The organism is Arsenicicoccus dermatophilus, from assembly GCF_046267915.1.
Classification (GTDB): Bacteria; Actinomycetota; Actinomycetes; order Actinomycetales; family Dermatophilaceae; genus Arsenicicoccus; species Arsenicicoccus dermatophilus_A.
The window spans coordinates 56,970-169,735 of the sequence record NZ_CP176520.1 but is presented as its reverse complement, the minus strand read 5'-3'; the positions used below and the strand labels follow the sequence as shown (position 1 = coordinate 169,735).

Annotated in this window: 103 protein-coding genes and 2 pseudogenes (1 of these 105 only partly in view); 54 read left to right on the top strand and 51 right to left on the bottom strand. The window is 72.0% G+C overall.

What is annotated here, in order from left to right; all coding sequences use genetic code 11:
• On the top strand, positions 1 to 20 hold the end of the coding sequence (locus ACK2IS_RS01140) for an MFS transporter (protein ID WP_409484335.1). It extends 1,414 nt beyond the left edge of the window; 20 of the gene's 1,434 nt are visible here — the last part of the coding sequence; the start codon falls outside the window, past its left edge; its stop codon occupies positions 18 to 20.
• 95 nt (positions 21 to 115) lie between these two features.
• On the opposite strand, the gene ACK2IS_RS01135 is transcribed toward ACK2IS_RS01140, so the two are convergent.
• From ACK2IS_RS01135 to ACK2IS_RS01125, 3 genes are all read right to left on the bottom strand, one after another.
• Entirely contained in the window at positions 116 to 688 is a 573-nt protein-coding gene (locus ACK2IS_RS01135; protein ID WP_409484334.1) for a CHAP domain-containing protein, read from the bottom strand.
• Between the two features lie 247 nt (positions 689 to 935).
• Positions 936 to 1,442: a GNAT family N-acetyltransferase gene (locus ACK2IS_RS01130; protein ID WP_409484333.1), complete on the bottom strand. Its 507-nt coding sequence runs from the start codon at positions 1,440 to 1,442 to the stop codon at positions 936 to 938.
• A 324-nt stretch (positions 1,443 to 1,766) separates the two neighbouring features.
• Positions 1,767 to 2,210, bottom strand: coding sequence for a hypothetical protein (locus ACK2IS_RS01125; RefSeq protein WP_409484332.1), 444 nt, complete (start codon positions 2,208 to 2,210; stop codon positions 1,767 to 1,769).
• A 227-nt stretch (positions 2,211 to 2,437) separates the two neighbouring features.
• Here ACK2IS_RS01125 and ACK2IS_RS01120 point away from each other — a divergent pair, with 227 nt between their 5' ends.
• From ACK2IS_RS01120 to ACK2IS_RS01095, 6 genes are all read left to right on the top strand, one after another.
• Complete coding sequence (locus ACK2IS_RS01120) at positions 2,438 to 3,406, top strand: DUF2332 family protein (protein WP_409484331.1); 969 nt, start codon at positions 2,438 to 2,440, stop codon at positions 3,404 to 3,406.
• 438 nt (positions 3,407 to 3,844) lie between these two features.
• On the top strand, positions 3,845 to 4,411 hold the full coding sequence (locus tag ACK2IS_RS01115) for a DinB family protein (RefSeq protein WP_409484330.1): 567 nt from the start codon (positions 3,845 to 3,847) through the stop codon (positions 4,409 to 4,411).
• A 63-nt stretch (positions 4,412 to 4,474) separates the two neighbouring features.
• Positions 4,475 to 4,960 (top strand): GNAT family N-acetyltransferase, encoded by a 486-nt coding sequence (locus ACK2IS_RS01110; protein ID WP_409484329.1) that lies wholly within the window; start codon positions 4,475 to 4,477, stop codon positions 4,958 to 4,960.
• 204 nt (positions 4,961 to 5,164) lie between these two features.
• Entirely contained in the window at positions 5,165 to 5,539 is a 375-nt protein-coding gene (locus ACK2IS_RS01105; RefSeq protein ID WP_409484328.1) for a nuclear transport factor 2 family protein, read from the top strand.
• Between the two features lie 52 nt (positions 5,540 to 5,591).
• On the top strand, positions 5,592 to 5,813 hold the full coding sequence (locus tag ACK2IS_RS01100) for a hypothetical protein (protein WP_409484327.1): 222 nt from the start codon (positions 5,592 to 5,594) through the stop codon (positions 5,811 to 5,813).
• A 154-nt stretch (positions 5,814 to 5,967) separates the two neighbouring features.
• Positions 5,968 to 6,318 carry a VOC family protein gene (locus tag ACK2IS_RS01095; RefSeq protein ID WP_409484326.1) on the top strand — a complete coding sequence of 117 codons (351 nt, stop codon included), beginning with the start codon at positions 5,968 to 5,970 and terminating at the stop codon, positions 6,316 to 6,318.
• Between the two features lie 115 nt (positions 6,319 to 6,433).
• Here the strand turns inward: ACK2IS_RS01095 and ACK2IS_RS01090 are convergent, their stop codons facing one another.
• Both ACK2IS_RS01090 and ACK2IS_RS01085 read right to left on the bottom strand, forming a co-directional pair.
• Positions 6,434 to 7,021, bottom strand: a complete 588-nt coding sequence (locus ACK2IS_RS01090; protein ID WP_409484325.1) for a HutD family protein — start codon at positions 7,019 to 7,021, stop codon at positions 6,434 to 6,436.
• Positions 7,022 to 7,111: 90 nt separating this feature from the next.
• Positions 7,112 to 7,450: a nucleotide pyrophosphohydrolase gene (locus ACK2IS_RS01085; RefSeq protein ID WP_409484324.1), complete on the bottom strand. Its 339-nt coding sequence runs from the start codon at positions 7,448 to 7,450 to the stop codon at positions 7,112 to 7,114.
• Positions 7,451 to 7,541: 91 nt separating this feature from the next.
• Here ACK2IS_RS01085 and ACK2IS_RS01080 point away from each other — a divergent pair, with 91 nt between their 5' ends.
• Positions 7,542 to 9,296, top strand: coding sequence for a DUF2075 domain-containing protein (locus ACK2IS_RS01080; RefSeq protein ID WP_409484323.1), 1,755 nt, complete (start codon positions 7,542 to 7,544; stop codon positions 9,294 to 9,296).
• A 91-nt stretch (positions 9,297 to 9,387) separates the two neighbouring features.
• On the opposite strand, the gene ACK2IS_RS01075 is transcribed toward ACK2IS_RS01080, so the two are convergent.
• A complete protein-coding gene (locus ACK2IS_RS01075; RefSeq protein WP_409484322.1) occupies positions 9,388 to 11,322 on the bottom strand; it encodes a DUF262 domain-containing protein in 1,935 nt (644 codons plus the stop codon).
• Between the two features lie 141 nt (positions 11,323 to 11,463).
• Between ACK2IS_RS01075 and ACK2IS_RS01070 the strand changes: the two genes are divergently transcribed.
• Positions 11,464 to 12,333: a PhzF family phenazine biosynthesis protein gene (locus ACK2IS_RS01070; protein WP_409484321.1), complete on the top strand. Its 870-nt coding sequence runs from the start codon at positions 11,464 to 11,466 to the stop codon at positions 12,331 to 12,333.
• 115 nt (positions 12,334 to 12,448) lie between these two features.
• Positions 12,449 to 13,018, top strand: a complete 570-nt coding sequence (locus ACK2IS_RS01065; RefSeq protein ID WP_409484320.1) for a GNAT family N-acetyltransferase — start codon at positions 12,449 to 12,451, stop codon at positions 13,016 to 13,018.
• Here the strand turns inward: ACK2IS_RS01065 and ACK2IS_RS01060 are convergent.
• Entirely contained in the window at positions 13,015 to 13,191 is a 177-nt protein-coding gene (locus tag ACK2IS_RS01060; RefSeq protein ID WP_409484319.1) for a DUF6157 family protein, read from the bottom strand. The genes ACK2IS_RS01065 and ACK2IS_RS01060 overlap by 4 nt on opposite strands.
• 59 nt (positions 13,192 to 13,250) lie before the next feature.
• Between ACK2IS_RS01060 and ACK2IS_RS01055 the strand changes: the two genes are divergently transcribed.
• Entirely contained in the window at positions 13,251 to 13,805 is a 555-nt protein-coding gene (locus ACK2IS_RS01055) for a GNAT family N-acetyltransferase (RefSeq protein WP_409484318.1), read from the top strand.
• 101 nt (positions 13,806 to 13,906) lie between these two features.
• Here the strand turns inward: ACK2IS_RS01055 and ACK2IS_RS01050 are convergent, their stop codons facing one another.
• The gene (locus ACK2IS_RS01050) at positions 13,907 to 14,257 is read right to left on the bottom strand and encodes a type II toxin-antitoxin system HicB family antitoxin (protein WP_409484317.1); all 351 of its coding nucleotides are present in this window, start codon (positions 14,255 to 14,257) and stop codon (positions 13,907 to 13,909) included.
• Positions 14,254 to 14,451 carry a toxin HicA gene (locus tag ACK2IS_RS01045; protein WP_409484316.1) on the bottom strand — a complete coding sequence of 66 codons (198 nt, stop codon included), beginning with the start codon at positions 14,449 to 14,451 and terminating at the stop codon, positions 14,254 to 14,256. Before ACK2IS_RS01045 ends, ACK2IS_RS01050 begins: the two co-directional genes overlap by 4 nt.
• Before the next feature lie 529 nt (positions 14,452 to 14,980).
• On the opposite strand from ACK2IS_RS01045, the gene ACK2IS_RS01040 reads away from it, so the two are divergent.
• Together ACK2IS_RS01040 and ACK2IS_RS01035 are read left to right on the top strand one after the other, a co-directional pair.
• Positions 14,981 to 15,226 (top strand): transcriptional regulator, encoded by a 246-nt coding sequence (locus ACK2IS_RS01040; protein WP_409484315.1) that lies wholly within the window; start codon positions 14,981 to 14,983, stop codon positions 15,224 to 15,226.
• A 178-nt stretch (positions 15,227 to 15,404) separates the two neighbouring features.
• Positions 15,405 to 16,553: a DUF4232 domain-containing protein gene (locus ACK2IS_RS01035; RefSeq protein ID WP_409484314.1), complete on the top strand. Its 1,149-nt coding sequence runs from the start codon at positions 15,405 to 15,407 to the stop codon at positions 16,551 to 16,553.
• 91 nt (positions 16,554 to 16,644) lie between these two features.
• Here the strand turns inward: ACK2IS_RS01035 and ACK2IS_RS01030 are convergent, their stop codons facing one another.
• The 4 genes and pseudogenes from ACK2IS_RS01030 to ACK2IS_RS01015 form a co-directional block, all read right to left on the bottom strand.
• Complete coding sequence (locus tag ACK2IS_RS01030; RefSeq protein ID WP_409484313.1) at positions 16,645 to 16,950, bottom strand: hypothetical protein; 306 nt, start codon at positions 16,948 to 16,950, stop codon at positions 16,645 to 16,647.
• Between the two features lie 416 nt (positions 16,951 to 17,366).
• The gene (locus ACK2IS_RS01025) at positions 17,367 to 17,690 is read right to left on the bottom strand and encodes a hypothetical protein (protein WP_409484312.1); all 324 of its coding nucleotides are present in this window, start codon (positions 17,688 to 17,690) and stop codon (positions 17,367 to 17,369) included.
• Positions 17,687 to 17,974: pseudogene (locus tag ACK2IS_RS01020) on the bottom strand (hypothetical protein); the annotation flags it as partial. The pseudogene ACK2IS_RS01020 and the gene ACK2IS_RS01025, both read right to left, overlap by 4 nt.
• 33 nt (positions 17,975 to 18,007) lie before the next feature.
• Complete coding sequence (locus tag ACK2IS_RS01015; protein WP_409484311.1) at positions 18,008 to 19,891, bottom strand: P-loop NTPase fold protein; 1,884 nt, start codon at positions 19,889 to 19,891, stop codon at positions 18,008 to 18,010.
• A 974-nt stretch (positions 19,892 to 20,865) separates the two neighbouring features.
• Here ACK2IS_RS01015 and ACK2IS_RS01010 point away from each other — a divergent pair.
• From ACK2IS_RS01010 to ACK2IS_RS01000, 3 genes are all read left to right on the top strand, one after another.
• Positions 20,866 to 21,144, top strand: coding sequence for a hypothetical protein (locus tag ACK2IS_RS01010; RefSeq protein ID WP_409484310.1), 279 nt, complete (start codon positions 20,866 to 20,868; stop codon positions 21,142 to 21,144).
• A complete protein-coding gene (locus ACK2IS_RS01005; protein WP_409484309.1) occupies positions 21,141 to 22,670 on the top strand; it encodes an ATP-binding cassette domain-containing protein in 1,530 nt (509 codons plus the stop codon). Before ACK2IS_RS01010 ends, ACK2IS_RS01005 begins: the two co-directional genes overlap by 4 nt.
• Positions 22,671 to 23,000: 330 nt before the next feature.
• Positions 23,001 to 23,501 carry a class I SAM-dependent methyltransferase gene (locus ACK2IS_RS01000; protein WP_409484308.1) on the top strand — a complete coding sequence of 167 codons (501 nt, stop codon included), beginning with the start codon at positions 23,001 to 23,003 and terminating at the stop codon, positions 23,499 to 23,501.
• Between the two features lie 401 nt (positions 23,502 to 23,902).
• Here ACK2IS_RS01000 and ACK2IS_RS00995 read toward each other — a convergent pair whose 3' ends face one another.
• On the bottom strand, positions 23,903 to 24,748 hold the full coding sequence (locus ACK2IS_RS00995; RefSeq protein WP_409484307.1) for a GIY-YIG nuclease family protein: 846 nt from the start codon (positions 24,746 to 24,748) through the stop codon (positions 23,903 to 23,905).
• Positions 24,749 to 25,027: 279 nt separating this feature from the next.
• Here ACK2IS_RS00995 and ACK2IS_RS00990 point away from each other — a divergent pair, with 279 nt between their 5' ends.
• Positions 25,028 to 25,297, top strand: coding sequence for a hypothetical protein (locus tag ACK2IS_RS00990; RefSeq protein WP_409484306.1), 270 nt, complete (start codon positions 25,028 to 25,030; stop codon positions 25,295 to 25,297).
• Positions 25,298 to 26,061: 764 nt separating this feature from the next.
• A protein-coding gene (locus tag ACK2IS_RS00985) for an IS5 family transposase (RefSeq protein WP_409484305.1) occupies positions 26,062 to 26,959 on the top strand; the annotation gives its coding sequence in 2 pieces (ribosomal slippage) (positions 26,062 to 26,421 and positions 26,423 to 26,959; 897 coding nt in all).
• 253 nt (positions 26,960 to 27,212) lie between these two features.
• Here the strand turns inward: ACK2IS_RS00985 and ACK2IS_RS00980 are convergent.
• Together ACK2IS_RS00980 and ACK2IS_RS00975 are read right to left on the bottom strand one after the other, a co-directional pair.
• Entirely contained in the window at positions 27,213 to 27,755 is a 543-nt protein-coding gene (locus ACK2IS_RS00980) for a hypothetical protein (RefSeq protein ID WP_409484304.1), read from the bottom strand.
• A 682-nt stretch (positions 27,756 to 28,437) separates the two neighbouring features.
• Positions 28,438 to 29,433: an EcsC family protein gene (locus ACK2IS_RS00975; RefSeq protein ID WP_409484303.1), complete on the bottom strand. Its 996-nt coding sequence runs from the start codon at positions 29,431 to 29,433 to the stop codon at positions 28,438 to 28,440.
• Between the two features lie 166 nt (positions 29,434 to 29,599).
• Between ACK2IS_RS00975 and ACK2IS_RS00970 the strand changes: the two genes are divergently transcribed.
• The 4 genes from ACK2IS_RS00970 (at position 29,600) to ACK2IS_RS00955 (ending at position 39,335) form a co-directional block, all read left to right on the top strand.
• Positions 29,600 to 30,187 carry a hypothetical protein gene (locus tag ACK2IS_RS00970; protein WP_409484302.1) on the top strand — a complete coding sequence of 196 codons (588 nt, stop codon included), beginning with the start codon at positions 29,600 to 29,602 and terminating at the stop codon, positions 30,185 to 30,187.
• Positions 30,188 to 30,286: 99 nt separating this feature from the next.
• A complete protein-coding gene (locus tag ACK2IS_RS00965; protein WP_409484301.1) occupies positions 30,287 to 35,515 on the top strand; it encodes a DEAD/DEAH box helicase in 5,229 nt (1,742 codons plus the stop codon).
• Positions 35,512 to 38,379 carry a helicase-related protein gene (locus ACK2IS_RS00960; RefSeq protein ID WP_409484300.1) on the top strand — a complete coding sequence of 956 codons (2,868 nt, stop codon included), beginning with the start codon at positions 35,512 to 35,514 and terminating at the stop codon, positions 38,377 to 38,379. The genes ACK2IS_RS00965 and ACK2IS_RS00960 overlap by 4 nt, the downstream gene beginning before the upstream one ends.
• Before the next feature lie 98 nt (positions 38,380 to 38,477).
• Entirely contained in the window at positions 38,478 to 39,335 is an 858-nt protein-coding gene (locus ACK2IS_RS00955; protein WP_409484299.1) for a hypothetical protein, read from the top strand.
• Here ACK2IS_RS00955 and ACK2IS_RS00950 read toward each other — a convergent pair.
• Positions 39,318 to 40,215 (bottom strand): IS5 family transposase gene (locus ACK2IS_RS00950; RefSeq protein WP_409483857.1). Its coding sequence is split into 2 segments (ribosomal slippage): positions 39,318 to 39,854 and positions 39,856 to 40,215, totalling 897 coding nucleotides; the frame shifts between segments, so codons are not numbered across the junction. The genes ACK2IS_RS00955 and ACK2IS_RS00950 overlap by 18 nt on opposite strands.
• 179 nt (positions 40,216 to 40,394) lie before the next feature.
• Between ACK2IS_RS00950 and ACK2IS_RS00945 the strand changes: the two genes are divergently transcribed.
• Positions 40,395 to 43,367, top strand: coding sequence for an Eco57I restriction-modification methylase domain-containing protein (locus ACK2IS_RS00945; RefSeq protein WP_409484298.1), 2,973 nt, complete (start codon positions 40,395 to 40,397; stop codon positions 43,365 to 43,367).
• A 62-nt stretch (positions 43,368 to 43,429) separates the two neighbouring features.
• Here ACK2IS_RS00945 and ACK2IS_RS00940 read toward each other — a convergent pair whose 3' ends face one another.
• Together ACK2IS_RS00940 and ACK2IS_RS00935 are read right to left on the bottom strand one after the other, a co-directional pair.
• Entirely contained in the window at positions 43,430 to 43,927 is a 498-nt protein-coding gene (locus ACK2IS_RS00940; protein ID WP_409484297.1) for a hypothetical protein, read from the bottom strand.
• Between the two features lie 478 nt (positions 43,928 to 44,405).
• Positions 44,406 to 45,626 carry an ATP-binding protein gene (locus ACK2IS_RS00935; protein WP_409484296.1) on the bottom strand — a complete coding sequence of 407 codons (1,221 nt, stop codon included), beginning with the start codon at positions 45,624 to 45,626 and terminating at the stop codon, positions 44,406 to 44,408.
• A 172-nt stretch (positions 45,627 to 45,798) separates the two neighbouring features.
• Between ACK2IS_RS00935 and ACK2IS_RS00930 the strand changes: the two genes are divergently transcribed.
• Complete coding sequence (locus ACK2IS_RS00930; RefSeq protein WP_409484295.1) at positions 45,799 to 46,470, top strand: VOC family protein; 672 nt, start codon at positions 45,799 to 45,801, stop codon at positions 46,468 to 46,470.
• Complete coding sequence (locus ACK2IS_RS00925) at positions 46,467 to 47,531, top strand: hypothetical protein (protein WP_409484294.1); 1,065 nt, start codon at positions 46,467 to 46,469, stop codon at positions 47,529 to 47,531. Before ACK2IS_RS00930 ends, ACK2IS_RS00925 begins: the two co-directional genes overlap by 4 nt.
• A gap of 270 nt (positions 47,532 to 47,801) precedes the next feature.
• Here ACK2IS_RS00925 and ACK2IS_RS00920 read toward each other — a convergent pair whose 3' ends face one another.
• From ACK2IS_RS00920 to ACK2IS_RS00905, 4 genes are all read right to left on the bottom strand, one after another.
• Positions 47,802 to 48,149: a rhodanese-like domain-containing protein gene (locus ACK2IS_RS00920; RefSeq protein ID WP_409484293.1), complete on the bottom strand. Its 348-nt coding sequence runs from the start codon at positions 48,147 to 48,149 to the stop codon at positions 47,802 to 47,804.
• 81 nt (positions 48,150 to 48,230) lie between these two features.
• The gene (locus ACK2IS_RS00915) at positions 48,231 to 49,091 is read right to left on the bottom strand and encodes an Fpg/Nei family DNA glycosylase (RefSeq protein WP_409484292.1); all 861 of its coding nucleotides are present in this window, start codon (positions 49,089 to 49,091) and stop codon (positions 48,231 to 48,233) included.
• A 4-nt stretch (positions 49,092 to 49,095) separates the two neighbouring features.
• On the bottom strand, positions 49,096 to 50,262 hold the full coding sequence (locus tag ACK2IS_RS00910; RefSeq protein WP_409484291.1) for an App1 family protein: 1,167 nt from the start codon (positions 50,260 to 50,262) through the stop codon (positions 49,096 to 49,098).
• A gap of 78 nt (positions 50,263 to 50,340) precedes the next feature.
• A complete protein-coding gene (locus ACK2IS_RS00905; protein WP_409484290.1) occupies positions 50,341 to 51,831 on the bottom strand; it encodes a hypothetical protein in 1,491 nt (496 codons plus the stop codon).
• A 112-nt stretch (positions 51,832 to 51,943) separates the two neighbouring features.
• Between ACK2IS_RS00905 and ACK2IS_RS00900 the strand changes: the two genes are divergently transcribed.
• From ACK2IS_RS00900 to ACK2IS_RS00875, 6 genes are all read left to right on the top strand, one after another.
• Positions 51,944 to 52,597, top strand: coding sequence for a hypothetical protein (locus ACK2IS_RS00900; protein ID WP_409484289.1), 654 nt, complete (start codon positions 51,944 to 51,946; stop codon positions 52,595 to 52,597).
• Between the two features lie 32 nt (positions 52,598 to 52,629).
• Positions 52,630 to 53,229, top strand: a complete 600-nt coding sequence (locus tag ACK2IS_RS00895; protein ID WP_409484288.1) for a copper chaperone PCu(A)C — start codon at positions 52,630 to 52,632, stop codon at positions 53,227 to 53,229.
• Entirely contained in the window at positions 53,229 to 54,536 is a 1,308-nt protein-coding gene (locus ACK2IS_RS00890; protein WP_409484287.1) for a Dyp-type peroxidase, read from the top strand. Before ACK2IS_RS00895 ends, ACK2IS_RS00890 begins: the two co-directional genes overlap by 1 nt.
• A 16-nt stretch (positions 54,537 to 54,552) precedes the next feature.
• Positions 54,553 to 55,167 carry a GNAT family N-acetyltransferase gene (locus ACK2IS_RS00885; RefSeq protein WP_409484286.1) on the top strand — a complete coding sequence of 205 codons (615 nt, stop codon included), beginning with the start codon at positions 54,553 to 54,555 and terminating at the stop codon, positions 55,165 to 55,167.
• A gap of 386 nt (positions 55,168 to 55,553) precedes the next feature.
• Entirely contained in the window at positions 55,554 to 57,038 is a 1,485-nt protein-coding gene (locus ACK2IS_RS00880) for a hypothetical protein (protein ID WP_409484285.1), read from the top strand.
• A 166-nt stretch (positions 57,039 to 57,204) separates the two neighbouring features.
• Positions 57,205 to 57,369: a hypothetical protein gene (locus ACK2IS_RS00875; protein WP_409484284.1), complete on the top strand. Its 165-nt coding sequence runs from the start codon at positions 57,205 to 57,207 to the stop codon at positions 57,367 to 57,369.
• Positions 57,370 to 57,489: 120 nt separating this feature from the next.
• On the opposite strand, the gene ACK2IS_RS00870 is transcribed toward ACK2IS_RS00875, so the two are convergent.
• A complete protein-coding gene (locus ACK2IS_RS00870) occupies positions 57,490 to 58,500 on the bottom strand; it encodes a small ribosomal subunit Rsm22 family protein (protein WP_409484283.1) in 1,011 nt (336 codons plus the stop codon).
• Here ACK2IS_RS00870 and ACK2IS_RS00865 point away from each other — a divergent pair.
• Positions 58,499 to 59,029, top strand: a pseudogene (locus tag ACK2IS_RS00865) (hemerythrin domain-containing protein); the annotation flags it as partial. The gene ACK2IS_RS00870 and the pseudogene ACK2IS_RS00865 sit on opposite strands and share 2 nt — an antisense overlap.
• A 78-nt stretch (positions 59,030 to 59,107) precedes the next feature.
• Here the strand turns inward: ACK2IS_RS00865 and ACK2IS_RS00860 are convergent.
• Positions 59,108 to 59,824 (bottom strand): hypothetical protein, encoded by a 717-nt coding sequence (locus ACK2IS_RS00860; RefSeq protein ID WP_409484282.1) that lies wholly within the window; start codon positions 59,822 to 59,824, stop codon positions 59,108 to 59,110.
• A 187-nt stretch (positions 59,825 to 60,011) separates the two neighbouring features.
• Here ACK2IS_RS00860 and trhA point away from each other — a divergent pair, with 187 nt between their 5' ends.
• The 4 genes from trhA to ACK2IS_RS00840 all read left to right on the top strand — a co-directional run bounded on the left by trhA (position 60,012) and on the right by ACK2IS_RS00840 (position 64,261).
• Entirely contained in the window at positions 60,012 to 60,710 is a 699-nt protein-coding gene (gene trhA, locus ACK2IS_RS00855) for a PAQR family membrane homeostasis protein TrhA (RefSeq protein WP_409484281.1), read from the top strand.
• A gap of 182 nt (positions 60,711 to 60,892) precedes the next feature.
• Positions 60,893 to 61,501, top strand: a complete 609-nt coding sequence (locus tag ACK2IS_RS00850) for a hypothetical protein (protein ID WP_409484280.1) — start codon at positions 60,893 to 60,895, stop codon at positions 61,499 to 61,501.
• 124 nt (positions 61,502 to 61,625) lie between these two features.
• Complete coding sequence (locus ACK2IS_RS00845; RefSeq protein WP_409484279.1) at positions 61,626 to 62,312, top strand: hypothetical protein; 687 nt, start codon at positions 61,626 to 61,628, stop codon at positions 62,310 to 62,312.
• Positions 62,312 to 64,261 (top strand): signal peptidase I, encoded by a 1,950-nt coding sequence (locus ACK2IS_RS00840; protein WP_409484278.1) that lies wholly within the window; start codon positions 62,312 to 62,314, stop codon positions 64,259 to 64,261. The genes ACK2IS_RS00845 and ACK2IS_RS00840 overlap by 1 nt, the downstream gene beginning before the upstream one ends.
• Before the next feature lie 22 nt (positions 64,262 to 64,283).
• Here ACK2IS_RS00840 and ACK2IS_RS00835 read toward each other — a convergent pair whose 3' ends face one another.
• The 4 genes from ACK2IS_RS00835 to ACK2IS_RS00820 all read right to left on the bottom strand — a co-directional run bounded on the left by ACK2IS_RS00835 (position 64,284) and on the right by ACK2IS_RS00820 (position 67,429).
• Positions 64,284 to 64,670, bottom strand: coding sequence for a cupin domain-containing protein (locus tag ACK2IS_RS00835; RefSeq protein WP_409484277.1), 387 nt, complete (start codon positions 64,668 to 64,670; stop codon positions 64,284 to 64,286).
• Positions 64,671 to 64,748: 78 nt separating this feature from the next.
• Positions 64,749 to 66,014 carry an alpha-amylase family protein gene (locus tag ACK2IS_RS00830; protein WP_409484276.1) on the bottom strand — a complete coding sequence of 422 codons (1,266 nt, stop codon included), beginning with the start codon at positions 66,012 to 66,014 and terminating at the stop codon, positions 64,749 to 64,751.
• Between the two features lie 139 nt (positions 66,015 to 66,153).
• On the bottom strand, positions 66,154 to 66,747 hold the full coding sequence (locus tag ACK2IS_RS00825; protein WP_409484275.1) for a hypothetical protein: 594 nt from the start codon (positions 66,745 to 66,747) through the stop codon (positions 66,154 to 66,156).
• Positions 66,748 to 66,913: 166 nt separating this feature from the next.
• Entirely contained in the window at positions 66,914 to 67,429 is a 516-nt protein-coding gene (locus ACK2IS_RS00820) for a MarR family winged helix-turn-helix transcriptional regulator (protein WP_409484274.1), read from the bottom strand.
• Between the two features lie 106 nt (positions 67,430 to 67,535).
• Here ACK2IS_RS00820 and ACK2IS_RS00815 point away from each other — a divergent pair, with 106 nt between their 5' ends.
• From ACK2IS_RS00815 to fahA, 3 genes are all read left to right on the top strand, one after another.
• Positions 67,536 to 68,750 (top strand): homogentisate 1,2-dioxygenase, encoded by a 1,215-nt coding sequence (locus ACK2IS_RS00815; RefSeq protein WP_409484273.1) that lies wholly within the window; start codon positions 67,536 to 67,538, stop codon positions 68,748 to 68,750.
• Positions 68,751 to 68,757: 7 nt separating this feature from the next.
• The gene (locus ACK2IS_RS00810; RefSeq protein WP_409484272.1) at positions 68,758 to 69,720 is read left to right on the top strand and encodes a hypothetical protein; all 963 of its coding nucleotides are present in this window, start codon (positions 68,758 to 68,760) and stop codon (positions 69,718 to 69,720) included.
• A gap of 148 nt (positions 69,721 to 69,868) precedes the next feature.
• The gene (fahA, locus tag ACK2IS_RS00805; protein WP_409484271.1) at positions 69,869 to 71,077 is read left to right on the top strand and encodes a fumarylacetoacetase; all 1,209 of its coding nucleotides are present in this window, start codon (positions 69,869 to 69,871) and stop codon (positions 71,075 to 71,077) included.
• 77 nt (positions 71,078 to 71,154) lie between these two features.
• Here the strand turns inward: fahA and ACK2IS_RS00800 are convergent, their stop codons facing one another.
• The 5 genes from ACK2IS_RS00800 to ACK2IS_RS00780 all read right to left on the bottom strand — a co-directional run bounded on the left by ACK2IS_RS00800 (position 71,155) and on the right by ACK2IS_RS00780 (position 76,504).
• Positions 71,155 to 71,988, bottom strand: coding sequence for a hypothetical protein (locus ACK2IS_RS00800; protein WP_409484270.1), 834 nt, complete (start codon positions 71,986 to 71,988; stop codon positions 71,155 to 71,157).
• Positions 71,963 to 72,805: a type IV toxin-antitoxin system AbiEi family antitoxin gene (locus ACK2IS_RS00795; RefSeq protein ID WP_409484269.1), complete on the bottom strand. Its 843-nt coding sequence runs from the start codon at positions 72,803 to 72,805 to the stop codon at positions 71,963 to 71,965. The genes ACK2IS_RS00800 and ACK2IS_RS00795 overlap by 26 nt, the downstream gene beginning before the upstream one ends.
• A 484-nt stretch (positions 72,806 to 73,289) precedes the next feature.
• Positions 73,290 to 74,255, bottom strand: a complete 966-nt coding sequence (locus ACK2IS_RS00790) for a carbamate kinase (protein WP_409484268.1) — start codon at positions 74,253 to 74,255, stop codon at positions 73,290 to 73,292.
• 3 nt (positions 74,256 to 74,258) lie between these two features.
• Positions 74,259 to 75,260, bottom strand: a complete 1,002-nt coding sequence (argF, locus tag ACK2IS_RS00785) for an ornithine carbamoyltransferase (protein WP_409484267.1) — start codon at positions 75,258 to 75,260, stop codon at positions 74,259 to 74,261.
• The gene (locus tag ACK2IS_RS00780) at positions 75,260 to 76,504 is read right to left on the bottom strand and encodes an arginine deiminase (protein ID WP_409484266.1); all 1,245 of its coding nucleotides are present in this window, start codon (positions 76,502 to 76,504) and stop codon (positions 75,260 to 75,262) included. The genes argF and ACK2IS_RS00780 overlap by 1 nt, the downstream gene beginning before the upstream one ends.
• Positions 76,505 to 76,913: 409 nt before the next feature.
• On the opposite strand from ACK2IS_RS00780, the gene ACK2IS_RS00775 reads away from it, so the two are divergent.
• The 3 genes from ACK2IS_RS00775 to ACK2IS_RS00765 all read left to right on the top strand — a co-directional run bounded on the left by ACK2IS_RS00775 (position 76,914) and on the right by ACK2IS_RS00765 (position 82,005).
• Positions 76,914 to 78,935, top strand: a complete 2,022-nt coding sequence (locus ACK2IS_RS00775) for an OPT family oligopeptide transporter (RefSeq protein WP_409484265.1) — start codon at positions 76,914 to 76,916, stop codon at positions 78,933 to 78,935.
• A gap of 163 nt (positions 78,936 to 79,098) precedes the next feature.
• Entirely contained in the window at positions 79,099 to 79,920 is an 822-nt protein-coding gene (locus ACK2IS_RS00770; RefSeq protein ID WP_409484264.1) for a CPBP family intramembrane glutamic endopeptidase, read from the top strand.
• Between the two features lie 264 nt (positions 79,921 to 80,184).
• Positions 80,185 to 82,005, top strand: a complete 1,821-nt coding sequence (locus ACK2IS_RS00765) for a substrate-binding domain-containing protein (RefSeq protein ID WP_409484263.1) — start codon at positions 80,185 to 80,187, stop codon at positions 82,003 to 82,005.
• 220 nt (positions 82,006 to 82,225) lie between these two features.
• On the opposite strand, the gene ACK2IS_RS00760 is transcribed toward ACK2IS_RS00765, so the two are convergent.
• The 7 genes from ACK2IS_RS00760 to ACK2IS_RS00730 form a co-directional block, all read right to left on the bottom strand.
• Entirely contained in the window at positions 82,226 to 83,122 is an 897-nt protein-coding gene (locus tag ACK2IS_RS00760; RefSeq protein ID WP_409484262.1) for a DUF2382 domain-containing protein, read from the bottom strand.
• Between the two features lie 168 nt (positions 83,123 to 83,290).
• Positions 83,291 to 85,618, bottom strand: coding sequence for a 6-phosphofructokinase (locus ACK2IS_RS00755; protein ID WP_409484261.1), 2,328 nt, complete (start codon positions 85,616 to 85,618; stop codon positions 83,291 to 83,293).
• 91 nt (positions 85,619 to 85,709) lie between these two features.
• Positions 85,710 to 86,492 (bottom strand): ABC transporter ATP-binding protein, encoded by a 783-nt coding sequence (locus tag ACK2IS_RS00750; RefSeq protein WP_409484260.1) that lies wholly within the window; start codon positions 86,490 to 86,492, stop codon positions 85,710 to 85,712.
• Positions 86,493 to 86,514: 22 nt separating this feature from the next.
• A complete protein-coding gene (locus ACK2IS_RS00745) occupies positions 86,515 to 87,492 on the bottom strand; it encodes an iron chelate uptake ABC transporter family permease subunit (RefSeq protein ID WP_409484259.1) in 978 nt (325 codons plus the stop codon).
• Complete coding sequence (locus tag ACK2IS_RS00740; RefSeq protein WP_409484258.1) at positions 87,489 to 88,460, bottom strand: FecCD family ABC transporter permease; 972 nt, start codon at positions 88,458 to 88,460, stop codon at positions 87,489 to 87,491. The genes ACK2IS_RS00745 and ACK2IS_RS00740 overlap by 4 nt, the downstream gene beginning before the upstream one ends.
• A 1-nt stretch (position 88,461) precedes the next feature.
• Positions 88,462 to 89,523, bottom strand: a complete 1,062-nt coding sequence (locus tag ACK2IS_RS00735) for an iron-siderophore ABC transporter substrate-binding protein (RefSeq protein ID WP_409484257.1) — start codon at positions 89,521 to 89,523, stop codon at positions 88,462 to 88,464.
• A gap of 78 nt (positions 89,524 to 89,601) precedes the next feature.
• The gene (locus ACK2IS_RS00730; RefSeq protein WP_409484256.1) at positions 89,602 to 90,489 is read right to left on the bottom strand and encodes a siderophore-interacting protein; all 888 of its coding nucleotides are present in this window, start codon (positions 90,487 to 90,489) and stop codon (positions 89,602 to 89,604) included.
• Positions 90,490 to 90,626: 137 nt separating this feature from the next.
• Between ACK2IS_RS00730 and argS the strand changes: the two genes are divergently transcribed.
• The 3 genes from argS (at position 90,627) to ACK2IS_RS00715 (ending at position 95,424) form a co-directional block, all read left to right on the top strand.
• Entirely contained in the window at positions 90,627 to 92,360 is a 1,734-nt protein-coding gene (argS, locus tag ACK2IS_RS00725) for an arginine--tRNA ligase (RefSeq protein WP_409484255.1), read from the top strand.
• A 124-nt stretch (positions 92,361 to 92,484) separates the two neighbouring features.
• Positions 92,485 to 93,864 carry an NAD(P)/FAD-dependent oxidoreductase gene (locus ACK2IS_RS00720; protein ID WP_409484254.1) on the top strand — a complete coding sequence of 460 codons (1,380 nt, stop codon included), beginning with the start codon at positions 92,485 to 92,487 and terminating at the stop codon, positions 93,862 to 93,864.
• A 207-nt stretch (positions 93,865 to 94,071) separates the two neighbouring features.
• On the top strand, positions 94,072 to 95,424 hold the full coding sequence (locus ACK2IS_RS00715) for a D-glucuronyl C5-epimerase family protein (RefSeq protein WP_409484253.1): 1,353 nt from the start codon (positions 94,072 to 94,074) through the stop codon (positions 95,422 to 95,424).
• Positions 95,425 to 95,646: 222 nt separating this feature from the next.
• Here ACK2IS_RS00715 and ACK2IS_RS00710 read toward each other — a convergent pair whose 3' ends face one another.
• Together ACK2IS_RS00710 and ACK2IS_RS00705 are read right to left on the bottom strand one after the other, a co-directional pair.
• Complete coding sequence (locus tag ACK2IS_RS00710; RefSeq protein WP_409484252.1) at positions 95,647 to 96,996, bottom strand: cation:proton antiporter; 1,350 nt, start codon at positions 96,994 to 96,996, stop codon at positions 95,647 to 95,649.
• Positions 96,993 to 97,838 carry an SMP-30/gluconolactonase/LRE family protein gene (locus ACK2IS_RS00705; RefSeq protein WP_409484251.1) on the bottom strand — a complete coding sequence of 282 codons (846 nt, stop codon included), beginning with the start codon at positions 97,836 to 97,838 and terminating at the stop codon, positions 96,993 to 96,995. The genes ACK2IS_RS00710 and ACK2IS_RS00705 overlap by 4 nt, the downstream gene beginning before the upstream one ends.
• Positions 97,839 to 97,891: 53 nt before the next feature.
• Between ACK2IS_RS00705 and ACK2IS_RS00700 the strand changes: the two genes are divergently transcribed.
• Entirely contained in the window at positions 97,892 to 98,512 is a 621-nt protein-coding gene (locus tag ACK2IS_RS00700) for a nucleoside/nucleotide kinase family protein (RefSeq protein ID WP_409484250.1), read from the top strand.
• 27 nt (positions 98,513 to 98,539) lie between these two features.
• Here the strand turns inward: ACK2IS_RS00700 and ACK2IS_RS00695 are convergent, their stop codons facing one another.
• The 5 genes from ACK2IS_RS00695 to ACK2IS_RS00675 all read right to left on the bottom strand — a co-directional run bounded on the left by ACK2IS_RS00695 (position 98,540) and on the right by ACK2IS_RS00675 (position 101,902).
• Positions 98,540 to 98,926, bottom strand: a complete 387-nt coding sequence (locus ACK2IS_RS00695) for a hypothetical protein (RefSeq protein WP_409484249.1) — start codon at positions 98,924 to 98,926, stop codon at positions 98,540 to 98,542.
• Positions 98,927 to 99,141: 215 nt separating this feature from the next.
• A complete protein-coding gene (locus tag ACK2IS_RS00690) occupies positions 99,142 to 99,738 on the bottom strand; it encodes a riboflavin synthase (RefSeq protein WP_409484248.1) in 597 nt (198 codons plus the stop codon).
• 74 nt (positions 99,739 to 99,812) lie between these two features.
• Positions 99,813 to 100,619, bottom strand: coding sequence for a hypothetical protein (locus ACK2IS_RS00685; RefSeq protein WP_409484247.1), 807 nt, complete (start codon positions 100,617 to 100,619; stop codon positions 99,813 to 99,815).
• 9 nt (positions 100,620 to 100,628) lie between these two features.
• Positions 100,629 to 101,447: a hydroxymethylpyrimidine/phosphomethylpyrimidine kinase gene (locus ACK2IS_RS00680; protein WP_409484246.1), complete on the bottom strand. Its 819-nt coding sequence runs from the start codon at positions 101,445 to 101,447 to the stop codon at positions 100,629 to 100,631.
• Positions 101,448 to 101,494: 47 nt separating this feature from the next.
• Complete coding sequence (locus tag ACK2IS_RS00675; protein ID WP_409484245.1) at positions 101,495 to 101,902, bottom strand: TfoX/Sxy family DNA transformation protein; 408 nt, start codon at positions 101,900 to 101,902, stop codon at positions 101,495 to 101,497.
• A gap of 1,092 nt (positions 101,903 to 102,994) precedes the next feature.
• Here ACK2IS_RS00675 and ACK2IS_RS00670 point away from each other — a divergent pair.
• The 3 genes from ACK2IS_RS00670 to ACK2IS_RS00660 all read left to right on the top strand — a co-directional run bounded on the left by ACK2IS_RS00670 (position 102,995) and on the right by ACK2IS_RS00660 (position 105,777).
• Positions 102,995 to 103,981: a hypothetical protein gene (locus ACK2IS_RS00670; protein WP_409484244.1), complete on the top strand. Its 987-nt coding sequence runs from the start codon at positions 102,995 to 102,997 to the stop codon at positions 103,979 to 103,981.
• A 207-nt stretch (positions 103,982 to 104,188) separates the two neighbouring features.
• Positions 104,189 to 104,851, top strand: coding sequence for a class F sortase (locus ACK2IS_RS00665; RefSeq protein ID WP_409484243.1), 663 nt, complete (start codon positions 104,189 to 104,191; stop codon positions 104,849 to 104,851).
• A gap of 218 nt (positions 104,852 to 105,069) precedes the next feature.
• Positions 105,070 to 105,777 (top strand): phosphatase PAP2 family protein, encoded by a 708-nt coding sequence (locus tag ACK2IS_RS00660; protein ID WP_409484242.1) that lies wholly within the window; start codon positions 105,070 to 105,072, stop codon positions 105,775 to 105,777.
• A 318-nt stretch (positions 105,778 to 106,095) separates the two neighbouring features.
• Here ACK2IS_RS00660 and ACK2IS_RS00655 read toward each other — a convergent pair whose 3' ends face one another.
• Positions 106,096 to 106,503 (bottom strand): hypothetical protein, encoded by a 408-nt coding sequence (locus ACK2IS_RS00655; protein WP_409484241.1) that lies wholly within the window; start codon positions 106,501 to 106,503, stop codon positions 106,096 to 106,098.
• Between the two features lie 31 nt (positions 106,504 to 106,534).
• On the opposite strand from ACK2IS_RS00655, the gene ACK2IS_RS00650 reads away from it, so the two are divergent.
• From ACK2IS_RS00650 to ACK2IS_RS00640, 3 genes are all read left to right on the top strand, one after another.
• Positions 106,535 to 107,917, top strand: coding sequence for a hypothetical protein (locus ACK2IS_RS00650; protein ID WP_409484240.1), 1,383 nt, complete (start codon positions 106,535 to 106,537; stop codon positions 107,915 to 107,917).
• Between the two features lie 242 nt (positions 107,918 to 108,159).
• A complete protein-coding gene (locus ACK2IS_RS00645; RefSeq protein ID WP_409484239.1) occupies positions 108,160 to 108,933 on the top strand; it encodes a histidine phosphatase family protein in 774 nt (257 codons plus the stop codon).
• Positions 108,930 to 109,811, top strand: a complete 882-nt coding sequence (locus ACK2IS_RS00640) for an NAD(P)H-hydrate dehydratase (RefSeq protein WP_409484238.1) — start codon at positions 108,930 to 108,932, stop codon at positions 109,809 to 109,811. The genes ACK2IS_RS00645 and ACK2IS_RS00640 overlap by 4 nt, the downstream gene beginning before the upstream one ends.
• A 40-nt stretch (positions 109,812 to 109,851) precedes the next feature.
• Here ACK2IS_RS00640 and ACK2IS_RS00635 read toward each other — a convergent pair whose 3' ends face one another.
• Positions 109,852 to 110,028, bottom strand: a complete 177-nt coding sequence (locus ACK2IS_RS00635; RefSeq protein WP_409484237.1) for a hypothetical protein — start codon at positions 110,026 to 110,028, stop codon at positions 109,852 to 109,854.
• Between the two features lie 81 nt (positions 110,029 to 110,109).
• Here ACK2IS_RS00635 and ACK2IS_RS00630 point away from each other — a divergent pair, with 81 nt between their 5' ends.
• Positions 110,110 to 110,424: a hypothetical protein gene (locus ACK2IS_RS00630; RefSeq protein ID WP_409484236.1), complete on the top strand. Its 315-nt coding sequence runs from the start codon at positions 110,110 to 110,112 to the stop codon at positions 110,422 to 110,424.
• Between the two features lie 10 nt (positions 110,425 to 110,434).
• Positions 110,435 to 111,208 (top strand): PIG-L deacetylase family protein, encoded by a 774-nt coding sequence (locus tag ACK2IS_RS00625; protein WP_409484235.1) that lies wholly within the window; start codon positions 110,435 to 110,437, stop codon positions 111,206 to 111,208.
• A 58-nt stretch (positions 111,209 to 111,266) separates the two neighbouring features.
• On the opposite strand, the gene ACK2IS_RS00620 is transcribed toward ACK2IS_RS00625, so the two are convergent.
• Positions 111,267 to 112,628 carry a dicarboxylate/amino acid:cation symporter gene (locus ACK2IS_RS00620; RefSeq protein WP_409484234.1) on the bottom strand — a complete coding sequence of 454 codons (1,362 nt, stop codon included), beginning with the start codon at positions 112,626 to 112,628 and terminating at the stop codon, positions 111,267 to 111,269.
• Between the last annotated feature and the right edge of the window lie 138 nt (positions 112,629 to 112,766).

Below are 112,766 nucleotides of genomic sequence, written 5' to 3'. Positions count from 1 at the left end.
AGGACGCGATGGCCGTCTGAGACGCGGATCCGGTATGCCGGGAGACCCCGCCCGCGGGCGGCCCTGTCCGTGGGCGGGCACGGGCGGGGCCTTCGGCATACGGCCTGGTCCGACGTCAGCCGCGATGGCCGAACCCGAGGCACACGAGCCGCTCGTCGAAGGGATGGCTGGACAGGCGGATGCTGCGGCCCCCCTCGTTGCCCCCGATCGTCGTGAGCACGCCGCCGGCGAGGCCGAGGACGTAGTTGGTGTGCTGGCTGAACGACCCGCCGTGGTCGTAGATCGCGATGTCACCCGCCACCGGCACGTAGCCGCTCCCCGCAGGGTGCCACGCGCGCGTGTCCCGCAGATGCTCCAGGAGCGTCATGGTGCCGGGGATGCGCCAGCCGCCGCCGTGGGGGTTGCGCAGCGCGGCGCCGCTCGCCCGCTCCACCCAGCTGACGAAGTCGGCGCACCACGGCTCGCCCTGGACCGGTGTGTAGCGCGAGGGCGGGGGCTGCGCGGCGTACTCGGCGCGGAGGACGTCGAGGACCTTGCGCTGGTGCGGTGTGAGGGTGGCGCGCGAGAGGTCCGGGAACGGCGGTGGCGTCGGGGCGGCCGGGTGGACGCCGGGCAGGCGCGAGCACCCGCCCAGGACGAGCGCACCGGCGGTCAGGGCGAGCAGGTCGCGGCGCCCGACGTGAGTCATGCGGGCGACCCTATCCGGCGCGCCACCACCCCTCGCGAGCGCGGCCACCCGCCCGCCACCACCTTTCCGCGCCCCGCTCCCGCCCGAGTCGGCCACGCGCCCGCCGCCACCTCTCCGTGCCCCCGTCGACCACGCGTCCTTTCCGCGCTCGCAGCTCAGGAACTACACGTTTTCGCGCCCAGAACGTACAGTTCTTGAGCTGCGAGCGCAGGTATGACGCCGCGGGCGGTCGGCCCCGCGGGTGCGGTCAGCCTCGGTCGTACTCCTCGACGGTGATCTCGAACCGCCGATAGCGCGTGGGCCGGTCGAGGTGGGTGGCCGCGTCGCCCCATCCCGTCTCGGTCATCCCGAGCCGCTGCAGGATCCGCACCGACGGCACGTTGGCGTCGACCGCCTCCGCCCAGATGGTCCGCAACCCCAGCACCTCGAACCCGTGCCGCAGCCCCGCCCGCGCCACCGCCAGCCCGAGACCCTGACCCCACCGGGCACGAGGCCCGACCAGGTATCCCAGCTCGCGGCGTCCGGGTTCCTCGCCGTGCAGGTCGACATACCCCACCAGCTCGCCGTCGTGGGTGGCTCCCAGCCGGATCAGGTCAGGCGCGCTCTCCAGCCGGCGGCAGAAGGTGGCGCGGTGTTCGGCGACGGATCGCCCGAGGGTCCAGCCCGCGACCCGGCAGAAGTGTTCGTCAGCCGCCCACGACGCGAGCGTCGTCGCGTCGTCGACGGTGAGCGAGCGCAGCTCGACGGATGGCATGGACCCATCGTCGCCCGCGCGCCCTTTACGCGCTCGCAGCTCAGGAACTGCACGTCTTCGCGCCCAGAACGTGCAGTTCTTGAGCTGCGAGCGCAGGTATGCCGGGTGCGAGCCTGGCCCGACCCCAATTGCGCAGCAGCTGCTGCGCAATTGCCCGCGGGCGCGTCGTCGTGGCGCTCGATCGCCTGGACGGTGCCGAGGAGCTCGACTGGCACGCCGAGCTCCATGGCCGAGCCGCAGCGTCCTGGGGGATCGCATCACCGGCCGGCGACGCGGAGCCCCGTCGTCGTCCGTGTCCCCAGCCACCTCCGAGGGGGTGAGCGGCTACTCCTCCGTCGACGGGGGAACGTTGACGAGACTGAAGTAGTAGACGCCTTCCGAGGGCGAGTACGTCGAGATGGACTCCGACCGCCCGGTGTGCTGCAGACAGTCCTCGACTGCTTGCGCCATACCCGCGAAGCCGATGGCCTCGATCTGCTCGTCCGTCCCGGTTGCCGTGAACGCCAGCCGGATCCTCCAGATCCCGACCCCGGCGGGCAGCTCCAGACCTGACGGAGGCACCTCGTGCTCCGCGGACCACAGCTCCAGCAGGCCGCACGAGTCCGCCCAGTCGGGCTCGATGGACAGGCGCGGTGGCTCGGCGAGGAGGCCGCGGCCCATGGCGGCAAAGATCAGATAGCCGGCGATCTCCTCGACCTCGGACCGAGTCGCGATGACGGAGAGCAGCTCGGTCACGACCGCAGTGCTGACCGGGCGGGAGTCCTGCATGTCCGCAGCGTAAGCCAGCCTCTTGCTCTCCACAGCGCGCCGTTCGGGTCGGCACCCGTGCACACCTCTGTGCTCGCAGCTCAGGAACTGCACGTTTTCGCGTCCAGAACGTGCACCAAGTGAGCTCCGAGCGCAGGTATGCCGGGTGCGGGTCGGGCGGGACGGGTGTGGGTGTGGCGGGTGCACGCCGGCGGGCGGGGCGCGAGGTCGGACGCCATGCTGGGCGTATGACGACCGCCCCGATCGCGGACCGCTACCGAGCGTTTGCCGTGCGGGAGGCCGCCGGCAGCTCGGCCACCCTGCACGACTGGGCTCTCGCCGTCGCCGACGACGACCAGCTCCTCGGGCTGATCGGCGAGCTGCCCACCGGCAAGCAGCAGCCCAACCTGGTCCTCGCCGCCGCCCGCCTCCACGGCGCGACCCCGGGGGACGCGGACTCGCTGCGGCATACCCTCGTCGACGGCTGGCCGGCCGTGCGCGCCACGGTCCTCGCCCGCTCCACCCAGACCAACGAGGCCGCCCGCTGCGCCGCAATCCTGCTGGGGCTGCAGCGGATCCACAGGCCGATCGCGCTGCTCGAGGTGGGCGCGTCCGCGGGGCTGTGCCTGGTGCCGGACCACTACTCGTACGCGTTCTCCGACGGCAGCCGCCTCGATCCCGGCGACGGGCCCGGCGACCTGACCATCCCCATCGCCCTCGGCCCGGGGCTGCGGCCGCCGGCCCGGATGCCCCAGGTCGTATGGCGTGCCGGGCTCGACCTCAACCCCCTCGACCCCGGCGACCAGGCCGATCTCGCGTGGCTGCAGACCCTGGTGTGGCCCGAGCACGACGAACGCCGCGAGCGCCTCACCCGCGCCGCCGCCCTCGCCACCCGGGTGGGGGTGCAGGTGCGCCGCGGTGACCTGCTCGTCGACCTGCCCGCGCTCGCCGCCGAGGCGCCGCCCGCAGCCACGCTCGTGGTGGTGCACACCGCGGTCCTCGCCTACCTCACCGAGAAGCAGCGCGCCGCCGCGGTCGAGCTGGTCACCCGCGCCCGGGCGCGGCGGCTGAGCTTCGTGGCCCGGGGCGTGGATCCGACGGTCCCGCCGATCGGCGCGCCGCTCACGCCGGACACCCACTTCGTGGCGGCGCTGGACGGCACGGCATACGCCCTGGGGAACGGTCACGGCGACCGCCTCACACCCGTGCACCCCTGACCGCGCGCCGCGGCGCCCGCCTCCCGTCTCGGCCCAGGGCATCCGTCTGCGCCGGGCGCGTCGGTCTCCGGCCGGGCCACAGACCAACGCCTGTCAGCCAGACGAACGCGCTGCAACCAGACCATCGCGTCCCGCCGAGACCGCCCGTGCACCCCTGCGCTCGAGGCTGCCCCACCGCGCCCGCCGCACGTCGAGCGCGCCGTGCACCACTGCGCTCGCGGCTGCGTTGGTGCACGTTTTGCCCCCGAAAACGTGCACTTCTTGAGCTGCGAGCGCAGGTATGGCGGGGGCGCGGGCGGACGAGCGCACGCAGGTATGGCGGGGTGCGGGCGGGGCGGGGCGAAACGTGCTGTGCCGCAGATCCGCAGCGTGCGGTGGCCGCGGTCCGTCGCGGCTGACAGGATCGGCGTGTCCGCGCTGCGAACCCCAGGAGATCCGGTGACCACCGAGCCGTCCACCGCGCTGCCCACCCTCCCCGCCGCGGCCGACGAGCGCACCATGCTCACGGCCTTCCTCGACCACTACCGCATCGTCGTCCGCCGCAAGGCCGAGGGCCTGACCGACGAGCAGCTGCGTCGCCGGCTGCCCGGCCACCCCTCCCCGCTGACCGTCGGGGGGATCGTCAAGCACCTGGCCTGGGTGGAGATCAAGTGGGCCCGTGCGGTCTTCCTCGGTCAGCCGTATGACGCCGTCGGCGAGCCCTGGGCCTCCCGGCGTGGCACCGACCCGGACTGGGAGTGGGACGTCAGCGTGGACAGCGGGCCGCGGCTGCTGGCGTGGTTCGACGAGGCGTGCGAGGCCGCCCGCCAGGCCTATGCCACCGCGGACTCCTGCGCCACCCTCAGCCGCGTCGCGGGCAGCCCCGACCCGGGCGAGGAGCCGGGCGAGGACGAGACGCCGCACGAGTTGCGGTGGATCCTCACCCATCTCATCGAGGAGCACGCCCGCCACGCGGGTCACCTGGACCTGCTGCGGGAGCACCTGGACGGCACCACCGGCGACTGACGGACAGGCGACGACCCCGCAAACCTGTTGCCGCCCAAGGACAGCCGTGGTCGCATGACAGCCATGACCGACCTGAGCACGCCCCGCCTGCTGCTGCGCCCCGCCGACGTCGCCCAGGCGGAGCGGATCGTCGCCCGCCGGACCGACGCGAGCGACCGCTGGGCCGCGGACTTCCCCTTCGAGGGGGACGTCGTGGGCGCCCGCATGCACCTGCGGGCCACCCAGGAGGACGGCGAGCAACAGCCCTTCGGCCTCTACGTCATCGTGCGCGCCGCGGACGGACTGGCCGTCGGGGCCTGCGGGTTCAAGGGTCGACCGGTCGACGGCGTCGTGGAGATCGGCTACGGCCTGGTGCCGTCCGCCCGCGGGCAGGGGTATGCCGTGGAGGCGGCCACCGCGCTCGTGGATCTGGCTCGGCGCCAGGGGCTCTCGCGGGTGCTCGCCGACACCGAGCCCGACAACGTGGCGTCCCGGCGCACCCTGGAGCGGGCGGGCTTCACCCAGGTCGGGTCGGGCGCCGGGCTCTGCTCCTACGAGCTCCACCTCTGACCCCAGTCAGTCGGAAGCCCTCGGCCGCAGCTCATCCCGGCGCCCCCTCCGGCATACCCCTGCCCTGTCCCACGCCGCCCGCAGGGCTGACGGACCTTCCGAGAAGTCATGCCGCGCAAGCCGCCCCTGACGATGGGGGCGGTTTATGGTGAAGTCAGATGTTTCGGGCATCGAAATATCTGTCCACCGATCCCGGAGGTCATCGTGACCGACACAGGCCGCAGCGACCAGTTCGCCGCAGCTCTCCAGCAGCTCGAGCAGGGAGACCGCACCGCCCTGCTCGACATGTTCGCCGACGGCGCCCGGCTGCAGCGTCCGCAGCAGGATCACGTCGGCGCCGAGGAGGACGCGGAGACGTTCTGGGAGCAGTACCTCGCCCAGTTCGACACCGTGAGCACGACGTTCGACCAGATCACCGAAGCCGGGGACCTCGGCGTCCTGGAGTGGCGGTCCACCGGGACGCTCGCCTCCGGCCATCAGATCGACTATGCCGGCGTCTCCCTGCTGCACTTCGAGGGTCGGCAGGTGGTGCGGTTCGCCACCTACTACGACACCGCGGCGTTCGCCTCCGCCCAGTGACCCTCGACCGCCTTTTCCCCGCAGGACCCCATCACACCCCAGGAGTTCCATCATGGTGAAGACCCTTTCCCACGCCGGCCTGCGCTCCGAGCACTGCTACACCGCGGGCCTGGCCTCCATCGCCCTCACCTGGGTGGCGCACGCCATCTCGTGGGGCGCCAAGGACGACAGCAAGGCCCAGGCCGACCGCTGGGGCATCTACATCGGCGAGTGGGCGCCCACCTTCTTCGCGCTCGGCATCGCGCTCAAGCTGGAGGAGTCCTGCGAGCACTGACCGGATCCGGTCCACGGCCGCCAGGATGCCCCCCGGCAGAGGCCGCGGGGCATCCTGGGGCCGCGGGGCATCCTGGGGCCGCGGGGCATCCTGGGGCCGCGGGCCCTCCGCGGCGCCGCACAGCGCATGACACCTGCACCGAGAGAGGAATCACATGGCACGAGGAGTTGCGACCGTCTGGGTCCCCGTCGACGACATGGACCGCGCGGTCGGGTTCTATCGCGACACGATGGGCCTGGAGCTCGTCAAGGAGGGCCCGGACTGGTCCGAGGTGACCGCCGGCGACCTGCGCATCGGGCTCAACGCCCGCGAGGACACCCACGCCGTCGACGGCGGCGCGGTCATCACCTTCCAGCCCGACGGCTCCATCGACGAGGAGTACGCCCGCCTCGAGCAGGCCGGCGCCCGCATGACCGGCCCGATCAGCGACCACCCCTGGGGGCGCATCGCGCCGTTCAAGGACAGCGAGGGCAACGACCTGCAGATCTACGCACCCCCGGCCTGAGCCGCGGTGCCGGCGGCGCCCTCGTCCGCCCGGACGGGGGCGCCGCCTCATGCTCCCGACCGTAGGACGCACCGTCGGCCGGACGCCCCCGCGATCCGGTCGACGGGCCGCGCGGTCAGCCCGGGGACACCTGGATCAGTGCCGCCACTCCGTCGCCGGTCAGCGTCACCGGGGCGGTGAGGTCGGCGAGCACGTCCAGCGGGCCGAGGGGTGTTGCCGTGGTGCCTGACCCGGCGTGCAGCCGACCGGTGAGGACGGCGACCAGCGTCGCGTCGGCGGGGTCGATCTCCAGTCGGCCGCCGTCGAGCCGGTGCGTGGTGACCGTCCCCCGGCAACGGTCCCGACGGGTCATCAGGTTGAGGTCGACGGTGGGCTGCGTGACCTGGCAGTCGATCTCGTCCTCGCCCGCGAAGGCATAGGGCTCGCATGGCGCGAGGTCGTGGACGACGCGGCCCGAGCCAGGGCTTCCTGTGGCTGCGTGCGGCCGGATCGTCAGCCGCATCCCCGGCCCCTCCACCAGCGTGATCACCCGGTCGACACCGGGATAGGCCGAGAAGGGCCCGGACCGGTCGACGTGCGCGAAGCTGACCCGCCAGTCGAAGTCGCCGGTGCGCGGCGCACGAGCGACCTCGAGCGTGCTGCCCCCGCCGTTGAGCCAGGGCATCTCGGCGTGGTCGGCGCGGCGCAGCAGGGCGAAGGTCATGCCGCCAGCATGCCCCAGCCAGTCCGAGGGCCGCCCGCCGGGGATCCGTCGGCTGTGAGACCCGCGGCGCCAGGGGAACCGGCCCGATCCTCAGCTCTTGAGCGGCGCCGTTCCGGAAACGGCATCCACCACGAAACGGGCGTCGTTGTCGTCCATCTTGGCGACGACAGCCGCGCCGAGGTCGATCCCGAGCGCGTTCGACAGGTGCAGCAGATAGATCAGCACGTCGGCCATCTCCTCGCCCGCCCGCACGCGCGACACCGATTCCCCTGAGGCCGGCGCCCACTGGAACAGCTCCGCGAGTTCCCCGACCTCACCTGTCAGCGCGAGGATCAGCGACTTCGGGTCATGGAACTGCGTCCAGTCGCGCGCTGCGGTGAACGCGGCTGCCCGCGCGGCGAGGTCATCGAGCGTGGGCCGAGAGTCCATGGGACGAGCGTGCCACCGCGAGCCCGCAGGCACCAGCGGCGTCACCTTCGTAGGCTGGCAGGGTTCGCCCTACGACAGGCAAGGGGAAGACGTGACTCCACGGACATTCGTCAGGCGCATCCCCTTCACGGAGGCCGAGCTGACCGCGCTGATCGAGGAGCTGCGAGGCGCCACCTCTCCTGCGGACAGGGCCGTGGCCACGCACCTGCTCGACTTCCCGACCGTCTACGTGGTGCACAAGGGAGCAGGGGCGGGCAAGTACGACGTCTACGTGGGCGAGACCTCCGACATACGCAGTCGCACGGTCCAGCACCTGCGGACCGACATCATCCTGCGCGAGGAATGGCGCGATCTCGCCGCGGCCCCGGACGCACAGATGTACGTGATCGGGCACGCGCACTTCCACAAGTCGATGACCCTGGACGTCGAGAACAGGCTGCTGCACTGGCTCAACGGCTCCGACGCCGTGGCCCGCCTGCACAACAGGCAATTCAATCCCCAGAACGACTACTACCGGCGCGACCTGCTGGACGAGACCTTCCGCGACGCCTGGCACCAGCTGCACGCCCACGACGCGCACCTGTTCCCCACCGAGACGATCGTCCGGGAGTCCGCCCTGTTCAAGGCGTCTCCCTTCCACAAGCTGACGCGGCAGCAGCTGGCTGCCAAGGCGCAGATCCGCGACGCGATCGTGGATGCGCGCGCCGCCGGGTCCACCGGCCGGCTGGTCCTCGTCGAGGGCTCCGCCGGCACCGGCAAGACCGTTCTGCTCAGCAGCCTGTTCTACGACCTCTTCCTCGACGACGTCGCCGAGGACGTCACGGCCGGTAGCAAGGACCTGGACGCCAGGTTGCTCGTCAACCATGACCAGCAGCTGGCCGTCTACGAGCAGATCGCCCGCAAGCTCGGCCTGTCGAGCCGCACCCAGGAGCGGGTCTCCAAGCCCACGCGGTTCATCAACGGGCACCCTGTCGACAAGGAGCCGGTGGACGTGGTGCTCGTCGACGAGGCCCACCTGCTGTGGACGCAGGGCAAGCAGTCCTACCGGGGCAAGAACATGTTGGCCGACCTGCGGGCCCGGGCACGCGTCGTGGTGGCGATCTTCGACCCGATGCAGATGGTCGCCACCAACCAGTACTGGGAGCCCCAGGAGCTCACGGCCCTGCGCGAGTCCGCGACCCAGGTCATCGAGCTGGACCAGCAGATGCGTATGGCCTCGTCCGAGGCCACCTATCGATGGATCCGCGGCCTTGTCGACGACCGCCGCGTGGACCCCATCCCGCACGATCCTGGTTATGAGGTCGTCGTCTTCGACGACCCCCACGAGCTGTATGCCGCCGTGCGGGAACGGGCTGCCGACGAGGACCACGGGCTCTCGCGGCTCACGGCCACCTTCGACTGGGAGTTCGTCGAGAAGCGTCGTGACGGCGGACAGACCTGGGACGTCGTCGTGGATGACTTCCGCCTGCCCTGGAACCTGCAGGTGGAGTACACCGCAGCCGAGGCGCGCCATGCACGTGGCCTGTCCTGGGCGGAACGACCTCGGTCGCTGGAGGAGGTCGGGTCCACCTTCACCGTGCAGGGCTTCGACCTCGACTACGCGGGGGTCATCATCGGGCCGTCCGTGACCTATCGCGACGGGCGAGTGGTCTTCGACCCGACGGCCAGCGCGAACCGGAACGCCACCCAGCGGCGCACCCTCGCGGACGGGTCCAAAGTCTCGATCGCCGAGGAGCTGCTCCGCAACGAGCTCAACGTCCTGCTCACGCGTGGCGTCCGCGGCCTCTACCTGTATGCCGTCGACCCGGCCCTTCGCGAGGCCCTCCTGCGGGCGTCCTCGACCTGACGGCGCCTGGGAAGGCAGCCTCCGGCCGGGCGAGCAGACGGCCGTTGCAGAAGCCCAGCCGGCTTCCGATAGAGCGTCGACTGCGGGCCGCCTACTCGGTGGCGGCGTCCTCGGGAAGGGTCTCCGCGCCGGCGTCCTCGTCGATGGTGCCGTCGTCGGGCGCGGCGGCGGTCGGCGGCTCGACGTGCCAGCGCTGGAGCGCCCAGGCCTCCAGCCGCGCCCGCCGCTCCTCCAGGGTGGCCGGTGTCCAGTCGCTCAGGGTGGCGAGCTCCCGCTCCTGGACGAGCCTGGAGGTGGTGTAGCACGGGACCTGTGAGTCACGGGTGCCCTTCTTGCGGGCGAAGGCCTTGCGTCCGTAGGACGAGTTGTCATCGGTCAGCGCAAGATTGCCGATGCCGTGGACGAGCTCCTTGTGCTGCTCGGGCGTGAACGCCTGCCACTCGGCCGAGTCCCAGTCCGGGTTCTGCGGAAGGATGTGCTCGGTGGTGCGGCCCTTGCGGCTGCCCGAGGCGAAGGTCTCGAAGGGCGGCACGTCATCCTCACGCCGGGCCTGGGCCAGCTCGTACTCGTAGAGGAAGTACTTGTGGCTGCGCCAGTACCAGTTCTGGCTCGGGCCCAGCCCGGACCGCACCACGTCGTCGTTCGCGTAGTACCAGGTGAGCGCCTCGATCTCGGCCAGGACGGTGGCCGGCTCGATGGCACCCTGATGCAGCTCGTACGCCAGGCGATAGAGACGCGCCTGCCCGCTGTTGCTGCGACGCTGGCCGATGATGAACACCCGCGCGGCATACCGCTCGCAGGCATCGAGCAGCTCCACGTAGAAGTCGCCGTCCTCCGGGCGCGAGAGGCGAGCCGCGAAGAGGAGCGGGCGGAAGGCGGCCGTGACCCCGGTGCGGCGCAACCGGGCCGCGCTCCTGCGGGCGGACGCGGTGGCCTCAGGGCCGCCGAAGGCCTGATAGCCGGCGTCCCGGCTCAGGAACTCCGCGGTGAACATCGCGCACTGCTCGAGGGTGCGGACATAGCGCTGCACCTCCTGCGCGAGCACTCGAGAATCGCCCTCCGAGCTCCCGGTCTCCTGCCCGGAGAGGCGAGAGGTACCTGAGACATAGCGCTCTCGGGCGAACCGCTCCTTGACCGACACCGAGCCCTTCCAGAACTTGGCCATGGGCTCGTGGAGGGCCAGCCAGTGAGCGCGAAGGAGCGTGTCCTCGTCGGCGCCCTGCTGCGCCAGCAGCTCGTAGATGCGGGACCACGAGCCGTTGATGTCGCCTGCCAACCCCTCCTTCGCCTGCCCCGTGAGCCCGTTGGCCAGGAAGAGGAGGTAGTTCTTGATCTTCTCCATCTCCGTCAGCTCACGACCACGGCCGTTGAGCGTCTCGAAGATCTCGCCGGCGTGGGAGGTGGGCTCCACCTCGTAGGTGAGGAAGCGCAGGCCGTTGGTGACGCGCGTCTGCAGCCGCTGGAGCACCCCGACGGCCTCCTCCACGGAGCGACCCGCCACCAGCTCGCCGATGCGCTCGGCGAAGAACGCCGCGGCGTTGCCCAGCCGCTGCTCGCCCACGGTCAGCGACGGCTTGACCTGCTGCTGGTCGCCCAGGATGACGTGGAGCCAGTGCTCGTTGAGGTCCTCTCCCAGCCGAAGCCGGGCCTGTGGAAGACCATTGACCAAGACGCGTCCATAGGTCCGCTCAAGGTTCTTCGCCTTGTCGCGAGCGCCCTCGTGATCGAGGCGGCTCAAGGCGCGGCGCAGCTGGTCAAGGAGGATGAGACAGGTGGTCAGCCGCTGCTGCCCGTCCACGACCTCGCAGGCCACCAGGGTGTCTCCGGCATCGGTGACGAGCTCGTCGTCCAGGTCCTTGAGGACCAGCGTGCCGGTGTAGTGCTTGGAGCCGTCCGGCATCAGATCGATGTCCTGCCAGAGCTCGTCGAGCTGACGCTTCTCCCAGGCGTAAGGCCGCTGGTAGTCCGGCACCACGAATCGACGGCCGTTGAGCACGTTCGGAAGCGTTTTGGCATTGTTCGGCATGAGTCCCCCTCGTCGGCTTCGCCGAGCCTTTCACGACCGTGTGCGGCAGGCGCCGACAGGGCCTGGTCGCGGCAGCCGAGAGGCATGCGCGAGCGCGCCGGGCCAGCACGGGCAAGAGCCTCGGGACCTACAGTCGCCCTCGTGAGCAGGCACGAGTTCGTGACCGTCGACGTCTTCGCGGAGCGCATGTTTGAGGGCAACCAGCTGGCGGTGTTCCCGGCTGCGGGTGACCTTCCCGAGGCGCTGATGCCCTCGATCGCCCGCAAGTTCCGCTTCTCCGAGACGGCCTTCGTGCTGCCACCCGAGCGCGGCGGCGACGCCCGGGTCCGCATCTTCACGCTCGACGGCGAGGCGGCGTTCGCCGGGCACCCGCTGGTGGGCACGGCGAGCGTCCTCGCCGACCGCCTGGGCCGTCATACCCTGCGTCTCGAGGTGCCTGCCGGCGACGCCGTGGTCACCGTGGAGGCAGACGACGAGCGCACCCGCGCCACAGTGGCGACGCCCCAGCCCTTCACCGTGGACGGCACCGTGCCGGCGGCGTCCGTCGAGCGGGCTCTGGGGCTCGGGTCGGGCTCGGTCATCCAGGCGGCCCACGAGCCCACCGCGTGCGGGATGGGTCGCGCCTTCGTGGTCGCTGCGGTGTCCGCAGATGCCCTGGACGCAGCCGTCCCCCGCCTCGACGCGTTCGCCGACGCCCGCGAAGCGGCCGGGTTCGACCGCTTCGCCGTCCTGGCGTACGCCCACGACGGCGACGACGTCCGGACGCGGATGTTCTCCCCGCTCACCGGGACCACCGAGGACCCCGCGACCGGCAGCGCCAACGTCGCGCTCGCGGGCCTGCTCCTGCACCTGCAGCCGGGGCGGTCCGAGCTGCGCCTCGTCTCGCGGCAGGGCGTCCAGATGGGCCGGCCCAGCACACTCCACCTGCACGCCTGGCGCGCCGACGACGAGATCCAGGCGTCCGTCGGCGGCGCGGTCGTCCCGGTCACCCGGGGGTGGCTCGACCTCTGACCCCGCGGCTGCTCCTGCGGCCGGAATCGGCGCGGGGCTTCCGGCATACGGCTGAAGGGCCCGCAGCACCGCAAACCTGTTGGCAGCGAACCGGTCCGGGCCTCAGGCTGGAGCCATGCCGACGACACCGTTCGCCGAGAAGCCCACCCTGCACGGCACTCTCGTGACCCTGCGCCCCATCCGCGCGGAGGACGCCGACGCCATCGACGCCATCATCCGCGACGACGACGAGATCGCCTGGCTCACCGGGGCGGTGCACTCCCGCACCGAGCGCCCCGAGGGTATGCCGATCGAACGCCTCCGCGAGATCTACGGCGCCTGGGCCGTCGCCGACGACCGCCTGGTGCTCGCCGTGATCGAGACGCAGACAGGGCAACTGGTCGGCGAGGTCGTGCTGAACGAGTGGGACGAGGACAACTACGCGTGCAGCTTCCGCACCCTGATCGGGGCGGCCGGTCGCGGTCGCGGGCTCGGGACCGAGGCCACCTGGCTGATCGTCGAGCACGGCCTCACCACGATGGGGCTGCACCGGATCAGCCTGGAGGTCTACGACATCAACCCGCGGGCGCGGCACGTCTACGAGAAGGTCGGGTTCGTGCACGAGGGCACCGGCCGGGACGCGCTGCGGTTCGAGGACGGATGGGTGGACGTGCACCGCATGGCCATCCTCGCCACGGATCGCTAACGGCGCGCGGACCTCATGGCGGCGACCTTGGTGACCGACCCGTCGGCCAGGAGCTCGGCATAGCGCGCCGACCCCAGCGGCACGAGGGCCACCCGGCCCTGGCCGTCGCTGTGGATGCCCCAGCCGTACGTCTTGGCCAGCGGCGACGTGCGCAGGTCTCGCAGCCCAGCCACCGGATCTGCGGGACGAAACCCGCTCGATCCCGACCCACCCGCACGGACAGGATGACGCCATGCCCCTGGTCACCCCCACCCTCACCACGAATCGCCTGACGCTGCGCCCTATCTCGGCGGCCGACCGGGATGCGATCGTGGCGATCCAGAGCGACGCCGCGGCCCTGGAGTTCTGGGACGAACCGGCGTGGACCGACGCCGCGCGCTTCGACCGCTTCCTTGCCCGCAGCGCGGCGATGGCGCAGGACGACGAGGGCATCCGGCTCGCCATCGTCCGCCGCGACGGCGGTGAGGTGGTGGGCTGGTGCGCCCTCAACGGCTGGAACCCGACCTATCGCACCGTGGGGCTGTGCTATTCGCTCGCCCGGCACGCGTGGGGGCAGGGGATCGGCACGGAGACGGCGCGGGCGCTGGTGGGCTGGGCCTTCACCGAACTCGGGGTGAATCGCGTGCAGGCCGAGACAGACACGCGCAACCACGCGAGCGCCCGGATCCTCGGCAAGCTCGGATTCACACGGGAGGGGACGCTGCGCGAGGACTGCGTCGTCGACGGGGTCGTCTCGGACTCGTGGGTCTTCGGGCTGCTGCGCCGGGAGTGGACGACGACCCGCTGAGCGAGGAGCAGCGACGTCGACCGGCGTTGGGACCGGCCCGAGGTGCACGTCCTCGCCTCGACCCCTCCTCGCCCTGCGCTCCCAGGGTGCTCGCGGTCAGGTCAGGACGCCGCGCTCAGCTTCGTGAGGATGTGCTGGTTGAGGCTCACGTGGCTGTCGGCGGCTTCCATGGCCAGCCGCCGATGCAGCTCCTCGCCGATGCGGACGTTGAACTTTCCGGAGTACGAACGCGTAGCGAATGGCTCGGGCACGCTCTCTCCCCCTCGAGCCATGTCCTCGACGATCTCGGTCGCGAGGTCGCGAAGGCCGCGCAATGCCTGCTCGGGCGAATTCGCGAGCCAGGACAGTGACGGCAGCTCGAGACAGGTGGCGACGAACTCGTCGTCCTCGGGCGAGAAGGTGACGCGGTACGAGTAGCGGGCGACATCGGGGATGTGGATCTGGTCAGTCATGGCGTCTCCTCCAACTTCTCGATGGCGGCCATCACCTGGCGAACTTGATAGGCCTTGGCCTTTCCATGGTCGTTCTGGATGTTGACGCGCGGGTCGCCGGGCCAGTGGGTCTTGTAGACATGGTGGGAGGTGCCGCTAGTTCGCGGTGCCCCGAAGGAGTGCAGACAAACCTTGGCGAAGTCGTCAAGCCTCACGTTACGAGGGTTCTCCTGCATGCTGGAGAGAATCTTCATACCCGAGGGCACATTCTGTATGTGTACCGCCAGTAGTACCAGATCGCCACCCTCGTCACCCGAGCGCGGACCCCGCCGACCCGTAGACCCCGCGGGGTATCGCTGGACGGCGTGACGCACAAGGCGCCTCGGCACCGTCCGCACGGCGCACCGAGGACGTCGCCGGGACGCCGGGCGGCAGCTCCCTCCCGCCCAACCGAGGGTCTGCAGATCGCCGCCGGCCTGGGCGAGACCGGGAGCACGCGCTCGGGACACGCCTGAGAGAGAGCGCGTTCGTCGTACCCCCTGTTCCTCGTCCTCGTCACCTCAGGGGCCGGCGGCCTCCTGGGCCGGGTCGTCGCCCGACGTCCTGCGCCGACGGCTTCGTCGGCCGTGCCCGCTCCACGTGGCAGACAGAGCGGCGTCCCGGGCGGCTGGGCAGAGTCCTCCTGCCCGTATGGCGACCGTCCGCTGGCGTGACCATCCCGAACAGATCGGCCTGAGGATGGACGTGACTGCTGTGACCCGGCGCCGCGATCGCTGGCGGGCGGTGGAGGTTCCCGAGGTCCCGGGCGTCGTCACCCAGGCCGAGCGGCTCGACGAGGTCGAGGCCATGGTGGTGGACGCCGTGCGCGTGATGCGCGAGGAGCCGGACCTGGACGTGACGGTCCGCGTGGTGACCGAGGACCTCGGCGACGCCGCGGGGCAGCCCCAGCGCCGGGCCGGCGAGCTGACCGCACCCCGCGAGCCCGCCTAGCCCGCCGAGGCATCCCGGCGTATGCCGAACCGCTCCGACGGCCCCGAGTCCGCGACATACCCCTGCCTGATACCCCTGCCTGAGGACAGCAGGCACGGGGCACCTCCCAGCCGAGGCGTGTTGACTGACCCTCGGGGGTGGGTCGATGCCTGGTGACGAGTGGCGGCCACGAGTGGTCGTGATCGCGCGCCTGGTCGCGCTGGCCGCGGCTGGGGTGCTGGCCTACGTGGTGGCGGGCTACCAGGATGCGTTGCCAGAACCACGGACAGTCACGTGCCCCAACCTCGGCTGCCAGGACGCGGTGGCCGCCGCGCTCCAGCTGCGCGACCTCGCGCCATACGCCGGGGTCGGGGTGGCAGCGCTCGTCGGCTCGGTCCTCGCCGTCGGCGCGGCCCACCGGGGCGGCCGGCACGACGGAGCACCGGACGGCGGAGCCAGGGACCCGGTTCGGGACAGCTCCCCGGGTCGAGTCCGGTCCACGGTCGTCGCCGTCGCGCGGTCGGTAGGCCGGGGCGCGACGCCGGTGGTCTGTGCGGTGGGGGTCGCCCTCCTCGGGGTGGTCTCCCTGGCGATCGGAATGAACGGGCTTGCGCCCGCACTGATCTGCGTCGTGCTGGCCTGGGCGGCCGTGATCCTGGTCCTGGACCTCTGTGCGCTGCCTGCCGACGGGGCGGACCGGTGGCGAGGGTGGCAACGGACCGCCGTCTTCACCTCGTCGGCGCTGGTCGTCGCCCTGGTGATCCCCGTGGGTGCGGGGTGGATGTCGCTGCGGGAGGTCCGGGACGACCTGCGCAATGCCTATCCGCCGGCGCCCACGCCGCGGGTCGCCCCGCCCACACCTCCCCCGTCGCCACCTGCGCCACCCCCTCGCCCCTCCCGCTCGACGGCATCGATGCCCCGACCCTGCACGTCCGGCGATCTCACCCTCGCGGTGGCCGGCTGGGACGCGGCCCTCGGCATCACCGCCGCCTCGCTGGTCATCACCAACCACGCCGCCACCGCCTGCTTCGTCGACGGGCAGCCCGACATACGACTGGTGCAGGCCGGCGAAGACCTCTGGCTGCGCACCCCGGCGACCGCCACCAGCGACCGGGGCCGGGTCACGGTGCTGCCCGGGCACACCGCCGCGGCCTCGATGACGTGGAAGGGCTCACGCCAGATGGCCGACACCCGGAACGACCAGACGCTCACGGTCCGGATCACCGCGGGGGACCTGATCGAGCCGTACTCCCGGCCCGTCCTCACCGTCACCCTCCCGGCAGGCGGCGAGCAGATGGACGTGGTCGACGGCGCCTACGTGCAGGTCGGCCCTTGGCGGTCCCACTGACGAGCCCTGCTCGGGTGTATGCCGATCCGGGCTCGGCGCCACATCGTCGCGCCGTGGACCTGGTCTCGCGCGATCGCTGTCGAGTGCCGCCTCAGTGATAGGTGATCTCGTCCGCCGGCGGGAACTCGCGTGCCACCGTGTCGTCGTCGAGCGGGAAGCCTTCCAGGTACGTCGGCCGTCCACCGTCGATGAAGAGAGCCAGACCCAGCCCGGAGGCCTCGGCCGCCAGCACCTGACGCTCACCGTCCGCGTCGTCGGGCGGCCACAGCTCGATCGAAGGACACCGGCCGCACTCGCACGCCCCAGACACCCTCACCTCCGGGAGCACCGCCAGCCAGCGCCGCCGCTCCTGCTGACCCGGGTCGGCGCCGCCGGACAGGCATGCGTGACGGATCATCCCGACGAGTACCCCATGCTCGCGCGCCGTCAGCTCTCGTGGTGCCACCCGTGCATCGTCCCAGCCGGGGCGGGCGGGACGCCCGACAAGACGGCACGAGCGGACACCTTCTCGTGACGCGGGTGCCGGGGTCCTGCGTTGCCACCCACCCCACCGCCCCGATATCGCGACGGCCGAGCTGATCGGTGGCATCGAGAAGGGTCAGCTGAAGTGTTCGGGTGGCGTGGCCGGGGGTTTGCGGGTCTGAACCGGAAGGATCGGATCCATGCCGAAGAAGTACGACGAGCACACCCGCGCGCAGGTGGTCAGGTTGGTGCGGTGACCTTCGTCGTCAACGTGGCCACCGACGCGGGGTGACCGGGGCGGTTCGTTCTGCGAGCGCTGTATCACCGCGCCCTGTCCGAATGATTGAGACATCAGGACGAGGAGGCCGCCCTCGCGACGATCACGGCCTCGTCTGGGTCCTCAACAGGTGGCCCCCTCGCTGGGCTCGCCCTGGCCCGGATCGGGGCCAGGGCCGCGACGGTGGCGTCGGCGACGGCGGCCTTGAGGTCGCCATACGAACTCAGCGCCTCGGCGACCACCTCAGGCTGCTGATCCGTCAAGGCCGCCAGGACGTCCAGCAGGTTGGATACGCCCGGCTTGGCCTCGGGGCCGTAGCGCACGGTCGCGTCGGAGTCGGTGACGGCGCGACGCACCTTCTTGACGACCACGTCAGGGGTGTAGAGCAAGCGGATCACGCCCAACGCGTCATCGGGGTCGCTCTTGCTCCTCTTGCGTGTCGGTCCTGCAGGTCCAGGACAAGCGCGGCCAGCGCCGCGGGCTCCAGCTCGGGCACCGTGAAGGTCGGCCCGTAGGTCGAGTTGAAGCGGATCGCCAGGTCCCGGGTGAGCTCGACGTGTTGCGACTGGTCCCCGCCCACGGGCATCCGATCGTCACCGTAGAGCAGGATGTCGGCCGCCATCAGGCAGGGAGAGGTGAACAGCGAAGCGCGGGTGCCAGGCCGGTTCCCGACGCTCCGGGTCTTCCGGGTCTTCCGCGCCCTTTCGGCTGCTGGCTACCCCTGAGCCAGACGATGGGCGTACTCCGCGACCAACGAACGGAGGCCATCGACGACGGCGCCATAGAACTGCTCGAACTGGCCGATGTCTCGAACGAGGGTCGTTGCGTCGAACTGACCATTGGACATGCCGTGATACCGGATCGGCGGGTCCGAGAGCACGGCAAATCCGTCGTTGGGCAACCGGCCCTTGCTGTCACCGGACAGGTAGATGCGGGGCGCGTCGTCGTCGGGAGAGTCTGACGCGGTTCCCAGACCTCCGCGCCGGCCCAGGTAGAAGTACAGCCCCTGACCGCGGCCCCGGGTGCGGCGCACGTGGGTGATCGTCCAGTCCGCGGATGAGGCAAGGTGCGCATCCACCTGGGCCAATGCGTTGGGGACGGAAGCCGGGGGCCGCTCGTCGTTCGCTCCAGGGACGGCCACACGTTCAAAGAGACGGCTGATGACCTTCTGAACGTCCTCGTTAGGAGTGTGGTCTTGCTTGTTGATCCGTCCGCCGGACCCGGACACGCTCGTGGCACTGGCGAGCTGCGAGACCATGTCCAGCGACGATCCGTCATTGCTGCTGGCCAACGCGACCAGCTCAGCGAGCAGCTGCTCAAGACGTCGCCGAGAGGCGCTGTCCATGTCGTCGGCCATACCCGAGCTCACGTAGCCGCCCGCTGCCACGGCGAGATCCTCGTCGGCCCCCTGGATCCGCGCGGAGGCGGTAGGAAAGGCAACGTCCAGCGCTTGGAGACAGAAGAGTAGGTGCTCAGCGCTCTCCCCCGCATCAGCACTCAGTGGCGCAGCACCGGTTGGGGCGTCCTGTTTCTGGTCAAGCACGATCGACGCACGGACGGACATCATGAGCAGGAATGAGTTGAGAACCCGCTTGGCCGCACGCGGGTTCCCATCGGAGGCCAGCCAGCAGACCTTGGTGTAGAAGGCCAGGTCGCCCAGGTCCTTGCGGTCCAGTGCCTGACGCACGAGAGCCCCCACGCTCTCCTGGCTACCTGGCGGCATCCTGAAGGGAACCTGGACAAGCTTGTCGAAGAAGCTGCGGGCCTTCTCCTCACCCATCGCCGGGTACTTGTGGCGTACACCCTGAGCCACCACGTCGAAGTCGACGGCGACGACGAAGACGCAGCCCGCGCAGTCCATGATCGACTTGAGCGACTCCATGAGCTCGACTGCCCTCGCAGGAGGAAGGCGGTCGAGGTCGTCGATGAGCACGACGACCCGCGACGCGCCCGGGTGTTGCGTGAGGAACTCATGAACCTGTTCACCGAAGAGCGTTCTGACCCGCAGTACCTCCTCGGCAATGCCCGGCTGGCTGCTCTCGCGGTTGAGGTGCTCCACCAACGCCTCGGAGGCCTTTCCGACGACTTTCCCGACCAGCGGGACAGGGGCCCCGGCCGCGAGGACAGGCGCGAGCTCGAGAGACTTCACCAGCGCAACCCGCCCGAGAGCCTTGAGGATCTCCTCCCGCTTCACCGAGGAACCCTTGACCTCGATCTCGGCCAGGATCTGTTGCATGAGGGCGAGGGTCAGGAGTGGTCCGTCGTCGAGGAAGGCCATCTCCCAGGTGTTGAACGTGATGACCCGCGCCACCCTGAGGTCATCCTTCAGCTCCGCCGACACGAGGTTCAGGAGAGAAGTCTTTCCCGAGCCCCATTCGCCTTGGACGGCAACCGTCATGGGGGTGGGGCACCGGGCCAGGAACTCGACCAGTCCACGCTGGTACGCCCCCAGATCCAGCGTGTCGTGTACGGCAGCGAGATCACTGACCCCAAGCTCGGATACGGGGTCGCCACTGCGGGCTTCCCCCGCAGTGGCCGAGTCACCCTCCAGCCGCCCCGGCTCCTCCTCGATCAGCCGGTTCGGGTCTGCGCCGTCCATCACAGCCTCAGGAACCTGACGTGCCTCCTTCCGCGCACACCACGTGAACAGCCTCACTGCCCGCCCCCTTGTGTTCGTGCGCCGTGCGCCACTACAGGCTCTCTGGCCCCAGTCTGCCGCGCGCTGCGCCATACCGCATGTGCAGGAACTCGTCCCAGGTCGCTCGCGTCGAATCCACCGGCCATGACATGTCCGAAGTCGGCGCCGGGTGAAGCGTTCGGGCGCGGTGGCAGGTTGAGAACCTCACTTACGCCATCATCCTCAACGCCAGAGCCCTCCTCGCGGCCTCCATGGATCCGGGCGGGCCGGTTGAGATGCAATCCGCTGCGGTGCGTCTGTTCGAGACGCAGGGAGACATCATCCCTTCCACCATAAGCCCGCTTATTCTATATTTTCAGGAAATCTGCACAGAGTTACTACAAGTTAGATCACCTAACCGAAGCAAGTCAATATCTGTCTTTGGCTGTAAGGCATTCGGCGAGACCTCATAGTGCATATTTTTATCTTGAGACAAAATTGCTTCGAAGGCGTGACGAACCCTCTGCCGCCAAAGCCCGGGAAGCCCTTTCGGGAATGTCCCTGGGTGACCTGAATGCATCTCTTAGCCTCGCCAATCACGCATTTTGAAGAGGCTATTTTGACCGAGCCACTTGTCTGCATGCGGGAACCCTAGGAATGTCACCTTATTTTGAAGACATCAGAGTCCGGTTGATTGACACGTTCGTGCGGCGCGAGTGCTTCGCAGAAGCCGAAATATGTTCATGACGTGGCACTCGCCGCTCTGAACGAGGAGCTTGAAGTTCAATATCATCTCCTCCACCTGGCAACCATAGGGCAGAGATTGACTAAAGAGGTTTTCTGCATGAGGCAGGATTGCAACTTTCACAATTAATGGTAGAATACCCGGAGAATTCGACCCTAAAGGCAAACATCTCGAATCTGGAGAGCGCCTGCTCTAGCGCGGAGCAAATCCCATGACCGAGACCAGCCCGCCCGCCCGCCGACCCCGGGCCCTGCGGGTGGTGGCCTGGTCCGTCCGGCTCCTGTGGACCGTCTCGCCGCGCCTGGCGACGGCCCAGCTGTGCCTGATCGTCCTGGACGGCCTCGTCCCCTCGCTGCAGGTGCGGCTCGTCGGGACGCTTACCAGGGACCTGGCGTCCGGGGCGACCGCCCACTCGCCCCGGGTGGCGCTGCTCCTCGGGCTCACCGCCGCCGCCGTGGGCCTGTCCGCCCGCTGCGGGACCTCACCATGAGCGTCGGGCAGGTGCTCTCCCGCCAGGTGCAGGCCCACTGCCACCACGACGTCGCCGCGACCCTGGCGGCGATCCCACCCGACGTGGCCGCGCAGGCCGGGACTGCCACCGACGCCCGCAGCGCCCGCGACGCCGTCAACGCGCACGTGAGCCAGCACGGCACCTATGTCCTGAACTTCACCCGGTCGGTCGCCACCATGGCCTTCCTGGTGCTCACCCTGAGCCAGTTCAGCCCGGTCGCGGCGGCGCTGCTGCTCCTCGCGGTGGTCCCCACCCTGCTCGCGTTCACGCGGGTGTCCCGGATCGAGGCCCGGGCCTGGCCCGCGATGGCCGCGGAGACCAAGGTCGCGGCCTACTGCACCGACCAGCTCGTCTACGAGCGGACGGCGGTCGACCTGGCGTCCCTCGGCACCGGCTTCAAGCTCGCCCGCACCGCCGGCCGCCGGCACGCCCGCGCGGCGCAGATCTACGGCCGGTCGATGTTCACCTCCACGGCCTGGATCGCCCTCGCCGGTGTCGTCAGCACGATGCTGTTCGGCGCCTCCCTGACGCTGCTCGCCCGCGACCCCGGCACCTCCGCGGACGCCGTGGTGGCGGGCGTCATCGCGCTCCTGTCCGGTATGGCGGCGACCACCGACGCGGCCTACACCTTCGGTGGCGTCATCGCGAGCCTGCCGGTGGTCGCGCAGTACCGCACCTTCCTCGACCGCCACCGCGCCCCCGAGGAGTCCGCGCCGCAGGCCGCGCCACCCGGCGCTCATGCACTCGACCGGGCCGCACCGGACCTGGTCGGCCGGGGACTGACCTACCGCTATCCCGGGGCCGCCCGCGACGCCGTCACCGGCGTGGACCTGGTCGCGCGACCGGGCGAGATCGTCGCGGTCGTCGGCATCAACGGCGCCGGCAAGACCACCCTCGTGCGCCTGCTCGCCGGCATCCTCCACCCGCAGGACGGGCAGGTGCTCATCGGGGGTCGCGACCTGGCCGACCTCAGCCGACCCGAGCGGCTCGCCCGGATCGGGATCCTGTCCCAGGAGTACGGCAGGTACGAGCTCACCGTCCGCGACACCTTGCTGCTCGGCACCCCTCGCGAGGACGTCGGCGACGACGAGCTGTGGCGGTCGCTCGAGCTCGTCGGCCTGGACGCCCTGGTCCGCGGGTGGGAGCAGGGCCTGGACAGCCGGCTGGGTGCGCAGTTCGACGGGCAGGGCCTGTCCGGCGGCCAGTGGCAGCGCCTCGCCCTCGCCCGGCTGGTGCTGCGCGACTCCCCCATCTGGTTCCTCGACGAGCCAACCAGCCAGGTCGACGCGCAGACCGAGGAATTGATCCTCGACCGCCTCTTCACCACCCGGGCAGGACGGGTCACCGTGCTGGTCTCCCACCGCGCGTGGACCCTGCGGGCCGCCGACCGGATCTACGTGGTCGACGAGGGTCAGGTGGTCCAGGTCGGGACGTATGCCGAGCTGGCTTCCGCCCCAGGTCGTTTCGGCGAGCTCTTCCGGACGCAGACGACGCCGCTCCCCTGACACCGCCACCCACCCGACGGGGCAGACCACGGTCCGCCGAATCGCCATGCAGGGTCGACGCGAAGTGACCCGCCGATAGGGGGTCTGTCTGAAAAGGACAGAATCAGTCGATCCCGGACAACTGTCCGGGATCGAGTGATTCCGTCCAACCCCCCGACGGCGAGCGAGAGAACTGACCACCCCCTGCCGACGAGAACTCTGTCCACGTCGATCCGGGGGCCATTGACCGAGCGTCACCGCGCTCCAGGTCGCACCGGCCCACCGGCGCCGGGTGGCAGGGTGAGGCGTGGACGCCGGGAGCCTCCCGGCGAGAGCGCAGGAGGTGGCACGGTGCCGACGCCGGAAGGCCCCGCAGACGACTACGACGCAGCGACCGTGGCCGAGCATGACGACCTCAACCCCGACGGACCGGACCACGACTACTTCCGCGCCCTCGCCGACGACCTCGCCGCGACATGCATCACGGACCTGGGGTGCGGCACCGGCATACTCACCGTCACGCTCACCCAGCCCGGCCGGACCGTGACCGGCATCGACCCGTCCGCGCGGATGCTGACGTATGCCGCCGCCCACCCCGGCGGGCACCGCGTCCAGTGGCGCCACGGCACGAGCGAGCAGCTACCACCCGGCCAGGACCTCGTGCTCATGACCGGCAACATCGCCATGCACATCCTCGACCCGCACTGGCACACCACGGTGTGCGACAGCGCCGCCACGCTGCGCCCCGGCGGGGTCCTCGCCTTCGAGACCCGAAACACCACACCACCACCGTCAACCAGAACGACAGCAGTCCCCTCCCGACGTCGCGGCGGGTCCTTGGCCGCCGCGTGACGCACGCCTCGCGACGCACGTCGCTCCGTCACGCAGGGTAGCCAACTCCGGCAAACCCTCAACGTGTCCTTGCATCTTCGCGGCGGCTCGTGCTCGGGACAGGGCCCGGATGGACAGAATCTTCGTCCAACGAGGTCAGAGTGACGGATTACCCGGCAGTACGGGACGCGAGCGTCAACGTGTTCGTCAGAAACGTCGTCTTGGACAGAATCACTCGATCCCGGACACGTGTCCGGCGTCGAGCGATTCTGACCCTCTGCCCTGCGGTGGACGAGAATTCTGACCTGGGGTGTGAACGACGATTCTGACCCGGCCTGTCGGGGGCAGTGTGACTCTGTGTAGTCGCAGACGGTGTCCCTGGGACTGCAGGGTCATTGCGCGTGCCTCTGCCGCGGGGCAGGCTAGTTCGCGTTGAGCCCGAACTGGCGTGTGAGCAGGGCGGCCTTGTACTGGGTCTCTGCCTGGTCGACATCGGCGCGAGTAGCTTCCGTGCCGAAGACCCGCAGAAGGCTGAACTGATACTGCTCGGCCCGAGAGGGGTCGAGAGCGTAAGCGTCCTTCATGCGGACATTGTGTCCGTGGGTGGTGGCGGCGTACTGGGCCCAGCGCTCCATGACCCCACCCTCGCCATCGGCCTTGCCGACGTAGGCCTTGCCGTCGCGGCGATCGACGATGAGGTAGATCCCCCTCACGGCCTTGAGCGCGGCGCGCCATGCCTCGTAGCGTGGTTCGTCGGTGACCTGGCGCAGCTCGGCGAAGGTCAGCAGGACCTTGTTGTAACCGGGGAAGGCGACTGGGCGGGGCGCCGCGATTTCCTCGACTGTGCAGGTGGCTATGCGGTGGCCTGTCTTGGCCCAGTTGCGGGTGTCGGGGGGCCACTCGATGAGCAGGCGATTCTCAAGCGCGGCGAACAGAGGAACGGGGCGTAGGTCGAAGGCTCGGCCGTTCTCTGTGCGCTCGGCGACGATCTCGCCGTGGTTCTCGAACACGGTGACCAGTCGGCTGTAGCGGCCGGCTTCGGCCATGAACGTCAACCAGAAGCGAGGAGGCTCGGCGGGGATCTTGCTGTGCCGGATCGCCTGGAAGCGCGTGTAGTCCAGGAGGGCCTCGTTCGTGAGCGCGGCTGGCGTGGGGATCCCGTCGGGCTGGTAGGTGTGTCGCACGGCGAGCACGTCGTCCAGGGCGACGCCCATGCCTCGGAGCAGGTGTCCGAGGGTGAGAGGCTCTTCGATCTCGTTGGTCTCCACGGGTCTTCCCTGAATGGCGAACTGGTCGTGATGACGCTAGGACGCAGCCGTCGGTGAGGAGGGGTGATCAGGCGGGATCGAAGGGCCCCAGTTCGGTTCGCCACCCGGTCGGCGCAACGGGATCGGCGGCGCCGGGGTATTTGTACGCCATCCGGTTGGCACTTAGGGGTGGTTCAGCTACTTCCGGTCATGGCTACTCGATCGTCGACCTAGTTTTGACCCCACGGATGTGGCCCCGGGTGGTTGCGGCCACTCAGAACGGATTAGGGGGATCGGGAGATGAGCGAGCGGATGCGCGATCGTGAGCTGCCGAGTTTGCTGCACCTGGTTGACGCGCAGGACGGCCTGCGGACAGCCATGGAGTTCGACGTCGTGTACAGCCTCGAGGATCGAGAGTGCCAAAGGTGCCTCGAAGGCAGGCGAGACGTCCCCGGGACATCTGTAGCGCTGGTCAAGGTGCGCCATGCCGGTCATCCGCTGGGGCACCTGATCACCCTCTGCGAAGAGCACGCCACGAGCTGGTCAGCGTCACCCGTGGTTCACAGCTAGATACTCCGGGGACTCAGCGGCGGCCCTTAGCGGCGGTTCTGTGGCGTGCGGGAGGCGTAGCGGCGCCGAAGGGGACGCCGGTGCGCCGGCCCGGGAGAAGCCAGGGACAGGGGTACTTGAATGCGCAGGGTGGAACTCCACACCGGTCATCCTCGACGGGTGCGGGTCTCGCCTCCCGATGGTGGGGCGGGCGGTTCCAGACCAGATGGACCTGGCGCACGTGCGCCCTCCAGTCGAGAGGCGATCGAGGGTAAGCGATGCGTCTGGTGTCGCACCGAGGCAGCGGCCTGGCACAGGAAGCGGGCAGTCTGCGGTCGGTGTCTGGGCCTCCTTCTCGCGGTCGCCGATGGGGAGGCGGCACGACGCTCCGCCTCGAAGGATGCAGACAAGGCGGCAGAGCGAATGTCGCAAGGGGTCCAGGCTCAAGCGCTGCTGAACCACCTCTTAGCTCGCGCGTCCTCGGGTAAACGGCGGCGGCGCCAGCGCCGTCGGTGACCCGCGCCACGAACCGAGAGCCAGGGGGGGAGGGTCGAAACCCTGGCGCGCCCATCATTTTTGCGAATGAGGTGGTCATGTCCGCATCCCGAAAAGACGTATCCGACTCCGCCCGAGTCACGTGGAAAACCATGTCACCGCAGATGCGTTGACGCTGCAAACTCCTGTCCTGCTTGGCGACAGAGGTAGTGCGGGCACGAGCGCTGGGTGATACCCGGCTAGGGCGTGTCTCCCAAAGGTGAGCGTGGTGACACGCGATTGTCGGTGTCATGTCGCGGATGCAGGTGCTCTCGGATAGCGAGTGGGAGCTGATCGAGCCGTTCATGCCGTGCGCGGACGGTAAGCGGGGCAGGCGGTTTCGTGACCACCGGACCGTGGTCGAGGGGATCATCTACCGGTACCGGACCGGGATCGCGTGGCGGGACCTGCCGGCCGAGTTCGGGCCCTGGCAGACCGTGTGGAAGCGACACCGCCGGTTCGCCGGTGACGGGACCTGGGACCGGGTGCTGACGGCTCTGCTGGCCCGTGCGGACGCGGCGGGGGTCATCGACTGGGACGTCGCGGTCGACTCCGCCATCACCCGCGCCCACCAGCACGCGACGAACACCACCCGCCTCGCGGGGGGATCGGTCGAATCACAAGAATCAGCGGATCGAGCCGGCTGACCACGCCATCGGCAGGTCACGCGGCGGGTTGTCGACCAAGGTCCACCAGCTGTGCGACGGCCAGGGCCGCCCGATCGTGGTGCTGCTCGGTCCCGGTCAGGGCAGCGACAGCCGGATGTTCACGAACCTGCTCGACGCCGTACGGGTCCCGCGCCCAGGCCCGGGCCGCCCACGCACGACACCGGACGCGGTCATGGCCGACAAGGCCTACTCCAGTCGAGCCCACCGCGCGCTGCTCCGGCGGCGCGGGATCACCACCGCGATCGCCGAGCCCCGCGACCAACGCGCCAACCGCACACGCCGCGGGTCCAAGGGCGGACGGCCCCCGAAGACCGACCCTGGCCTGTACGCCAAACGCCACGTCGTCGAGAACAGCTTCCAACAGCTCAAGCAATGGCGCGCCATCGCCACCCGCTACGACAAGCTCGCCCTCACCTACCGCGCCGCCATCCTCCTACGCGCCATCACCCTCTGGCTACCAGCATTAAGAGACACGCCCTAGCTCGCGCGCGCCTGCGTGACTTCAACACGGTCGCCGAGCTTGTGCCTCCATGGTTTGCCAGGCGCAGAGACAGCGGTTGAGGGCAGGCGGTAAGCGCAAGGCCTCACTTGAGCGGGACTATCCGACGGATGATCGCCCATGGCCGTGGGGTCAGGTGCTCGCGGGCTCTCCCGGTCTGGGTAGGCACGGCAGATGAATGTGCTGGCGGCCTGTCTAAGGGGGCCAGGCGTCCGGCGGGACTGCTAGTTGGGTCCTAGGCCTGCGTGAGATCCGGTAGCCAATCCACGGCACAACTCGTGCGCTTCCCAAGTTTGCGGTTGGCGAAGGGGAGCATGCCGTGGTCGGCCTTGAAGAGTTGGATCAGCTGGCTCTCGACGCAGTCAGGGTTGTGGTCGGGTGTCGGTCGCCAGGCCACGAGGAGGCGGCCGTGATCGGCTAGCTGCCAGATGTACTTGCCGCCGACGTGCCCGACGGCGCCCCCGGCGCCGAAGCGATGGAACTCGTCAAGCCGCTTTCGGAGGCCGCGATTTCCCTTTAGACTTTCGGGCGCGCTTCCGATGTAGAGGACGTGCGCTCCTTTGACCCAGGCGGCCTGCAGTTCGCCCTTCCCGACGGTCGGATCTTTACCCTTGAACCAGCCCGCGACGCTGCGGTCGAGGAAGCCAGGAGCGGTACGGGCCGTACGGAACACGAGGTAAACACCCGCCCCCCTGGGAACGTCCACAGACGGCAGCTTCTCAAAGGGCACGAAGCCCGTGAATCCGAGTCCCTCGAGGCTCGCCTGGTCCCATTGCACGCCTCCAGCCTGCCAGCAGGGCGCATGGGCGCGCTCTCCCGCGGCTCAAGACCACCTGTGAGGGCTAGGGGGGGTGCTGCTAGGCAAAACGCCCTTCAGCCCCGCGGTGAGGAGGCGCTGCCGATGCCGGCGTCACGTACGGTGGCTCAATGCTGATCGCTGATCTCGTGGCGGTGGTCCAAGGGCTCCCCGCCGCGCAGCCCCTTACGGATGCCTTCGAGGCTCGCGAGCCGATGGGCGGGGCCGGACGGCCTGGAGTCTCGTACCGCAATCAGAAGGAGCACCTGCTCGGCTGGCTCAGCGAGTACGGGGGCCCGGGGGCCTACGGACGCAAGCACGGGTCGGACGACCCGAGGGCCGCGTACAACCGCTTCCAGTGCGCGCGGGGTCTGATCTGGCTGGCAGAGGCGCTGGGCGAGGACCGGGACGTGGTGCGGAAGGCGATCGCCGCGGTTGAGGCGGCGCCGCCGCGTGGGGCGAGTCAGTGCAAGGCAGTGCGGGGCGTTATCCCGTGGATTCGGATCGAGGAGCTCGCTGAGGCGCGAGCGGGGCGCGGGGTTCGCGCTGGTGGCGTGACCGCAGCGCACCCCGGGCGCCGAGCTTTGTCGCGGGCGCCCCGGGTGGCTGGCCGTCGGCGGCGGCCGGTCTGAAGCGGCCGCGGCACCAGAGTTCAAAGCCGCCGTCACTCCCGTTCCAGGTTGCCGCCGGCGACGCTGTTGGCAAGACCGTCGGGTAGGTGGAGGCCGTACTTCTCTGCGAGGAGGATGGTGGTCGCGTATCGGCGGGCCTGCTGGGCGACGTCGCCGAGGACGTAGGCGTTGGTGCCGGCGCCGGTGACCACCGAGATGACGGGCATGCCCATGCGGGCGTTCTGGACCGGGACGCGCTGGCCGTTGGAGAGCTTCTTGAGGAGGTTCTCGACCGCCTCCAGCAGCTTGTGGTTGTTCCTCAGCTGGTTGCTCCACTTGACCCGGCCCTCGGCAGCGGCGAAGGCTGCCTCGGCCTTCTTGACCGTGCCGGCCTTGGGAGCCTGCTGCTTGTAGGCGCGGGCGATCATTCGGTTGATCATCTGCTGCGCGCGTTCGTCGTGCGGGTCGAAGCCGTACGCGTAGCAGACCCGGGTCGCGATGGCGGTGCTGAGCACTTGCATGGCGATGGCGTCTGCGCTGATGGCCAGCGCGCTCCCCACGACCGGGACGGGGAGCATCGCCAACGCTCCGAGGGCGGCGCCCTCGGCGGATCCGAGGGTGCGCCACCGCAGCGCCATGCCACGGGTGACCTCGTCGAGTACTTCGAGGTCCAGGGTCTTCAGGTCGCTCAAGGTGGACACGTCGCGCCCTGCCTTGCTGTGGTGGTCAAGGACGGATTGCGGGTCCGAGAGCTCGACCGCCCAGTCGTTCACGAGCTCAAGGGTGTGAACGAGCGCCTCAGCAGTAGGAAGCAGCGCGGCATCGAGCACGACCCCCGCTGACTCCTTGACCTTGTCGGGCGTCATCTCGACGATCTTCGTGCCGGCCTTGCCCGCGGCCTGTCGGGTCGCCGTGCCAGCCTTCTCGGCGGCCCGGTGAGCGCGTTCGGGGAGAATCTGACGCCGTCGCGATTTGCGGTCCCAGTGCTCCTGGAGCTCCTGCCAGCGCCTGCGCTCGTACTCCGACATCTGCGAGGGGTAGGTGCTCACCCTCAGCACCCTAGGTTCTTGGGGTGCGTGGACTATAACCCCCAGTGATGGTTGCAGGCATTTGGCCTAGTCTCCACGCGCTGGAAGACTGTCCGCGTGGCGGCAAAGACCGCTGGACGCCTAGGCCAGGGGTCGGCAAAACGAACGCAGCCCCAAGGGAAGCACTGTGACTCACCACCCCTCGCCAGCAATCCCGCCCGCGACGGTTGATCGCCTCCGTCTCGCGCGGCTGCAGTATGCGCAGGCCGTCTCGCCGTTCTACGACGAAGTACTGCTTGAGGTCATCGAACGCGGCCGCGAGGCGTCGTGTCTGGGGAAGGCTGACATCGGTGCTCTCACCCTGTGGAAGCGCCTGCGTGCCGATACGCCGTGGGCCTCCAGGCGCATAGAGACCCCCGAGTCGCGCGTCAGAGAGGTCACCAGGCGGGCCCACCACGACGCCAACGACGCGGGCCTCGATGTGGTCAGGGCAGCCACGCAAGCCCGCAACCAGCTCCGGGAACTGCCCGGGTTCACCTACGGCGACGCACTGGCCTCCGCGGTCCTCCTGGCCCTGGCCCCGGACCGCCTGGCGGTCTATGACCGTCGAGCATCGCTAGCCCTCACACGACTCGACCTGCCCCTGCGAGAGCAACAAGGACGCTACGGCCACTACATGCGAACGGTCGAAAGCCTCAGGCTGGCAGCGTGCACGCCGCAGGAGCCGTGGACCGCGCGAGACGTCGACGTAGCCCTGTACTGGATCGGCCGATAGGGCGACGATCACAAGCATCGAAACTCGGTCGTCTCCCCGCGCCAGTCAATGCTGACATAGGTTCGTGCCCTAGACGTTTGCCAGCGACGGGGGGAAGACATGGACGTCTTCGCGGTCCACGAACAACTGATCAAGGACTACCGAGCGTTCACCTCGGGTGCCGTCGAGGTCAGGGACGAACGCATCAAGGAGTTCGTCACCCGGCAGTTCGACGATGGCGTCCAGTGGCCCGACCCCTGGGTGGGGCTGAACCCGTCCTTCGCGACGGGTGGCGCGATCCCAGACCTGGTCCGCGATGGCCTGCTCCACCCGGAGGCGGAGCGCATCTTCCGGCGCAAGGAGAATGCCCAGGACCCGGGACGGGAGCCCATCGTCCTCCACCGGCACCAGCGCCAGGCGGTGGAGATCGCCCGTACGGGCTCAAGCTACGTACTGACCACGGGCACCGGCTCGGGCAAGTCCTTGGCGTACATCGTTCCGATCGTCGATGCCGTGCTTCGGGAGAACGCGGAACGCGGTTCACGGCGCCCGGGGGTCAAGGCCATCGTGGTCTACCCGATGAATGCGCTGGCAAATTCGCAGGTGGAAGAGCTGCGCAAGTTCCTGGAGTTTGGATACCCGGAGAATGGTGCGCCGGTCACCTTCGCCCGCTACACGGGTCAGGAGAGCCCTGACGAGCGACGGCGGATCCTCGCGACGCCGCCCGACATCCTCCTCACGAACTACGTGATGCTCGATCTCGTCCTGACCCGCCCGGACGAGCGGGAACAACTGGTCCGCGCGGCGCAGGGGCTGCGCTTCCTCGCGTTGGACGAGCTGCACACCTACCGGGGCCGTCAGGGCGCTGATGTCGCCATGCTCATCCGTCGTTTGCGCGACGAGTGCCAGGCCGAGCATCTGCAGGTGATCGGGACGAGCGCCACGATGTCTAGCGAGGGCACGCTCGAGGAGCGAGCCGCGGTCGTGGCCGGGGTCGCCACACGTCTCTTCGGGACCGAGGTAAGCCCCGAGCACGTCGTTGGTGAGACCCTCGTCCGCGCCACTCCCGATGTTGAGCCGCTGCCAGTTGACCTGGGCGACTCTGTGCGTCGCAACGGCTCCCAGCAGAGGCGTTCGTTCGACGCGTTCGTCTCTGACCCGCTGGCTAGCTGGATCGAGACCACGTTCGGCCTCGCGGTGGAGACCGGTGCAGGTGGGCTGCACAGGTTGGTCAGGCGCCCTCCGACGACGCTTCCCGAGGCGGCCAAGACTCTTGCGCAGATCACGGCGCTTGATGAGGCGGCCTGCACGACGGCGCTGCGAAATGTGCTGCGCGAGGGGTCGGCTGTCACTCACCCGGCGAACGGGCGTCCGGTCTTCGCGTTCCGCCTCCACCAGTTCATCTCCAAGGGAGACACCGTCTACGTGTCGTTGGAGCGCGAGGACGAGAGGACGATCACCGGCACGTACCAGGTGCGGGTCCCTGGTGCGCCAGAGAAGGCGCTGCTGCCTCTCGGGTTCTGCCGCGAGTGCGGGCAGGAGTACCTCGTCGTTGCACGAGTCGCCGCGGACGGAAGGAAGCAGTTCGTCTCCCGGCGCGACGCGGACGCCAGCGGCGGTGACGCCGTCACCGGTTACCTGTACATCTCGTCGGACTTCCCGTGGCCGGAGAAGGATGACGAGACGAAGCGGGTCCCGGCGCCCTGGCTCGAGACCAACCCCGCCACCGACCGCGTCGAGGTGATCGAGAGCAAGAAGAAGTACCTGCCGACAGCGGTGTGGCTCACCCCGGACGGCGGCGATGATCCCACGCGCACCGGGTTGCAGGCGTGGTTCGTGTCCACACCCTTCGCGTTCTGCATGCGCTGTGGCGTGTCCTATGAGCAGGTCCGCGGACAGGACTTCGGCAAGCTCGCGACCCTCGATGCCGAGGGCCGTTCGAGCGCAGTGTCTTTGCTGTCGGCATCGGTCGTGCGCAGTCTCAAGGCCCTGCCAGAGTCACAGCTGCCGCGGACCGCCCGGAAGCTGCTGACCTTCGTCGACAACCGCCAGGACGCGAGCCTGCAAGCAGGGCACTTCAACGACTTCGTCCAGGTCTCCCAGCTACGGGCCGCCTTGTACGCCGCACTGATCGAGGCCGGCCCCGACGGCCTGCAGCACGATGTCCTCGCCGACGTCGTCACCAACGCTCTGAACCTGCAGCCCATCGACTACGCGCAGGCACCCGAAGCCAAGTTCGGGGCCAAGAAGGACGCCGAACGCGCCTTGCGGGCCGCTGTGGAATACCAGTTGTACGTCGACCTGCAGCGCGGTTGGCGCGTGACCATGCCCAACCTGGAGCAGACCGGACTGCTTCGGCTGGCCTACCGGGACCTGCCTGAGATCGCGGCGGACGAGGAGTCCTGGGAAGGCACCTATCTGCTGGACGAGATGAGCGCAGGGCAGCGCCAGGAGCTGTGCCAGATCCTCCTGGACGAGCTGCGGCGGGTCCGCGCCATCGCCGTCGATTGCCTCACCGAGGACGGGTTCGAGCGGCTCAAGCGCCTCACGCGCGCTCATCTGGTCGAGCCGTGGAGCGTCGGGGAAGACGAACGTGTCGTCGAGGCGGGCGTCGCCATCCCGCGGCCGGGCAAGGCTGGGGGCCGACGCGGGGTCCTGGCTGTTTCCGGACGCGGAGCGTTCGGCCGGTATCTTCGCAGGGACGATGCTCGGCTGCCGCATCACGCGACCCTGACGACGGACGACTCCCAGCGGGTCATCAGTGACCTGTTCAAGGTGCTGACCCAGGCCGGTGTGCTCGTCGAGAGCCGTGGGCCGGACGGCAGTGAGTACCGGATCAACGCGGGAGCCCTGCGATGGGTCGCGGGCGCTGGCGAGAACGGCGCAGCGGACCCCCTCCGGCGGAACTTCGCCGGTGAGGAGTCTCCTCGCGTCAATCCCTTCTTCCGCGACCTGTACCGCCGCCTCGCTCGCGACTTCGCAGGACTGATGGCTCGGGAGCACACTGCCCAGGTGCCTCAAGAGGATCGCCTGGAGCGCGAACGGCGGTTCCGTGAGGGCACGCTGCCGCTGCTCTACTGCTCGCCGACGATGGAGCTCGGCGTTGACATCTCCGACCTCAACGCGGTCGCCCTGCGCAACGTGCCCCCTACGCCCGCGAACTACGCGCAGCGCTCAGGGCGCGCTGGCCGCAGCGGCCAGCAGGCCCTCGTCCTGACCTACTGCTCCACCGGCAACTCGCACGACAACTACTGGTTCCGGCGATCCCGCGAGATGGTCTCTGGCTCCGTGATCGCGCCGCGCCTGGACCTGACCAACGAAGACCTCGTGCGTTCTCACGTGCACGCCATCTGGCTGGCCGAGACCAACGAGTCGATGAAGTCGTCGATCACAGCCCTTGTCGACGCGGAGGGCAGTTCCGATTACGCCCTCTACCCCAACCTGTGGCGGGCCGTGACCGAACCGGACGTCGCGCGCCGGGCGCAGGCCCGTGCCGAGCGGGTCCTGGCCGAATTGCGCAAGACCTGGGCCCTCGACGGCGGCGACCCCGTCTGGTGGTCTGACACGTGGGTGCACGACCAGGTCGCGGGCGCGGCACGCTCCTTCGATGCCGCCTTCGACCGTTGGCGGGTGCTCTATCGCACGGCCCTCACCGAGGCCAACGAGCAGCACCAGCTCGCGGTCAGCACGTCCTCGAACCGACGCGCGCAGCAGATCGCTGAGCGGCGGCGTGCTGATGCCCGCAACCAGCTCCGTCTATTGCGAAACGACGACTCCGAAGCCGGCGCGACGGACTTCTACAGCTACCGCTACCTGGCCAGCGAGGGCTTCCTGCCCGGCTACTCCTTCCCCCGTCTGCCGCTTGCCGCCTACATTCCGGCCCGGCGGGGTGGGAAGAACGACGGCGATTACCTGCAGCGCCCCCGATTCCTGGCGATCTCCGAGTTCGGGCCGAACAGCCTCATCTACCACGAGGGGGCGCGCTACGAGGTCACCCGGATCCAGCTCCCTCGGGACCCGGGCGAGACGAGTGGCGGTGGTGCCATCACCGAGCAGGCCAAGCGGTGCCCGGGCTGCGGCTACCACCACCCCGTCCGAGTGGGGCTGGACATGTGTGAGAACTGCGGCCAGCGCCTTGGGGGCACGCAGTACGGGCTGCTCCGGTTGCAGACCGTCTTCACGCGCCGCCGTGAGCGCATCAGCAGCGACGAGGAGGAGCGTCGCCGCTCGGGGTTCGAGCTCGAGGTGTCCTACCGGTTCGCCGACCGGGACGGGGCCCCTGCCTGCATCCGGGCGGAAGTCACCCGCGACGGGGCCACGCTGCTTGAGCTCACCCATGCCGAGGCGGCAACCATCCGCATTGCCAACGTGGGGCGGCGCCGTCGCAAGAACGCGGACGACCGCGGCTACTGGCTGGACCTGCGAGAAGGCAAGTGGCTGACGGACAAGCAGGCGAACGACTCCCCGGTCGACGCGGACGACCTGCCCGCTGCGGAGGACGTCAAGGACCGGGACAAGGTGGTGCCGTTCGTCGAGGACCGCCGCAACCTCCTTGTCACCAGGGCGACCAGTCACTTGGATCCGGAGACCGCTGTGACGCTGCGCGCGGCCCTGGAGCGCGCGATTGAAGCCGAGTTCCAGCTCGAGGATGCCGAGCTCGACAGCCGCGAGCTCCCGGACGCCTCCGAGCAGGGGCGGATGCTCCTCACCGAGGCTGCCGAAGGCGGCGCCGGAGTGCTTCGCCGGCTCGTCGAGGAACCCGACGCGATCCAGAGAGTGGCCCGCAGGGCGCTCGAGCTCATCCATTACGACCCCGTCACGGGTGACGACATCGCCAAGGCGACGCCGGGACGTGACCGGTGCGAACGAGGCTGCTACGACTGCCTTCTCTCCTATGGAAACCAGTACGACCACACCCAGATCAACCGCCACAGCATCGTGAGCATCCTGCTCGAGCTGGCCGACGCCCGCGTCGAGGCGGGCGCTGGTGGCCGGCGGCGCAGCGACCAGGCCGAGTGGCTCGCCAAGCTGGGGGACTCCACGTTGGAGGCGCGTTTCGTCGACTGGCTCCGCCAGACGGGGCGCCGCCTCCCGGACGATGCCCAACGCACCGTCGAGGCGTGCAAGGCACGCCCTGACTTCGTCTACGACGCAGCCGTCCCCGTCGCCGTGTTCATCGACGGACCCCACCACGACGACGTCAACCAGCAGCAGCGCGACCGCGACGCCGAGACCAGGCTGACCAACGCGTCCTGGCTGGTCATCCGCATCCGGTACGACGACGACTGGACCGTGATAGCCGACCAGAACGAGTGGCTCTTCGGCCCCGGAAGGAACGCCCCCCGATGACCATCACTCACAGCGTCGGAAGCCTCGTGCGCGCTCGAGGCCGCGAATGGGTCGTCCTGCCCGGGACCACCCCCGACTTCCTCCTCCTGCAGCCCCTTGGCGGCAGCAGCGCGGACGTCGCGGGCGTCTTCCCCGACGAAGGTGTCGAGGCCGCCACCTTCCCGCCACCCAGCGTCGACGACCTCGGCGACAGCACCTCGACCGCCCTCCTCCGCACGGCCCTGCGCGTGGGATTCACGGCCAGCGCCGGCCCATTCCGGTCCCTGGCTGGCATCGCCGTCAGCCCCCGCAGCTACCAGTACGTGCCGCTGCTGATGGCCCTCCGCCAGGACGTCGTCCGGATTCTCATCGCCGACGACGTCGGCATCGGCAAGACCATCGAGGCAGGCCTCATCGCGGCCGAGCTGCTCGCCCAGGGGACAGCACAGCGACTCGCCGTCCTTTGCTCGCCCGCACTGGCCGAGCAGTGGCAGCGCGAGCTCTCCACGAAGTTCGGCATCAACGCGGCGCTGCTGCTCACGAGCACCGTCAAGCGCCTCGAGCGCGACCTCATGATGAACGAGTCCATCTTCGACCGCTACCCCCACGTCATCGTCTCCACCGACTTCATCAAGTCCGACCGTCGCCGCCACGACTTCTTGCTCCGCTGCCCCGAGCTCGTCATCGTCGACGAGGCCCACAACAGCGTCGCTGGTTCGGGCCTCGGCGGCCGCGCCCGGCACCAGCGGTACGAGCTGCTCCGCGACCTTGCAGCCAATCCCCACCGCCACCTCGTCCTCGCCACAGCCACCCCCCACTCCGGCGACGACGAGGCATTCGCCAACCTCATCAGCCTGCTCAACCCCGACCTCGCCCACGCCGACCTGAGCACGGTCCCGGGGCGTGAGCTCCTCGCGCGGCACTTCGTCCAACGGCGACGTGGCGACATCCGTCGCTACCTCGACGAGGACACCCCCTTCCCCAGCGACCGTCTCAGCCTCGACGTGCCCTACACGCTGTCCCCGGCCTACCGCGACCTGTTCGACGACGTCCTCGCCTACGCCCGCGACCAGGTCAAGGACGACACCGGCAGCACCAAGGGCCGCGTCCGCTGGTGGTCCGTGCTGGCCCTCCTGCGCGCACTCGCCTCAAGCCCCCGCGCAGCCGAGGCCACCCTGCGCACGCGCGCCGCAAACAGCCAAGCGACCACCGTCGCCGAGGCCGACAGCCTCGGACGAGCCGCCGTGCTCGACGAGGGCGAGGACGAGGCGCTGGAAGGCATGGACACAACCCCCGGCGCCCTCGTCCACGGACAGGACGACGACACCGCGACGACACCGACAGACAGAGACCGGCGCCGACTCCTGGAATTCGCCCGACGCGCAGGACAGCTCCACGGACCCGACCAGGACCGCAAGCTCGCCGTGGTAACCCAGCAGGTCAAGCGATTGCTCGCGGGCGGGGACAACCCGATCATCTTCTGCCGCTTCATCGATACGGCTCACTACGTCGCCGAGCACCTCGCTCAGACGCTGGGCTCCAAACGAGCACCCGTCACCGTCATCAGCGTCACCGGTGAGCTGCCACCCGCCGAACGCGAACATCGCATCGCCGACCTCATCGACACGGATGGGCAGCACGTCCTCGTCGCCACCGACTGCCTCTCCGAAGGCGTCAACCTCCAGCAAGGCTTCTCCGCCGTCATCCACTACGACCTGTGCTGGAACCCGACGCGCCACGAGCAACGCGAAGGCCGCGTCGACCGCTACCTCCAGCGCAAGGACGTCGTCCGGGCACTCACCTTGTACGGCGAGGACAACGGCATCGACGGCATCGTCCTCGACGTCCTCATCCGCCGCCATCGAGCCATCGCCAAGGCCACCGGCGTCGCCGTGCCCGTCCCCGGCGACGGGCAGAGCATCATAGACGCCCTCGCCGAAGGGCTCCTCCTGCGCGGCCAGACCACGAGCGATCAGCTCATGCTCGACCTCGGGATCAGCGACAAGGCCGCCGCACTCGACGAGGCCTGGCAGTCCGCCGCCGAGAAGGAGAAGGCGTCCCGCGCGCGGTTCGCCCAGAACACGATCAAACCAGAGGAAGTCGCCCAGCAAGTCGACCACGTGCGTGCCGCCCTCGGGTCCCACGGCGACCTCGCCACGTTCGTCACGAACACCCTCGGCTTCCTCGGCTCGACCGTCACGCACACCCCGCAGGGTTTCACCGCCGTCACGGCGCCCCTTCCCCTCGCCGCCCGCGCAGCCCTCCCAGCCGGCACCCGAGATCCGATCGCCTTCCACGAGGCACCGCCGGCGGCACCGGGTGAGGCCGTCATCGCCCGCACCGACCCAGTCGTGCAGTCGCTGGCACGCTACGTCCTGGAGAGCGCCCTCGACTCGACCGTCCCAGACCGCGACCGCCCGGCCCGCCGGGCCGGAGTGATGGTGACGGACGCGGTCGACACCCGCACCACCCTCCTCCTGGTCAGGCTCCGCTTCCACCTGACCATCCCCACCCCCAAGGGCCCGCAACAGAAGGTCGCCGAGGACGCCTGCGTCATCGCCTTCGGGGGATCCCCAAGCACGGCCGTATGGCTGCCCGACGCCGACGCGGAACGCCTCCTCAACGCCCAGCCAACCCGCAACACCCCGCTACCCGTGGCGCAGGCGTGGATGCGCGACGTGCTGACCGGCCTCGACGCGCTGACGCCGGCCCTCACACGGGTAGGGGAACAACGGGCCGAGCAGCTGCTCGACGCGCACCTACGCGCGCGCGCCGGCTCCAGTCGCGACGCCGAAAGGTCACGGCGCGGCCTCACCGTCACCCCCCAGCTGCCCGTCGACATCCTCAGCATCCAGCTCCTCATGCCCGCAGGAGGCGCCCGATGAGCACCACCTCGCCCGCCACCCCCAGCCGCCTGTCCGCGGTCCGCGTTGCAGGTGGCCTGCTCCCCGCCGACGTCCTCACCGCGGTCCTCTCTGGCACCATGACCGGCCTGAGCGGTGCTGACTACCACCTCGGATCGGAGACCCCCCGCGAGGCCGCGGCCCGCGCGTGGACGCACCTTCTCGGCGCCTACCGCCGCTTCCGCGACGACCTCTCTGCACTGTCCGACGGTGACCCGGCCACAGGCGTGACCCGAGAGCGCTGGCTGGGCCCACTGTTCACCGACCTCGGATACGGGCGCCTGCCGCACACGACGGCCGGTGGACTCGTCGCAGGGGAGGGCGCCGCGGCCAAGCAGTACCCGGTCAGCCACATCTGGGGACACACGCCGATCCACCAGCTCGGTTGGGGCGTCGACCTCGACCGGCGCAGCCCCGGTATCGCGGGTGCATCCCGCGCGCCGCACGCCATGGTGCAGGAGCTGCTCAACCGGTCAGACGAGCACCTCTGGGCGATATTGACGAACGGGCGCACACTGCGGCTCCTTCGCGACTCGACGTCGCTCACGGGGGTCGCCTACGTCGAGTTCGACCTGGAGGCGATGTTCGACGGCGAGCTCTTCTCAGAGTTCACCCTCCTCTTCCTCCTCGCCCACCAGTCGCGCGTCGAGGTCGCCGACGCTGAGGCGCAGACGACGTGCTGGCTCGAGCAGTGGCGCACCACCGCCATCAGCCAGGGGGTCCGCGCACTGGCCCTCCTGCGCGACGGGGTCGAGAGCGCCCTGGGGACGCTCGGGACCGGTTTCCTTCAGCACCCGGCCAATTCGAGCCTGCGCGAATCGCTTGCGGACGGGTCCGTGCGGCTCGCCGACGTACACGCCGCCCTGCTGCGGACCGTCTACCGCTTCCTCTTCTGGTCGGTCGTCGAGGACCGCGGCGCACTAGGGCGTGTCTCTTAATGCTGGTAGCCAGAGGGTGATGGCGCGTAGGAGGATGGCGGCGCGGTAGGTGAGGGCGAGCTTGTCGTAGCGGGTGGCGATGGCGCGCCATTGCTTGAGCTGTTGGAAGCTGTTCTCGACGACGTGGCGTTTGGCGTACAGGCCAGGGTCGGTCTTCGGGGGCCGTCCGCCCTTGGACCCGCGGCGTGTGCGGTTGGCGCGTTGGTCGCGGGGCTCGGCGATCGCGGTGGTGATCCCGCGCCGCCGGAGCAGCGCGCGGTGGGCTCGACTGGAGTAGGCCTTGTCGGCCATGACCGCGTCCGGTGTCGTGCGTGGGCGGCCCGGGCCTGGGCGCGGGACCCGTACGGCGTCGAGCAGGTTGGTGAACATCCGGCTGTCGCTGCCCTGACCGGGACCGAGCAGCACCACGATCGGGCGGCCCTGGCCGTCGCACAGCTGGTGGACCTTGGTCGACAGCCCGCCGCGTGACCTGCCGATGGCGTGGTCAGCCGGCTCGATCCGCTGATTCTTGTGATTCGACCGATCCCCCCGCGAGGCGGGTGGTGTTCGTCGCGTGCTGGTGGGCGCGGGTGATGGTGGAGTCGACCGCGACGTCCCAGTCGATGACCCCCGCCGCGTCCGCACGGGCCAGCAGAGCCGTCAGCACCCGGTCCCAGGTCCCGTCACCGGCGAACCGGCGGTGTCGCTTCCACACGGTCTGCCAGGGCCCGAACTCGCCCGGCAGGTCCCGCCACGCGATCCCGGTCCGGTACCGGTAGATGATCCCCTCGACCACGGTCCGGTGGTCACGAAACCGCCTGCCCCGCTTTCCGTCCGCGCACGGCATGAACGGCTCGATCAGCTCCCACTCGCTATCCGAGAGCACCTGCATCCGCGACATGACACCGACAATCGCGTGTCACCACGCTCACCTTTGGGAGACACGCCCTAGTCGCGCCCGGCGCCGACGAGGAGGCGCGACACCGCTACGAGGAGTACTTCTCGTCAGCCCGGCTACGCGACCTCGCCCTTAAGCGGCACGGCAGCGGACACGACGACCTCTGGCAGGCCACCACGCTGGTGCTCGACGCGCTCGGCCGATCGGGAGGCGAACCCCGCATTGGCCTACCTGGCCTCGGCGGCCTCTTCACACCGACGTCAGCGGACGTGCTCGCGGGCTGCCGGCTGCCGAACACCGCCCTCCTCGCCGCAGTACGGTCGCTCTCGGTCGTACAGCCCAAGGGCGAGCCGCGCCGGATGGTCGACTTCGCGCAACTCGGCGCCGAGGAACTCGGCTCCGTGTACGAGTCGCTGCTCGAGCTCGTGCCCCGTCACGACCCGGTGACACACGTCTTCACGCTGGAGATCCTCGCGGGAAACGACCGCAAGACGTCGGGCAGCTACTACACACCGTCCGAGCTCGTCGAGCTCGTCCTCGACACTGCCCTCGACCCGGTCCTTGACGCGGTCGAGAAGCGCACGACAACGGGCGAGGAGCGGGCTGAGGCTCTGCTGGCGCTCAAGGTGTGCGACCCCGCCGTCGGTTCCGCACACTTCCTCGTCGCGGCGGCGCGCCGAATCGCGATGCGTCTCGCCGTGGCGCGGACCGGCGAGCTCGACCCGACGCCGACCGACTACAGCGACGCCCTGCACGACGTCGTCGGGAACTGCCTCTACGGCGTCGACCTCAACCCGATGGCCGCCGACCTCGCGAAGGTCAGCCTGTGGCTCACGGCGATGACGCCTGGCAAGCCTCTTTCCTTCCTCGACCACCACATCAAGGTCGGCAACGCCCTGCTTGGCACCACGCCGGCCCTGCTGCGCGAAGGCGTTCCGGACGCTGCCTTTGTGGCCCTGACTAGCGACGACAAGAAGGTCGTCTCGAGCTGGAAGAAGTCGAACAAGGCAGAACTGGCGAACCGGGGAAGCGAGGACCTCTTTGGGGGGGCCTCGTTCGACCTGGACCCTGCCCGTGCCCGTGAGGTGACCACCGAGGTGGAGAGGGCGCTGCGCACAGCGACGACGCTCGACGAGGTGGCATTCGCCGCCCAGCGGTACGCCAGGCTCGCCACTGACCCTGACACCGAGCGTCAGCGGCTCGCCGCCGACGCCTGGTGCGCTGCCTTCCTCGGGCCGAGGACCGTCGGGGCGGCCGCGATCACGACGGCCGTCGTCGACGACATCGCCGGCGGAACCGCCACCGACGCTGTGCAACGCGAGGTGCGACAGATCGCCGCGCGGCACCGGCTCTTTCACTGGCACCTCGAGTTCCCAGAGATCTTCCGCATCTCGGACGGAGACCGGTCGGGAGAAACCTCCGGATGGGCCGGCGGGTTCGACGCCGTACTGGGGAATCCCCCGTGGGATCGGGTCAAGTTGCAGGAGCAAGAGTTCTTCGCGACGCGTGCGGAGGACATTGCCAAGGCGAAGAACGCGGCCGCGCGCAAGAAGGCGATCGCCGCGCTGGCGGGCGGCGAACGGCACGCTCTATTCGTCGAGTTCAACGACGCAAAGCGGCGGTCAGAGGCTGAGAGCCACTTTCTCCGCGTCAGCGGGCGGTACCCCCTGACCGGAGTCGGGGACGTCAACACCTATCAGGTCTTTGCCGAGCACTTCCGTGCATCGCTGGCCACGACAGGCCGCAGCGGAATCATCACGCCTACGGGCCTCGCGACGGACGCGACCACGGCACCCTTCTTCGCCGACACCCTCGCCAGCGACCGGCTCGCAGCCTTCTATGATTTCGAGAACGAGGCCAAGATATTCCCCGGCGTTCACAACCAGTTCCGCTTCGCGGTGACCAGCATGTCTGGCGGGGTTCGGATTACGAACGTGGCCCTCGCCTTCTACACGCGGTACGTCCGAGACGTGATCGCCCGCCGTTTCATCGTGGCCCCTACCGAGATCCAGATGCTTAACCCGAACACGGGGACTCTGCCTGTATTCCGGACGCGGCGCGACGCGGACATCACCCTGGGGTGCTACCGACGGCACCCCGTGCTCATCCGCGACGGTGAAGCCAACCACTGGAACCTGACCTTTGTCCGCCTCTTCGACATGGCCAACGACAGTGCGGTGTTTCGCACAGAAGTTGACTGCGAGCGAACGGGCGGCAAATACGACGGCTGGGGTTGGGACGCTCCGGGCGGCACGTACCAGCCGCTCTATGAGGCGAAGATGCTGGCCCACTGGAACAACCGACACGCGACCTACGAAGGCGCTACTCAGGCGCAACTCAACAAGGGTACGCTGCCTCGCTTGTCCGCGGAGCAGCTGGACGACCCTGCCGCGGACGTCCTGCCGCGCTACTGGGTTGACGCGCGGGAAGTGGCAGAGGCAGTGCCGTCGTGGTGGGACCGGGACTGGCTCTTCGGTTGGCGAGACATAGCGGGGGCGAGCAACATTCGCACCTTCATCTGCTCCGCGCTGCCACGTTCAGCAGTCGGACATAAGTTCCTGCTCGCTTTTCCGCTGCAGCCGACTCATGGCCCTCTCCTGCAGGCCGTTTGGTCATCCTTCATCTTCGACTATTTGAGCCGCCAGAAGGTGAGTGGGGCGAGCATGACGTACACAACGCTGCGTCAGTTGGCATCCCCTGTATCGAGCGATTTCATGCGGGCCCCCTCGTGGTCGGACGGCACTTTGGACGAGTTCATGCGAGCGCGCGTCCTGGAACTGACGTACACGAGCCATCGCATGGCGGGGTACGCCCGCGACGCGATGGCCCAGCCAGAGGAAGGCGCCGTAGGCGAACCCTTCCGTTGGCTTCCGGACCGCCGGGCGCAACTCCAGGCGGAGGTCGACGCAGCCATGCTTCACGTCTACGGCCTGGACCGAGAAGAGGCAGAGCATGTGCTCGACTCGTTCTTCGTCGTACGCAAGACCGAGGAACGCGAGTTCGGCGAGTTCCGCACGAAGCGTCTCGTACTCGCCGCGTACGACGCGATGGCCCAGGCGGCTGAGACCGGCGTGCCGTTCGTCTCCCCGCTCGACCCCCCGCCGGGTAGGGGGCCCCGCCACCCGGAGCGCGGGAGCATCGCCGGCTCGTCGTGATGGAGCGGGACAGTGCACCGTGTCCGGGTTGTTGTGGACCCGGACACCGCCGCGGTATTGGTTCAGCCGACCTCCCTGTCGGACGCTTGCCTGGCGGCTGGGGTGGCGCCTAGCAACCGTCTGGCGACCTCCGCCGTGTCGTCGAGGTAGTCGGCGAGTTGTCCGCGTGATTCGAGGTGCCACCAGGCGCGGCGGAGGGCGCGTTGGGCGGTGGGGTGTACGTCGAGGGTGGTGCAGGTGTCGGCGAGGGTGTCGCCGGTTGCTTGCATGTGGGCGAGGAGGGCTCCGGTGCGGCGTACTTGTCTGGGGGTGAGGAAGGGGGTGTAGTCGGAGAGGGTGGGGATGGCGAGGTGGGTGGGGAGCAGGTCGGGGAAGGTTGCTCGGGCGTGGGTTGCTTGGGTGGGTGTGGTGAGCATGGCGTGCTGGGCGGGGATGCGCAGGTCGCGGCCGTGGATGCGGGTGATGTGGCCGTCTTCGTGGGCGTAGGCGGTCAGGTCGACGCGCAGCGATGGGCGGCCCGCCCTGTACTGCTCTCCTCTGTGTCGAGTCGCAGCATCCAAAGCTCGAGGCCGGCTCGCCCGTGACCTGGACGTCCTAGAGCGAGTGTTGGCGAATCCGGATCTGAGCGCCGCCGACCGCCGCGACCTTGCCTCGCGTGAAGCCCACACGCGGTGGGCCCTCCAGCACTACCTAGTCTAAAGGTGACGCTGTGTGACCCCCGCGACCAACCCTCGACCTGAACTTCCTTCTTGAAGTGCGCTCGTGCTCAGGAGGTGGTCAATGGGGTCAGAATCGTCGTTCATCAGGGTCAGAATCTTCGCTCAAGAGCCGATTTGGGTCACGTGAGGTCAATTTGACCGTTCAAAACGGCTCGTTGGGTCAGAATGCGCCGACGCCGGACAACAGGCCCCAGATGGACAGAATCTTCGTCCAACGAGGTCAAAGTGACGGATTACCCGTCAGTAGAAGCGGTCTGTGACAGATTGCTCGTCCGGACACCCTGAAATGGACAGAATCACTCGATCCCGGACAACACGATCAGTCGTCGCCGGCGTGGGCGCGCAGATACCTCCCGAAGTGCGGCACCGTGAACGCGATGCGCCCCCGCTCCCCGGAGTAGATCAGCCCCTTCTTCATCAGCGCATCCCGAGCGGGCGACAAGGACTGCGGCTTGCGGCCGAGCAGCGTGGCCACGGCCGAGGTCGCCACGGACTCGGTCTCGTCCAGCGGGCGACCCGCCTCCCGCTCGGCGACCGCGGCGTCCGCCATCGCCCGCAGGTACTCCCGCTCCGCCGGCGTCGCCCGCTCGTAGCGGGACCCGAAGAACCCGACGGCCAGCTCCTCCTCGGCCGCGGGTGCCGCGACGCGCACGTCCTCCACCCGGATCGGCGAGGCGGGCGCCACGTCCCACGCGACCGCGCCATAAGCCTGGATGAAGTAGGGATAGCCGCCGGTCACGGCATACATCTGGGCGAGCGCGTCCTCCTCGAAGGCCGCGTCCTCCGACTCGGCGGGGGCCTGCAGGGCCTGGTCGGCGGCGGCCCGCGAGAGCCGGTCGATGCGGTTGTAGCGGAACAGCCTCTCCGAGTAGGACTTCGACGCCGAGAGCACGGCAGGCAGGTGCGGCAGCCCGGCGCCGACCACGATGAGCGGCGACCCCTGCTGCGACAGCTCGTGGCAGGCGGCGCACAGCGCGGACACGTCCTCGGGGTGCAGGTCCTGCATCTCGTCGATGAAGATCGCGATCCCGCGCCCCACGTCGGCGGCCAGCCCGGCGCAGTCGGTGAACAGCTCGACCAGGTCGATCTCGATGTCGCCCGAGTCGGCCCGCCCGGTGACGGCGGGCGCCTCGATGCCCGGGTTCCACCGGTCGCGCAGCTTGGCCTTGGGGTCGACGTCGCGCTGGGCGAAGGCCTTGATCACGCCGAGCACCTGGTCGACGTCCTCGCCCTGGGGGTGGCCGAGCTCGCGCACCGCGGTGTGCAGCGCGGACGCGAGCGGGCGCCGCAGCCGCTGCTCCGGGCGCGCCTCCAGCTTGCCGGTGCCCCACTTCGCGCGGACCGCGGCCGAGCGCAGCGCGTTGAGCAGGACGGTCTTGCCGACGCCGCGCAGCCCGGTCAGCACGATCGAGCGCTCCGGGCGACCGCGCGAGACGCGCTCCAGCACCACGTCGAAGGCCTTGAGCTGCTCGTCGCGCCCGGCGAGCTCGGGGGGTCGCTGGCCGGCGCCGGGGGCGTAGGGGTTCCTGATCGGGTCCACGCTCGGAGCCTATGCGCATCTCTAGAGCCGATCGCAGATGTCGTCATACACCAGGATCGTGTCGCCTCGATCCTGCTCACCTGTCGTCGGACGGAGACTAGACACACCCAGACATCCGTATGCCGGTCCGGACATCCCCACACCCGCGGACCGGGCTTGTAGGTTGAGCCCCATGGCCCTGGCCCGCTACGTAGACCTGACGATCGACGCCCGCGACACCGAGAAGCTCGCTCGCTTCTGGTCGCGTGCGCTCGGGCTCCGCATGGTCTCCTACGGCGCGGACGGGTACGGGCTCCTCGGCGAGGACCCCACCGACACCGTGTGGATCCGCCCGGTGCCGCACCGCGTCGACCAGCACCGGCGCGTCCACCTGGACATCTACGCCGCCGACACCGACACCCTCGTCGAGGCGGGCGGGTCGATCGTGGACCGGCACAGCTATCCCTGGGACATCGCCCTCGACCCCGAGCAGCGCGAGCTCGGGGTGGTGGTGCGCCCGTCCGAGCGGCGCCGGATGTACCAGGTCGTCGTCGACTCCCCCGACCCCGAGGCCAACGCCGCCTGGTGGGGTCGGGTGCTGGACACCAAGGTGCACCCCGTGCCCGAGGACCCGGCGATCGCGTTCATCGAGCCGATCCCCGGGGCGCCCTTCGAGTCGATCGTCTTCGCCCGCGAGACCCGCCCCAAGAGCGACTTCAACTCCATGCGCCTCGCGATCACCGCGCAGACACCCGACGTCCTGCTGCTCCTGGGTGCGACGATGTGCGACGAGGACAACCCTGATCCCGCGCGCACCTGGATGCGCGATCCCTTCGGCAACGAGTTCACCTGGGTGGCACCATGACTCTCTCCTCCGGCAGGCACGCCTTCACCGGCCAGATCGCAGGGCTCGGCTTCGCCGAGGGCACCCGCGTGGTGGTCGGCCACTGGACCGCGTCCCCCTTCGGCGCCTTCACCGACGTGATGGTCGAGCGCGGCGACGGGCACCGGGTCCTGCTGGCCCCGACCGCCGAGATCGCCGAGACCGTCGGCCGGCTCTACACCTTCGACGAGGTGCAGGTCGTGCCCGTCGACGCCGCCGTCACCACCAGCTCACTGGTCGTCACCGCCGGCCCCCTGCACCTGCGGGCGACGGTCGGCAAGCGCCCGACCCTGGGCAAGGCCCTCGCGGCGGCCCCCTCCGCGCTGCAGCGCACGAGCTGGTTCAGCAGGGTCACCGACCCGATCGCGCGCGCCGTCCAGCAGGGCGTCCGCACGCGCGGCAACACCGCCAACGGGCTGCAGGCGACGTATGGCGCCACGGACCTGCACCTCATCACCGCCGCCCAGGCCTCCTGGGGTGGGACGGATCTCGGCGGGCTGGGACGCATCGACCCGCCGGTCCGCTTCGGCTTCGGCTCCACGCCGCCCGAGCCCACCCTGACCTCGCTCACCACCACGATCGAGGTGCCCCAGCCCGACCCGCTCACCGGCGTCGTCGACTGCTGGGGCATGGGCGCGCTGCGCGAGAAGCAGGCCCGCGAGGCCGGGCACGCGCCCGCGGCCGCGCACGACACACCCGCCACCACGAAGCCCCATGCCGGGGAGCACACCTCACGAACGGAGCAGCACATGAGCGGTCAGCCCACCAACCACCCCACCGCCGAGTCGGACGAGGGCGTCACCGGAGTCGCCCGCGACGGCAGCCGCGGCACCGCGGGCGCCGACGCCGACGAGCGCGAGCGGGAGCACGTGGACGCCGCCGAGGAGCGGATGCGCGAGCTCACCGACGCCGCGGCCGCCGAGTCCGGCGAGGACGGTCAGGACGCGCGCTCCCAGCGCGCCGCGGGCGCCGACGCCGGCGAGATCCGCACCGTGCTGAGCGAGCAGCGCGCGGGCGAGGCCGACCAGGACCCTGACGCCTGATCCCAGCCCCACGATGAGGGCGTATGCCGCAATCTGTTTGCAAGGCTAGATTCCGGCATACGGCCTCATCATCGCCTCGGGCCCACCTCCGCGGCAGCGTCCTCTCTCGCGCTCGCCCGACCCCCGCGCGCACTTCTCTCGCCCGACCCCCCGCGCGCACTTCTTGCGCTCGCAGCTCAGGAACGACACGTTCTCGGGCTCAAGACGTGAACTAGGTGAGCTGCGAGCGCAGAAGTGGACGGGCAGGGCGGGCGCGCAGGCGTGAACGCGTCACTGCACGTCGGGCTGACCACCCTGCTCGCTCACCAGCGACCGCCCGGCGGCCTTCCACCCGAGCATGCCGTCGGTGAGGTTGGCGGCGTCGACGCCCTGCTCCACCAGCCAGGCCGTGGCGCGACCCGCCCGCCCGCCGCCGCGGCACGTCACCGGGAGCGGACGACCCGCAGGCAGCTCGCCCACCCGCGCCTCGAGCTCCGGCAGCGGGATGTGGATGGCGCCGGGCGCGTGCCCGAGGTCCCACTCGTCCTGGTTGCGCACGTCGAGGATCACCGCGTCGTCGGCGAGCTGGTCGCGGCTGATCTGGGGGACGTCGTCCTGGCGTTCGGTCGGAATACCCATGCGCGTCAGCCTCCCACGCCGCCCCCCAGTACGGAAGAGGAACGGGCGGGCGGCGCCGCAGGGCAGCGGGGCGGCGCGGGGTTACTTGAGGAGCTTGGACATCCGCCGGTCGGCGAGGGGCTTGCCGCCGGTCTGGCAGGTGGGGCAGTACTGCAGCGAGCGGTCGGCGAAGGCCACCTCGGCCACGGTGTCGCCGCACTCGGGGCACGGCTCCCCGGTCCGCCCGTGCACCCGCATCCCGGCGCGCTTGGCGTCCTTGAGCTGGTCGGCGGGCCTGCCGGACGCGGCGACCACGGCGGCGGCGAGGGTGTCGCGCAGCGCGGCATACAACCGGGTGACGGCGTCGTCGTCCAGCGACGACGCCTTGGCGAAGGGCGACAGCCGCGCCACGTGCAGCACCTCGTCGCTGTAGGCGTTGCCGACCCCGGCGATCACGGACTGGTCGCGCAGCAGCCCCTTGATCTGCACGTTGCGTCCGGCGAGCAGCCCGGCGAAGGCGTCCTGGGTGAACTCCGGCGCGAGCGGGTCGGGCCCCAGCCGCGCGATGCCGGGCACCTCCTGCAGGGAGCGGACGACGTATGCCGCCAAGGACTTCCGCGTGCCCGCCTCGGTCAGGTCGAAGCCACCGCCACCGAGCAGCCCCACCCGCAGGGCGATCGGCGACTTCCCGGGCCGCACGGTGGTGCCGGGCAGCTCGTCGTACCACCGCAGCCAGCCGGCCTTGGCGAGGTGGAAGACCAGGTGCAGCCCGTCGCAGTCGACGTCCACGAACTTGCCGTGCCGGGACACCGCCGACACCACCGCCCCCTCGAAGGCCTGGGGCGGTGGGTCGACGGTCTTGAGCACCGAGAAGGACCCGAGCGCCACCTGGGTGATCGCGTCGTCGACCAGCCGCTCGCCGAGGAAGTCGACGAGGGCCTGGACCTCGGGCAGCTCGGGCATGGCGTCAGAGCGGGTTCTGGTCGTCCCGGTCGGGCTGCTCGGCGAGCGCCTCGGCGTGCACCTGCGGGTCGGTCACGTCCGGGTGGTCGTGGGCGCCGATGTCGCGCAGCTGGTACTGCTTCTTGAGGCGGCGCCACAGGCCGTAGCCGTCGGGGGCGCGGTAGACCGGGGTGGTCGCGTTGATCCGCTCGATGGGCTGCAGCTCCTCGTTGGAGACCGGCAGACCGTGGGACAGGACCTGCTCGGCGGGGGTCAGCTCGCGGATGGCGATGAGCTCGACCACGTCCGGGTGGTCCTCGGCGAAGTCGCTGTAGAGCTTGGGGTCGTGCTGGCCGTCGTCGCCGACGAGCAGCCAGTGGATGTCGGGGAACTCCTGCCACAGTCGGCGCAGGTTGGCGCGCTTGTGCTCCTGCCCGGAGCGGAACCAGCCGGTGTTGGTGGGACCCCAGTCGGTGAGCAGCAGCGGCCCGAGGGGGTAGTTGTGGCGGGCGAGGAACTGGGTGAGCGTGGAGTAGGTGTTCCACGCGCCGGTGGACAGGTAGATCACCGGGGCGCCGGGGAAGACCTCCTGCAGCTCGCGGTAGAGCGGGGCCATGCCGGGGACGGCGCGGCGGGTGCTGGAGTGCACGACGAAGGTGTTCCAGGCGGCGATGAGCGCGCGCGGCAGCATCGTGGAGATCACGGTGTCGTCGATGTCGGAGACGATGGCGTACCTCGTCTCGGCGCCGATGACCAGGACCGGCGCCTCGGCCACGTCGGAGTCGGGCGACTGGATCGTCGCGGTGTGCCAGCCGGCCTCGAGCCCGTGGCCCTCGACGAAGACGTCGACGTAGCCGCCGCGGTCGGTGCGGGCCTCGACGACCTGGTCGCCCAGGCGGACGGTCACCGGGCAGTTGACCGCCGGCGGCGGCGTCGCGAAGCTGCGCCACCCGCGGTCGCGCTCCTGGCCGCGCAGGTCCTGCACGGCAGCGTCCGGCTCGGGCGCCTCCTGGGCGGCCGGGTCGTCCGGGCGGGCCATCTTGATCCGCCCGAGGACCCGCACCTTGTCGGGCGTGCCGTAGCCCGTGTGCCCGATCGCCTGGGTGCGCCAGCCGCGCTCGTGCAGGAAACCGGTGATCCGTCGGTGCCAGGCGTCCTCGAGGAGGGACGCCGCGTGGGGTCGCGAAGCCATGGCTCAGACCCTATGCGGTGCGCGGCCCCGGCGGTGGCGTTGGCGCGAGAGAGGCCGAGGTCGCGGCGGGGGCGCAGGTCAGAGGCGGGCGGCGCCGAGCCCGAGGACGGCGGCGATCCCCAGGGCCGAGCGCGGGTCGTACGCCGAGCGCCAGAGCCCTCCGTGGGCGGCGGCCCGCGCCTCCGCGCACCACGGGAGCGTGGTGCGGTCGCTCGCCGACCGGCCCGGGTGCCGCAGGTCGTCCACGAGCAGGGCTGCCATCAGGGTGTTGGCCGTGGCGGGCTCGAAGACCTCGACGCCGAACCAGTGGGCCCCGGCGTAGGCGGCCGCGAGGGCGCGGTTGCGGGTGACCGAGCGGGTGCGGGTGGGCGGCGCGACGTTGAGCGACACGGTGACGCCGTCGGCGGCGGCCACGGTGGCCCGCCAGCGGTGGACCCGCTTGGCAAGCAGGTAGTTCGGCCCCTGCTGCGACACGGTGCTGTCGCTGATGGCGGGCGCCTCGCGGGGGACGTACTGGCGGCGCAGCAGCCGTCCGCCGCTCGCGGCCCGGATCGGCTGTCGCACCAGGCGGCCGACCCGGCGACGCTGATAGCTGCGGACGGAGTGGTCGACGACGTCCGCGGGCACGACGAAGGCGTCGGTCGGGGTGGCGAGGAAGGCCAGCGCCAGGTCGCCGCCGCGCCGCTCCAGGAGCCGCACGGCGAGCGCGTCACAGGCCGTGGCCAGGCGCAGGTTGGTGGCGGCGTCGGCATACACGTAGTTGCCGAGCACCAGCGGCCCGTCGAGGGACTCGAGCCAGGTGGCCACCGACCCGAGGTCGTGCAGCAGGTCGGCGCCGGCGTGCCGCGTCTGGGCGCCGTGCGCTGGATCTGCCTGTGCCGCCCGGGCGTCCACCGGCAGGACGAGCCGTCCGGCGCTGCCGCGGGCCACGTCGGCGAGGCGGGCCCACAGCGCGGGTCGGGGCAGGTCCACGCCGACGACCTCGCCGCCCCAGCGAAGCAGCGCGCGCAGCGGGCCCATCTCCGCGCCCGCGCCGAGCACCACGACCCGCTGGTCGCGCAGGTCCAGCCAGTCCGGGTGGTCCAGGACCCGCTCGACGGCCTCCTGGACGCCGCCCTCGACGACCCCGTCGCGCACCCACCGCTCCAGCCGGCGGCGCACGTCGTCGCCGCGCAGCCGCCGGCCCTGGTAGGGCAGCGTCAGCTCGCGCTCGGGCTCGGCCGTGCCCTGGACCACCTCGCTGCGCAGCAGGGTCCGGCTCTGCTCGAAGGCCGCGGCGAGCGGCTGCTCGGCGCCCCCGTCCGGGCCCACCCACCGCATCTGGCGGTGCAGCTCGTCCAGACCCTGACGGGCCACCCGGACCGCGAGGTCGCCGTCGTGCATCCCGACCTCGACGAGCCGGCGGAGATGGCGGCCGTAGTCCCGGCGCCACTCGGAGTCGCGGCGCGCCGACGCCGAGCCGATCGGGTCGGCGCCGGCCAGCGCGGCGGCGACGACGCGGCGACCGACGGCACTGGTGCTGCGTCGGTCGTCCTCGAGGGGGAAGACCACTCCGGTCGTGTCGGCCACGGGATGCTCCTCGTGCGGGGTAGGGGGCGCTCCAGGACATCACGCCCCGCGCCGGGGCGCACCCGCTGAACGGACCGCACCACCAGGCCCGGCGCGCTCCTAGACTGAGGCCATGACCAGGCCGGACGGGGGTGTGCTGCGCGGTGCCCGCACGGGCGTCCTCGCGGCCACCACGGTGTGCCTGGCCGCGCTGGCCCACGCGTGCGGCGGCGGGTCGCTGCCGGGGCCGGCGGCCCTGCTGGTCCTCGGCGCCCTGGTCGGCGCCGGCTCGCTGGTGGCGAGCGCCCACCGGCTGGGGACCCGTTCCCTCGCGGTGCTGCTCGGCGGCGGGCAGCTCGGGCTGCACCTGGCCTTCACGGTGCTCGGCCGCACCGGCGCACCGGTCGACCCCGGCGTCGGTATGGCGATCGCGGCGCACCACGGCCACGGCTCGGTCCCCGACCTCGCCGCCGCGCACCTGCACGCCGCCGGTGACCAGTCCGCGGGGGCGCACGCCGCCCTCGGGCACGTGCACCACGGCGGGTGGGTCATGCTCCTCGCCCACGTCCTCGCCACCGCGGTCACCGCCCTGGTCCTCGCCCGGGGCGAGCGCGCCCTGTGGCTGCTGGCCGGACTGGTCGCGCCCGCCGTACGCCCGCTGCCCGTGCGCCCCGCCCTCCGGCCGCGCCCGGCCCTGCCCGTCCTCCCGGTGCTCGCACCGGCCCTGGCGCACGTCCGTGACGTCGCGCCGCGCCGCGGTCCCCCGCTGCTGGTCCGTCCCACCTGACCTGCCAGACACCAGACCACCGAAGGACCTTCATGTACTCGCGCCTCGCGCTCCCCTGCCTCGTCACCCTCCTCGCCGTGTCCGCATGCGGCGCCGACCCGGCCACCGACAGCAAGACCGGCACCACCTCGGTCGCCCCTGCGACCAGCCCCTCGGCCACGGGCACCGCCTCGGCCACCGGCCCGCTCACCGTCTCCGACCCCTGGATCAAGGCCGTCAAGGGCGGCATGACCGGCGTCTTCGCGACGCTGCGCAACGACACCGACCAGGACGTCCGGGTCGTCACGGCGTCCTCTCCCATCGCCGACCACGGCGAGCTGCACCTCACCGTCAAGGACGCCTCCGGCGCCATGGTGATGAAGGAGACCAAGGACGGTTTCGTGGTGCCCAGGCACGGTGCCTTCGAGCTGCGTCCGGGGGCCAACCACATCATGCTCATGGGCCTGACCAAGCCGGTGCTGTCCGGCGAGACGGTCCCGGTCACCCTGGAGACCGCGGACGGCGTCAAGGTCGAGATCGCCGCGCCGGCGCGGGAGTTCAACGGCGCCAAGGAGACCTACGGCGGTATGTCGATGACTCCCAACCAGGGCGCGCCCACCTCCGTGACGCCCGCCCCGACCAGCTCACGCTGATGAGCACCGACGGTTCCCCGAGCGGGCCCGGCGACGGCGCCTCCGGACCCGGCGACGCCGCCCCTCGGCCCGGCGTCAGCCGACGTGGGTTGCTCACCGCGGGTGCGTCGGCGCTCGGCGGGGTGGCCGTCGGGGCCGCGGCGACGGCGGGGGTGGGTCGCTCCACCCCCGCCGCGCCCGGCGCCGCGCAGGACGGCACCGACGCGCAGCCCGCGGTGATGCCCCTGGGCGGGGGCGAACGCCGGGAGTTCTGGGGCGAGCACCAGCCCGGCATCATCGACCCGCCGCAGGCGCACGGCGTGTGGGTGGCGCTCGACCTGGAGCCGGGCGCCGACGTCACCGCGCTCCAGCGGCTGATGCGGATCTGGACCCAGGACATCTCCCAGATGATGGGCGGCACGGCGCCGTTCACCGACTTCGAGCCGGAGATGACGCGCACCACCGCGTCCCTGTCGGTGACGCTCGGCCTCGGGCCGCGGGTCTTCGCGCTGCGCGGCGTCACCCAGCCCTGCCCGCCCTGGCTGGGGCCGCTGCCGGCGTTCCCCGCGATCGACAAGCTGCAGGACCGCTGGTCCGGTGGCGACCTGCTGCTGCAGATCTGCGCGGACTCACCGATCACCGTGTCGCACGCCCAGTGGGTGCTGACCAAGGAGGCCCGCACCATCGCCACCGTGCGGTGGGTGCAGCGCGGGTTCCGGCAGGGCTACGCGGTGACCCCGCCGGGCGAGACGATGCGCAACCTCTTCGGCCAGGTCGACGGCACCGTCAACCCCCATCGAGGGGTGGACGACTCGATCCTGTGGTGCGGCTCGGACGCCCCCCGCTGGCTGCAGGGCGGCACCACGATGGTGCTGCGGCGCATCGCGATGCACCTGGACACCTGGGAGGAGGCCGACCCCGTCACCCGCGACACCGCCCTCGGGCGGCGCCAGCACGACGGGTCGCCGCTCACCGGCAAGGCCGAGCGGGACACACCGGACCTCGGCGCCAAGGACCGGCTCGGTCTCCCGGTCATCGACGACTTCGCGCACGTCCGTCGCTCGATGCCCCACCGCACCGACCGGACGGACCGCTTCCTGCGGCGGCCCTTCAACTACGACGACGCCCCCGAGCCCGGTCAGCTCAGCAACGCCGGGCTGCTGTTCATCGCCTACCAGGCGCAGCTGGCGCAGTTCGTCGAGGTGCAGCGTCGCCTCGCCGAGGGCGACCTGCTCAACACCTGGACCACCCCGGTCGGCTCCTCGGTCTGGGCGATCCCCCGCGGCTGCCGTCAGGGCGAGCTGCTCGCCCAGGACCTGTGGGTATGACGAGGAGGACCCCCGCATGAGCCCGGCCGCGTCGCCCGTGCAGCGCCATACCGTCTCCTGGCCGTTGACCGACGGCCGGGTCACGATCCGCCCGGCGCTCGCGGGCGACGTGCCGGCCATGTGGGCCTATCAGCAGCTCCCGCAGACCCATCCGTGGGTCGGCCGGGTGGTCACCTCGCTCGACGACGCCCGCGCGGTCCACGCCGAGCGCACCGCCCCCGGCTGCTACCGGTGCGTCATCGAGGTGGGCGGGCAGGTCGTCGGCGACGTCGGCGGACGCTTCGAGCGGCCCTGCTCGCTCGGGCCGGAGGTCGACGCCTGGGACTGCACGCTGGGTTACGTCGTGCACCCGCGCGAGTGGGGCCGGGGCATCGCGTCGGCCGCCGTCCGCCTCGTCGTGCCGATGCTGCACGACCAGCTCGAGGTCCGCCGGATCGTGGCCAAGGTGTTCGCCGACAACGAGCCGTCGACGCGGGTGCTGCTCCGCAACGGCTTCGTGCTCGAGGGGACCGAACGGGCGTGCGTCCTCGGCCGCGACGGGCGGTGGCTGGACGACCACACGCTGGCGCACCTGCCGAGCGACCCCTACGACTCGCTGCCGTCTCCTCGTGCTCTATCGGACGAGCACTAGATGACGCCAGAGGTCCTGATCGACCGGCCTGGACGCGGCTCACCCCCCGCGTCGACGCGGTCTCCACAAGCCCGGAAGCCTTCACCCAGCGCAAAGGCCGTTCACCTGCGGCCTGACCATCCGCCGTGCGGGACCACCGACAGCGAAGACGTTGAACCGGCCGTGGGGTCTTGGGGATTCGTCGCGTCCAGCGCTGGAGCCATGTGCAGGCCACGCTCCTATGGTTGGACCACGGCTCGCCCCTGAGCGCACCCCACCTCAGCTCCAGAGGATCATCTGTGCTGTCCGACATCATCACGCGATGCTCTCGATACGCCCGCAACGTTGCCACCACCCCGGACCGGGCATCAGACCCCACACCGGACGCCGCAGGCCAGACCGGCCCGGTGCCCGGCGCCCCCACCACTGCGCCCGACCCTGGGCCCGGGCTCACCCCGGCAGCCGAGACGGAGGTCCTGCCGCAGATCGAGCCGCCCACGCCCGCTCCGAGCGCCGAGGAGGCGCAGCAGCCAGCAACCACCTCGTCCCAGCCCGAGCCCGCACCCGTCAGCCAGCCCAAGCCCGTCCCCGCCGCCGAGCCCACACCCGTCCCCGCCAGCGAGCCCACACCCGTCCCCGCCGCCCAGCCCGAGGCCCAGCCCGAGGCCCAGCCCGAGCCCACACCCGTCCCCGCCAGCGAGCCCACACCCGTCCCCGCCGCCCAGCCCGAGGCCCAGCCCGAGGCCCAGCCCGAGCCCACACCCGTCCCCGCCGGCGAGCCCACCGCCCAGCCCGAGCCCACACCCGTCCCCGCCGCCCAGCCCGAGCCCACACCCGTCCCCGCCGGCGAGCCCACCGCCCAGCCCGAGCCCACACCCGTCCCCGCCGCCCAGCCCGAGACCCAGCCCGAGCCCACACCCGTCCCCGCCGCCCAGCCCGAGACCCAGCCCGAGCCCACACCCGTCCCCGCCGCCCAGCCCGAGACCCAGCCCGAGCCCGCACCCGTCCCCGCCGCCCAGCCCACCGCCCAGCCCGAGGCCCAGCCCGAGCCCGCACCCGTCCTCGCCGCCCAGCCCACCGCCCAGCCCGGGCCTACCCCGACGGTGGACGTCCCACCCATCCCGGCCCCGGCCTCCGAGGCCGTCCCCATGACGAGCATCATCCCGGAGCCTGCGGGCGCCACGTCGGTCCAGGTGGTCGCAGCCTCCCCGGGCGACGTCGGGGCGCCGTCGCGCCCTGGCTTCTTCGCCCGTCTCCCCCTGCCCTACAAGATCGCGCTGCCCGCCGGTGGCGTTCTGCTCGTCGTCAGCGCGGCTCTCGGTCACGAGATCATGGGGGGCCCGGCCCCGACGGACAGGACCGCGCCCATCGAGGTGGCGGCTGTCCCTTCGGCGATGTCCACCACGGAGAGCGTCAGCAGCACCGAGGACATCTCCGAGGGCGTGGACCCGGCAGCGTCCGCCGAACCTTCGGAGCCCACCGAGCCTGCGGAGCCCACCGAGCCCTCGGAGCCCACCGGGTCCGCCGGCCCCACCGGGTCCACCGAGCACGTCGCGCCGGTGCCGACGTCACAACGCGCCCCGGCTCCCCTGCGCAAGCCGCAGCCTGCGACCACGCGCACCGCGCGGGTGTCCCCCCAGCAGCAGCGCCCGACCGGCCGACCCGCTCCTCGACCCTCGGGGCAGCCCGAGGCCCCGAAGCCTCCCGCGACGCAGCCTCCCGGACCACCGCCGGCGCCGCGGGACCCGGTGACGCCGCCGGCCCCCACGGTGACACCCACACCTGCGCCCCCGCCGCGACCGGCACCCACCGGCACCCCGCAGCCTCGCCCCAGCCGCACCCCCGTGCCCACCACGACGGCTCCGCTCGCGGAGACCGACGCAGAGTCGTGACTGCGCCGGGCGCGCCCGGGGGGACCACCAGGGGTGACGCGGGGCGTGAGCGCCGGCCGGTCGCTGCCCGTCGATCCGGGTGTATGCCACAGCCGCTAGAGATGCCGAGACCGTCGTGTCGAGCCCCATCGGCCGCGGAGTCGCCCCCGCGTCGTAGCCTGGCCGCATGAGCAACGACGCACCCCTGACCGACGAGGCCCTCGAGCCTCGCGACGACGACGCCCCCAAGGCCACCGACCACGCCGACGACCTGTCCGACCTGCCCGCCGCCGCGGGTGGCCAGGACCAGGGCGAGCCGGCGCAGGGCGAGGGTGAGCACAGCTCCTACTGAGCCCAGCGCACCGCCCCACGACGCAGGCTCGGGCAACCATGCCACGGCTCCCCTGGTGGGGGCGTGGCATGCGGTCACCCGAGCCTGCGTCCCGCATGACCCATCGGGCACCCCGTGAGGTCAGCGCAGGGCGTCGCCCCAACCGGTCCTGCGGGCCTGCTTGTAGCCCGCGCCCTGCCGCCTGGACACCACCCGCTCGGCGGTCGTCCCGTCCGGCAGGCACAGCGGCAACCCGACGAGTCCCTTGCGCAGCAAGGGGTGTCGCAGCACCCGTCCCGAGCCTGCCTGCACCGGCAGGCGGGTCGCGGCGACGTAGCTGAACTTCTCGTCCTCGTAGGACAGCTCACCGCCCTTGATCGACCGGTGCAGCGCCGACCGCTCGACCCGCGCCGGGAAGTGGCACCAGTCGCCCTCGGCGAGCGGGCACGCCGACCCGTGCGGGCACGGCGCGGCCACCCGCAGCCCCAGGGCGAGCAGCCGCTCCCGGGCGGCCAGGACCCGGTCGTGGCCCGCGGGCGTCCCCGGCTCGATCACCAGGACCGTCGAGGCGAGCGACGCGGCGACCTCGACGGCCTCGGGCCGCAGCGGCTCGGGCAGCTCGCCGAGGACGTACGACACGACCGCCAGGTCGGCGTCCCCCGTCCCGGCGGGCACCCGCGAGCTGCCGAGCGTCCAAGGGTGCCACCGGGACTCGACCAGAGCTGGTATGCCGGACCGCCGCGCGAGGTCCGCCCCCGCGGCCCGGGCCGGAGCCGCCTGCTCCAGCACGTCGACACGGGCGAGTCCGCCGTCCAGCGATGCCACGGCCCAGCCGGTCGCCCCCGTCCCGCCGCCCAGGTCGACCAGGTGCTCGACCGCCAGGTCCGGGACGGCGTCGTACAGCTCACCCAGCGCCGACCGCAGCGCGGCGACCGTCGCGGGCATGCGATAGGCGGCGTAGGCCGAGACGGTCGCGGGATCGTCGAGGATCACCGCGGCCGGGACCTCACCGGAGCGGTAGGCCTCGATCAGCTGCTGCACCCGCCCGGCCAGCAGCGCGGTGGGGCGACCGGCGAGGGCCTCCTCCAGGACGACGCGCAGCCGGCCCGGGACCTCCTCGGGCTCGACGGGACAGGTGCGGCAGGAGGACATGGGCGCTCCGGGTGACGTGGAGGGAGGTCCGTACGAGCCTATCGGCACCCCACCCACGACCCGCGTCGGTCCCTCCTGCGGCTGGTCGGGCTCCCGGCCGCGCCGTCGGGAGCCCGGCAGCGCGCACCAGGTTGAGCGGTTGCCGGACAGGGCGGAGCCTGGGGCCATGTGTTCCTGCTGCGGGTGCGAGGACATCGGGCTCATCGGTCGCTACATGGACGAGCACGAGCACCTGATCAACGAGCTCGGCGTGCTGCGACGGGCCTGCGACGCCCAGGACCTCGCCGCCGTGCAGGCGGCGTGCGGCCACCTGCGGGGCCTGATGCAGCCGCACTTCGACTCCGAGGAGCGCAGCCTGTTCGCGGTGCTGCGCGAGGACGAGGACTTCACCGAGCACGTCGACCTGCTGTGCGCCGAGCACAAGGACCTGTGGGGCCTGTTCGACGCGGTCAGGGGCGGCGACCTCGGCGGCGACCACGCCCTGGAGGACCGGCTGCGGTTCCCCATGGACCGTGAGGACAACGGCCTGTTCCCCGCGGCCGCGGTGTCGCTGGACGGACCCCTGGGAGCGGGATCATGGACCTCGCCTGACACCGGGCAGGACGGCTCAGCAGACGTCCCGCCTCCAGGCGTTGCCCTCCAGGATCCACGGCTCGACGATCTGGTTCACGCTCGGCACGTCGTACAGGTAGGTGGCCCACCCGACCCGGCCGGTGACCTGGGTCTGCAGGGTGCGGATGACGAGCGGGCCGGCCAGCTCCCGGCGCACGGCCTGGGCCTGGCGCGTCAGGGTGCCGACCGAGGTGATGGCGCGGCACCGGGTCGACAGCATCGGGTGGGCCGCGGGACCGTTGCCGCCGAGGTAGGCGTCGGACCAGGCCCGCACGGCGCGCTGCAGCGCTGCCGACCGGGCCACGGTCGCCGGGTCGCCGTACGTGATGACGCGGCTGGGCCCCGTGGGCACGCTGCGCGGTGTCGGGGTGGCGACCGCGGGCGCGACGAGCACCGGCGACGGCTTGGGGGCCGTCGTGGCGGTGGCGGTGGCCGGTCGGGGGATCGCGGAGGCGGGCGCCGTGGGGGCCGGCGCGTGCGGCACCACCCGCTCCTCGGGGACCGCGACCGGCGGGGGCGTCGCCTCCGCGCTCACCATGATCGTGCGGTGAGGCGACGACGGGGCGGTCGTGCGCGACGTCATGGTGGCGAGGCGTTCGGCCTGCGCGGCCTGATCCACCCCTCCGGGCGCCGCGGGTGCGGGCACGCCCTGACAGGCGCCGAGCAGACCCGTGAGGCAGGCCACGGCGAGGAGAGTCGAGGATCGGTTCACGTGGTCACGATAGGTGATTCATGGATACTTCGAGTGAGGTATGTCGCCAGAACCCCGGGGGGCGTCATACGAACAGATCACCGGACCCGGCAGCCGGGAACGGACTGTCACCGTGAGAGCACCTCCTGCGTCGCGGCGCACGCCGGGCGCGTGGTGGCGCCGCCCCCTCGCCACCTAGCGTGGGGCCATGAGCACCCCGGTGACCGACCCCACCCCTCACGGCCCGATCCCCCCTGCCACGACCACCGCCGACCTCCTCGACAAGCCGCGGCTGCGCGGCTGGCTCCACGCCGGCATGACCCCGGTGGTGTTCCTCGCCGGATTGGCGCTGTGCGTCGCCGCACCCACCCTGATCGCGCGGATCGGTAGCGCGGTCTACCTCGTGGCGGCACTCATGCTCTTCGGCACCAGCGCGACCTATCACCGCGGCAGCTGGAACGACAAGGTCCGGGGGGTCTTCAAGCGGTGGGACCACGCCAACATCTTCGTCTTCATCGCCGGCACCTACACGCCGCTGAGCCTGCTGCTCCTGCGGGGGCGCTCACGGGTCCTGCTGCTGGTGCTCATCTGGTCCTGCGCCGTGCTCGGGGTGCTCTTCCGGGTGCTGTGGATCGGGGCGCCGCGCTGGCTCTACACCGGGCTCTACGTCGTCATGGGGTGGGCGGCGCTGGGATGGCTGGGGGCCTTCTGGACGGCGGGGGGGCCGCTCGTGGTGGTGCTGATCGCCCTGGGCGGCGTGCTCTACACGATCGGGGCCGTGTGCTACGGCTTGCGCCGGCCCAACCCGTCGCCGACGTGGTTCGGCTTCCACGAGGTCTTCCACGCGTGCACGGTGCTGGCCGCGATCGCGCACTACGTCGCCATCGCGTACGTCGTCTTCGACTGATCCGGGGACGGTCTCGAGCCCGGAGGGTGAGCAGAGCCTGAGGACGTCGGCGTCTGTCTTAGTCCGTTTGGCGTTTCGTTACGTCCGAACAGGTGAGTATCGACTCCTTAGGGTTACTGCTCATGCGCACTTCGTGTTGTCCTGTGGGAACTCAGCCGTCCGCCCCGAACAGGAGCACCCCCATGCGCATCACCCGTCGTCCCACCCTCGTGACCGCCGGCGCCCTCGGCACCGCCGCCCTCGCGCTCTCCGCCTCCGGCACCCTCTCCGGCTTCACCGCCTCCATCACCAACAGCACCAACACCGGCGGTGTCGGCTCGCTGGTGATGCAGGAGACCGGACCCGACGGCAACGGCGGGACGGCCACGTGCCTCACGACCGCCTCGGCCACGTCCGCCACCTGCGCCACCATCAACAAGTACGGCGGCGACCTCAACATGAACACCACCAGCAACGCCACGAAGGTGACGGCCATCGCCATCAAGAACGCCGGCACCATGAACGCCGGCACCTTCACCCTCACCCCCGGCGCCTGCACGCTGACCAACACCGCGAGCAACACCGGTGACCTGTGCACCGAGGCCGTCGTGACCATCAAGCAGGACGGCACCCAGATCTTCACCGGCACGCCGGCCGCCCTCGCGTCCGGTGGCCCGCTGACCCTCGCGACGACCAACGTCACCGCCGGCGGCACGTCCAACGTGGAGATCACTTTCGCGACCACCGCCGCCACCGACGCGGTGCAGGGCGAGTCGGTCTCCCAGCCGCTGACCTGGACCTTCAACGCGTGATCCGCGTCGGACCGGCCCCGGTGCGCAGGCACCGAGGCCGGTCGACGAAGCGGTCCCCCTCCCCCGGCCGGGGACGTCCCACCCCATCACCCGGCACCCCCTCGTCGTACGCGAAAGAGTCCCCGTGAAGCTCGCCCGTCCGCGGCCCTCCCGCCGGTCCGCCGCTCTCGCGGCCGGCGTCGCCGGCAGCCTCGCCATGGCCCTGTCCACGAGCGGCACCCTGTCGGCCTTCACCGCCCAGATCCAGAACTCCGTGAACACCGCCGCGTCCGGCACGCTCACCATGAAGGAGACGACGTCCTCGGACGCGGCGGGCGGCACCGTCACCCAGACCTGCACCTCCAACGACGGCACCCCCGCCGGGATGGCGACCAACAGCGCCACCTGCGGGACGATCAACAAGTATGGCGGCGCCACCGCCCTCACCCCGGGGGGCGCGGCCGCCACGACCTACGTCCAGATCGTCGACACGGGAACCGCCCCGGCCACGGCCTTCACCCTGACCCCCGGGGCGTGCACCGCCACCGCACTGGCCCTCAACGGCGGCGCCGCCCCGAGCACCGTGTGCGGCAAGTTCACCGTCACCGTCACCGCCACCGTCGGGAACGGCACCACGGTCCACCCGATCTACTCCGGCACCGCGGCGGCCTTCACCAGCCCGGTCAACATGCTCGCCAAGACGGGCCTGACCTCCCTGGCGCCGAACACCCCGGTCAAGCTGACCTTCTCCGTGGCCCTGGACTCCTCGGCGGACAACAGCTTCGCGGGCTACCAGATCAGCCAGCCGCTCACCTGGAACTTCACCGCGTGATGGTGACCGCCTCCCGCGCGACGTCCCGCCCCCGCCGCCCGGCCGGCGGTGCGGACCCCGCTGCCGACCGGACCCGGCTGCTCGGACGCGCCCTCGCAGCGCTCCTGGCCGCCGCCCTCATCGCCCTCGGCCTGTCGTGGGCCCTGCTCACCGCCCGCGGGGGACACCTCTTCGTCGTCGAGACGCCGTCCATGGCCCGCACGGCCCCGGTCGGCACCCTGGTCGTGAGCGAGCGGGTGGACCCGGCCACGCTGCGTGCCGGCGACGTGATCACCTTCCGGCCGCCGAACGCGAAGCGGGACTACACCCACCGCATCGTCGAGACCACCCCCCAGGGGCTGCGCACCAAGGGCGACCTCAACGGCTCCCCCGACGGCTGGGTCGTCCCGCGGGCCAACGTCATCGGCAAGGCCACCCACCTGTGGTTCGGTCTCGGCTGGGTGCTCAGGTGCCTGCCCTGGCTGGCCCTCGGCGGCTTCCTGACGGCCGCCGTGCGCTCCCGGGTCGCAGCCCCGATGCGGGTGGCCACGACCATCAGCGGCGCCTCCCTCAGCACCTCCCTGGCCCTGCTCGTGGTGCGGCCCCTCGTGCGTGCGGAGACCACGGGCTTCGTGCCCGCCCCCGGCGGTGGGGTGCGGATCTCCGTCGTCAACACCGGGCTGCTGCCCGTGCGCGCGACCTCGCTCGACCACCGGCACGTCGACGTCGTGCCCGGCCAGCTGGCCTGGGCGACCACCCAGCAGGCCGACAGCCACGGTCGCTACCAGCTGGTCCCCTCCCTGCACCTGCCCTGGTGGGGGTGGGTGCTGATGGGCCTGCTGTGCGCCACCCCGCTGCTGGCCGCCCTCATGGTGCGCGACGACCAGGGCGACGCCGAGCCCGGGCCGACGGACGGGCCGACGGACGGGCCGACGGACGAGCCGACGGACGGGCCGCGCGGGACCGCACCCCGGCCGCTCGCCGCCGCGCGCGCCGCCATACGCCGCAGCACTCCCCGGGCCGCGCGTCCTGCCCGGGCGGCTCGCCTCGCGCCTTCTGCCCGGGCGGCTCGCCCGGCTCGCCTCGCCCGGGGCGCCGCCGCCGCGGCGCTGGTCGCGCCCTCCGTCGTCCTGGCCGCGGCGGCTGCCCCCACCTCCTCCGCGCTCACCGCCCAGCTGCAGAACACCACCGACACCGCGACGAGCCGCTACTTCTACACCTGCCTCGAGGCCCTGCGTCACTACCAGCCGTACGCCGCCCCCGCGCAGCTGGTCGTGGGCTACACCCTGGGCAACGGCACGTCGATCAGCGGCACGACCAGCCAGGCGACCAAGAGCACGTCCACCGCGGCCTACACCAACGTCACCCAGACCCCGAGCAGCTACGGGTGCCGTCGGGACAAGTCGCTCCACGGCATCGGCTCGGTGAGCCTGGACGGGGCCACCTCCAAGATCACCGTCACCGCTCCCCCCAGCCAGTCGCTCGCCGACGGTGACCCGCAGTACTCCGACCGGCAGACGACGGGGACCTGGTTCGCCACCACCACGACCCGCGGCGGGGTGCTCATGTGCTACGCCGACAGCACCGGCACCTGCCGGTCCCGGACCCTGTGGATGGACAACAACGGCTACGTGCGCTGGACGGTCGGCAGCACCACGCTGGTCTCCAGCAAGCCCCTGAACGACGGGCAGTGGCACCAGGCGGTGGGCCAGCTGAGCACCACCACGGGCGCCAAGCTGTGGATCGACGGTGCGACCGCCGCCACGAGCCCGTCGACGACCTCCTCCGGCAACGGCAGCGTCGTCTACCCCCAGATCGGTTACAGCGCCGGAAGCCCGGGGCTGACCCCCGCCCCCACGAGCCTGTTCTGGGCGGGCAACCTGCAGTTCGCGGGCTTCTACGGCGCGTCTGCCGGGCAGCAGGTCGGGGACGCCGACGTCGCGGCGATGTATCAGGCCGCTGGCGCCTGATCGACACCGCGTGCGGGTCGCCTCAGCCGTGCGGCAGCAGCATCGTCACCGTGAGGGTGCTCGCTTCTCCGGCCCGCACGGCGTGCCGCAGCATCGGGGTCAGGTGCAGCAGACCCCCTGGTGCCAGGTCGATCTCGCGCCCCTGGACGGTGCAGGTCACCCGCCCGCGCAGCACCTGGATCAGGACGGGGTGCCGGGCGGCGTGCTCCTTGAGCTCGTCACCGGCCGCGAACTCGAAGGCCACGACCTTGACGGTCGGGTCGTCGATAACGGCCGTGGCTCCCGGGCGACCGCCCCGGCTCGCGGCACGCCCGCAGGCGTCGTCGACCTGGGTGACGGTGCCCTCGTCGGTGCCGGGGCTGCGGCCGGAGGTGCTCTGCTCGACGTGGTCGTCGGTGGGCTGGCTCATCCCCCCACGCTACCTACCGGGGGCGGTCGGATCCGCCTGCTCACGTTGCCCAGGCGGATCCGACGACCGGCGGTAGGTCTAGGCAGGGTGGGTGAGGAGGGTGGCGTCCCCCTGACGGATCGCCATCCGCGGCTGGCCGGTGACGTCCAGCTCGACGTGGAGCACCGCCGCCGGGTCCCCGTGCTCCGGGGCGCCCGGCGCCGGGCGCACGGCATACACCATCCGCTCGTTGGTGAGCTCGACCGTCTCGACCTGTCCGCGCACCAGCCAGGGATGCCGACGGCGTATGGCGACGAGCGCCTGGTGCACCCGGAAGGTCCCGTCCCCCAGAGGACTCAGCCCCGACGGCGCCTGCGGCAGCGGCGGCCGGACCGCGTCGTCGCCACCCTCACGGTCCTCCTTGACGCCCTCGAAGCCGTGCTCGTCGCCGTAGTAGAGCGACGGCTGCCCGGCCACGGTCATCAGCACCGTCATCGCGAGCACGGCCTTGGCCTGGCCGACCCGGGAGGCGATGCGGGTGACGTCGTGGTTGCCGACGAAGGTCATCGGGACGAAGGTGTCCAGGAGCGCCTGGTGACGCTGCAAGGCGTGGTCCAGCTCCCAGAAGTTGCGGTCGAGCAGCGAGGACCAGACGGCCTTCCACAGCTCGTACTGCGTGACCGAGTCCAGCGTGGACTCCCGCACCAGGTGGGCGTAGTCGCCGTGGATCACCTCGCCGACGAAGGTCGCCTCGGGGAACTCCGCACGCACCTGCGGCAGCACGCGCGCCCAGAAGTGCGGGTCGACGGCATAGGCCGCGTCCAGGCGCCACCCGTCGATGCCGCGGCGCAGCCAGTGCCGCATGACGTCCGCGACCAGGTCGACGACCTCATCGCGGCCGTGGTCGAGCGCGACGAGCGAGCCGTGTCCCTCGAAGACCTCCGGACGCGCCTCGCCGCTGCTCCAGTCGATGCGGAAGTGCCGGGCCGCGGTGGACTGCGGACCCTCCACCAGGGCCTGCTGGTAGAGCGGGTGCGCCCAGGCCACGTGGTTGAACACCCCGTCGAGCAGCACGCGCAGCCCCTTGTCGCGGGCGCGCCGGACCAGCTCGTCGAGATCGGCGTCGTCGCCCAGCCGCGGGTCGATCCGGTAGTGGTCCAGCGTGTCGTAGCCGTGCGTCGCGGAGGCGAAGATCGGCCCCAGCTGAAGTCCGTTGGCGCCCAGGGCGATCGCGTGGTCAAGCCACCCCTCCAGGCGGGCCAGGGGGTGGTCGACGACGGCCGGGTCGAAGCCCCCGTGGATCGGCGCCCCCACCGCCCCGAGCGGATAGACGTGCCACCAGATGACGTGATCGGTCCAGGTCATGGGCCGAGTCTGCCGCACCGAGCAGGGAGTATGCCGAACCGCCGGGTCGGGCGGGAGCGGGACCTGGACGAGGTGCTGGGTCGACGGACGCCTCGGCGTGGCGGGGACGGCGCGGCAGGGACGGATCAGCGGCGACGGATCAGCGGGGACGGCGCGGCAGCCGCACCCGCGGCCGGTCGTCGGCGCGGCGGGCTCGCTGCTGCAGCAGCAGGATCCGCCGTTCGACGATGTCCTGGGCGTGCAGGCAGACCCAGACGCTGATCCCGGCGAGGGGCAGCTCCACGAGGACGGCGAGCAGGACCGCCACGACCAGGGCCCCCTCGTCCGGGGCCGTCACCATGTCGAACCACGCGTCGGTCACCAGCAGGCCGGCCGTCCAGCCGCCCGTCGTGGACATCCACCGGGAGCGCCGCAGGGTCGCGACGGCCGTGGCGAGCAGGGCGACGAGCAGCATGACGTCGAAGCCCGCCCAGGCGATGTCGACGTTGGGCGACAGTGCGCGGGAGGGCAGGGCCTCGAGCAGGTAGAAGATCCACGGGACCAGCGCCACCGCGCACCCGGCGAAGAGGATCCCCACCCAGGGCAGGGAGCGGGAGGACGCGACGGGCAGGTCGCTGCCGGGGTCGTCCGCCTCGGGGACGAGCCGGTCGACGGCCTCGACGACGTGGGCGACGGCGTCGACGGGGCTCGCGCTTGCGGGCTGCTCGCCGCGGGGGTCGGCGGTGCTGGGCACGGTCACCTCCTGCGCGGACGTTGGGACTCGGGCCAGCGTAACCCTGCGTGATCCCGCGGCGGGCGGCCTCCGGCCGACCGTCCTCCTGGCGCCTCGGGCAGGTCAGGTACGGCAGACCGGCCAGGCGTCTCGGGAGCCGCCGGGGCCGGACACCCCCGGGCGCAGCTCAGTGCCGCAGGCGCGCGACCAGGTCGTCGCGGCCGCCCACGAGCTTGTCGAGCAGCCCGGTCAGGGTGCGCTGCTCCTCCTCGGACAGCGCTGCGGCCCAGGCGATCTCACGCTGGTGCTGAGCCTCGAACAGGCACCGGATCTCGGTGACCCCGGCGCCGGTCAGACCCAGCCGCACGGACCTGCGGTCGTCGGGCGCAGGCTCTCGCCATACGACCCCCTGGTCGACCAGGGGACCGACGAGGTTGGAGACGGCCGCCCGGGTCAGGCCGGTGAGCTCGGCGACGCGGCGCGGCTCCAGGGCGCCGGCGAGCCAGAGGACGTAGAGGATCCGGAAGGCGGACCAGGAGCGCCCCGCCGGCCGGTGGACCGAGGCCTCCAGGTCGTAGGTGACGATCCCGGACGCCCGGTTGAGCGTGAGCAGCAGCTCGGAGGCGCGGGCGTCCGCGAAGCCTTCCTGCACCAGGCGGGTCCGGGCCAGGCGCACGAAGGACCAGAAGTCCAGCTCCGGCATGGCTCCCCCTGGCGACGTGCGGGTCGATCGACTACAGTCGAGATAGTACACAGATGTACTACCCGCCGACGGCGCCGCCCCGGCGTCGAGCGACCGAGGAGCAGCGATGGCGCACTACCGCAGCGCGGGTCACGTCCCGCCCAAGCGGCACACCCAGCACCGCACCCCCGAGGGGGGCCTCTACTACGAGGAGCTCATGGGCGAGGAGGGCTTCTCCTCCGACTCCAGCCTGCTCTACCACCGCTACCTCCCCAGCGCGATCGTCGACGTGCGGCCGTGGGAGCTGCCCGACCAGACGCTGACGCCCAACGACCCGCTGCTGCCGCGCCACGTCAGGACCCACGACCTGCCGACCCGGCAGGACGACGGCGCCGGGCTCGACGTGGTCCGCGACCGCCGGCTGCTCCTGGGCAACGCCGACGTCCGCCTCGGCTACGTCGCTGCCACCGCGCCGAGCCCGCTCTACAAGAACGCCATCGGCGACGAGTGCTGCTACGTCGAGTCCGGCACCGCCACGCTGGAGACCCAGCTCGGGCATGTCGACGTCCACCAGGGCGATTACGTCATGATCCCGCGGGCCACGATCCACCGCTGGGTGCCGACGGGTGACGAGCCGGTCCGCGTCTACTGCATCGAGGCCAACTCACACATCACGCCGCCCCGGCGGTTCCTGTCGACGTACGGGCAGCACCTGGAGCACGCGCCCTTCTGCGAGCGCGACCTCCGCCACGTGTCGGATCCGGTGCAGGTCGACGAGCAGGACGTCGAGGTCTACATCAAGCACCGCGGCCGTGGCCCGTCCGGCATCGCCGGCACCATCCACGTCCAGCCGCAGCACCCCTTCGACGTGGTCGGCTGGGACGGCTGCCTCTACCCCTACGTCTTCAACATCGCCGACTACGAGCCGATCACCGGGCGGGTCCACCAGCCGCCGCCCGCCCACCAGGTGTGGGAGGGGCACAACTTCGTGATCTGCAACTTCGTGCCGCGCAAGGTCGACTACCACCCGCTCGCGATCCCGGTGCCCTACTACCACTCCAACGTGGACTCCGACGAGGTCATGTTCTACTGCGGCGGCGACTACGAGGCCCGCAAGGGCTCCGGCATCGGACAGGGCTCGATCTCGCTGCACCCCGCGGGTCACGCGCACGGGCCGCAGCCGGGAGCCTACGAGCGGTCCATCGGGGCGGAGTTCTTCGACGAGCTCGCGGTCATGGTCGACACCTTCCGGCCGCTCGACCTCGGCGAGGCCGCGCTGGAGACCGAGGACCCGAGCTATCCCTACTCCTGGTCGGGCGGGCGCCGCCTGTCCCAGGGATGATGTCGGTATGACGGAGCAGCGAGCCGCCACGGCCGCCCGCGACACGGCCGGCGCCCTACCGCCCAAGGCGATCCCAGCGGACACGATCCCGCTCGTCCGCGCGCTGGTCGACGACGCCGGGCTCTTCCCGCCCACCGCGCTGGACATGACCGACGCCGTCGCCCGCCACCGCGCCGACGACGCGGCCGGGCACCCGGTGCACACCGGCCGCTTCCTGGTGCCGACCTCCCGGGTCGAGGAGCTGCGGCAGGCGCTGCGCCAGGGCGAGAGCGTCCAGGTCGGGCTGATCGTGGACGAGCCGCTCGGCGACCTCGCCGCGCTCGTCACCGAGCTGTCCACCGACCCGCGGCTCCGCCTCGCCGGGATCGAGCTGCGGCTGCCAGCAGGCGATCTCGCCGAGTCCGTGGCCTCCGTGCAGGCGGCGACGCAGGGCACCGGGGCAGCCACCTTCGTCGAGATCCCGCTCGCCGGGGCCGAGGCAGGCGTCACGGCGCAGGCGCTGCGCGCCGTGCACGCGGCCGGCCTCGGCGCCAAGGTCCGCTGCGGCGGGGTGACGCCCGAGCTGTTCCCCACCGCCGACGAGCTCGCGGACTTCCTGGTGCTCGCGGCCGACCTGGGCACGGCGTTCAAGTGCACGGCGGGGTTGCACCACGCGGTGCGCTACGTCGACGAGCGGACGGGCTTCCAGCACCACGGGGTCCTGGACCTCCTGGTGGCCGTGCTGCGTGCCCGGGCCGGCGCCGGTCGTGAGGCCGTGGTCGAGGCGCTGACCTGCGACGACGGCGACGCGCTGGCGACCGAGGCGCGGGCGGCGTCCGAGGCCGACCAGCGGGCGGCCCGTGCGTCGTTCACGGCATACGGCTCCTGCTCCACCTCCACGCCCGTCGACGACCTGGTGGCGCTCGGGCTGACCGTCCCCGTCGCGGGCCCCGAGCTCCGCGACCCCGAGCGGCAGCTCGACCACCCCTGACCTGCCCGAGCATCACCACCCGAGCCCCCCGCACCACTGCCGACACGCCCCACGATCACCGCCACGTGCCCCTAGTGACGAAAGGGGTGAGCGGGCGGGGCACGCAGACCACCCACCCACCATCCACCAGCACCACCGAGGAGCTCCCGTGACGACCACCTGGGTCGACATCCCGCAGGACAGCCCGTTCGGCCTCGACGCCCTTCCCTACGGCTCGATGGACACCGGCGACGACTTCCCGCACCTGGGCGTGCGCATCGGCGACCAGGCCCTCGACCTCACCGAGGCGGCCACCGACCTGCCCGGCGGCTGGTCCGACGTCGTCGAGGAGGGCACCCTCGACCTGCTGCTCGCCGCCGGCCCCGAGGCCTGGGCCCGGCTGCGCGCCGACGTCCAGGGCTGGCTGTCCGACGAGCGGCACCGCGAGACCGTCGAGAAGTACCTGCTCGACCTGTCGACCGTCACCCTGCTCATGCCGTTCACCGTGGGCGACTACGTCGACTTCTACGCCTCGGAGAACCACGCCACCAACCTGGGGCGCATCTTCCGCCCCGACTCCGAGCCGCTCACCCCCAACTGGAAGCACCTGCCGATCGGCTACCACGGCCGCTCCCAGACGGTGATCGTCTCCGGCGAGGACATCCCCCGCCCGCAGGGGCAGCGCCGCACGCCCGACGGGGACGTGGTCTTCGGGCCGTCGATCCGGCTGGACATCGAGTGCGAGCTCGGCTTCGTCGTGGGCGTCGGCAGCGAGCGCGGCTCCCGCGTCGCCGTCGCCGATCTCGACCAGCACGTCTTCGGAGTGACCATCACCAACGACTGGTCCGCCCGCGACATCCAGGCCTGGGAGTACGTCCCGCTCGGCCCCTTCCTCGGCAAGTCCTTCGCCACCTCGATCGGCGGCTGGGTGCTGCCGCTCGCCGCGCTGCAGGACGCGCGCGTCGAGCCGCCGGCTCGCGACGTGCCGCTGCAGGACTACCTGCGCGACGCCGAGCCGTGGGGCCTGGACATCGAGTTCGAGGTGCGGCTCAACGGCGAGGTCATCTCCCGCCCGCCCTACGCGCAGATGTACTGGACGCCCGCGCAGATGCTCGCCCACACCACGGTCAACGGCGCTTCGGTCCGCACGGGCGACCTCTTCGCCTCCGGCACGATCTCGGGTCCCGGGGTCGACCAGCGCGGCGCGTTCATCGAGATGACCTGGAACGGCCGCGACCCGATCACCCTGCAGGACGGCTCGACCCGCACCTTCCTGGAGGACGGCGACGAGGTCGTCATCTCCGCCACCGCGCGCGGCAAGGACGGCCTCCGCATCGGCCTCGGGGAGTGCGCCGGCCGCATCACGCCCGCTCGCTGACCCATCACGTCGACGGCCCCCCTCGTATGCCGCGGCCGGTCCGCTCCTCGGTACGCCGAGGAGCGGACTGGCCGGCGTCATACGGGCTCTGGCACGTCCGGCCCGACCGACCCACCGTCGAGCGCGAGCGCCTCCCGCAAGAGCTCGAGCTGGTCCAGCCGCTCGTTGGCTCGCAGCGGGGGCATCAGGGCAGCGAGCCTGATCAGTCTGGCATCTGTCATGACCTGTGCCAGCCGAGTTGCTGTCGCCGGCCGCAAGCGCTCCCGGAGGACGAGGCCGCATCGATAGACCCCCGCGCGCTCGACTTCGTACTCGCAGCGCGCCATGGAACTCTCATGCTCGAAGGTGGCATCCCCGTACCGTCCGTGCGACGCCGCGTCAAGGAGCCGGTCGAGGTCGAGGGCGTCCTTCTCGGTGCCCGGGGTCCGCACGTCCCAGGCAATGAGCTTCAGCAGGAGCATCGACTCCCGGGATGCCACGGCGATGGCGTGTGTCGGGGACACCTGGACCATATCCCGGTGGAGCCAGGCCTCGGCCATCCCCGTGACGTCCAGCTCGTCGTCCGAAGCGGGCCGGACCACGCCCTCCGGGGCGATGTCTCCGAACGGAAGGACATCCACGGGCTGTCCCGCCACGCGGATGCGGACTCCATGACCGCGGCGGGGACCCAGCTCACCGAGTCGTCGGTCGAGTTCCCGCAAAGAAGCTACGGCGACGGCGACGGCGACGTCGAGGTCGTCAGTACCTCTGCCAGGCTCGACGCCCGCCCCCAGCACCAGGCAGACGTCACGCGCCCACGATCCCACCAGCATGACGTCGCCCAGCGCTGTGTGGACGGTCGACAAGGCGTGAGCCACCGACGGGGGGAAGGCGAAACAAGCCTGATCAGTGAAGGCGTCGAAGGTCGTCATCCTCGTCCCACATCTCCTCTGCCAGGGCTCGCACACGAGGATCGCCCGAGTGGCTTGCGTCGGCGTAGACGACCAGGCTGGGGGCGCTGCCCGGCCACGGATTGTCGGGCTCGACGAGGTCGGGGGACCAGAAGAGCTCTCGAAGCCTCACCTCCGGCAGCCTCCGTTCGTCCTCGACGTACGACCGGAGACGGCCGAGGCGCACCGCGTCCTCCCAGGGAGGCGTGCCGTAGATCACGGTGTGCCTGGCGCTCCTGAGCCCGTGACCCCTCATGACGAGTCCGGCTTCGCCGCTCAGGAAACCCCGAGCGAGCTCGGCAGGCCCGTGCTCCGCCCACCAGGCGGGCTCGGGACCGCTGCACCCGCGGGAGCGGAGCGTTGGAACGAGTCTCACGACGTAGCCTTCGAGCCACCGGCGCGCCAGCATGTCGTGCTCCACCACGTGGTTGCGTCCGCGGACAGACCGCACGAAGCCCTCTGCGTGCAGATCCGATCGTGCGTGCTGGGCCGCGCCGACGGACACCATGCTCGCGCGCGCGAGCTCACGCACGGAGCCAGCGACCAGCTCTGGACGGACCAGCAGGGCAAGAACGACGCGCAACCCGGCCGGGGTGAAGGCGCGCGAGGGGCGTTCCTCCCCGGGGGCCGCGAGACGCTCGGGCCTGCGCCCCTCCACCCAGAGCTTGATCTCGGGCGACTCCAGCCAGCAGTTACCGGCCGCGTCGACGAACGAGACCCCGAGGTCGCGGTAACGCGCAGCCATGACCGGGGTGACATGCGGCAGCCCCACCATGCGTCGGAGACCGACGTCAGTCATCCCCCGTCCGTCGGTGGGTCGCAGACGGGTCTTGATCTCGACGCCCCAGACGGCATCGGGGGCCGCGTCCAGGCAGACGCGCCACGAGGTCCGCGCCGCTCACGTCCATGGCAACGGGCACCTCGACCTCGAAGCCCAGCTCCTGGAGTCGGCCTGCGATCGCGTCCTCCAGGGCGGCCCCCGACTCTCGTCCGTTCACCTCTCGCACAGTGTTCATGCTACGTGAACACGAGATTTTTGTGAACGGTACGGGCTCGGCTCCTGACTCCCGGGGCCGTCGCAGGGCTGGGCCGCGGCCTCCGACCGCACCCCAGTCGTATGGCGTGTCCCCCCGCATGACGCAGCCCGCCCGCTCCTCGGTATGCCGGGGGACGGGCGGGCTGACGTCATACGGGGTCTGTCACGTCGGGTTCGACAGACCCGCCGGGGGCGGTCGGACTCGCCTGGGCGACGAAGCCCGGCTGATCCGACCGCCGCCGGTAGGTCAGATGTCGACGGTGAGCTCGTGCCGCGGGTTGAGGTCGTCCGGGCCGCCGTAGTTGCCGCCCGCGGTGATGATCGTGCCGGCCTCGCCGTCGATCATCTTCGCGACGTCCTGCAGCCGACCGATGGCCGCGAGGTCACCGGTGAGCTCCACGAAGCGGCAGGCCGCCTCGACCTTGGGGCCCATCGATCCCGCGGGCAGATCCATCGCGCGGAGCTGACCAGGCGTCGCCCGCGTGATGGGCTTCTCCGAGTCGGTGCCGAACCCGTCGATGACGTTGGGCACGTCGGTCAGGATGAACAGCGCGTCCGCCTCCAGGGCCTCGGCCAGCCGACCGGCCGTGAGGTCCTTGTCCACGACGGCCTCGATGCCCTTGAGCTTGCCGCGCTCGTCCCGGACGACCGGGATGCCGCCGCCACCGGCGCACACCACGACCGCGCCGGAGGAGAGCAGCAGCCGGATGATCCGCGTCTCGACGACCCGCTGCGGGGTCGGCGAGGCGACGACGCGACGCCAGCCCTTGGTGTCCCGCTTGACGTCCCAGCCGCGCTCCTCGGCCTTGGCCCTGGCCTCCTCCTCGGAGTAGGTCTCGCCGACGAACTTGGTGGGGTTCTTGAACGCCGGGTCGTGCGCCATGACGAGGGTCTGGTTGACCATCGAGGCGACCTGGCGCCCGGGCAGGGAGTTCTGCAGGGACTGCAGCAGCCAGTAGCCGATCATGCCCTGGGTCTGGGCGCCCAGGACGTCGAAGGGATAGGGCTCGCTCAGCGAGGGGTCGTTGGCCGACTCCAGCGCCAGCACACCCACCTGCGGGCCGTTGCCGTGCGTGATGACGAGCTCGTGCTCCTCGGCCAGCGGCGCCAGGGCCTTGGCGGCCTCCTTGGCGCGCGTGAGCTGGATCGCGGCGTCCGGCTTCTCACCGCGCTCGAGCAGGGCGTTGCCGCCCAGGGCGACGACGATGCGCATCGGTCAGTCCCCCAGGGTGGCGACCATGACCGCCTTGATCGTGTGCATGCGGTTCTCGGCCTGGTCGAAGACGATCGACGCGTCGGACTCGAAGACCTCGTCGGTGACCTCGAGGGCCTCCATGCCGGTCGCCTGGAAGATGTCCTCGCCGACCTTGGTGTTGCGGTCGTGGAAGGCCGGCAGGCAGTGCATGAACTTCACGTCCGGGTTGCCGGTGGCCTCCATGAGAGCGGCGTTGACCTGGTAGTCCTTCAGCAGCGCGATGCGCTCGTCCCAGACCTCCTTGGGCTCACCCATGGACACCCACACGTCGGTGTAGAGGTAGTCGCAGCCCTTGACACCCTCGCGGACGTCGTCGGTCACGGTGATGCGGGCGCCGGTGCGCTCGGCGATCTCCTTGGCCTTGCGGACGATCTCGTCGGTGTTCTGCTGCTGCCTGGGGGCGACCATGCGCACGTCCATGCCCAGCATGGCGCCGGAGATCAGCAGCGAGTTGCCGACGTTGTTGCGGGCGTCGCCGAGGAAGGCGAAGGCGATCTCCCGGTCGTGCTTGGTGCTGAACTCCCGCATGGTGAGCTGGTCGGCCAGCATCTGGGTGGGGTGCCACTCGTCGGTCAGGCCGTTCCACACCGGGACGCCGGCGAACTCGCCGAGGGTCTCGACCAGGGTCTGGGAGGAGCCGCGGTACTCGATGCCGTCGTACATCCGGCCGAGGACCCGGGCGGTGTCCTTCATGGACTCCTTGTGGCCGATCTGCGAGCCGCTGGGCTCGAGGTAGGTCACGTTGGCGCCCTGGTCGTAGGCCGCGACCTCGAAGGCGCAGCGGGTGCGGGTGGAGGTCTTCTCGAAGATCAGGGCGATGTTCTTGCCCGTGAGCCGCGGCTGCTCGGTGCCGGCGTACTTCGCACGCTTGAGGTCCATGGAGAGCTGCAGCAAGTGCTGCCACTCCTGGGGCGTGAAGTCCAGCTCCTTGAGGAAGTTGCGGTGGCGCAGGTTGAACGACATCAGATGTCCTCTCGCTCGATCGGGCAGCTCATGCAGCGCGGACCCCCACGGCCCCGGCCAAGCTCGCTTCCCTTGATGGTGACCACCTCCACGCCGTTCGCGCGGAGGAAGTTGTTGCTCGTGATGTTCCGCTCGTAGGCGACCACCACGCCGGGACGGACGGCCAGCACGTTGCAGCCGTCGTCCCACTGCTCCCGCTCCGCCGCCGCCAGGTCCTGGTCGGGCGTGAGGATGCGAAGGTCGTCCAGGCCGATCGCGGCGGCGATCGCCTTGTGCATGTGCTCCGGCTCGTGCGCCGTCACCCGCAGGCGACCGGGCTCGTCGGCCGGGGTCAGGGTGTACGACGGCAGCATCCCGAGGCCGGCGTACTTGGTGAAGGTGTGGTCGTCGACCATCGACATCACGGTGTCCAGGTGCATCACCGCGCGCGCCTTGGGCATCGCGACCGCGACGACCGAGGTGGCCGCCTGCGCGGCGAAGAGCTGCTGCGCCAGCCGCTCGACCGCCTGCGGAGTGGTGCGCTCCGACATACCCACCAGGACCCCGCCGCGGCCCAGGACGTGGACGTCGCCGCCCTCCATCGAGGCCAGGCCGGTGCCGAGCCCGTCGCTCCACCGGGTGAGGGAGTGGTCGCCACCGGACAGCACCGGGTGCCAGTGGTAGATCGCCTCGTAGTGCAGGGACTCGCGCACCCGGGCGAGCATCCGCATCGAGTTGATCGAGACGCCGCCGTAGACCCAGCAGGTGGTGTCCCGCGTGAACAGGTGGTTGGGCAGCGGGGCCAGCATGAAGTCGGACGCGGCCATCGAGCTGAGCACCACGGAGTCCGGGATCCGGGGCATCCGGCAGAACATCTCCTCCTTGGTGATGCCGCCGATGAGCACCTTGGCGAGCTCCTCGGAGCTCATGGCGCTGAGCACCTGCAGCATCGCGTCCAGCGCCTGCGGGCCGAAGACCTCGTCGTCGAGCAGGTGGTCGAAGAGGAACTGGCGGGCCGCGGGATGGTGCAGCGTCTCGGTCAGCACGTCCTGGAGGTAGAGCACCTCGACGTCCAGGTCGCGCAGCGCGCGGGCGAACTCGTCGTGCTCCTTCTGCGCCTCCTCGACCCACGGCAGGTCGTCGAAGAGGAGCGCATCCTTGTTGCTCGGGGTCAGCCGGGCCAGCTCGCGGTCGGGTCGGTGGAGCAGGACCCGACGCAGCTGACCGACCTCGGAGCCGACATAGGCCTGGCGCTCGGTCGTCATGGGAACCTCGTTCATCCTCGGGGCGGCGACCCCGTCCGGCGGCCCTCGGGAGGGCTCGCAGGGCGGCGTCGCTGCCGTTGTCCGTGCCCTATCAAAGCGCAGCGCGACGGCCCTGGGAACACCGGGGGCCGCCCGGGATCCCGCAGGCCAGACCGGTGGTGAGTGTCTATCCCGCGGTATGCCGGGAAAGCGCGAGAAGACACCGATAGGTATGCGTCCGAAGGCATCGCAGGCCCCCCGCGATCCGGGGTTTTCCAGATCACGAATCGGCAACGCGGGAGCGTTCGGACCACCCCCGGGGAAGGGGCTCGCGCGCGAGCCTCCTACGGTGTGGGGGCGCCACACCCATCGGCGCGCGGCCCCCGACGGCGTGGGCCACCGCAGCACCCATCTGATTGGAGGGCCACCCATGGCCACCGCGCACCACCCACCGGCCACCGCGCCGGCGCGAGCGAGTGGGCTCAAGGAGCTCACCGTCCGTGGCGTCATCATCGGCGGGCTCATCACGCTCGTGTTCACCGCGGCCAACGTCTACCTCGGGCTCAAGGTCGGCCTCACCTTCGCCACCTCGATCCCCGCGGCCGTCATCTCCATGGCGATCCTGAGGTTCTTCCGCGACCACACCGTGGTCGAGAACAACATCGTCCAGACCATCGCCTCCGCCGCCGGGACGCTGTCCGCCATCATCTTCGTGCTCCCCGGCCTGGTCATGCTCGGATACTGGAAGGGATTCCCGTACTGGACCACCGTCGGCGTCTGCTTCTTCGGCGGCGTGCTCGGCGTCATGTACTCCATCCCCCTGCGCCGCGCCCTGGTCACCGGCTCCGACCTGCCCTACCCCGAGGGCGTGGCCGCGGCCGAGGTGCTCCGCGTCGGTGACTCCGCCTCCGGCGCGCAGGAGAACAAGCGCGGACTGCAGGTCATCACCGCCTCCGGCCTCGCGGCGTTCTTCTTCATGCTGCTGACCAAGCTCAAGGTCGCGGCGGAGGGCATCAGCAAGGCCGTCCGGGTCGGCTCCGGCGGCACCATGATCGGCTCCAGCCTGTCCCTCGCCCTGATCGGCGTCGGTCACCTCGTGGGCATCACCGTCGGCATCGCGATGATCATCGGCGTGCTGATCTCCTTCGGCGTCATCCTGCCGATGCGCACCGTCGGCCACCTGGCCGACGCCCCGACCCTGCTGAAGTCCATCAACGGCGTCTTCCGCAGCGACGTCCGCATGATCGGCGCCGGCACCATGGCCGTCGCCGCCCTGTGGACGCTGTTCAAGATCATCGGCCCCATCGTCAAGGGCGTCCGCGACGCCCTCGCCTCCACCAACGCGCGTGCGGCCGGCCAGGAGGTCGACATCACCGAGCGCGACCTGTCCATGAAGGTCGTCATCGGCACCACCCTCGCCTCGATGCTCCCCATCGGTGCGCTGCTGTGGCTCTTCACGCGAGGCACCCCGCTCGAGGGCGGCGCCGTCGGCCTGGTCGTCACCGCGATCATCTACATCCTGCTCGTCGGCCTCTTCGTCGCCTCCGTCTGCGGCTACATGGCCGGTCTGATCGGTGCTTCCAACTCGCCCATCTCCGGCGTCGGCATCATCGTGGGCGTGACCTGCGCACTGCTGGTCAAGGCGGTGCACGGCTCCGGCACCGGCGCCACCACCGAGGCGCTGGTCGCCTACACGCTGTTCACCACGGCGATCGTCTTCGGCGTCGCCACCATCTCCAACGACAACCTGCAGGACCTCAAGACCGGCCAGCTCGTCGGGGCCACCCCCTGGAAGCAGCAGGTCGCCCTGATCATCGGTGTCGGCTTCGGCGCCGCGATCATCCCGCCCATCCTGGGCCTGATGAACAACACCTTCGGCTTCGTCGGCGCCCCCGGCGCCAGGGAGAACGCGCTCGCCGCACCGCAGGCCTCGCTCATCTCCACCCTGGCCAAGGGCGTGCTGGGCGGCGGCCTGGACTGGGGCCTGCTGGGCCTCGGCGCCCTCGTCGGTGTCGCCGTCGTCGCGATCGACGAGGTCCTCAAGGCGACCAGCCACGGTCGTCGCTCGCTGCCGCCGCTGGCGGTCGGCATGGGCATGTACCTGCCCATCGACCTGACGCTGATGATCCCCCTGGGCGCTCTGATCGGTCACTTCTACGAGCGTTGGGCCGACCGTCGCCACAACCCCGAGGGCGCCAAGCGTCTGGGCACCCTGCTCGCCACCGGCCTGATCGTCGGTGAGTCGCTGTTCGGCGTGCTCTTCGCGGGCATCGTCTACCTGCGCGACACGGACGCCCCGCTCGCGATCATGGGCGAGGACTTCGAGCCCACCGCCGAGATCCTCGGTGCGCTCCTCTTCGCCGCCGTCATCGCCGCGCTGTACCTCTGGGTCAAGCGGGTCGCGAGCCGCGCGGACACCGACGTGCCCGCCCGCGTGGAGACGCGCGCCTGACCAGCCCCGGCTGATCGACCCCGGCCGGTCGACCCCGGCCAGGAGAACCTCAGGAGGGCCCCGCTCGTGCGGGGCCCTCCTGCCGTCTCCGGTCTGCATCCCCACCTGGGTCGGCGCTCGCGTCCTGGCCCCACCGCCCGCGACGGCGCCTACCGTAGGGCCCATGCCCACCCCCGCCGAGTCCCACCAGCAGCAGGACGAGCGGACCGAGCCCGCGCAGGCGTACCCCTGCCGGCGCGTCGAGCGCCGCGAGCACCTCACCGAGGTGCTGCTGCTGCTCGGTCTCTCGCTCGGGTCCTCCGCGATCTATGCCGTCCTCAGCCTGACCGAGCGCCTGACGCGCCACGTCGCGCTGGACAAGCAGACCTCCCACCTCAACTCCTCGGTCACCCCGGACCGGCCGTGGCTCGACCTGGCCTACCAGCTGGCCGGCGTCGGGCTCGGGGTCGTCGCGCCGGCCATGGCGGTCTTCCTCCTCCGGCACCGGCGCCCGCCCGAGGACCCCCGCGTCGGCGTGGACCGCAGCCAGCCGCTGCGCGACCTGGCGCGCGGCGCCGGGCTGGCCGCCCTCATCGGCATACCGGGGCTGGGCCTGTATCTCGTGGGCCGCCAGCTAGGGATCACCACCCAGGTCGCTGCCGCCAACCTCGGTCAGACCTGGTGGGCGATCCCGGTCCTGTGCCTGTCCGCGCTGCAGAACGCGCTGCTGGAGGAGGTCGTGGTGGTGGCGTACCTGCTGACCCGGCTGCGCCAGGCGGGTGTGCCGGACCGGGCGGCCCTGATGGTCAGCGCGGTGCTGCGCGGCAGCTACCACCTCTACCAGGGCATCGGGCCGTTCTTCGGCAACGTGGTGATGGGCGTGGTGCTCGGGCTGGCCTACCGCCGCTGGGGCCGGGTGCTGCCGCTGGTGGTCGCCCACACCATCCTCGACGTGGTGGCCTTCGTGGGGTACGCGCTGCTCCGGGGACACCTGGGCTGGCTCTGACGTACCGCACCCCGGCAGGCCGAGCCGTCGGGCCGTCGCCCTGCCCGGTTCACATCACCTGGGGGACCGGAGCGAGGCATTCGACGGATCGTCACCAACAGGTGGTGACAGATCCGTGAGCTTCTGCCACGCCACCTGACCCATCAGGGTGCAACCTTCACAGTCCGCACTCCTTCATTGCCCGTTGTGCGACGATTTGGTTGCATCATGAACGACTTTTGAGCCCGGACCCCCCTGTCGCCGGGCACCGGGAAGAGGCACCACGTGACCCAGACCTACGGCCGCCACCGCGGCTCCACCATGCAGGACAAGGCCGGCAACATCGCGGCCGGGCTGATCGCCGTCGCCGCCCTCGGCGGGGCCGGCGTGATCGCGGTCCAGTCCCGGTCCGGGTCCGGTGCCCCGTCCGGCGAGCGCACGGAGTCGGTCGCCCCGGCCGCCGGCGTCCGGGCCGCGACCGCCACCGGCGGTGCCATCGCGTCCCCGCGCGCCGCCTGCCCGGACGCGACCGACCTCTACGCCCCCGGGGACCTGGGCTCGGCTCTCACCCAGGCCATCGAGCGCTACCGGATCGCCAGGGGCAAGGACTGCAGCCCCGTGCAGGTCCAGCCGACGACCGGACCGGCTGCGCTGGCCGACACCCTCGGAACGGACCGGGCCGGACTCTGGCTGGCCCGCGGAGACGCGGACGTCGCCGCGCTGCCCGCAACGGTCCGGCGTGGGCGGCCGACCGTGGTGGCCGGCACCCCTGTCGTCCTGGCCATGCCGGCCCCGCTCGCCGACGCGTGGGGCTGGCCCACGACCGCGATCACCACCTCGACCTGGCGCAGCTGGATGCTCGACCGCACCACCTGGGCCACCTCCGGTCACCCGCAGTGGGGAACCTTCTCGGTGCAGATGGCCGACCCGGTCGCCAGCCCCACCTCCGCGCTCGGCTTCGCCACGATGATGACGCTGGCCAACGGCGGGCCTCTGACGGACGCACCCGACTACACCGGCGGCGACGAGCGCTCGCTGGCGCTCATCAAGACCGAGCACCACATCCGGTCGGTCGTGCCCGACGACGCGAGCGTCCTGCCCGGGCGCGACCAGACGCTGGCCCAGATCGCCCGACAGGCCTCGGCCTACCTCACCACCGAGCGGGCCGTCGCCGCCCACAACGCCACCAACCCCACCGTCCCCCTGGTGGCGCTGCCCCTGGGTGCCGGCGCCGCGTCGGTGCCGCTGGTCATCCTGTCCGTGGGGTCGATCACCGACGGCACCAAGGGCGTCACCACCGCCGAGGACTTCCGCACCTGGCTCGCCTCCGATGCGGGCGGCACCGCCCTGCGCGCGGCGGGCCTGCGCGCCCCCGACGGCACCGCCCCCACCGACAAGCCGGTCGGCGTCGCCTACGCCGCAGCCCCGCTGAAGCCGCAGGCCGTGCCCGCCCAGGCCCTGAGCACGGCCGCCAAGACCTTCTCGGTGATGCACACCCGCATCTCCTCCCTGGCGCTGATCGACGCCTCGGGCTCCATGAACCAGAAGTTCGCGGGCGCGGACATCAGCCGGATCGACCTGGTCCGCAGCCTGTCGGCGGCCACCTACCGCACCGCCTCCCCCCGGGCGCGGTCGGGCGTGTGGTTCTTCCACACCGCGGACGGCGGGACACCGCTGATCGAGCGGGCAACCACCCTGGACGTCAACGAGACGACGGCAGGCGGCGTCCCGCACAGCGGGCAGGTCATCACCGCGGTCAAGGGCGTCACGGTGCGCGGCGGTACCCCGCTCTACCAGGCCGTGCGGGAGGCGTACGACTACACCCGGAGCCGCTACGACCCGCACTACGTCAACCAGCTGGTGGTGCTCTCCGACGGGGCCAACCGGGACAGCACCAGCCCGGACACGCTGGCCGATCTCCTGAGGCACCTGCAGCAGGCCCAGGACCCCCGGCGGCCGGTCCGCATCATCTGCCTCGGGTATGGCGCGGAGGCGGACATGGGCGCGCTGCAGGCCATCGCCTCCGCGACGGGCGGCCGAGCCGCGCAGGTCGGGTCCCCGGCGCAGATGCCCGCCGCGGTGAAGTTCGCGCTCTTCTCCCTCTGAACGACCCCGACCCCGCGCCAGGCCCGGCCACCTCTCGTCGGTGGTCGGGCCCGGCGGCATACCGCCTGGGACGGACCACGGGCAGACCCGGGGAGGCAGGCCGCGGCACCCCGGGCCGCACGCCCCGGAGGACACGGCAAGAGCCGACCTCCGCAGGGAGGCCGGCCCTTGCCGGGTGCTACCAGGTCCGAGCCGTGCTCCGACGGGGTGACAGGTCAGATCAACCGATCTTGCCGTCGTTGTCGCGGTCCAGCTTGTCCTTGATCTTGTCGCCCAGGCCGACCTTGCCGTCGCGGTCGTAGTCGACGCCCTCGACGCCGTCGTGCTCGACGGTGATCTCCTCCTTGCGGAGGTCCTCGGAGACCTGCTGCTGCTCGGTGACGCGCTCCTTGCCGAGCGAGACCTGCTCCTTGGCGACGACGTTCTTGTCGACGACGACCTCCTCCTCGTGCAGGCGGACCTCGGCGACCTCGTCGCCACCGATGCGGGCGTCGCCCACGTGACCGTCACGGATGGGGGTGCGCTCGACACGCACCTCCTCGCGGGTGACGGGGACGGTGACGGTCTCGCGCTCGGTGCGGACGTGCTTGCGCAGGCGGACGGTGCCGGCCTCGCGCTCACGGGTGGCGACGCGCAGCTCCTCCTCGGAGCGGGTCATCGTGCCCTCGGCGCGGGCGTGGTCGGCGACCAGACGGGCGTCGGCGTCGCCGTCCGCACCGTGGTCGGCGCCGTGGTCGTTGCGAACACCGGCGGTGGCGTCGGCGTCGTGGGTGGTGCCGGCGAAGGCAGCGGTGGTGTCCGTGTCGTAGTCGCGGCCGTAGTAGCGGTAGAGCTCACGCTCCTCGTCGGCCTCCAGGTGACGGTCGGCGTCGACGCGGGGGGCGTCCTTGACCTTCTCCTTGGAGAAGGGGACGCGGATGGTGTCGCCCTCGACGGTGGCGTCGTCCAGCGGGATGAAGGTGCTGGAGGTGCCGAACAGGCCCGTGTTGACGGTGACCCAGGACGGGCGACCGGTGCGGTCGTCGTTGTAGACGTCGCCGACCTTGCCGATCTTGTCGCCGTTGTTGTCGACGACGACGCCGTTCAGGATCTGCTCGATGTGCTCGTTGGAGAACATGCTGGGGTCCGCCTCTCGTTGGTAACCAGATACGTGGTGGGAAGCAACCCCCCGGCTGGCCGAGGACCACGGTGCTTCACTGACCAGACCAATGCCCAGGGTGACGACCCGGCAAACCTGGGAACCGAAAATTCCAGGATATTTCCAGGTCGTGGACATCGCGCCAGGTCACCGTGGGGGGACGGCTGGGTCAGCGGGCTCGGACACCGCCGTCACCACGGGCCGCAGGTCGAGCCACCACTGGTCGCGGGGCCGCCGGTGGACCAGGTCCATCAGGTCAGGCATCCGGGCGACGGGGGTCGAGCGGACCCGACCCCGGACCAGCCCGACCAGCTGCGCGGCGTCCCCGTCGGCGGTCAGCTCCTCGGTCAGCAGGTCGACGGCGTGCGCGACGAGCCGGGTGGCCAGCACCCGGTCGAAGGGCGAGGGGTCCCCGCCCTGCTGGACGTGCCCGAGGACCGCCTGGCGGACGTCGTACCGCTCCCCGCCCTCCTGGTCGAAGAGCCGCGCGAGGAAGTCCATGGTGTACTGCTCGCTCGCCCGCTCGCCCCGGACGGCGAGGAACAGCCGCCGCCCGTGGTCGAAGGACGCGCGCAGCCGCTCGACGTCCCGCTGGAGGTCGTCCAGGGTGATCCCCTCCTCGGGGAGGTAGACCCGCTCGGCGCCCCCCGCCAGCCCGCCCATCAGCGCCAGGTAGCCGCAGTGGCGCCCCATCGTCTCGACCACGAAGCACCGCCGCCTGGCCGACGCCGACTGCTTGATGCGGTCGATGGAGTCCACGACCACGTTGAGGGCAGTGTCGGCGCCGATCGCGAGCTCGGAGGCCGGCAGGTTGTTGTCGATCGACGCGGGCACGCAGACCGTCGGGATCCGAAAGGCCGGGTAGCGGTCCCGCTCCTGCCACAGCAGGTGCGCGCCCTGGTAGGCGTTCCACCCGCCGATGACCAGCAGCGCGTCGATGCGGTGCTCCTCCAGGGCCCGGCCGATGGAGTAGAGGTGCTCGATCTCCGGCACCCCGCGCCGGATCCCGAGCTCCGCGCCGCCGAGGGCCGTCCACCCCTCCACGTCCGCCCAGGACAGCTCGGCGACCTTGCCGTCCCGCAGGCCGGGGAAGCCGCCCCGGATGCCGAGCATCGTGTGACCGCGGTCGATGCCGAGGCGCACGGCCGCGCGGGCCGCGGTGTTCATGCCGGGCGCGAGGCCCCCGGCGTGCAGGATGCCGATCCGGCGGGGCTCGCCGTCGACGTGCGGCGTCGGGGGCTCCGACATCTCGGTGAAGATCTGGGTCATCTCGGTGAACGAGCCACCACGCAGCGCCATCGCCCGGTCGTAGTCACCGCGCTCGATGGCCGCCGGGACCTCGCGCGTGCGCTCCACGGCCTGCACCAGCGGGACCCGGGCGATGCGGTTGCCGCGGATGCCGATGACGTGCCCCTCGGTCTCGGGGGTGGCCGACAGCACCTCGTGGGCGGCGGCGTAGCCCAGCCAGGTCGACGCCCACCGGTCGAAGGCGCTCGGTCGCCCGCCGCGCTGCACGTGACCCAGGATCGTCACCCGGGTGTCCTCCCCCAGCCGCTGCTCGAGCGTCTCCCGCACGTAGGCCGCGCTGATCGGTGCCCCCGACCGGTCCTGCGCGCCCTCGGCGACGACCACGATCGAGTCGCGCCGCCCGGCCTCGCGCCCACGGCGCAGCTCGGCGCACATCCGGTCCTCCCAGCCCTCGGCGGGCGGGTGCTCGGGGATGAGCGCGTAGTCGCAGCCGCCCGCGATCGCGGACATCAGCGTGAGATAGCCGCAGTGCCGGCCCATCACCTCCACGACGAACGAGCGCTGGTGGCTGGCCGCGGTGCTCGCGATCGCGTCGATCGCGTCGACGATGCGGTGCAGGGCCGAGTCCGCACCGATGGTCATGTCGGTGCCGACCAGGTCGTTGTCGATGCTGCCGACCAGGCCCGCGATCATCAGGGCCGGGTGCGCGTCGGCGGTCTCCCGGGCGACCTGCCCGGCGGCGACCAGGTCGGCGAGCAGCTCCGGCCACTCGGCCCGGAAGAGGTCCAGCCCGCTGAGGCTGCCGTCCCCGCCGATCACCACGAGCCGGTCGATGCCGCGCTCGAGCAGGTGCCGGGCCGCCGCCATACGGCCCCCTCGCTCGCGGAAGTCCTTGCTGCGGAAGGTGCCGATCATCGTGCCGCCGCGGTGCAGCACGTTGCCCACGTCGTCCCAGCCGACCTGCCGGATGCCGTCCCCGCCGTCGACCATGCCCTGGTAGCCCTCGTAGATCGCGAAGACCTCGGCGCCCAGGTGCAGGGCGGTCCGGACGGCCGCGCGGACCGCGGCGTTCATCCCCTGGGCGTCACCGCCGCTGGTCAGGATGCCGATCCGCCTGCCGGTGCCGTCGACCGGGGTGGCGAGCACCTCCTGCGCGGACACCGTCTCGGCGCCCGGCTGCGGGGGCGCGTCGATCGGCTCGGTGACGATGTGCGGGACCTGCTCCATGACTGCCTCCGGGAGGTATGACGGGTGCCGCACCATCCAACCGCCCGCACGTGAACGCGACGTGACCGGGGTGGGTGGGGCCGCCGCCACCTCACCCCCGGGGCAGCGGCACGATCACGGGTCCGCCGTGGGGGGCGTCCAGGTCGACGTGGCAGGCGATGTCGTAGGTGCGGGCCAGCGTCTGGGGGGTGAGCACCTGGCGGACCGGGCCCTCGGCCACCAGGCGACCGGCGCGCAGGAGCAGCACGTGGTCGGCGTAGGCCGCGGCCTGGGACAGGTCGTGCAGCACGGCGACCACGGTGCGACCGGCGTCCCGCAGCGCGGCGCACAGGTCCAGCAGCGCGTACTGGTGGGCCAGGTCGAGGAAGGTGGTCGGCTCGTCGAGGAGCACCACCGGGGTGTCCTGCGCGAGCACGAGCGCCAGCCAGGCGCGCTGGCGCTGCCCGCCGGACAGGTCGGTCAGGGGGCGGTCGGCCAGGTCGCGGACGTGGGCCTGGGTCATGGCGCGCTCGACGGCCGCCTCGTCGCCCGGTCCCGCGGCGCGAAGCCAGGAGCGGTGCGGGTGGCGCCCGCGCCGCACCAGGTCGGCCACGGTCAGCCCGGGCGGCACGGGCGGCTGCTGGGGCAGCAGCCCGACGGTGCGGGCCAGCTCGCGTCGGGTGTGCGCGCCCAGGGCCCGCTCGCCGACGACGACCGTGCCGGCATGCGGGGCGAGGATCCCCGCCACGGTGCGCAGCAGGGTGGACTTGCCGCACCCGTTGGGCCCGAGGACGGCGGTGAGGCCGCCCGCGGGGAGGGCGGCCGTGACGTCGTCGACGGCGACCAGGTCGCCATGGCGCACGGTCACGCCGGTCAGCCGGATCGGCAGGCTCATGGGGTCCTCCGGGACTGGGGGTTCACAGGGTGCCTCGCCGCCACTGCTGCCCCAGGGTGAGGGCGAGGACCCCGGCGCCGAGGGCGGCGGTGACCACGCCGACGGGCAGTCCCGCGACGGGCGGCGCCTGCTGGACGGCGAGGTCGGCGGTCGAGACGACGAGCGCGCCCGTGAGCGCGGCGGTCAGCAGCGGCTCCCGGCCGAGAGCCCGGCGGGCGATCTGCGGGGCGGCGAGCGCGACGAAGGTGATCGGGCCGGCCACGGCAACGGCCGCCGCGGTGAGCGCGACCGACAGCGCGGTGGCGACGGTGCGGGTCACGTCGGGACGGCCGCCGAGGCCGTGGGCGGCGTCGTCGCCGAGGACGAGCAGCGCCAGGCGCCGCCGGATCGTCAGGGCCACGGTGGCGAGCACCGCCAGGGCGGCGCCGACGCCGAGCGCCTGGTCCCAGGTGCGGGCGGACAGGCTGCCGGTCAGCGCGGCGGTGAGCGCGGTGGCCTCCTCGCGCCGGACGACCAGCAGGAGGTGGTGGGTGACGGCCCCGGCGATCGCCGTCGTGCCGATGCCCGCCACGATCACCGCCGACGGCAGGCGGTATCCGCGCCCGGTGGCCGCGTGCACCGCGACGGCCGCGAGCGCCGCGCCCAGGACGGAGCCCGCGGCGGTCGGTGCGTCGAGGAGCACCGCGGCGACGACGGCCCCGGCGCCGGCCCCGGCCGTGACGCCGAGGACGTCCGGGGTGACCAGGACGTTGCCGGTGGCCCGCTGCAGCAGCGCCCCGGCGAGCCCGAGGCAGGCCCCGGCGCCCAGGCCGACGACGAGGCGGGGGCCGCGCAGGCGGCGCAGCACCAGGCTGCCGTCCCCGGTCAGCAGGTCCTGCCACGCTGCGGGCTGCTGCGCGGGAGGTATGCCGAGCCGGCCGGCGGCGAGCGTGACCACCGCGACGCCGGCCAGCAGGGCGAGCAGGAGCAGGACGACGAGCGGGGCGCGGCGGACGGTCACAGCACCCCCCGGCGTCGGCGGAGCAGGCCGAGCAGGAGGGGGCCGCCGAGGACGGCGGTGACCACGCCGACCGGCACCTCGCCGGGGCGGGCGACGACCCGGCCGAGGACGTCGGCCCCGAGGAGGACGACCGGTCCGAGGGCGGCCGAGACCAGCAGCTGTCGGCGGGCCGAGCCGCCGGCCAGGGCTCGCGCCAGGTGCGGGACGGCCAGGCCGACGAAGGCGACCGGGCCGGCGAGGGCCACGGTGGCGGCGGTGAGCGCGGCGACGGCGGTGAGCACCAGCGCCCGCAGCCGGGCCGGGCGGTGACCGAGGGAGGCGGCCGTCTCGTCGCCGAGGGCCAGGGCGTCCAGGCCGCGGCCCGTCGCCACGAGCCCGAGGAGACCGGCGCCGAGGGCGGCGAGGACGGGCCAGGTGACGCCGGTGGCACCGGACAGCGAGCCGGCCCCCCAGTAGCGCAGGGCCTCGAAGGCCGCCGGGCTGCGCAGCGACACGGCCTGGCTGCCTGCCGTCAGCGCGGCGGACACCACGGCGCCGGCGAGCAGGAGGCGGGCGCCCGACGGCTCGCGGCCGCCGGCGCCGAGCAGCATCACCGCGGCGGTCGCGAGGAGCGCACCGGCGAAGGCCCCGCCGACGAGCCCCAGGTCGGAGGCCCCGGACAGGGTGATCACGGTGACGATGCCGGCCGAGGCCCCGGCCGAGAGCCCGAGCATGCCGGGGTCGCCGAGCGGGTTGCGGGTCGCCGTCTGCAGGGCCGACCCGGCCGCCGCGAGGGCCGCGCCGCACACCAGTCCGACCCCGGTGCGCGGCACCCGGGTCGCCCAGACCGCCCGGACGTGCTCGTCACCGAGACCGCGCGCCGCGCCCGCCAGCTCCGGCAGGGACACCGGTCGGCTGCCCAGGGCCAGGCTGGCGCCGACGGCGAGGAGCAGCGCCCCGGCGAGGGCGGTGGCGTGCAGCGGTCTCATGTCAGGCGCCGAGCCGGGCGACCTGCGTGGCGATCAGCGGGGTGAGCCGCGGCAGGGCCCACGGGACGGTCAGCGGGTTGATCATCGACATGGCGGTCACCAGCTGCCGGTCGCCGGAGGTGACGACGGTGTCGCGACGCACGGCCGGTATGCCGGCATACAGGGGCTGGGCCAGGACCTGCTTCTTGGAGGCCTCGTCGAGGTACCACGTGAAGATCAGGTCCGAGCCCCGGAGCCGGTCGGCGTTCTCCAGGCCGATGAGGGCGTGGTCGCTGCCGTCGGCGGGCGCGAACGACGCGACCGCGGGGTCGGGGGTCAGGCCGAGCTTGGCGATCATGGCGACGCGCTGCTCGGTGGGCAGGTAGACCCCGAGGGTGCCGGGTCCGGTGGTGTAGACGTACGAGAAGGTCCGGCCCCGGAACTGCGGGTGGGCGGCGGCCGCCTCGGCGAAGCGCGCCTCGATGGCGCGGATCTGCTGCTCCCCCTCCGCGGGCTTGCCGAGGGCCTTGGCCACCACGCGGATCTCGCCGTCCCAGGTCGTGGCCCAGGGGGCCTTCTCGTAGGCCACGGTCGGGGCGATCTCGGACAGCTCGGCGTACTGCTCCTTGGTCACCCCGGACCAGGGGGCCAGGATCAGGTCCGGCCGGAGCTCGGCGATCTTCTCGACCGCCACCTGCTCGCCGCCGGGGAAGGTCGTGGGCAGCGGCTGCCCGGCCTTGGTCACCGCCTCGCGCACCCACGGCAGGTGGCCGTCCTCGTCGGCGCCCCACGCGAAGGTCTCGGTGCCCACGGGGACGGTGCCGAGCGCGACGGCCGTCTCCGCGGCGCCCTGGCCGAGGGTGACGACGCGTCGGGGCGCGGCCGGGATCGTGGTGGTGCCCAGGGCGTGCCGGATCTGCACGGGGAAGGCACCGGAGGACCCGGGGGTGGTGCGGGCGGCGCCGGCCGCGCCGGAGGAGGTGCTCGCCGGGGCGGGGCCGGTGGCCGAGCAGGCGGAGACGAGGGCGACGACGGCGCCGGCGAGCAGCGCCCGACGGCGCAGCGGGGTCGAGAGATGGATCATGGTTCCTTCCGGACGGGACGTGACGGGTCGCTGGTGGGCGGGGCGCGCAGGGGCGTGGCGGGCGGGGACCGCGGTGGCTCAGGGGTGGGTGCGGCCGCGGCGCCAGTAGCCCATGAAGGCCACCCGCTGCCGGGGCCACCCGCGCTCGCCCAGCAGGTGGGCGCGCAGCTCCCGGACGACCGCGCTCTCCCCGGCCAGCCAGGCGTAGTGGGTGCCGGGGCCGGGCTCGGGCTCCTCCCACAGCAGCTCCTCGGGTCCGGACGGGACCGGCGGGTCGGGTCGGTCCCGCTGGCGAGGCCCCGGCGGCGGCGCGGGCCGGCGGGTGTCCCGGACGGCCGTCAGGAGGGCGGCGCCGTGGGGACGGCCGTCGCGGGCGAGCTCGTGCACGGTGACCCCTGCCGGGGCCCGCAGACCCGGACGGTCGTCGGAGGTGGGCACCTCGACGTACACCTGACCGGTCGTGCGTGCCGGGAGCGCCGCCACGATGTTGGCGATCGCGGGCAGCGCCGTCTCGTCGCCCGCCAGGAGGACCTCGGTGGCGGGGCCGGGGCGCCAGGCGATCCCGACCTCGCGGGCGTCCGGGTGGTGCGCCTGGGGCAGGGCGACGGCCAGGCGGTCCCCCGGGACGGCGTCCGCGGCCCACGACCCGGCCGGGCCGGCCCCGTCGTGCAGCACCATCTCGACGTCGACCTCGCGGCGCTGCGGGCGCACCTGCCGGACGGTGTAGGTCCGCACGGGCGGCGGGTCGGCCATGGCCCGCCAGCCCGACCACCAGTCGCGGCCGCGGGGCAGGTCCCTCAGGTCGTCGCCGGCCCGGCGAGGCAGGACCAGCTTGATCCGACGGTCCAGGGTGCGCGGGGCGACCCGGTCGAGGAGGGCACCGGTGAGCGTCACGCGCCGCAGGTGCGGGGACACCTGTCGGACGGCGCTCACCTCGACGTCGTGCAGGCGGTAAGGGGCGATCACCGGGCCGAAGTTAGCACACCCTAAGTTAGGGCCGCCTCACCAGGTGGTCGGCACGCGCGGCTCCCCGGCCCGGGACGAGGATCCGTCGTGGCGGAACCCGTTCGTGCGTGCGCGCAGGTCCCGACTAACCTGTGGTCATGGTTGCCCCGATCGAAGCCCTCACCCCGGCTGTCCAGTCCGCCCTCGTCGCCGCGTTCGGCGAGGACGTCCGCGGGGCCGACCCGGTGCTGCGACCCAGCCAGTTCGCCGACGTGCAGGTCAACGCCGCCATGGCCCTGGCCAAGCGGCTCGGCCGCAAGCCCCGCGACGTCGCCCAGGCGATCGTCGACCACCTCGCCACCGACGGGCCGGTCGCCTCCGCCGAGGTCGCCGGCCCCGGCTTCGTCAACATCACCTTCGCCGACTCCTGGATCGCCGCGCAGGCCCAGGCCGCGCAGGCCGACCCGCGGCTCGGGGTGGCCACCCAGGAGCGGGAGATCATCCCGATCGACTACTCCGCCCCCAACGTCGCCAAGGAGATGCACGTCGGGCACCTGCGCACGACGATCGTCGGCGACTGCCTCGCCCGCACCCTGGAGCACCTTGGCCACCAGGTGATCCGGCAGAACCACGTCGGCGACTGGGGCACCCCCTTCGGGATGCTCGTCGAGCACCTGCTGGAGGTGGGCGAGGACTCCCCCGAGGCCCACGTGGTCGAGACCGACCCCAATGCGTTCTACCAGGCCGCGCGCGTGAAGTTCGACGGCAGCGAGGACTTCGCCGTCCGGGCCCGGGCGCGCGTGGTCAAGCTGCAGGCCGGCGACCCGGAGACCCTGCGCCTGTGGGGCAAGCTCTACGACCTGTCCAAGAGCTACTTCAACCGCGTCTACTCCACCCTCGGCGTGACGCTCACCGACGCGGACCTGGCCGGGGAGTCGGCCTACAACGACGCCCTGCCGGGGATCTGCGCGGACCTGCAGGCCAAGGGGATCGCGACCGAGGACGACGGCGCGCTCGTGGTGTTCCTGCCCGGCTTCACCGGTCGCGAGGACAAGCCGGTGCCGCTGTTCATCCGCAAGTCCGACGGCGGCTACGGCTACGGCACCACCGACGTGGCGACCGTCAAGCACCGGGTCGAGGACCTGCACGCCGACCGGATCCTCTACGTCATCGGGGTCACCCAGTCACTGCACCTGCAGATGGTCTACGAGACCGCGCGGCGGGCGGGCTACCTGCCGGAGCGGGTCGAGGTCGAGCACGTCAAGATCGGCTCGGTGCTCGGCGAGGACCGCAAGATCCTCAAGACCCGGTCGGGCGCCCCGCTGCGGCTGATGTACCTGCTCGACGAGGCCGTGCAGCACGCGCGGGCCTACATCGACCAGGCCCGGCCCGAGCTGCCCGAGGACGAGCGGGCCCGGATCGCCCGCCAGGTCGGGATCGGCGCCGTGAAGTACGCCGACCTGTCCGTGGCGCACGACTCGGACTACGTCTTCGACCTGGACCGGATGCTCGCGCTCACCGGCAACACCGGTCCCTACCTGCAGTACGCCACCGCCCGGATCCGGTCGATCTTCCGCACGCTGATGACCGACCCCGCCGAGCAGGACGCGCCGGTCCTGCTCGCCGAGCCCGCCGAGCGTGAGCTGGCGCTCAAGCTGCTCGACCTCGCCGGGGTCGTGGCGCAGGTCGGCGCGGTCTACGAGCCGCACCGGCTGTGCACCTACCTGTTCGAGCTGGCCCAGACCTTCTCGTCGTTCTACGAGCAGTGCCCGGTGCTCAAGGCCGACCAGGAGGAGACCAAGCAGTCGCGGCTGACCCTGTGCGCGCTGACGTTGCGCACCCTCGTGCAGGGCCTGGACCTGCTCGGGGTGGAGACGCCCGAGCGCATGTGAGGCGTATGCCGACCCGCGGCGGGCGAGCCCTCTGGAGGGGTCGCCCGCCGCGGCGCTTCCGGCCTACCGGAAAGGCTTGTGACAACCTTCACAAGCCCCCTTAGGTAAGCGTAGCCTCAGTGGCATGGCTCACACTCGTCCGCACGTGGTGATCATCGGGTCCGGCTTCGGCGGGCTCTTCGCGGCCCAGGCCCTCAAGGACGTCGACGTGGACGTCACCCTCATCGGCAAGACCGTCTACCACCTCTTCCAGCCGTTGCTCTACCAGGTCGCGACCGGCATCCTCAGCCCCGGCGAGATCGCCCCGAGCACCCGCGAGGTGCTGCGCGGCCAGGACAACGTCACCGTCCTGATGAGCGAGGTCACCGCGATCGACGTGGCTGCCCGCACCGTCACCGCGGAGGCGCTGGCGCACACCACCACCCACCGCTACGACTACCTGCTCGTGGCCGCGGGCGCCGGCCAGTCGTACTTCGGCAACGACCACTTCGCGACCTACGCGCCAGGCATGAAGACCATCGACGACGCACTCGAGCTGCGCGCCCGGATCTTCGGCTCCTTCGAGGTCGCCGAGCTCACCGACGACCCGGCCGAGCGCGAGCGCCTGCAGACCTTCGTGGTCGTCGGGGCCGGCCCCACCGGCGTCGAGATGGCCGGTCAGATCAAGGATCTCGCCGTCCACACCCTCAAGGACGACTTCCGCCGCATCGACCCGACGCAGGCGCGGGTCATCCTGCTCGACGGGGCCTCGGCGGTGCTCGGGTCCTTCGGCGAACGCCTGTCGGTCAAGGCCCGGCGCGAGCTGGAGCGGATCGGCGTGGAGGTCGTCCTCGACGCGCTCGTCACCGACGTGGACGAGGACTCGGTGACCGTCCGGCACCGGGACGGGTCGACGCAGCGGATCGAGGCCGGGTGCAAGGTGTGGGCGGCCGGGGTGCAGGCCAGCCCGCTCGGTCGGCAGCTGGGCGAGCAGACCGGGGCCGAGGTCGACCGGGCGGGGCGGGTGCACGTCGCCCCGGACCTGACGCTGCCCGGCCACCCCGAGATCTTCGTGGTGGGCGACATGATGGCGCTGGACGGGCTGCCGGGGGTCGCCCAGGTGGCGATCCAGGGCGGCCGGCACGCGGCGCGGGTCATCGCCTCGGAGGTCGCCGGGGAGCGGGACCGGTCGCCGTTCCGCTACCAGGACCGCGGGTCCATGGCCGTGATCAGCAAGTTCGGGGCCATCGCGAGCATCGGCCCGCTCAAGCTGACCGGGCTGCCGGCCTGGCTGGCGTGGCTGTTCGTCCACCTGATCAACATCGTCGGCTTCAAGCACCGGGTGACGACGCTGCTGCACTGGGCGATCGCGTTCCTGTCGACCGGGCGGGCGGAGCGCACGACGACCCGGCAGCAGCTCGTGGGGCGGCTCGCGGTCACCCAGCTCGGGAGCGCGTTCCGGCCGACGATCGGGGGGCTGGGCCGCGCGGAGTCGCCGGAGGACTCCGGGGCGACCCGGACCTGACCGGGCCGCCCGCGGGGCGCGCCGTGCGCCCGGCGGGCGGACGAGGTCGGACCGGCGAGGGTGGCGAACCCCCGCAGGGGTGAGCTCGCCACGCCGGGACTGCGCGCCGACCCGACCGACAGCGCCAGATCACGACTGTGCATGGGTCCCCACCTGTGGTGATTACTTAAAGTAGTCTCTCGGCACACAGAGTTGTCGGGAGGATGCATGAGCCCACGGACGGCGTCGACGCCCACGCGGCGCAGCGTGCTCCGCGCCGGCCTGGGCCTGCCGCTGCTGATGGACATCGGCCGCGACCGGGGGACGGGCGACCTGGCGGGTCCGGGTCGGCTGGCCTGGGACCCTCCGGGGGCCGTATGGCGGACCAAGGCGTACGACCACGACCTGCGGGCCGGCTCGCCGTTCTTCGCGACATACACCCGCCCCTATCCGCTGGACCTCGGACTCGCGCCCTTCGGATCTGTCGAAGGTCTGGTGCTCCAGGGCGGGACCGTGCGCTGCCGGATCGCCGGCCGCTACCAACCCCAGATGACGACCACCGCGTGGTATCTCCTGCCGCAGATCTGGTCCTATCGCCTCGACCGGGACCCCCGACGGCTCGACCGGATCCTGCGGACGATGAGCCATGCCGCCTCGCTGACCCTCGCCGACCATGTGACGGGCGCCACCTGGTGGGTGCACCGCGGCGACTACAAGGCCGGCGAGCTCGGGCTCGACCCCCGCGGCTGGGTGTCCGGCATGACCCAGGGGATGGCCCTGTCGGTGCTCGCCGCCCTCTGGGAGACCACCGGCGGGCAGGAGTGGCGGGCCTTGCTGGACAGCACATTTCGCAGCTATCGCCACACCCGCTCGGTCAGCTCGGCGGCGCTGACCTCCCCCTACTTCGTGGTGCACGCTCGCGCCGAGGACGGGTCCACGGACACCTACTTCGAGGAATATCCGTCACCCTTCCGCAGCCGCGTCGCCCACGTCGTCAACGGCTTCGTCTACTCGATCTGGGGCGTGCTCGACTACTACCGGGTGAGCCGCGACCCGGAGGCCCTGGTCCTGCTCGACCGCTCGCTGGCGACGCTGGAGGCGTCCTTCCGGCGCTATCGACAGCCGGGCGAGGCGTCCTGGTATGCCATGACCGACTGGGGTCACGAGGCCTGGGGGCAGCCCGAGTCCTACCACCGGGGCACGGCCTCGATCCTGCAGACCACCGGACGGTTCTGCGGCGATTCGGCGCTGATCGCCCAGGGACTGACACTCCTCCGGGACCACTCCGGGGTGCGACCGGCAGGGGGGCAGATCCCGGTCGAGCGACCCCCGGTGCCCCGGCGCACCCGACGCACGCAGCACGTGCCGGACCCCAACAGCCGGCCGGGCACCGAGCCCCCGCCCACGCCGACGCCACGGCCGACCTCTCGACCGGCGCCCGAGCGGCGGCCGACGCCCAAGCCGACCCCGCGGCCCGAACCCACGCCGCGCCCGACGCCCAAGCCGACCCCGCGGCCCGAGCCCAGGCCCGGACTGCGTCCGACCCCGAGCCCCACCCGGTCAAGCCCGCGACCCGAGTGATCGGCATACGGCCCCACTCGCACCACCCCGCGACCCCGCGCCGTCCTCGACCACCAGGGGCCAGGCCGGCCCCGTGGCACGTTCAAAGAGGGGCCGTGACGTACTCGACGGGGCCAGCCTGGCCCGGAACGCGCGGGGTGCGCGCACGGTGAGCGGGTGGCGGGGGGTTGGTAGCGGAGCGGGCGGGACGAGCGAGCGGGTCGGCTCAGGGGCGCAGGCGGGTCAGCGCCCGACGCCCTGCTGCGCCTTCGTCCGACGCTGCTCGCCGCGCTCCTTGCGGCCGGCCGCGCGGGCCTCCCGGCGGGCCCGCAGCCGCTCGCGCCGCTCCTCCAGGTGACCCATGACCGGGGTCGCCGCCATACCGTGCACCACGACCGACAGCAGGATCGCGAAGGTCGCGGTCGCCCACAGCGTCCGGTCGTCGTCCCAGGCGTGCTCGCTGGTCGCGAACCCGAGGTAGTAGATCGTGCCGATGCCACGCACGCCGAAGACCGCGGTCGTCCAGCGCTCGCGCGTGTCCAGGGTGCTGGTGCGCCACAGGGACAGCCAGCCGGCGAGCGGGCGGATCACGAAGACCAGCGCGGCGGCGACGACCACGCCCTGCCAGGTCAGGCCGGCGAGCTGACCGGAGGTCAGGGAGACCCCGAGCAGCATCAGGATGAGCAGGGTGAGGATGGCCTCCAGGTGCTCGATGGCCAGGTGCAGGCGTCCGTGGTACTCGTGGCCGCGCTCGGCCGCCCGGAGCGCCAGCGCGCACATGAAGACCGCGAGGAAGCCGTAGCCGTGGGCGAGCTCGGCCAGCCCGTAGGTCGTGCAGATCAGCGCGATGCCGAGCAGCGGCTCGCCGACGTCCGCGAGGCGCAGGCTGTCCCACTGGGCCCGGAACACGAGCTTGCCGAAGGCCCACCCGCAGGCCCAGCCGACGAGCGCGCCGACGACGATCTTGCCGACGAGCTCCCAGGCCAGCCAGTGCCAGACCCAGTCACCGACCGGTCCCTTGGTGGCCAGCAGGATCGCGAACCACACGAAGGGGAAGGCCAGCGCGTCGTTCAGCCCCGCCTCGGAGGTCAGCGCGAACCGCACCTCGTCGTCCTCGTCGTCGGGGTCGCCCTCCTGACCGCTGACGGACGGGCCGGCGACCTGCACGTCGGAGGCCAGGACCGGGTCGGTGGGCGCCAGGCAGGCCCCGAGGAGTATGGCGGCTGCGGGCGCGAGCCCCATCACCCACCACCCCAGCAGCGCCACGCCGGCGATGCACAGGGGCATGGCGATCAGCAGGAGCCGCCAGGTCTTGCCCCAGGTCCGCCAGGACCGCCACATCAGGGGCCGGTCGATGGCCAGCCCGACGCCCATGAGGGCGATCAGGACGGCCACCTCGGTGACGTGCGCGGCGAGCGTCTCGTGGAAGGCGGGTGCGGCGCGCAGGTCGTTGGGCACGAACCACCCGACGACCAGGCCGACGCCCATGACGACGATGGGCGCGGAGATGGCCCGCTCGTGGAGCAGGCGGGGCAGGAAGGCCCCGAGGAGCAGGCCGAGGCCGGCGACGAGGTAGACGACCGCGGGGCTCACGGGCGCCAGACCTGGGCGGGGCGGCCGACGGCTCCGGGGCTCACGGCGAACAGGCTTCCGGCCTGCGGGTCCTCGCCGGCGGGGAGGTTCTCCCGGGAGGTGGTGATGTAGAGCGTGCGCAGGTCGGGTCCGCCGAAGGTGCACGCGGTGACCTGGCGGGCGCCGACCTCGACGACCTGCTCGAGCGTGCCGGCCGGGGAGTAGCAGCGCACGGCCCCGTCGCCGTGCATGGCCGTCCACACGTTGCCCTCGGCGTCCACGGTGAGCCCGTCGGGGCTGCCGCCCTCGCAGTCGACGAAGGTGCGCCGGTCCGTCATACCGCCGTGCTCGTCCCGGTCGAAGCAGCTGATCGTGCCGGTGGCGGTGTCGTTGTGGTAGCCGGTGCGGCCGTCCGGGGACCAGTCGATCCCGTTGGAGACCGTGACGTGCGGCAGGACGACCTCGGCGCCCAGGTCGGTCGTGAACCGGTAGAGCGTCGCGGCGCCCTTGGCCTGGTCCTCGGCCATCGACCCGCACCAGAACCGCCCGTCGGGGTCGCAGCCGCCCTCGTTGAACCGCAGGCCCGGATCGGTGATCACGTCGGGGTGGGACCGCAGCTCGCCGAGGTCGTCACGCTCGGTGGTGACCAGGCCGTGCCTGCCTGCGATGATCGCGCCGCCGCCCGCGCGGGGGCGCAGGCAGGCGGCGATCGTGCCGACGTGGGTGCGGGTGACCTCGCCGTCGGTGTCCAGGGTGAGCACGTCGCCCGCGAGCATGTCGACCCACCGGATCACCCCCGACGGCCACCAGACCGGGCCTTCGCCGTGGTAGCAGAGGCTGTCGGTGATTCTCTCGGCACGCATGGTGCTGATCGTAGGGCGCTGCGCGGGCCTGCGGGGACTCCTACGCTGGCGGGATGCCGACCCTCACCGAGCAGTCCGCCGTCGCCCGCGCCGCCTCCCTCGCCGCCCGCCCGGGCCGGACGATCCTCGGGCTGGCCGGGGCACCCGCCGCGGGGAAGTCGACGCTGGCCGCCACGCTCGCCGCCGCGGTGCCCGGCGCGGTGGTCGTGGGCATGGACGGGTGGCACCTGGCCCACTCGGTGCTCGTCGCGCGGGGTGACGTGGCGGACAAGGGCGCGCCGTGGACCTTCGACGGGGACGGCTACCTCGCGCTGCTGCGCCGGGTGCGGGCGGCGGCGGGGCCGGTGTGGGCGCCGGAGTTCCGCCGCGAGCTCGAGGACGCCGTCGCCGGTGCCGTGCTCGTCGCGCCGGGCTGCCCGCTGGTCATCACCGAGGGCAACTACCTGCTGCTGGACGAGGAGCCGTGGCGGTCGGCGCGGGCCCTGTGCGACGAGGTCTGGCAGGTGAGCGTGCCGGAGCCGCTGCGGGTCGACCGGCTGGTGGCGCGCCACGTCGCGCACGGCCGCACGCCCGAGGCCGCGCGGGAGCGGGCGACCCACGGGATCGACGCGGCCAACGCCCGGCTGGTGCTGCGTATGGCGGCTCGCGCGGACGCCGTGGTCACCCTCTCCTGAGGCCGCGGGTGCCTCCCGAGCGGCTCGTCAGCAGTCGCCGAGGCGCAGGCTCTCCAGCACGGGGGTGGGGACCACGCCGCAGCCGACCTGGGCGGTGCCGAGGTCGGAGACCCGCCACCGGCCGCCGGTGCGGTGCAGGACGGCCGTCGCGTCGTCGGTCTGGCCGTGGGTGGCGTGGACCGTGGCCCGGGCCCAGCCGGAGCGGGTGACCTCGACCTGCTCCAGACGCCAGTCGGTGGCCTTCCAGCCGCGCAGGGCCGGGTCGGCCGCGACCGCCGCGTAGATCTGGGAGCGGTCCGACGTGGCGGCCGCGGTGGAGGTGGCCGGGGTGGCGATCGCGTGGCCGACGAGCCCGATGCCTCCCGCGGCCACGACGGCGACGACGGGAAGGACGACGGTGGAGCGACGGGTCATGGTGGTCCTCGGGTCACGGGCAGGTGGGGGTGATACCTGCCGTGCAGACCTCCGGGACCGCAGGAAGGTTGTCGGGCGGCGTGCGATGTCCTCCTTCCGGCGTACCGGAGTGGCCGAGACGATGGAATCGTCACCGCCCGCGACTGATTCGTGCACCGGCGTCGTCCCGGCACCCGGACGTCCGGTCCGGGGGGCGCCGGGGCCGCCCGCGCGGCTCAGGCGTCGCCGTGGGTCAGCAGGCGCTCGACGTACTTGGCGATGACGTCGACCTCGAGGTTGACCGGGTCGCCGACCTGCTTGTGCCCGAGCGTCGTCAGCTCCAGCGTCGTCGGGATCAGCGACACCGAGAACGTCTCGTCGGTCACCGCGCTCACCGTCAGGGAGACCCCGTCGACGGTGATCGAGCCCTTCTCCACGACATACCGGCGCAGCGCCGCGGGCAGGGAGCAGGTCACGACCTCCCAACGGTCGCCCGGCTCGCGCCGCAGGATCTCGGCGGTGCCGTCGACGTGCCCCTGGACCACGTGGCCGCCGAACCGGCCACCCGCCGCCATGGCCCGCTCCAGGTTGACCGGGGAGCCCACCTCCAGCGCGCCCAGGCTCGACCGGCGCAGCGTCTCGGCCATCACGTCCACGCGGAAGGTCTGCGCGTCGTGCTCCACGACGGTGAGGCAGACGCCGTTGACCGCGATGGACGCGCCGTGCCGGGCGTCGCTGACCACGAGCGGCCCCCGGACCGTGATGACGGCGCTCTGCGGCCCCCGCTCCACCGCGTCGATGGTGCCGAGCTCCTCGACGATGCCCGTGAACATGCTGCCTCCGTTGGGGATGGGTGGTGTCGCCCAACCTATCGCGGTCAGGGTCGCCGCAGGTCGTCACCCGTCGGTCAGGAGCCGGGCGCGGCGGCCGTCATGGTCAGCCGCACCCCCTGCGCCGCGACCAGGGCGGCGTCGAGCCGGGCGGTCAGCAGGGCGATGTCGTCGGTGGACAGGGCCCGCCACTCCACGGCGTCGCGCGGGCCCGGTGACAGCAGCCGGGTGCGCAGGGCGGCGGCCGTGCGCAGCCCTGCGTCCAGGCGATCCAGGTCGACGGGCCCGGAGCCGGCAGCCGTCACCCCCTCCAGCGCGGAGTCCAGGGCGGTGATCACCTGCCGGACCTGGCCGGGGACGGTGCAGCTCTCGGTGGGGTCGTAGAAGCCGAGGTTGCGGGACCGGGCATGGTCGGCCGCAGCACGCAGCGGCGCCGACTCGGCGGGGGGCACCCCCGGCGCCGGGGTGGCGACACCCGCCGCGACGAGCTCCACGTCGACGGGACTGCCGCCGGACGTCTCGATCGTGGCGCGGGTCAGGCCGGGGCGGGAGGGCCGACCGGGCAGCTCGTGGACGGTCACCGGGGAGCCCACCGGCAACAGCTCGGTCAGGGCCTCCCGGGCACGCTCGGCCAGGCAGCCGCTCCCGGCCGCGGTGCGATCGGCGGGGGTGTCGACGTGGGCGAGCTCGAGCCGCTCCCGCTGCCGCACCCCGCCGACCTCGATCTCGTCGGCGGACACCACCTGGAGCACGCGCAGGTGCTCGGAGGAGGCCGCCCGGGGCCCGGACCCGGCCCGCACCAGCAGGGCCACGGTGGCGGCCACCACCAGGACGGCGGCCACCAGGTCCAGCGCCCGGGGTCGTCGACGACCCGTGTCAGCCATGCGTGGGCGTCAGCGCTGGCGGACGGCCTCGAACGGCGCCCGGGAGGGCATCCGGTCGACGATCGCCTGGCGCACGACGGACTTGGCGGAGCGCGCCGCCTCCAGGGCGGTCGCCCCCTTGGCCAGCTCGGCGGTCACGGCGGCGGCGAGGGTGCAGCCGGCTCCGCTGACGGCGAGGTCACCCACCTTGGGCTCTCGCAGCACCTCCAGCGTGGTGCCGTCGTAGAACACGTCCACCGCGTCCGGTCCGGCGAGGCGGACCCCGCCCTTGGCGAGCACGGCCGCACCGGATCGCTCGTGGATGATGCGGGCCGCACGGGTCAGGTCGTCCTCGGACTCGATGGCGTCGAGCCCTGCCAGGGTCCTGGCCTCGAGGAGGTTGGGGGTCACGAAGGTCGCGAGGGGGAGCACCTGCTCCCTCAGCGCGGTGTCCGTGTCCAGGGCGGCTCCGGGCTCCTGACCCTTGCAGATCAGCACCGGGTCCAGGACCAGCCGCTCCGGCCGCAGCTCACGCAGCAGCCGGGCGACGGTCGCGATGGTGACCGGGGTGCCGAGCATGCCGACCTTGACGGCGTCCACGTCGTAGGCCGCGAGCTGCGCCTCCAGCTGGTCGGCGATGACCTGGGGCGGCAGGGGGACGAAGCGGTGTCCCCAGCCTGCCTGGGGGTCGAACGACACGATGCAGGTCAGCGCGGCCATCCCGAAGGTGCCGAGCGCCTGGAAGGTCTTGAGGTCCGTCTGCGCACCGGCGCCTCCGGTGGCCTCGGATCCTGCGATGGTCAGGGTGACCGGGACACGTCGGGCGGCGGTGACGTCAGGGGGGGCCATGGGCCCCATCCTCGCACCTCGCGCGCGGCCGGTGCCCGGGTGACCGCTCAGCCCGCCTGCTGGTCCGGCACGACGGCGAGTCCGCCGCGATCCACGTGCCCGGGGCGGGCGGTGCGGGTCGTCCGCCCGACGTCCGGTCCCCGGCCGGGGCGAGCGGCGGCGGTGCCGGTGAGCGGCTCGGGAGCGTTGTCCGGGTCCACCGCGAGCGCCACGAGCGCGGCCCGCAGCTCCCGGTCGAGGTCGTGCCAGCGCATCCCCTGCACGGCCCCCTCGAGGGCCTGGAGGGACATGGCGCACTCGAACAGCCCGCGGGCACGCATCTGTCGCCACACGGGGATGGACCCGCGGCTGCGAAGCGTCTCGGCGTCGGGCACCCCCACCTGACGCAGGGCGTCGGCGAGCTTGGGCCCGATGTTGGGCAGCGCGTCGACGCGTTGACTGGTCTTGGGGATCACGGGGGCACCTTCCAGGGCAAAGGGTTCTCAACAGTGCAAAGGCGACTGACCTGCGGCGATGGGCTGCGGGCGCCAGGGACCGTATCACCGGGCGTACCCGCGCGTAGGGCTGATTCCGCAGAACTGCCTCCTCCTGGGTCTGGTCGCACCGGGCCATAACGAGACGGACCGTGACACGTCCGAACCAGCCCTCGCGGCTCGAACGTGGCGGTGCCCGGCGCACCGGGCCCCGGTGGCCGCCGAGGCGCGGCTCCTCGCCTCGTTCCTGCCCTGCCGCTCCACCGTGGACCGCGCGCATGGAGGTCCCAGGTCGCCCCGAGTCGGGCACCGGACGCAGCTGATCGACCGCGCACGGAGCGTCAGCCCACCTGCCGCACCCCTCGCCGCGCCCTGGGCGCCGTGCTCACCGGCGGCACCGCGGCGTATGCCGAGGAGCCCCAGCCTCTCGTCGGCGGAGCCCACGTCACCCCGGTCCCCCCTCCGGCGTGGCGGGCGCCCTCCCGCTCGGACCGGGCGTGGGCGCCGGGCCGGGCCGGGAGCCGGCCCGCCGACCCTGGCGGTGCTGCGTCGCCGTACCGCCCCCTGACCTGCTCCGCCCTTCCCGAAGGGGCCCCACCACCTGGTGGACCCCTCGCCGCGCCCGGGACCCTTCATCCCCTGACGGTCCGTAGATAGCAGATCACGAGGGGTTTTACCTTTGCCTTCATGGCGGAAGGACCTGTTTCCGCCGGGCAAGATGTCCTTTTCTCCGACCTCCTCCCGCAAATTGCGTGACCGCTTGTGGACGCGGAGTAAATAACTTGCCCCGGGAGGGTTGCAGGCCGCTTCTGAGGCGCTTCGTCGCGACATCGCTCCAGGTCAGAAGCACCGATGCGGAGGAAGTGGATATCACGCAGAGTTATTAGTCATCGTCCTTGAGTATTTCCTGACCTCGATCCAGAGGATCTGTCGAGCATTCTTCGAAAGCTTCCCGAAACGCCACGTTGAATCCTGTCCAACGGGACGTCGCCTCGACGGTCATCCGGACCCGCGAGGCCGGGTCGGCGCGACGCACGACGAGGGGCACCCGCCCCCATCGAAAGGACAAGCACCATGACCCGCACCACGACCACCGGCCGTCTCGTCATCTCCGGCGCGTTCGCCCTCACCGCCGCCCTCGGCACCGCAGGCACCGCGTTCGCCGGCGGCCACTCCGCCCCGGCCCCCGCCGCCACCGCCACCGTCCAGGCCGGCGCCCACGGCGAGCAGACCGACGGCAGCGACCACGGCGCCGCGGGCAAGCCCGCCAAGGCCGACCCCAACCCCCACCAGGGCAAGGACTGCCAGCTGCACGGCAAGAACGGCGGTGTCGACGAGGACCACTGCGGCCCGACCAAGCCGACCACCGAGCCCACCAAGCCCACCACCGAGCCCACCAAGCCGACCGAGCCCACCAAGCCCACCACCGAGCCCACCAAGCCGACCAAGCCGACCACCGAGCCCTCGCCCGACTGCGGTCGCTGCCAGACCGTGACCCCGCCGGCCCCGGTCCTCGTGCCCGTCTGCGGCGCGGACAACGACAAGGTCGTCCTGCCCGAGACCGAGGGTGTCATCTGGCAGCGTGGCGAGTGGCACGACGGCACGCTCGTCGTCAAGGCGGTCTCCGCGGACTGGTACACCTTCCCGAACGGCGACGAGGTGACCTTCACGCTGACCGACGAGGGCGTGGCCTGCGACACCCCGACCGCCCCGGTCGAGGACTGCGACCGCACCTGCCCCACCCCCGGCACGACCACGCCGGCGACGACCAGGCCGGAGGTCCACAAGCCCGCCGTGACCACGCCGGTCCTCGCGAAGCCGGGCCGTCCCGCCGTGGTCGTGGCCCACCGCCCGGTCGGCGCGGCCGGCAGCACCGCCCCCGCCCAGGTCGTGACCCCCGCCCCGGCTCCCGCGACCGAGTCCGGCACCACCGCTGCCCCGGTCTTCGACTCCGGCGTCGACGGCGACGACCAGGGTCGCCCGGGTGCCCTCGGCGCGGGCCTCGCGGTCCTCGCCGCGGCCCTGATCGTGCCGGTCGTTCGCCGCCGCGTGCGCGGCTGACGACACCCGCGCCACATGACAGGCTGGGGGCGGCACGTTCCCGGCAGGGCGTCGAGGCCCTCGCCCCCGCTGCGGGGAGGGGGCCTCGACCGTGCCCAGGCCGATCGGACGCCGCGCGCGGACGACGGCACCGGGCGACCCCCCACCAGGGCGGCCACGAACAGCCTCTTTTCGGCATACCACCAGCGAGGAGCCAGGAACACCACGATGACCAGAGCCACCATCGCCGGCGGCGTCGCCGCCCTGACCCTCCTCGGAGGTTGCGGGACCGACGCGCAGGTCACCCACCACCGCACCGAGGCCGCGACGGCGCAGGTCGCGGGCCGCACGTCCTCGGCGGCCTCCTCCGGCGCGTCGCTGCCGTCCGCCACCGGCGCGACCCGCCCGGGCACGACCACCGCAGCGGCGTCGTCGACCGTCCCGCCCGCCGCCCCCCGGCCCGGCGCCGCCCCCGGCGACGACGGCAGCCGCCTGCTCGTGATCGCGGCCCTGGGGGTGCGGGCCCCGGTCACCGGCTGCGGCACCGAGGACGGGACCGTCACCCCGCCCGGCGACGTCGGCGCGGTGTGCCGGTGGACGGGCAGCCAGCCCTTCGACGCGCGCACCGGCACCACGGTCGTGGTCGGTCACTCCACGCGCAGCACGCGGTCGGTCGGTGCACTGGAGTACGTGCGCGAGCTGAAGGTCGGTGACACCGCCACCGTCGCCGGTCAGACCTGGCGGGTGGCCGAGGTCCTCCCCGGCGTCGACAAGCACCACCTGCCGGCGTGGATCGTGTCCCGCGCCGGTGCCCGCCAGCTCGCGCTGGTCACCTGCGAGACGACGAGCCGCACGCGCAACGACATCGCACGCCTGGTCCCGGCCTCCTGAGACCCCGCCCCGGCGGGCGGCGTCTGCCCGCCGGCGCCCTGCACCCGACGTGCGCACCTCGGCGAGGGCACCCTGGCGAGCGCGCCCTGGCGAGGTCTGCCAGGGCGCGCTCGCCGTACCTCCGTCAGCCCTGCGCCGGCTCGCTTCCCCAGCGGAGCGCCAGGGCGTCGGCCTAGCGTGGGGCCTTCGCCCTCGACCCGCCCGCCGAGAGGATCTCCATGGACGCCGATCCGACCGTCCCGCACCGCGAACCGCACCGCGAACCGCGCCGCGACGCCCGGGCCTCCCGGCCGGACGCGGTCCGCAGGACCGAGACGCTCCCCGTCGCCGGCCTGCTGGCCACCTGCGCGGCGCTGGCCGGCCTGTACGTCGGCGCCGTGCGCACCGAGCGTGGGCAGTGGTGGGACCACGTCGGGTGGTGGCTGCTGCACCGCCGGTCCGGGGTCGACGGTCACCACGTCGGGGCCGTCATGCGCACCGTGATCACCCCCGCTCACCTCGTGATCGCCCTCGCCGTGATCGCGGCGCTCGCCGTGCTGCAGCGCCGCCGGTGGGCGGCCGTCGTCGCGGTGGTGTGCGCGGCCGGCACCTTCGTCTCCGCCGAGGTGCTCAAGGCGGTGCTGGAACGCCCTGACCTGGGGATCCCCTGGGCGGTGGGCAACTCCTTCCCCAGCGGGCACACCGGGGCCGTCGGCGCGCTCCTGGTCGCCGCCGCGGTCGCGTTGACCGGGTGGTGGCGGGCCGTGACGGTCGCCATGGCGGGCGCGGCGACGGCGCTCACCGGCGTGGGTGTCGTGGTGGCGGGGTGGCACCGGCCCAGCGACCCGCTGGCGTCGGTGCTGCTGGCCCTCGCGTGGATCCTGGCCGGCCTCGTCGTCCTGGGGCGGGCACAGCGCCCGGTCCGTCACCCGAGGCAGGGTTGGTGACGGACCGGACGCTGCTCCTAGCACCCACGCCCGGTCAAGAGGGAGGGGGGACCGACCGGTCGGGGGACCCGAGAGCCACCGCCTGAGCAGGGCGGCGGACGCCGTCCAGATGGAGCGGTTCCGGACAGCCCCCATAGTCCAATCAGGTGATGAGAGCGTCAATACCGGCTCGGTGGCAGGCGTCACACGATGCGTGATCCATCCTGGTCAGACCGTTCGATATCCGCGAAATTGATTGTTGCACAGCAGGAATCACCGCCGGTCAGAGGCCTCTACGGCGGGTCTGCTGGGGAACGGCCGGCAGGACGACGGAGCAGGTCACCCCGCGGCGCGAAGCCGCTCGGCGAGCTGGGCGATGGCGGCCTCGGCGGCCGACGTGTCCCCCGCCCGGGCCTTGGTGACGGCCTCCACGTGCACCGGCGACTGCCCCTCGACGAGCCACGCCACGAGCACCACCGGCATCACCGAGGAGCGCTCCACCCACGAGTACCCCCACACGCGAGCGCCCTGCGCGTCGTCACGAGGCTCCGGAGCCTCGCCGCGGACGGCCCTGAGGCGGGCCAGGCTGTCGGCATACGGCCCCGGCATCTCCAGCAGCGACGACGCGGTGACGGTCGCGAGCCGCTTGGCGACGAAGGACCCGAGCCAGCCACCCTGCCGGGCGACCCCGCTCACGGACTGCTGCAACAACGACTCGGCGAAGGCCTCGGACAGGAACGGATTCACGGGTCTCAGCCTAGGACGGCAGACTGGGGGCATGGCCTCCAGCGCATACCCCCACATGATCTTCGCGACCGACAAGGCCGAGCTCGACCGCGACCGGCTCGTGGCGCTCCTCGGCGAGTGCTGCCCCGGCGGCGAGGCCGAGCAGTCCTCGCTCAAGGTGACGTGGACCCGCGAGGGCTATGCGTTCACCTTCTGGTTCGAGGACGCGGACCGGGTGGGTGAGATGTATGCCGACTACCTGCCCGAGGGGGCCCGCCGTCGGCCGCTGGTCAACGCCACCACCGTGATCGACATGAGCGGCGACGCCGACCCGGACGGGACGCACGAGGGCGTGGCGCGCGTGGTCGCCCGTCACCTGGCGCAGCAGGACGGCGTGAGCGTGTTCGCCGAGGAGCGCAAGCGTTTCGTCGCGATGGCGTACGGCGACGAGACTCCGGAGGAGCTCGCCGCGCTGACCGAGCCCGCCGCGGTCGCTGCTCCCGCCCCGGACGCGGCTCCGGCCGCGGACGTGGCGCCCGCCGAGGAGGCGGCGGACACCGGAGACGTGGTGTACATCGAGCCGCCCATCGCTCCGGAGCCCGCCGAGGTCACCCCGCCGGCCGCCGACGCGGCCGCACCGCAGCCTGTGGAGCCCACGCAGCACGCCGAGGAACCCGCTGCCCCGGAGACCGTGGCGCCCCGCACCGAGGGGGCCGCGCCGCAGCCCACGGCCGCCGGCCCGGCCCAGGTCGCGGAGCCTGCGGGCACCACCACCGAGGACTCGTTCGGGACGGAACCCGCCCTGTCCGGGGACCCGGAGCCCGGGGCCTTCGGCGCCGAGCCGGTGGAGTCCTCGCTCACCGACCAGGGGGACCTGACCCAGGTCGACGGACCCCAGGACGACGAGCCCCAGGACGACGAGCCCCAGGACGACGAGCTGCGGCCCGCGCCCGCCGGGGAGGGCCCGGTCCTGCCGCAGCCGCACGCCGTCGACGGCACCTGCACCCCGGGCACCCCGCCCGAGGCGGAGCCGACCCCCGCTCCGGCGGCGCCCGTCGACCGGGTGCCGGGGACCGTCGCTCCCGCCCCGATCCAGACGGACACCCCCACGGCGGACACCCCCACGGCGGAGGCCGACCGAGCCACCGAGTCCCCTGCCACGCAGCCCGAGCTGGTGGCGCCGCACCCGCCCGCCGAGGCCCAGCCGGCCACCGAGCTCCCGGGCGGCGCCCTGGACGAGCAGCGGGTGGCTGCCCGCCCCCAGGACGTCGAGCCTGCCGTCACGTCCGTCGGCGAGGGGGCCTTCGGAGCGGACCTGCCCCGGGAGCAGACGCCTCAGCACGCCCCCGAGCCCCTTCCGACCCCCGAGCCGCAGCCCGAGGCCACCCCCAAGCAGGAGAAGGGCTTCTTCAAGAAGCTCTTCGGCCGCCGCTGACCCGCGACCTCCGAGCGACACGGCCCCGCACCCGCACCGCACCGCACCGCACCGTGGTGGGGGGGCGAGGGCGGTCTGGTAGGCCGGGGCGGCGGGTCCGGGTCGACGGGGTGGACGGGTCCGCGCGACGCGCACACCCCGCGAGCGGGTGGTCGACGCGGGTTCCGGCATACGGCCGTACGTGTGACCGGGGTGCCCTGCGGGTAGGAGCACCCCCAGATCACCGAGCGAAGGAGAAACCCGTGCCCGACCAGACCGATTCGATCGCCGCCGGTCGCCGGACGGCCCCGCGCCGCCTGGTGCTCGTCCGCCATGGCCAGAGCCTGGGCAACGTCGCCGACGCGGAGGCGCGCAAGGCCGGCTCGGGCACCCTCGACCTGGACTTCCGGGACGCCGACACGCCGTTGTCCGACCTCGGCAAGGAGCAGGCCACCGCGCTCGGCGAGTGGTTGCAGGACCTGCCCGAGGACCAGCGTCCGGACGTGGTGCTCGCGTCGCCCTACGAGCGGGCCCGCACCACCGCGCAGATCGCTCTGGAGCGGGCCGGGCTCGATCACACCCTCGTCCTCGACGAGCGGCTGCGCGAGCGCGACCTGGGGATCTTCGACGGGCTGACCGGTGACGGCATCCGCGCGAAGCACCCCGAGGAGGCCGCGCGGCGCAGCACGGTCGGCAAGTTCTACTACCGTCCGCCGGGCGGCGAGTCCTGGTGCGACGTGGCCCTACGGGTGCGCAGCGTGCTCGCGGACATCCGTCAGGAGTATGCCGACCAGGTGGTGTGGGTGTTCAGCCACCAGGCCGTGATCATGAGCTTTCGCCTGGTCGTCGAGGGGCTTGACGAGCAGGGGATCATCACCATCGACACCGAGACGCCGATGCCCAACTGCTCGATGACGACGTACGACGGTCGTGACGGCTCGCTCGACCTGGACGCCTACGCGCAGACCGGGCACCTGGACGACGCCGACACCGCGACCACGCACGAGGTGCCGCAGTCCGCCGAGGCGGACAGGTGAGCGCGCCACGCCCGATCACGACGGGCCTGCTGCGTGACTGGGCGCTTCCGCGCAGCGGCGGCAGCAAGGAGTCCCAGGGTCGGGTCCTGGTCGTCGGCGGCAACGTCCGGATGCCGGGAGGGGTGCTGCTCGCCGCCGAGGCCGCGATGCGCGCGGGGGCCGGCAAGCTGCAGATCGCCACCGTCGAGCAGGTCGCGGTGCCGATGGCCATGCAGATCCCGGAGGCCTACGTGGCCGGGCTGCCCGCCGACGCCGACGGCAACCTGGCGCCCGAGTCCGCCGCGGAGATCGTCGAGCTCGCCGCCGACTGCTCCGCGGTGCTGCTCGGCCCCGGGATCATGTCGCCGGACAGCGCGGCCGCCCTGCTGGGCGAGGTCGTGCCGCAGGTCGAGGTGCCCGTCGTCGTCGACGCCCTGGGGATGGCCTATCTCACCGAGCACCGTGACGGGGTGGCTCATCTGGACGGCCGCGCCATCCTGTCCCCCAACCTCGGCGAGCTCGCGGCGACGCTCGGGCTGGACCAGGACGAGGTGTCGGACGACCCGCTCACGCACGCGCGTCGGCTCGCCGCCGAGGCCGGGGCGGTCGTGGTGACCGGGGCCGCGACCACGGTGATCTGCACGCCCGACGACTCCGAGAGCTGGCAGGACGAGTCCGGCGGCGAGGGTATGGCGGTCTCCGGGTCCGGCGACGTCAAGGCCGGCGTGCTGCTCGGTCTGCTGGGGCGGGGCGCCGAGCCCGAGCAGGCCGCGGCGTGGGGCGCCTTCGTGCACGGGCGCGCGGGCGAGCGGCTCGTCGCGGTGCACGGTCGGCGTGGATATCTCGCGCGCGAGCTCCTCGTCGAGATCCCGCGAACGCTGGCCGAGCTCGACGGCTGAGGCGCGGCCCGCCCGGTGCGACGCGTGGCCGGCGGGCGGGTCACTCGTCGCTGTCCTGGGTGAGGCCGGCGGCGTCGCCCTGCCCGGCCACCTCGCCGGGAGTGTCCAGGTGGTCGGTCTGACGGGTGAGGTGGCCGTCGGGGTGGACGACCCCGGCGGCCTCGGTGGAGGGACCCTGGTCGTCGGGCACCAGCAGGTCCAGGTCGTCGTCGCTCATGTCCACCAGGATGCGGCTCCGGCGCGGGACCGGCGAGCCCCGGCCGCCCCTCGGACGCCCTTCCCGGCATACGGTGAAGGCATGGACCTCAAGAACGCTCACGACGTCACGACCGCTCCCCTGATGGTGCTCGGCCTGGCGGGCGGCTTCGCCCTGGCGAGCGAGACGGGCATCCGCCCGCTCGGTGGCCTGCTGCTCGGCGGTGCGGGGCTGCTCGCGGGCCGCACCTGGCTGGCCAAGACCGACCCGGCGACCACGGCGGCGCTGTCGGTGGTCTACCTGGGCGGCTTCGTCGGCTCGCACCGGCTCGCCAGGTCGATCGGCGCCTGGCCGTCCGTGGCCGTGGTGACCGCGGCGTCCGCGGGTGCGGCCCACGCGCTGTGCGACCGGCGCTGACGGACGCGGCGTGACCGGGCCCACCGGTCCGGGGCCGTGGCTGGTCGTGGCCCCGCACCTGGACGACGCGGTCCTGTCCTGCGGGTGGCTCGTGGCGGGCGGCGACCCCGTGGACGTGCTGACCGTGTGCAGCGGCCGGCCCGCGCCGGCCGTGGTGCGCGACTGGGACCGCGCGTGCGGGTGGCGCGACTCCGACGAGGCGATGGCCGGGCGGCTGGCCGAGGACGAAGCGGCCTTCGCGGGCACCCCGCACCGACGGCACCTGCTCGGGCTGCTCGACCAGCAGTATGTCGACGGCGGGCGGCCCGAGCAGGACGCGCGCCTGCTCACCGGGTGGGTCGCCCGCTGGCTCGACGTCCACCCCGAGGGCATCGTGCTCGTGCCCGCGGCGACCGGCTGGGTGCCGCCCCACGCGCCGGACGCCCTCGGTGCCCGCTGCCCCGACCGGGACGTGCCCGGCGTCAACGGGGACCACCGGTGGGTCCGCGACACCGTGATCACCGGGATCGCCGGGATCGCGGGGGTCGCCGAGGCGGCGGAGGCGCGCACCGGCCGGGTCGGGATCTACGAGGACCTGCCCTACCTGTGGGGGCGTCCCGCCGCCGACGAGGTCGCGCGGCTGCCCCTCACCCTGGTCCCGCACGAGATGCCGGTCGAGCGCCGGGCCAAGGCCCACCGGATCGCGGCCTACGCCTCGCAGCTGGACCTGCTCACCCACGAGGGGCGCCGGCTCGACGACCCCGACGTGCTGCCGGCCACCGAGCGCTGCTGGCTGCCCGTCTGACTGCCGGCAGCCGACCGGGCCGCGACGCCGCCGCGGCCCGGTCGCCACAGGGCCGGCCTCAGACCGGCGCCGCCTCCCGGGAGCCCGAGCCGACCTCGGCCGCGGGGACCGTCGCCCGCGGCGCGTCGTAGGCCGACTGGTCGAGCAGACCCTCGCGGCGAGCCACGACGACCTGCACCAGCACCTGACCGGCGACGTTCACGGCCGTGCGACCCATGTCCAGGATCGGGTCGACGGCGAGCAGCAGCCCCACGCCCGCCAGGGGCAGGCCCAGCGTGGACAGGGTGAGCGTCAGCATGACGATCGCACCGGTCAGACCCGCGGTGGCCGCCGAGCCGATCACCGACACGACCACCACCAGCAGGTGGTCCAGCAGCGAGAGGTGGACCCCGAAGAACTGGGCGACGAAGAGCGCGGCGACGGCCGGATAGATCGCCGCGCAGCCGTCCATCTTGGTGGTGGCGGCCAGCGGGCTCGCGAAGGCGGCATACTCCCGGGGCACCCCCAGGCGCTCGGTGACCTGCTGGGTCAGCGGCAGGGTGCCGAGCGAGGACCGGGAGACGAAACCGAGCTGGATCGCGGGCCACGCGCCGCGGAAGTAGCTGCGCGGGCTCAGCCCGTGGGCGAGCAGGATCGCGGGGTACAGCGCGAGGAGCACGATCGCGAGCCCGGCGTAGACCGCGAGGACGAAGGCGCCGAGCTGTCCGAGCGAGGACCAGCCGTAGGTCGCGACGGCGCGTCCGACCAGCCCGACCGTGCCCAGGGGCGCCAGGAGGATGACCCACCACAGGACCTTCTGGACCACGGCCAGCGCCGAGGCGTTGAACCGCAGGAAGGGCTCGGCGGCGTCACCCACCTCGAGGGCGGCGATCCCGACGACGAGCGCGACGACCACCAGCTGGAGAGCCTTGAACGAGACCGAGGACTGCAGCGCTCCGTCGACCTCGTGGGTGGTGACGGCCAGGCCGAGCACGTTGGTGGGGACGAGCTGGTCGACGAAGTCCAGCCAGCCGCCGTGGGTGCTCGTGGCCCTGGCGGCGCTCTGGGTGATGCTCGTGTGCCGGCCGGGCTGGACGAGCACGCCCAGCCCGATGCCGACGAGCACCGAGGCCAGGGCCGTGATGGCGAACCACAGGAGGGTCTTGCCCGCGAGCCGGGCGGCGTCGGCGACCCCGCGCAGGTTGGCGATGGAGGAGATGATCGCCGTGACGATCAGCGGGGGCACCAGGGCCTTGAGCAGGGTGACGAAGGTCGACCCGACGGTGTCCAGCAGGACGGTCAACCAGTTGTCCCCGCCGCCGGCCGTGGGCCCGAGGGCCAGGGCGGCCCAGCCGAGCCCGAGGCCGAGCACGAGGGCGAGGACGATCTGCAGGGAGAAGGACGGCAGCCGAGGTCGGCGCACGGCGGATGAGGTGGACATGAGGCCTTCCGGGGTCGTTCGTGCATAACTGAACCTTCAACCTCTCATAACATCTGATTATTTCTGGCCTGGCGTCGCCGATGTGGTTGTCTGAGCGCAGCGACGGACGGGACGGACCCGCGACGGCCGCAGCTGCCC

What these genes read in the sequence shown, in the direction of transcription:
- ACK2IS_RS01135 (WP_409484334.1), bottom strand. Translation starts at nt 688, where the DNA reads ATGACTCACGTCGGGCGCCGCGACCTGCTCGCCCTGACCGCCGGTGCG.
- ACK2IS_RS01130 (WP_409484333.1), bottom strand. Translation starts at nt 1,442, where the DNA reads ATGCCATCCGTCGAGCTGCGCTCGCTCACCGTCGACGACGCGACGACG.
- ACK2IS_RS01125 (WP_409484332.1), bottom strand. Translation starts at nt 2,210, where the DNA reads ATGCAGGACTCCCGCCCGGTCAGCACTGCGGTCGTGACCGAGCTGCTC.
- ACK2IS_RS01120 (WP_409484331.1), top strand. Translation starts at nt 2,438, where the DNA reads ATGACGACCGCCCCGATCGCGGACCGCTACCGAGCGTTTGCCGTGCGG.
- ACK2IS_RS01110 (WP_409484329.1), top strand. Translation starts at nt 4,475, where the DNA reads ATGACCGACCTGAGCACGCCCCGCCTGCTGCTGCGCCCCGCCGACGTC.
- ACK2IS_RS01100 (WP_409484327.1), top strand. Translation starts at nt 5,592, where the DNA reads ATGGTGAAGACCCTTTCCCACGCCGGCCTGCGCTCCGAGCACTGCTAC.
- ACK2IS_RS01095 (WP_409484326.1), top strand. Translation starts at nt 5,968, where the DNA reads ATGGCACGAGGAGTTGCGACCGTCTGGGTCCCCGTCGACGACATGGAC.
- ACK2IS_RS01090 (WP_409484325.1), bottom strand. Translation starts at nt 7,021, where the DNA reads ATGACCTTCGCCCTGCTGCGCCGCGCCGACCACGCCGAGATGCCCTGG.
- ACK2IS_RS01085 (WP_409484324.1), bottom strand. Translation starts at nt 7,450, where the DNA reads ATGGACTCTCGGCCCACGCTCGATGACCTCGCCGCGCGGGCAGCCGCG.
- ACK2IS_RS01075 (WP_409484322.1), bottom strand. Translation starts at nt 11,322, where the DNA reads ATGCCGAACAATGCCAAAACGCTTCCGAACGTGCTCAACGGCCGTCGA.
- ACK2IS_RS01065 (WP_409484320.1), top strand. Translation starts at nt 12,449, where the DNA reads ATGCCGACGACACCGTTCGCCGAGAAGCCCACCCTGCACGGCACTCTC.
- ACK2IS_RS01055 (WP_409484318.1), top strand. Translation starts at nt 13,251, where the DNA reads ATGCCCCTGGTCACCCCCACCCTCACCACGAATCGCCTGACGCTGCGC.
- ACK2IS_RS01050 (WP_409484317.1), bottom strand. Translation starts at nt 14,257, where the DNA reads ATGACTGACCAGATCCACATCCCCGATGTCGCCCGCTACTCGTACCGC.
- ACK2IS_RS01030 (WP_409484313.1), bottom strand. Translation starts at nt 16,950, where the DNA reads ATGATCCGTCACGCATGCCTGTCCGGCGGCGCCGACCCGGGTCAGCAG.
- ACK2IS_RS01015 (WP_409484311.1), bottom strand. Translation starts at nt 19,891, where the DNA reads ATGGACGGCGCAGACCCGAACCGGCTGATCGAGGAGGAGCCGGGGCGG.
- ACK2IS_RS01010 (WP_409484310.1), top strand. Translation starts at nt 20,866, where the DNA reads ATGACCGAGACCAGCCCGCCCGCCCGCCGACCCCGGGCCCTGCGGGTG.
- ACK2IS_RS01005 (WP_409484309.1), top strand. Translation starts at nt 21,141, where the DNA reads ATGAGCGTCGGGCAGGTGCTCTCCCGCCAGGTGCAGGCCCACTGCCAC.
- ACK2IS_RS00990 (WP_409484306.1), top strand. Translation starts at nt 25,028, where the DNA reads ATGAGCGAGCGGATGCGCGATCGTGAGCTGCCGAGTTTGCTGCACCTG.
- ACK2IS_RS00965 (WP_409484301.1), top strand. Translation starts at nt 30,287, where the DNA reads ATGGACGTCTTCGCGGTCCACGAACAACTGATCAAGGACTACCGAGCG.
- ACK2IS_RS00960 (WP_409484300.1), top strand. Translation starts at nt 35,512, where the DNA reads ATGACCATCACTCACAGCGTCGGAAGCCTCGTGCGCGCTCGAGGCCGC.
- ACK2IS_RS00955 (WP_409484299.1), top strand. Translation starts at nt 38,478, where the DNA reads ATGACCGGCCTGAGCGGTGCTGACTACCACCTCGGATCGGAGACCCCC.
- ACK2IS_RS00930 (WP_409484295.1), top strand. Translation starts at nt 45,799, where the DNA reads ATGGCCCTGGCCCGCTACGTAGACCTGACGATCGACGCCCGCGACACC.
- ACK2IS_RS00925 (WP_409484294.1), top strand. Translation starts at nt 46,467, where the DNA reads ATGACTCTCTCCTCCGGCAGGCACGCCTTCACCGGCCAGATCGCAGGG.
- ACK2IS_RS00920 (WP_409484293.1), bottom strand. Translation starts at nt 48,149, where the DNA reads ATGGGTATTCCGACCGAACGCCAGGACGACGTCCCCCAGATCAGCCGC.
- ACK2IS_RS00915 (WP_409484292.1), bottom strand. Translation starts at nt 49,091, where the DNA reads ATGCCCGAGCTGCCCGAGGTCCAGGCCCTCGTCGACTTCCTCGGCGAG.
- ACK2IS_RS00910 (WP_409484291.1), bottom strand. Translation starts at nt 50,262, where the DNA reads ATGGCTTCGCGACCCCACGCGGCGTCCCTCCTCGAGGACGCCTGGCAC.
- ACK2IS_RS00900 (WP_409484289.1), top strand. Translation starts at nt 51,944, where the DNA reads ATGACCAGGCCGGACGGGGGTGTGCTGCGCGGTGCCCGCACGGGCGTC.
- ACK2IS_RS00895 (WP_409484288.1), top strand. Translation starts at nt 52,630, where the DNA reads ATGTACTCGCGCCTCGCGCTCCCCTGCCTCGTCACCCTCCTCGCCGTG.
- ACK2IS_RS00890 (WP_409484287.1), top strand. Translation starts at nt 53,229, where the DNA reads ATGAGCACCGACGGTTCCCCGAGCGGGCCCGGCGACGGCGCCTCCGGA.
- ACK2IS_RS00885 (WP_409484286.1), top strand. Translation starts at nt 54,553, where the DNA reads ATGAGCCCGGCCGCGTCGCCCGTGCAGCGCCATACCGTCTCCTGGCCG.
- ACK2IS_RS00875 (WP_409484284.1), top strand. Translation starts at nt 57,205, where the DNA reads ATGAGCAACGACGCACCCCTGACCGACGAGGCCCTCGAGCCTCGCGAC.
- ACK2IS_RS00870 (WP_409484283.1), bottom strand. Translation starts at nt 58,500, where the DNA reads ATGTCCTCCTGCCGCACCTGTCCCGTCGAGCCCGAGGAGGTCCCGGGC.
- trhA (WP_409484281.1), top strand. Translation starts at nt 60,012, where the DNA reads ATGAGCACCCCGGTGACCGACCCCACCCCTCACGGCCCGATCCCCCCT.
- ACK2IS_RS00850 (WP_409484280.1), top strand. Translation starts at nt 60,893, where the DNA reads ATGCGCATCACCCGTCGTCCCACCCTCGTGACCGCCGGCGCCCTCGGC.
- ACK2IS_RS00840 (WP_409484278.1), top strand. Translation starts at nt 62,312, where the DNA reads ATGGTGACCGCCTCCCGCGCGACGTCCCGCCCCCGCCGCCCGGCCGGC.
- ACK2IS_RS00835 (WP_409484277.1), bottom strand. Translation starts at nt 64,670, where the DNA reads ATGAGCCAGCCCACCGACGACCACGTCGAGCAGAGCACCTCCGGCCGC.
- ACK2IS_RS00830 (WP_409484276.1), bottom strand. Translation starts at nt 66,014, where the DNA reads ATGACCTGGACCGATCACGTCATCTGGTGGCACGTCTATCCGCTCGGG.
- ACK2IS_RS00820 (WP_409484274.1), bottom strand. Translation starts at nt 67,429, where the DNA reads ATGCCGGAGCTGGACTTCTGGTCCTTCGTGCGCCTGGCCCGGACCCGC.
- ACK2IS_RS00815 (WP_409484273.1), top strand. Translation starts at nt 67,536, where the DNA reads ATGGCGCACTACCGCAGCGCGGGTCACGTCCCGCCCAAGCGGCACACC.
- ACK2IS_RS00810 (WP_409484272.1), top strand. Translation starts at nt 68,758, where the DNA reads ATGACGGAGCAGCGAGCCGCCACGGCCGCCCGCGACACGGCCGGCGCC.
- ACK2IS_RS00800 (WP_409484270.1), bottom strand. Translation starts at nt 71,988, where the DNA reads ATGACGACCTTCGACGCCTTCACTGATCAGGCTTGTTTCGCCTTCCCC.
- ACK2IS_RS00795 (WP_409484269.1), bottom strand. Translation starts at nt 72,805, where the DNA reads ATGACTGACGTCGGTCTCCGACGCATGGTGGGGCTGCCGCATGTCACC.
- ACK2IS_RS00790 (WP_409484268.1), bottom strand. Translation starts at nt 74,255, where the DNA reads ATGCGCATCGTCGTCGCCCTGGGCGGCAACGCCCTGCTCGAGCGCGGT.
- argF (WP_409484267.1), bottom strand. Translation starts at nt 75,260, where the DNA reads ATGTCGTTCAACCTGCGCCACCGCAACTTCCTCAAGGAGCTGGACTTC.
- ACK2IS_RS00780 (WP_409484266.1), bottom strand. Translation starts at nt 76,504, where the DNA reads ATGACGACCGAGCGCCAGGCCTATGTCGGCTCCGAGGTCGGTCAGCTG.
- ACK2IS_RS00775 (WP_409484265.1), top strand. Translation starts at nt 76,914, where the DNA reads ATGGCCACCGCGCACCACCCACCGGCCACCGCGCCGGCGCGAGCGAGT.
- ACK2IS_RS00770 (WP_409484264.1), top strand. Translation starts at nt 79,099, where the DNA reads ATGCCCACCCCCGCCGAGTCCCACCAGCAGCAGGACGAGCGGACCGAG.
- ACK2IS_RS00760 (WP_409484262.1), bottom strand. Translation starts at nt 83,122, where the DNA reads ATGTTCTCCAACGAGCACATCGAGCAGATCCTGAACGGCGTCGTCGTC.
- ACK2IS_RS00755 (WP_409484261.1), bottom strand. Translation starts at nt 85,618, where the DNA reads ATGGAGCAGGTCCCGCACATCGTCACCGAGCCGATCGACGCGCCCCCG.
- ACK2IS_RS00750 (WP_409484260.1), bottom strand. Translation starts at nt 86,492, where the DNA reads ATGAGCCTGCCGATCCGGCTGACCGGCGTGACCGTGCGCCATGGCGAC.
- ACK2IS_RS00740 (WP_409484258.1), bottom strand. Translation starts at nt 88,460, where the DNA reads ATGAGACCGCTGCACGCCACCGCCCTCGCCGGGGCGCTGCTCCTCGCC.
- ACK2IS_RS00735 (WP_409484257.1), bottom strand. Translation starts at nt 89,523, where the DNA reads ATGATCCATCTCTCGACCCCGCTGCGCCGTCGGGCGCTGCTCGCCGGC.
- argS (WP_409484255.1), top strand. Translation starts at nt 90,627, where the DNA reads ATGGTTGCCCCGATCGAAGCCCTCACCCCGGCTGTCCAGTCCGCCCTC.
- ACK2IS_RS00720 (WP_409484254.1), top strand. Translation starts at nt 92,485, where the DNA reads ATGGCTCACACTCGTCCGCACGTGGTGATCATCGGGTCCGGCTTCGGC.
- ACK2IS_RS00715 (WP_409484253.1), top strand. Translation starts at nt 94,072, where the DNA reads ATGAGCCCACGGACGGCGTCGACGCCCACGCGGCGCAGCGTGCTCCGC.
- ACK2IS_RS00705 (WP_409484251.1), bottom strand. Translation starts at nt 97,838, where the DNA reads ATGCGTGCCGAGAGAATCACCGACAGCCTCTGCTACCACGGCGAAGGC.
- ACK2IS_RS00700 (WP_409484250.1), top strand. Translation starts at nt 97,892, where the DNA reads ATGCCGACCCTCACCGAGCAGTCCGCCGTCGCCCGCGCCGCCTCCCTC.
- ACK2IS_RS00695 (WP_409484249.1), bottom strand. Translation starts at nt 98,926, where the DNA reads ATGACCCGTCGCTCCACCGTCGTCCTTCCCGTCGTCGCCGTCGTGGCC.
- ACK2IS_RS00690 (WP_409484248.1), bottom strand. Translation starts at nt 99,738, where the DNA reads ATGTTCACGGGCATCGTCGAGGAGCTCGGCACCATCGACGCGGTGGAG.
- ACK2IS_RS00685 (WP_409484247.1), bottom strand. Translation starts at nt 100,619, where the DNA reads ATGGCTGACACGGGTCGTCGACGACCCCGGGCGCTGGACCTGGTGGCC.
- ACK2IS_RS00680 (WP_409484246.1), bottom strand. Translation starts at nt 101,447, where the DNA reads ATGGCCCCCCCTGACGTCACCGCCGCCCGACGTGTCCCGGTCACCCTG.
- ACK2IS_RS00670 (WP_409484244.1), top strand. Translation starts at nt 102,995, where the DNA reads ATGACCCGCACCACGACCACCGGCCGTCTCGTCATCTCCGGCGCGTTC.
- ACK2IS_RS00665 (WP_409484243.1), top strand. Translation starts at nt 104,189, where the DNA reads ATGACCAGAGCCACCATCGCCGGCGGCGTCGCCGCCCTGACCCTCCTC.
- ACK2IS_RS00660 (WP_409484242.1), top strand. Translation starts at nt 105,070, where the DNA reads ATGGACGCCGATCCGACCGTCCCGCACCGCGAACCGCACCGCGAACCG.
- ACK2IS_RS00650 (WP_409484240.1), top strand. Translation starts at nt 106,535, where the DNA reads ATGGCCTCCAGCGCATACCCCCACATGATCTTCGCGACCGACAAGGCC.
- ACK2IS_RS00635 (WP_409484237.1), bottom strand. Translation starts at nt 110,028, where the DNA reads ATGAGCGACGACGACCTGGACCTGCTGGTGCCCGACGACCAGGGTCCC.
- ACK2IS_RS00630 (WP_409484236.1), top strand. Translation starts at nt 110,110, where the DNA reads ATGGACCTCAAGAACGCTCACGACGTCACGACCGCTCCCCTGATGGTG.
- ACK2IS_RS00620 (WP_409484234.1), bottom strand. Translation starts at nt 112,628, where the DNA reads ATGTCCACCTCATCCGCCGTGCGCCGACCTCGGCTGCCGTCCTTCTCC.